Annotated in this window: 102 protein-coding genes, 1 pseudogene and 1 riboswitch (2 of these 104 cut by a window edge); of the genes and pseudogenes, 41 read left to right on the top strand and 62 right to left on the bottom strand. The window is 68.3% G+C overall.

Features of this window, described 5'->3' with window-relative positions:
* The 3 genes in view from pyrF to ASC95_RS15830 are tightly spaced (at most 28 nt apart) and all read left to right on the top strand, a layout consistent with a single transcriptional unit that may run on beyond the window.
* On the top strand, positions 1–135 hold the 3' portion of the coding sequence (pyrF, locus tag ASC95_RS15840) for an orotidine-5'-phosphate decarboxylase (protein WP_057298680.1). The gene continues 669 nt to the left of window position 1, outside the view; 135 of the gene's 804 nt are visible here — the last part of the coding sequence; its start codon lies beyond the left edge, outside the window; the stop codon is at positions 133–135.
* 2 nt (positions 136–137) lie between these two features.
* Positions 138–3,443 carry a PAS domain S-box protein gene (locus ASC95_RS15835; RefSeq protein ID WP_057298679.1) on the top strand — a complete coding sequence of 1,102 codons (3,306 nt, stop codon included), beginning with the start codon at positions 138–140 and terminating at the stop codon, positions 3,441–3,443.
* 28 nt (positions 3,444–3,471) lie between these two features.
* Complete coding sequence (locus tag ASC95_RS15830; protein ID WP_057298678.1) at positions 3,472–4,185, top strand: queuosine precursor transporter; 714 nt, start codon at positions 3,472–3,474, stop codon at positions 4,183–4,185.
* Between the two features lie 21 nt (positions 4,186–4,206).
* Here ASC95_RS15830 and ASC95_RS15825 read toward each other — a convergent pair whose 3' ends face one another.
* Both ASC95_RS15825 and ASC95_RS15820 read right to left on the bottom strand, forming a co-directional pair.
* Positions 4,207–6,534, bottom strand: coding sequence for a xanthine dehydrogenase family protein molybdopterin-binding subunit (locus ASC95_RS15825; protein ID WP_057298677.1), 2,328 nt, complete (start codon positions 6,532–6,534; stop codon positions 4,207–4,209).
* Complete coding sequence (locus ASC95_RS15820) at positions 6,531–6,995, bottom strand: (2Fe-2S)-binding protein (RefSeq protein WP_057298676.1); 465 nt, start codon at positions 6,993–6,995, stop codon at positions 6,531–6,533. Before ASC95_RS15820 ends, ASC95_RS15825 begins: the two co-directional genes overlap by 4 nt.
* Before the next feature lie 71 nt (positions 6,996–7,066).
* Between ASC95_RS15820 and ASC95_RS15815 the strand changes: the two genes are divergently transcribed.
* Entirely contained in the window at positions 7,067–7,735 is a 669-nt protein-coding gene (locus tag ASC95_RS15815) for a hypothetical protein (RefSeq protein ID WP_057298675.1), read from the top strand.
* Here the strand turns inward: ASC95_RS15815 and ASC95_RS15810 are convergent.
* The 4 genes from ASC95_RS15810 to ASC95_RS15795 all read right to left on the bottom strand — a co-directional run bounded on the left by ASC95_RS15810 (position 7,732) and on the right by ASC95_RS15795 (position 11,944).
* Positions 7,732–8,502, bottom strand: a complete 771-nt coding sequence (locus tag ASC95_RS15810; protein ID WP_057298674.1) for a xanthine dehydrogenase family protein subunit M — start codon at positions 8,500–8,502, stop codon at positions 7,732–7,734. The genes ASC95_RS15815 and ASC95_RS15810 overlap by 4 nt on opposite strands.
* Before the next feature lie 10 nt (positions 8,503–8,512).
* Positions 8,513–10,867: a xanthine dehydrogenase family protein molybdopterin-binding subunit gene (locus ASC95_RS15805; RefSeq protein ID WP_057298673.1), complete on the bottom strand. Its 2,355-nt coding sequence runs from the start codon at positions 10,865–10,867 to the stop codon at positions 8,513–8,515.
* Position 10,868: 1 nt separating this feature from the next.
* Positions 10,869–11,345, bottom strand: a complete 477-nt coding sequence (locus tag ASC95_RS15800; protein ID WP_082567836.1) for a (2Fe-2S)-binding protein — start codon at positions 11,343–11,345, stop codon at positions 10,869–10,871.
* A gap of 116 nt (positions 11,346–11,461) precedes the next feature.
* Entirely contained in the window at positions 11,462–11,944 is a 483-nt protein-coding gene (locus ASC95_RS15795) for an ester cyclase (RefSeq protein ID WP_057298672.1), read from the bottom strand.
* A gap of 126 nt (positions 11,945–12,070) precedes the next feature.
* On the opposite strand from ASC95_RS15795, the gene ASC95_RS15790 reads away from it, so the two are divergent.
* Positions 12,071–13,051, top strand: coding sequence for an XdhC family protein (locus ASC95_RS15790; protein WP_082567885.1), 981 nt, complete (start codon positions 12,071–12,073; stop codon positions 13,049–13,051).
* Between the two features lies 1 nt (position 13,052).
* Here ASC95_RS15790 and ASC95_RS15785 read toward each other — a convergent pair whose 3' ends face one another.
* Positions 13,053–13,685 carry a DUF6515 family protein gene (locus tag ASC95_RS15785; protein WP_057298670.1) on the bottom strand — a complete coding sequence of 211 codons (633 nt, stop codon included), beginning with the start codon at positions 13,683–13,685 and terminating at the stop codon, positions 13,053–13,055.
* A gap of 120 nt (positions 13,686–13,805) precedes the next feature.
* Between ASC95_RS15785 and ASC95_RS15780 the strand changes: the two genes are divergently transcribed.
* Entirely contained in the window at positions 13,806–14,432 is a 627-nt protein-coding gene (locus ASC95_RS15780) for a glutathione S-transferase family protein (RefSeq protein ID WP_057298669.1), read from the top strand.
* A gap of 1 nt (position 14,433) precedes the next feature.
* Here ASC95_RS15780 and ASC95_RS15775 read toward each other — a convergent pair whose 3' ends face one another.
* The 4 genes and pseudogenes from ASC95_RS15775 to ASC95_RS15760 form a co-directional block, all read right to left on the bottom strand.
* A complete protein-coding gene (locus ASC95_RS15775) occupies positions 14,434–15,564 on the bottom strand; it encodes an ABC transporter permease (RefSeq protein WP_057298668.1) in 1,131 nt (376 codons plus the stop codon).
* A 226-nt stretch (positions 15,565–15,790) separates the two neighbouring features.
* Positions 15,791–16,534 (bottom strand): annotated as a pseudogene (gene ccmA, locus ASC95_RS15770) (heme ABC exporter ATP-binding protein CcmA); the annotation flags it as partial.
* Positions 16,531–17,472: an HlyD family secretion protein gene (locus ASC95_RS15765; RefSeq protein ID WP_082567834.1), complete on the bottom strand. Its 942-nt coding sequence runs from the start codon at positions 17,470–17,472 to the stop codon at positions 16,531–16,533. The pseudogene ccmA and the gene ASC95_RS15765, both read right to left, overlap by 4 nt.
* Before the next feature lie 9 nt (positions 17,473–17,481).
* Positions 17,482–18,111 carry a TetR/AcrR family transcriptional regulator gene (locus ASC95_RS15760; protein ID WP_057298666.1) on the bottom strand — a complete coding sequence of 210 codons (630 nt, stop codon included), beginning with the start codon at positions 18,109–18,111 and terminating at the stop codon, positions 17,482–17,484.
* A 128-nt stretch (positions 18,112–18,239) separates the two neighbouring features.
* Between ASC95_RS15760 and ASC95_RS15755 the strand changes: the two genes are divergently transcribed.
* The 4 genes from ASC95_RS15755 to ASC95_RS15740 all read left to right on the top strand — a co-directional run bounded on the left by ASC95_RS15755 (position 18,240) and on the right by ASC95_RS15740 (position 22,596).
* Positions 18,240–19,811 (top strand): methyl-accepting chemotaxis protein, encoded by a 1,572-nt coding sequence (locus tag ASC95_RS15755; protein WP_057298665.1) that lies wholly within the window; start codon positions 18,240–18,242, stop codon positions 19,809–19,811.
* Positions 19,812–19,813: 2 nt separating this feature from the next.
* A riboswitch (SAM riboswitch) is annotated at positions 19,814–19,889 on the top strand.
* Between the two features lie 41 nt (positions 19,890–19,930).
* Positions 19,931–21,103 (top strand): homoserine O-acetyltransferase, encoded by a 1,173-nt coding sequence (locus tag ASC95_RS15750; RefSeq protein WP_057298664.1) that lies wholly within the window; start codon positions 19,931–19,933, stop codon positions 21,101–21,103.
* Positions 21,100–21,675, top strand: a complete 576-nt coding sequence (gene metW / locus ASC95_RS15745; RefSeq protein ID WP_057298663.1) for a methionine biosynthesis protein MetW — start codon at positions 21,100–21,102, stop codon at positions 21,673–21,675. The genes ASC95_RS15750 and metW overlap by 4 nt, the downstream gene beginning before the upstream one ends.
* A gap of 69 nt (positions 21,676–21,744) precedes the next feature.
* On the top strand, positions 21,745–22,596 hold the full coding sequence (locus ASC95_RS15740; RefSeq protein ID WP_056200136.1) for a hypothetical protein: 852 nt from the start codon (positions 21,745–21,747) through the stop codon (positions 22,594–22,596).
* Between the two features lie 11 nt (positions 22,597–22,607).
* Here the strand turns inward: ASC95_RS15740 and ASC95_RS15735 are convergent, their stop codons facing one another.
* The 3 genes from ASC95_RS15735 to ASC95_RS15725 form a co-directional block, all read right to left on the bottom strand.
* The gene (locus ASC95_RS15735; RefSeq protein ID WP_057298661.1) at positions 22,608–22,796 is read right to left on the bottom strand and encodes a hypothetical protein; all 189 of its coding nucleotides are present in this window, start codon (positions 22,794–22,796) and stop codon (positions 22,608–22,610) included.
* Positions 22,797–22,862: 66 nt separating this feature from the next.
* Positions 22,863–24,572 carry an MORN repeat-containing protein gene (locus tag ASC95_RS15730; RefSeq protein ID WP_057298660.1) on the bottom strand — a complete coding sequence of 570 codons (1,710 nt, stop codon included), beginning with the start codon at positions 24,570–24,572 and terminating at the stop codon, positions 22,863–22,865.
* Complete coding sequence (locus tag ASC95_RS15725) at positions 24,569–25,891, bottom strand: hypothetical protein (RefSeq protein WP_157256340.1); 1,323 nt, start codon at positions 25,889–25,891, stop codon at positions 24,569–24,571. Before ASC95_RS15725 ends, ASC95_RS15730 begins: the two co-directional genes overlap by 4 nt.
* 128 nt (positions 25,892–26,019) lie before the next feature.
* Here ASC95_RS15725 and ASC95_RS15720 point away from each other — a divergent pair, with 128 nt between their 5' ends.
* Entirely contained in the window at positions 26,020–27,495 is a 1,476-nt protein-coding gene (locus ASC95_RS15720; RefSeq protein ID WP_057298658.1) for a M20 family metallopeptidase, read from the top strand.
* Positions 27,496–27,657: 162 nt separating this feature from the next.
* Complete coding sequence (locus tag ASC95_RS15715) at positions 27,658–28,605, top strand: LysR family transcriptional regulator (RefSeq protein WP_057298657.1); 948 nt, start codon at positions 27,658–27,660, stop codon at positions 28,603–28,605.
* On the opposite strand, the gene ASC95_RS15710 is transcribed toward ASC95_RS15715, so the two are convergent.
* The gene (locus ASC95_RS15710; protein ID WP_057298656.1) at positions 28,606–29,160 is read right to left on the bottom strand and encodes a hypothetical protein; all 555 of its coding nucleotides are present in this window, start codon (positions 29,158–29,160) and stop codon (positions 28,606–28,608) included. It lies immediately after the preceding gene.
* A 14-nt stretch (positions 29,161–29,174) separates the two neighbouring features.
* Here ASC95_RS15710 and ASC95_RS15705 point away from each other — a divergent pair, with 14 nt between their 5' ends.
* The 3 genes from ASC95_RS15705 to rsmA all read left to right on the top strand — a co-directional run bounded on the left by ASC95_RS15705 (position 29,175) and on the right by rsmA (position 33,792).
* Positions 29,175–31,625, top strand: a complete 2,451-nt coding sequence (locus ASC95_RS15705; RefSeq protein WP_235537944.1) for an LPS-assembly protein LptD — start codon at positions 29,175–29,177, stop codon at positions 31,623–31,625.
* Positions 31,622–32,932, top strand: a complete 1,311-nt coding sequence (locus ASC95_RS15700; RefSeq protein ID WP_057298654.1) for a peptidylprolyl isomerase — start codon at positions 31,622–31,624, stop codon at positions 32,930–32,932. Before ASC95_RS15705 ends, ASC95_RS15700 begins: the two co-directional genes overlap by 4 nt.
* An 89-nt stretch (positions 32,933–33,021) precedes the next feature.
* The gene (gene rsmA / locus ASC95_RS15695; RefSeq protein ID WP_057298653.1) at positions 33,022–33,792 is read left to right on the top strand and encodes a 16S rRNA (adenine(1518)-N(6)/adenine(1519)-N(6))-dimethyltransferase RsmA; all 771 of its coding nucleotides are present in this window, start codon (positions 33,022–33,024) and stop codon (positions 33,790–33,792) included.
* 243 nt (positions 33,793–34,035) lie between these two features.
* On the opposite strand, the gene ASC95_RS15690 is transcribed toward rsmA, so the two are convergent.
* The 3 genes from ASC95_RS15690 to ASC95_RS15680 all read right to left on the bottom strand — a co-directional run bounded on the left by ASC95_RS15690 (position 34,036) and on the right by ASC95_RS15680 (position 37,447).
* Positions 34,036–34,431, bottom strand: coding sequence for a barstar family protein (locus ASC95_RS15690; RefSeq protein ID WP_057298652.1), 396 nt, complete (start codon positions 34,429–34,431; stop codon positions 34,036–34,038).
* Positions 34,432–34,477: 46 nt separating this feature from the next.
* Positions 34,478–34,906 carry a ribonuclease gene (locus ASC95_RS15685; RefSeq protein WP_235537943.1) on the bottom strand — a complete coding sequence of 143 codons (429 nt, stop codon included), beginning with the start codon at positions 34,904–34,906 and terminating at the stop codon, positions 34,478–34,480.
* Positions 34,907–35,149: 243 nt separating this feature from the next.
* On the bottom strand, positions 35,150–37,447 hold the full coding sequence (locus tag ASC95_RS15680) for an NADP-dependent malic enzyme (protein WP_057298650.1): 2,298 nt from the start codon (positions 37,445–37,447) through the stop codon (positions 35,150–35,152).
* Positions 37,448–37,537: 90 nt separating this feature from the next.
* On the opposite strand from ASC95_RS15680, the gene thiL reads away from it, so the two are divergent.
* The 3 genes from thiL to ASC95_RS15665 are packed head-to-tail and all read left to right on the top strand — an operon-like array spanning position 37,538 to position 39,500.
* Positions 37,538–38,476 carry a thiamine-phosphate kinase gene (gene thiL, locus ASC95_RS15675; RefSeq protein ID WP_057298649.1) on the top strand — a complete coding sequence of 313 codons (939 nt, stop codon included), beginning with the start codon at positions 37,538–37,540 and terminating at the stop codon, positions 38,474–38,476.
* On the top strand, positions 38,473–39,000 hold the full coding sequence (locus tag ASC95_RS15670; RefSeq protein ID WP_057298648.1) for a phosphatidylglycerophosphatase A: 528 nt from the start codon (positions 38,473–38,475) through the stop codon (positions 38,998–39,000). Before thiL ends, ASC95_RS15670 begins: the two co-directional genes overlap by 4 nt.
* A gap of 2 nt (positions 39,001–39,002) precedes the next feature.
* Positions 39,003–39,500 carry a CinA family protein gene (locus ASC95_RS15665; protein WP_057298647.1) on the top strand — a complete coding sequence of 166 codons (498 nt, stop codon included), beginning with the start codon at positions 39,003–39,005 and terminating at the stop codon, positions 39,498–39,500.
* A 156-nt stretch (positions 39,501–39,656) separates the two neighbouring features.
* Here the strand turns inward: ASC95_RS15665 and ASC95_RS15660 are convergent, their stop codons facing one another.
* Genes ASC95_RS15660 through ASC95_RS15620 form a run of 9 tightly spaced genes read right to left on the bottom strand, consistent with a single transcriptional unit; the run spans position 39,657 to position 49,318 of the window.
* Positions 39,657–42,050, bottom strand: a complete 2,394-nt coding sequence (locus tag ASC95_RS15660) for a bifunctional diguanylate cyclase/phosphodiesterase (protein ID WP_057298646.1) — start codon at positions 42,048–42,050, stop codon at positions 39,657–39,659.
* Between the two features lie 10 nt (positions 42,051–42,060).
* Complete coding sequence (locus ASC95_RS15655) at positions 42,061–42,651, bottom strand: methylamine utilization protein (protein WP_057298645.1); 591 nt, start codon at positions 42,649–42,651, stop codon at positions 42,061–42,063.
* Positions 42,652–42,690: 39 nt separating this feature from the next.
* On the bottom strand, positions 42,691–43,761 hold the full coding sequence (gene holA / locus ASC95_RS15650; protein ID WP_057298644.1) for a DNA polymerase III subunit delta: 1,071 nt from the start codon (positions 43,759–43,761) through the stop codon (positions 42,691–42,693).
* The gene (lptE, locus tag ASC95_RS15645) at positions 43,761–44,249 is read right to left on the bottom strand and encodes an LPS assembly lipoprotein LptE (RefSeq protein WP_056200082.1); all 489 of its coding nucleotides are present in this window, start codon (positions 44,247–44,249) and stop codon (positions 43,761–43,763) included. Before lptE ends, holA begins: the two co-directional genes overlap by 1 nt.
* 5 nt (positions 44,250–44,254) lie before the next feature.
* On the bottom strand, positions 44,255–46,885 hold the full coding sequence (gene leuS / locus ASC95_RS15640) for a leucine--tRNA ligase (protein ID WP_057298643.1): 2,631 nt from the start codon (positions 46,883–46,885) through the stop codon (positions 44,255–44,257).
* 40 nt (positions 46,886–46,925) lie between these two features.
* Positions 46,926–47,351, bottom strand: a complete 426-nt coding sequence (locus tag ASC95_RS15635; protein WP_057298642.1) for a biopolymer transporter ExbD — start codon at positions 47,349–47,351, stop codon at positions 46,926–46,928.
* 2 nt (positions 47,352–47,353) lie between these two features.
* Positions 47,354–47,998, bottom strand: coding sequence for a MotA/TolQ/ExbB proton channel family protein (locus tag ASC95_RS15630; protein ID WP_057298641.1), 645 nt, complete (start codon positions 47,996–47,998; stop codon positions 47,354–47,356).
* A 1-nt stretch (position 47,999) separates the two neighbouring features.
* Positions 48,000–48,740, bottom strand: coding sequence for a 4-hydroxy-tetrahydrodipicolinate reductase (gene dapB / locus ASC95_RS15625; RefSeq protein ID WP_057298640.1), 741 nt, complete (start codon positions 48,738–48,740; stop codon positions 48,000–48,002).
* A complete protein-coding gene (locus tag ASC95_RS15620) occupies positions 48,737–49,318 on the bottom strand; it encodes an outer membrane protein assembly factor BamE (RefSeq protein ID WP_057298639.1) in 582 nt (193 codons plus the stop codon). Before ASC95_RS15620 ends, dapB begins: the two co-directional genes overlap by 4 nt.
* 111 nt (positions 49,319–49,429) lie before the next feature.
* Between ASC95_RS15620 and fur the strand changes: the two genes are divergently transcribed.
* Entirely contained in the window at positions 49,430–49,870 is a 441-nt protein-coding gene (fur, locus tag ASC95_RS15615) for a ferric iron uptake transcriptional regulator (protein WP_056200069.1), read from the top strand.
* Positions 49,871–50,018: 148 nt separating this feature from the next.
* On the opposite strand, the gene hprK is transcribed toward fur, so the two are convergent.
* The 4 genes from hprK to hpf form a co-directional block, all read right to left on the bottom strand.
* A complete protein-coding gene (hprK, locus tag ASC95_RS15610) occupies positions 50,019–50,975 on the bottom strand; it encodes an HPr(Ser) kinase/phosphatase (RefSeq protein WP_057298638.1) in 957 nt (318 codons plus the stop codon).
* 34 nt (positions 50,976–51,009) lie between these two features.
* Entirely contained in the window at positions 51,010–51,480 is a 471-nt protein-coding gene (locus ASC95_RS15605) for a PTS sugar transporter subunit IIA (protein ID WP_057298637.1), read from the bottom strand.
* A gap of 350 nt (positions 51,481–51,830) precedes the next feature.
* Complete coding sequence (locus ASC95_RS15600; protein ID WP_057298636.1) at positions 51,831–52,769, bottom strand: IS1595-like element ISPels1 family transposase; 939 nt, start codon at positions 52,767–52,769, stop codon at positions 51,831–51,833.
* A gap of 144 nt (positions 52,770–52,913) precedes the next feature.
* Positions 52,914–53,255 carry a ribosome hibernation-promoting factor, HPF/YfiA family gene (gene hpf / locus ASC95_RS15595; protein ID WP_057298635.1) on the bottom strand — a complete coding sequence of 114 codons (342 nt, stop codon included), beginning with the start codon at positions 53,253–53,255 and terminating at the stop codon, positions 52,914–52,916.
* 413 nt (positions 53,256–53,668) lie between these two features.
* Between hpf and corA the strand changes: the two genes are divergently transcribed.
* The 3 genes from corA (at position 53,669) to ASC95_RS15580 (ending at position 57,021) form a co-directional block, all read left to right on the top strand.
* Positions 53,669–54,658 carry a magnesium/cobalt transporter CorA gene (gene corA, locus ASC95_RS15590; protein WP_057298634.1) on the top strand — a complete coding sequence of 330 codons (990 nt, stop codon included), beginning with the start codon at positions 53,669–53,671 and terminating at the stop codon, positions 54,656–54,658.
* Between the two features lie 545 nt (positions 54,659–55,203).
* Positions 55,204–56,121 (top strand): MerR family transcriptional regulator, encoded by a 918-nt coding sequence (locus ASC95_RS15585; protein ID WP_057298633.1) that lies wholly within the window; start codon positions 55,204–55,206, stop codon positions 56,119–56,121.
* 27 nt (positions 56,122–56,148) lie between these two features.
* The gene (locus ASC95_RS15580; RefSeq protein ID WP_057298632.1) at positions 56,149–57,021 is read left to right on the top strand and encodes a hypothetical protein; all 873 of its coding nucleotides are present in this window, start codon (positions 56,149–56,151) and stop codon (positions 57,019–57,021) included.
* A 67-nt stretch (positions 57,022–57,088) separates the two neighbouring features.
* On the opposite strand, the gene ASC95_RS15575 is transcribed toward ASC95_RS15580, so the two are convergent.
* From ASC95_RS15575 to ASC95_RS15565, 3 genes are read right to left on the bottom strand one after another with little or no spacing between them, the layout of a single operon-like run.
* A complete protein-coding gene (locus ASC95_RS15575; protein WP_057298631.1) occupies positions 57,089–57,955 on the bottom strand; it encodes a hypothetical protein in 867 nt (288 codons plus the stop codon).
* 15 nt (positions 57,956–57,970) lie between these two features.
* Positions 57,971–58,840, bottom strand: coding sequence for an ABC transporter ATP-binding protein (locus tag ASC95_RS15570; RefSeq protein ID WP_057298630.1), 870 nt, complete (start codon positions 58,838–58,840; stop codon positions 57,971–57,973).
* A complete protein-coding gene (locus tag ASC95_RS15565; protein ID WP_057298629.1) occupies positions 58,837–59,190 on the bottom strand; it encodes a GntR family transcriptional regulator in 354 nt (117 codons plus the stop codon). Before ASC95_RS15565 ends, ASC95_RS15570 begins: the two co-directional genes overlap by 4 nt.
* Before the next feature lie 142 nt (positions 59,191–59,332).
* On the opposite strand from ASC95_RS15565, the gene ASC95_RS15560 reads away from it, so the two are divergent.
* From ASC95_RS15560 to ASC95_RS15550, 3 genes are read left to right on the top strand one after another with little or no spacing between them, the layout of a single operon-like run.
* Positions 59,333–60,268: a chromate resistance protein ChrB domain-containing protein gene (locus ASC95_RS15560; protein ID WP_057298628.1), complete on the top strand. Its 936-nt coding sequence runs from the start codon at positions 59,333–59,335 to the stop codon at positions 60,266–60,268.
* Positions 60,265–61,437: a chromate transporter gene (locus tag ASC95_RS15555; protein WP_057298627.1), complete on the top strand. Its 1,173-nt coding sequence runs from the start codon at positions 60,265–60,267 to the stop codon at positions 61,435–61,437. Before ASC95_RS15560 ends, ASC95_RS15555 begins: the two co-directional genes overlap by 4 nt.
* Before the next feature lie 11 nt (positions 61,438–61,448).
* On the top strand, positions 61,449–62,468 hold the full coding sequence (locus tag ASC95_RS15550; RefSeq protein ID WP_057298626.1) for a Cj0069 family protein: 1,020 nt from the start codon (positions 61,449–61,451) through the stop codon (positions 62,466–62,468).
* Between the two features lie 2 nt (positions 62,469–62,470).
* Here the strand turns inward: ASC95_RS15550 and ASC95_RS15545 are convergent, their stop codons facing one another.
* The 8 genes from ASC95_RS15545 to ASC95_RS15510 form a co-directional block, all read right to left on the bottom strand.
* Positions 62,471–63,523 carry a DMT family transporter gene (locus ASC95_RS15545; protein WP_057298625.1) on the bottom strand — a complete coding sequence of 351 codons (1,053 nt, stop codon included), beginning with the start codon at positions 63,521–63,523 and terminating at the stop codon, positions 62,471–62,473.
* A 14-nt stretch (positions 63,524–63,537) separates the two neighbouring features.
* A complete protein-coding gene (locus tag ASC95_RS15540) occupies positions 63,538–64,038 on the bottom strand; it encodes a hypothetical protein (protein WP_057298624.1) in 501 nt (166 codons plus the stop codon).
* Positions 64,039–64,047: 9 nt separating this feature from the next.
* Positions 64,048–64,428, bottom strand: a complete 381-nt coding sequence (locus tag ASC95_RS15535; RefSeq protein ID WP_057298623.1) for a hypothetical protein — start codon at positions 64,426–64,428, stop codon at positions 64,048–64,050.
* 65 nt (positions 64,429–64,493) lie between these two features.
* Positions 64,494–67,634, bottom strand: a complete 3,141-nt coding sequence (locus tag ASC95_RS15530; protein ID WP_057298622.1) for an efflux RND transporter permease subunit — start codon at positions 67,632–67,634, stop codon at positions 64,494–64,496.
* A gap of 10 nt (positions 67,635–67,644) precedes the next feature.
* Positions 67,645–68,763 carry an efflux RND transporter periplasmic adaptor subunit gene (locus tag ASC95_RS15525; protein WP_057298621.1) on the bottom strand — a complete coding sequence of 373 codons (1,119 nt, stop codon included), beginning with the start codon at positions 68,761–68,763 and terminating at the stop codon, positions 67,645–67,647.
* On the bottom strand, positions 68,760–69,398 hold the full coding sequence (locus tag ASC95_RS15520; protein ID WP_057298620.1) for a hypothetical protein: 639 nt from the start codon (positions 69,396–69,398) through the stop codon (positions 68,760–68,762). The genes ASC95_RS15525 and ASC95_RS15520 overlap by 4 nt, the downstream gene beginning before the upstream one ends.
* A complete protein-coding gene (locus ASC95_RS15515; protein ID WP_057298619.1) occupies positions 69,395–70,627 on the bottom strand; it encodes a TolC family protein in 1,233 nt (410 codons plus the stop codon). Before ASC95_RS15515 ends, ASC95_RS15520 begins: the two co-directional genes overlap by 4 nt.
* 139 nt (positions 70,628–70,766) lie before the next feature.
* Complete coding sequence (locus tag ASC95_RS15510) at positions 70,767–71,129, bottom strand: hypothetical protein (RefSeq protein ID WP_057298618.1); 363 nt, start codon at positions 71,127–71,129, stop codon at positions 70,767–70,769.
* A gap of 205 nt (positions 71,130–71,334) precedes the next feature.
* On the opposite strand from ASC95_RS15510, the gene ASC95_RS15505 reads away from it, so the two are divergent.
* Positions 71,335–72,210, top strand: coding sequence for an alpha/beta fold hydrolase (locus tag ASC95_RS15505; RefSeq protein ID WP_057298617.1), 876 nt, complete (start codon positions 71,335–71,337; stop codon positions 72,208–72,210).
* Positions 72,211–72,240: 30 nt separating this feature from the next.
* On the opposite strand, the gene ASC95_RS15500 is transcribed toward ASC95_RS15505, so the two are convergent.
* The 4 genes from ASC95_RS15500 to ASC95_RS15485 form a co-directional block, all read right to left on the bottom strand.
* Positions 72,241–73,947: a PQQ-dependent sugar dehydrogenase gene (locus ASC95_RS15500; protein WP_235537942.1), complete on the bottom strand. Its 1,707-nt coding sequence runs from the start codon at positions 73,945–73,947 to the stop codon at positions 72,241–72,243.
* 46 nt (positions 73,948–73,993) lie between these two features.
* On the bottom strand, positions 73,994–77,038 hold the full coding sequence (locus ASC95_RS15495) for a glycoside hydrolase family 2 TIM barrel-domain containing protein (RefSeq protein WP_235537941.1): 3,045 nt from the start codon (positions 77,036–77,038) through the stop codon (positions 73,994–73,996).
* A gap of 16 nt (positions 77,039–77,054) precedes the next feature.
* Entirely contained in the window at positions 77,055–78,743 is a 1,689-nt protein-coding gene (locus ASC95_RS15490; protein WP_057298615.1) for a beta-xylosidase, read from the bottom strand.
* Between the two features lie 135 nt (positions 78,744–78,878).
* Positions 78,879–79,289 carry a TfoX/Sxy family protein gene (locus ASC95_RS15485; protein ID WP_200960151.1) on the bottom strand — a complete coding sequence of 137 codons (411 nt, stop codon included), beginning with the start codon at positions 79,287–79,289 and terminating at the stop codon, positions 78,879–78,881.
* Positions 79,290–79,322: 33 nt separating this feature from the next.
* Here ASC95_RS15485 and ASC95_RS15480 point away from each other — a divergent pair, with 33 nt between their 5' ends.
* From ASC95_RS15480 to ASC95_RS15460, 5 genes are all read left to right on the top strand, one after another.
* Positions 79,323–80,369, top strand: a complete 1,047-nt coding sequence (locus ASC95_RS15480) for a diguanylate cyclase (RefSeq protein ID WP_369820622.1) — start codon at positions 79,323–79,325, stop codon at positions 80,367–80,369.
* Positions 80,370–80,436: 67 nt separating this feature from the next.
* Entirely contained in the window at positions 80,437–83,175 is a 2,739-nt protein-coding gene (locus ASC95_RS15475; RefSeq protein WP_057298613.1) for a PAS domain-containing protein, read from the top strand.
* 81 nt (positions 83,176–83,256) lie between these two features.
* The gene (locus ASC95_RS15470) at positions 83,257–83,586 is read left to right on the top strand and encodes a four-helix bundle copper-binding protein (protein ID WP_057298612.1); all 330 of its coding nucleotides are present in this window, start codon (positions 83,257–83,259) and stop codon (positions 83,584–83,586) included.
* Positions 83,587–83,591: 5 nt separating this feature from the next.
* The gene (locus ASC95_RS15465) at positions 83,592–83,891 is read left to right on the top strand and encodes a hypothetical protein (protein ID WP_057298611.1); all 300 of its coding nucleotides are present in this window, start codon (positions 83,592–83,594) and stop codon (positions 83,889–83,891) included.
* Positions 83,888–84,484, top strand: coding sequence for a UdgX family uracil-DNA binding protein (locus ASC95_RS15460; protein ID WP_057298610.1), 597 nt, complete (start codon positions 83,888–83,890; stop codon positions 84,482–84,484). The genes ASC95_RS15465 and ASC95_RS15460 overlap by 4 nt, the downstream gene beginning before the upstream one ends.
* 48 nt (positions 84,485–84,532) lie before the next feature.
* Here the strand turns inward: ASC95_RS15460 and ASC95_RS30740 are convergent, their stop codons facing one another.
* Together ASC95_RS30740 and ASC95_RS15450 are read right to left on the bottom strand one after the other, a co-directional pair.
* On the bottom strand, positions 84,533–84,931 hold the full coding sequence (locus tag ASC95_RS30740) for a response regulator (protein WP_057298609.1): 399 nt from the start codon (positions 84,929–84,931) through the stop codon (positions 84,533–84,535).
* An 8-nt stretch (positions 84,932–84,939) separates the two neighbouring features.
* Positions 84,940–89,100: a PAS domain S-box protein gene (locus ASC95_RS15450; protein ID WP_057298608.1), complete on the bottom strand. Its 4,161-nt coding sequence runs from the start codon at positions 89,098–89,100 to the stop codon at positions 84,940–84,942.
* A 263-nt stretch (positions 89,101–89,363) separates the two neighbouring features.
* Here ASC95_RS15450 and ASC95_RS30735 point away from each other — a divergent pair, with 263 nt between their 5' ends.
* Genes ASC95_RS30735 through ASC95_RS15435 form a run of 3 tightly spaced genes read left to right on the top strand, consistent with a single transcriptional unit; the run spans position 89,364 to position 92,547 of the window.
* Complete coding sequence (locus ASC95_RS30735; RefSeq protein ID WP_057298607.1) at positions 89,364–89,594, top strand: hypothetical protein; 231 nt, start codon at positions 89,364–89,366, stop codon at positions 89,592–89,594.
* Complete coding sequence (locus ASC95_RS15440) at positions 89,564–90,760, top strand: glycosyltransferase (protein WP_082567829.1); 1,197 nt, start codon at positions 89,564–89,566, stop codon at positions 90,758–90,760. Before ASC95_RS30735 ends, ASC95_RS15440 begins: the two co-directional genes overlap by 31 nt.
* The gene (locus ASC95_RS15435) at positions 90,757–92,547 is read left to right on the top strand and encodes a thiamine pyrophosphate-requiring protein (RefSeq protein WP_057298605.1); all 1,791 of its coding nucleotides are present in this window, start codon (positions 90,757–90,759) and stop codon (positions 92,545–92,547) included. The genes ASC95_RS15440 and ASC95_RS15435 overlap by 4 nt, the downstream gene beginning before the upstream one ends.
* A gap of 21 nt (positions 92,548–92,568) precedes the next feature.
* Here the strand turns inward: ASC95_RS15435 and ASC95_RS15430 are convergent, their stop codons facing one another.
* Entirely contained in the window at positions 92,569–93,150 is a 582-nt protein-coding gene (locus ASC95_RS15430) for a hypothetical protein (RefSeq protein ID WP_057298604.1), read from the bottom strand.
* A 176-nt stretch (positions 93,151–93,326) separates the two neighbouring features.
* Between ASC95_RS15430 and ASC95_RS15425 the strand changes: the two genes are divergently transcribed.
* From ASC95_RS15425 to ASC95_RS15410, 4 genes are all read left to right on the top strand, one after another.
* Entirely contained in the window at positions 93,327–93,683 is a 357-nt protein-coding gene (locus ASC95_RS15425; RefSeq protein ID WP_057298603.1) for a PRC-barrel domain-containing protein, read from the top strand.
* 127 nt (positions 93,684–93,810) lie between these two features.
* A complete protein-coding gene (locus tag ASC95_RS15420) occupies positions 93,811–94,359 on the top strand; it encodes a hemerythrin domain-containing protein (protein ID WP_057298602.1) in 549 nt (182 codons plus the stop codon).
* 27 nt (positions 94,360–94,386) lie between these two features.
* Positions 94,387–94,644, top strand: a complete 258-nt coding sequence (locus ASC95_RS15415) for a hypothetical protein (RefSeq protein WP_057298601.1) — start codon at positions 94,387–94,389, stop codon at positions 94,642–94,644.
* Positions 94,645–94,747: 103 nt separating this feature from the next.
* A complete protein-coding gene (locus ASC95_RS15410; RefSeq protein WP_057298600.1) occupies positions 94,748–95,326 on the top strand; it encodes an isochorismatase family cysteine hydrolase in 579 nt (192 codons plus the stop codon).
* A gap of 15 nt (positions 95,327–95,341) precedes the next feature.
* Here the strand turns inward: ASC95_RS15410 and ASC95_RS15405 are convergent, their stop codons facing one another.
* From ASC95_RS15405 to mnmH, 5 genes are all read right to left on the bottom strand, one after another.
* The gene (locus ASC95_RS15405) at positions 95,342–97,219 is read right to left on the bottom strand and encodes a potassium transporter Kup (RefSeq protein WP_057298599.1); all 1,878 of its coding nucleotides are present in this window, start codon (positions 97,217–97,219) and stop codon (positions 95,342–95,344) included.
* 116 nt (positions 97,220–97,335) lie between these two features.
* On the bottom strand, positions 97,336–98,472 hold the full coding sequence (locus ASC95_RS15400) for a sensor histidine kinase (RefSeq protein WP_157256337.1): 1,137 nt from the start codon (positions 98,470–98,472) through the stop codon (positions 97,336–97,338).
* 7 nt (positions 98,473–98,479) lie between these two features.
* Positions 98,480–99,343 carry a transglutaminase family protein gene (locus ASC95_RS15395; RefSeq protein WP_057298597.1) on the bottom strand — a complete coding sequence of 288 codons (864 nt, stop codon included), beginning with the start codon at positions 99,341–99,343 and terminating at the stop codon, positions 98,480–98,482.
* 139 nt (positions 99,344–99,482) lie between these two features.
* Positions 99,483–100,544 carry a selenide, water dikinase SelD gene (gene selD, locus ASC95_RS15390; RefSeq protein WP_057298596.1) on the bottom strand — a complete coding sequence of 354 codons (1,062 nt, stop codon included), beginning with the start codon at positions 100,542–100,544 and terminating at the stop codon, positions 99,483–99,485.
* Between the two features lie 9 nt (positions 100,545–100,553).
* Entirely contained in the window at positions 100,554–101,600 is a 1,047-nt protein-coding gene (mnmH, locus tag ASC95_RS15385; protein WP_057298595.1) for a tRNA 2-selenouridine(34) synthase MnmH, read from the bottom strand.
* Positions 101,601–101,685: 85 nt separating this feature from the next.
* Here mnmH and sugE point away from each other — a divergent pair, with 85 nt between their 5' ends.
* Positions 101,686–102,006, top strand: a complete 321-nt coding sequence (gene sugE / locus ASC95_RS15380) for a quaternary ammonium compound efflux SMR transporter SugE (RefSeq protein ID WP_057298594.1) — start codon at positions 101,686–101,688, stop codon at positions 102,004–102,006.
* Here sugE and ASC95_RS15375 read toward each other — a convergent pair.
* The 5 genes from ASC95_RS15375 to ASC95_RS15360 form a co-directional block, all read right to left on the bottom strand.
* Positions 102,003–102,212, bottom strand: a complete 210-nt coding sequence (locus ASC95_RS15375; protein WP_057298593.1) for a hypothetical protein — start codon at positions 102,210–102,212, stop codon at positions 102,003–102,005. The two genes, sugE and ASC95_RS15375, sit on opposite strands and share 4 nt — an antisense overlap.
* A 15-nt stretch (positions 102,213–102,227) precedes the next feature.
* Positions 102,228–102,377: a hypothetical protein gene (locus ASC95_RS31400; RefSeq protein ID WP_157256336.1), complete on the bottom strand. Its 150-nt coding sequence runs from the start codon at positions 102,375–102,377 to the stop codon at positions 102,228–102,230.
* A 103-nt stretch (positions 102,378–102,480) separates the two neighbouring features.
* Entirely contained in the window at positions 102,481–103,959 is a 1,479-nt protein-coding gene (locus ASC95_RS15370) for a CHAD domain-containing protein (protein WP_057298592.1), read from the bottom strand.
* Positions 103,960–103,972: 13 nt separating this feature from the next.
* Positions 103,973–104,635 (bottom strand): glutathione S-transferase, encoded by a 663-nt coding sequence (locus ASC95_RS15365; protein ID WP_057298591.1) that lies wholly within the window; start codon positions 104,633–104,635, stop codon positions 103,973–103,975.
* Positions 104,636–104,703: 68 nt separating this feature from the next.
* A complete protein-coding gene (locus ASC95_RS15360) occupies positions 104,704–105,597 on the bottom strand; it encodes a DMT family transporter (RefSeq protein ID WP_057298590.1) in 894 nt (297 codons plus the stop codon).
* A gap of 18 nt (positions 105,598–105,615) precedes the next feature.
* Between ASC95_RS15360 and ASC95_RS15355 the strand changes: the two genes are divergently transcribed.
* Positions 105,616–106,773, top strand: a complete 1,158-nt coding sequence (locus ASC95_RS15355) for an FAD-binding oxidoreductase (protein ID WP_057299043.1) — start codon at positions 105,616–105,618, stop codon at positions 106,771–106,773.
* Here the strand turns inward: ASC95_RS15355 and ASC95_RS15350 are convergent.
* Genes ASC95_RS15350 through glnE form a run of 3 tightly spaced genes read right to left on the bottom strand, consistent with a single transcriptional unit; the run spans position 106,770 to position 110,690 of the window.
* Positions 106,770–107,411, bottom strand: coding sequence for a hypothetical protein (locus tag ASC95_RS15350; RefSeq protein ID WP_057298589.1), 642 nt, complete (start codon positions 107,409–107,411; stop codon positions 106,770–106,772). The genes ASC95_RS15355 and ASC95_RS15350 overlap by 4 nt on opposite strands.
* 16 nt (positions 107,412–107,427) lie before the next feature.
* Positions 107,428–107,991 carry a rhombosortase gene (rrtA, locus tag ASC95_RS15345; RefSeq protein WP_057298588.1) on the bottom strand — a complete coding sequence of 188 codons (564 nt, stop codon included), beginning with the start codon at positions 107,989–107,991 and terminating at the stop codon, positions 107,428–107,430.
* The gene (gene glnE, locus ASC95_RS15340) at positions 107,970–110,690 is read right to left on the bottom strand and encodes a bifunctional [glutamate--ammonia ligase]-adenylyl-L-tyrosine phosphorylase/[glutamate--ammonia-ligase] adenylyltransferase (protein ID WP_057298587.1); all 2,721 of its coding nucleotides are present in this window, start codon (positions 110,688–110,690) and stop codon (positions 107,970–107,972) included. Before glnE ends, rrtA begins: the two co-directional genes overlap by 22 nt.
* Before the next feature lie 52 nt (positions 110,691–110,742).
* Between glnE and ASC95_RS15335 the strand changes: the two genes are divergently transcribed.
* Positions 110,743–112,285: the 5' portion of a YhdP family protein gene (locus ASC95_RS15335; protein WP_157256335.1), read on the top strand. Its footprint extends 2,513 nt past the window's final position; only the first 1,543 of its 4,056 coding nucleotides appear in the window; it begins with the start codon at positions 110,743–110,745; its stop codon lies beyond the right edge, outside the window.

Genomic DNA, 112,285 nt, shown 5'->3' with positions numbered 1-112,285 from the left:
GTCGTGCAGGCCGCGGGCCGCAGTGCGCCGCTGGCCGTGAACTCCTCGCGCGCCATCCTCTACGCCAGCAGCGGTGCCGATTTCGCCGAGCGCGCCCGCGCCGTCGCTGAAGCAACCCGCAGAAGCCTCCTCTGAACATGGTGCGGACCGGCGAAGAACTCAGCAGCCTCGTCGGGCACGCCGAACCGCCCGAGCAGCAGCGGGAACGTTTGCAAACCAGCATGCGCTGGCAGGCCTCGCTGGTGTTCTTGATGGCTTGCGGCCCGGTCTTCGTGCCGGTGGCCGCGCTGCTGTGGCTCACGCGCCAGCGCGGTGAATGGCTGGACGGCTGGCCGCCGGTGGCGTTGGCGCTGCTGATTTCGGTGCTGGCCCTGCTGCGCCTGGTCGTGCTCTCGCGCGCGCCGCGCCGCAAGGAACAGCCTCTCATCACGCTGGGCATGATGGCGCTGGTACTGGCCCTGCCGGTGGCCGCGGCCGTGTCGCGCGACCTGGGCCTGTGGTCGCTGTGCCTGCCGCTGATGAGCCTGGTCGTCGCCTTCGCCACGGGATTGCTGGGCCTTTTTGCCGGCGCCGTGCTGACGTTGCTGGGCGCCGTCGCGCTGGCGGGTCTTGGCGCTGGCGAGGCACTGGGCTGGGTCACGCATCCCATGGGAGCGTCCAGCCTCGTGCTGCGTGTCATCGTGCAGTTCGGTCTGCTGGGCTCGGGCCTGGTGGCCGGCCTGGGCCTGCTGAAGATGGTCAAGCGCTCGCTGGCCGAGGCCGACGAGCGCACGGCGCGTTTCCGCGGCCTGCTGGGCATGGCGGTGGACTGGTACTGGGAGATGGACCGCGAGTTCCGCTTCACCCATGTCGCCGAGGAAAGGCCCGGCGCCTCGGGCCTGGACCTGAATAGCCGCTTGGGCAAGACGCCCTGGGAACTCGACGGCATGGGCCTGTCCGACGACGAGCTCGATGCCCACCGCGCCGACCTCGAATCGCACCGGCCCTTCCACGGCATGGTGGCGCGCCGCGTCGGGACCGACGGCAGCGCGCGCTGGGTCTCCATCAGCGGCGAACCGCGCTTTGACGCGCAGGGCAATTTCCGCGGCTATTGGGGCGTCGGCCGTGACGTGACGGGCGAGGTGGCGGCCGAGCAGACCGTGCAGGCGACCGAGACGCGCTACCGCGAGTTATTTCGCCGCTCGCCTTCACCGCTGGTGCTGCACCGCTGGGGCCGCGTTGTCGACGCCAACCCCGCCGCCATGGCCATGTTCGGCTACGCGCAGCGTTCCAGCATGATCGGCCAGGACCTGTTCAGCCACTACGAGCCTGGTGACGATGAGACCGCCCGCCAGCAGGCCACGCGGCTGGAGGGCATGGCTCCCGGTGCGATGCAGCCCATGGCCGAGTACCGGCTGCGCACGCTGTCGCGCCGCCGTCGGCTCGTGCAGGCCACCAGCGTGCGCGTCGAGACCGCTTCGGGCCCGGCCACGCTGACCTTCTTCACCGACCAGACCGAGCAGAGCCGCGCCCAGGATGCGCTGCGCCGCTCGGAAGGCCTGCTGTCGCACCTGGTGGCCACCAGCCCCGATGTCATCACGTTGACCGAGGCCGAGAGCGGCCGCTATGCGATGGTCAACAAGGCTTTTGAGAGCCTGACCGGCTGGAGCAGCTCTGAAGTGCTGGGCCGCACGGCCGAGGACATCGGCATCTGGCACAACGCGGCCGACCGCACCACCATCCGCGAGGCCATCCGCCGCGACGGCCTCGCCAACAACGTGCCCATCAGCTTCCGCCGCAAGGACGGCAGCGCCGTCTCCATGCTGGTGTCGGTCGCGCCTTTCGAGATGGATGGCCAGAACTACCTGGTGCTGTATGCGCGCGATGTGAGTGAGAGCGAGCGCACCCGCCTCGTGCATGGTGCCATCCTGGAGAACGCGTCCATCGGCATCGCGCTGACGCGTGACCAGCAATTCGTGCTGGCCAATCCGCGCGTCGAGGCCATGTTCGGCTGGGAGCGCGGTGCGCTGATCGGCCAGCATGGCAGCGTCGTCTGGCCCAGCGTCGAGGAGTGGCAGGCCGTGGGCCGCGACCTCGGGCCGCAGCTCGCGGGCGGTCAGCAGGTCGAGGCCGAGCGCATCATGCGCCGCCGCGACGGTTCGACCTTCCTGGCCCGCCTGCTCGCCCAGGCCGTCGACCCGGCGCACCCCAGCCGCGGCGGCACGATCTGGATCATCGAGGACGTCACCGAGCGCCGCCGCGTCGAGCAGCAGCTTGCGCACGCCAAGGACGAGGCCCAGGCCGCCAGCCGCGCCAAGAGTGCCTTCCTGGCCAACACCAGCCATGAGATCCGCACACCGCTCAACGGCCTGCTCGGCCTGGGCCGCCTGGCCCAGCAGCCCGACCTTTCCGACCAGCAGCGGCGCGACTACCTCAACCAGATGATGGACAGCGCCGAGAGCCTGTCCGGCCTGATCTCCGACATCCTGGACCTGTCCAAGATCGAGGCCGGGCGGCTGACGCTGGAGAGCCAGCCCTTCTCGCTGCGCGAGCTGCTGGCCTCCATCCGCCTGGCCTACCTCACGCTGGCCCAGGCGCGCGGCCTGACCTTCGCCGTCGAGATCGATCCGGCCCTGCCGAGCTGGGTCTTCGGCGACCCACTGCGCACGCGCCAGATCCTGTCCAACTACCTGACCAATGCGCTGAAGTTCACCGAGACCGGCGGCGTCACGGTCAGCGTCAAGGCCCTGCCTGCCAACGCCCGCGGCAGCGCCGGCGAATGGGTGCACATCGAGGTGCGTGACACCGGCCCCGGCATCGCCAGCGACCAGCAGGGCCGGCTCTTCCAGCCCTTCACCCAGGCCGACGAGTCGACCACGCGGCGCTTCGGTGGCACCGGCCTGGGCCTGTCCATCTGCCGCGAGCTCGCCATGCTGATGGGCGGCGATGTTGGCGTCAACAGTGCGCCGGGTGAAGGCTCGGCCTTCTGGGCGGAGCTGCCCCTGCCCGCCGCGCCCGCGCCCATGGCCCACCAGCCGCGCGAGACGCGTGCCCAGAGCGCGGCCCATGAGGCTCTGCACGGCCGGCGCGTGCTGATCGCCGAGGACCACCCCGTCAACATGCTGATCGCCGTCGCCCAGCTGGAGCAGTGGGGCATGGAGGTCGCGCAGGCCAGCGACGGCCGCCAGGCCATCGAGGCCGTGCTGGCCGCGGCCAGCGTCGGCAAGCCCTTCGACATCGTGCTGATGGACGTGCAGATGCCCGTCATGGGCGGGCATGACGCCACCCGCGAACTGCGCAAGCACTTCTCGGCCGCCGAGCTGCCCATCGTCGCGCTGACGGCGGCGGCCCTGATCTCGGAGCGCGACGATGCCTTCGCCGCCGGCATGAACGACTTCCTGACCAAGCCCATCGACACGCCCAAGCTGCATCAGACCTTGCTGCGTCTCACAGGCAAGCACTGACAATGCCGCCTCCAACAGGAGGAGCCCCATGACCCCATCAGCGCCCCGCAGCTTCAAGTACTACGACTTGATCATGGCGGCCTTCGTCTGCGTGCTGCTGTGCTCCAACCTGATTGGCGCGGCCAAGGCGGCCCAGCTGACCCTGCCGGTCATCGGCACGGTCACTTTCGGCGCCGACCTGTTCTTCTTCCCGATCAGCTACATCTTTGGCGACATCCTGACCGAGGTCTACGGCTATGGCCGCGACCGCCGTGTCGTCTGGGCCGGCTTCGGCGCCCTGGTGTTCTCGGCCTTCATGGCCTTTGTCGTCGTCAACCTGCCGCCGGCGCAGAACGACTTCATGGCTGCTTACCAACCGCACCTGGACGCCGTGTTTGGCAACACCTGGCGGATCGTCGCGGGTTCGATGATCGCCTTTGCCTGCGGCAGCTTTGCCAACAGCTTCGTGCTGGCCAAGATGAAGATCGCCACGCAGGGCCGCTTCCTTTGGGCACGCATCGTCGGCTCCACCGTCGTTGGTCAGCTCGTCGACACCGGCGTCTTCTTCCTGATCGCCTTCTACGGCATCTGGCCCAACGACCAGCTCTTCGCCGTCATCGTCACCCAGTACCTTTTCAAGACCATCTGGGAGGCCGTCATGTACCCGCTGACCGCCAAGGTCGTCGCCTTCTTGAAGCGCGCCGAGGGCGAAGACCACTACGACCGCGACACCAACTTCAACCCGTTCTCCATCAAGGTCTGAGGCACCCCGCTCTGGTGCCGCTCAGCCGCGCAGCGGCAGGCTGCGTCGGCGCTCGCCTGTCAACGCAAACCAGGCGTTGGCGACTGCCGGCGCGACCGGCGGCAAGCCCGGCTCGCCGACGCCGGTCGGTGGGCCCTCACTGGGCATTAGATGGGTTTCGATGACAGGGCATTGGGCCAAGGCCATCAGCGGGTGGTCGGGGAAGCTCTTCTGCCGCACTTCGCCGTTGACGATATCGATGCGGCCCCACAGCGCCGCGGTCAGGCCGAAGATGATGCAGCTCTCCATCTGGCGCACGACGATGCCCGGGTTGACGACCGTGCCGCAATCAATGGCGCAGACCACGCGCTTCGCCCGTGGCCCGTTCTCTTTCGCGACCTCCACCACCTGGGCCACGACGCTGCCAAAGCTCTCGTGCACGGCCACGCCGCGGGCCACGCCGGCGGGCAGGGGCTGCCCCCAGCCTGCCGCCTCGGCCGCCTTCTTCAGCACCGCCTGGTGGCGTGGCAGGCCCTCCAGCAGCGCGAGGCGAAAGGCCACCGGGTCGGCCTTGGCGGCATGGGCCATCTCGTCGATGAAGCTTTCCTTGAAGAAGGCGTGGTGGGAATGGCCCACCGCGCGCCACATGCCGACCGGCACGCCGCTGTGCGTGGCCTGGTGGGCGACGCGCGCATGGGGAATGGCATAGGCCAGGTCGAACAGGCCTTCGGAAGCGGTCTTGTCGGGCGCGTCGCCGCGCTTGAAGAGGGCAGCCGGCGCGCGGCCATCCGGGAAGGCGTTGCGGTTCAGCACGTCCAGCGTGGTCGCAAGGCCGGGCATCACGCGCTCGGCCCAGCGTGACAGCATCGAGTCCGCCGCATTCGTGATGGCCAGCGCCACGGGGCGGCCCGCCGCATCCAGCCCGCCCTGCAGCACGGCCACCTCGGCTGGGCGGTAGAAGTCGTGCGTCATGTCCTCCTCGCGCGACCAGACCAACTGCACCGGCAGGCCGCCCATCTCCAGCGCGATGCGCACGGCCTGACCGATGAAGTCCACCTCCAGCCGCCGGCCGAATCCGCCGCCGAGATAGGTCACGTGCACAGCCACGGCTTCGGGCGCCACGCCGGCGACGCGCGCGGCGACGTCGCGCGCAAAGCCCGGTACCTGGGTCGGCGCCCAGACTGTGACATGGCCGTCCAGCACTTGGGCGGTGCAGTTCATCGGCTCCATGGTGGCGTGAGCCAGATGAGGCGCGCTGTAGACGGCCTCCAGCTTCGTCGCGGCTCCGGCCAGCGCAGTTTTCACGTCGCCCCGCTTCAGGAAGGCGAAGCCATCACCGGCTTCGTGGGCGCGACGCGCCTCACTCTCCAGCGAGGCGAGGATGGCCTTGGAATCCAGCCTGCCGTTCGGCGGCGGCTGCCACTGCACGTCCAGCGCTTTGGCCGCCTCCAGGGCATGCCAGGTCGTGTGGGCGACGACGGCATAGGCCGCCGTTGAGCCGGCGATGGGGCCGAGGGCCACGACCCGCAGCACGCCGGGCCGGGCGCGCACGGCGTCGACATTGGCTGGCCCCAGGCCGCCGCCCAGCATGGGACAGTGGCGAATGGCGGCGAAGACTTGGCCATGCTCGCGCACATCCAGGCCGAAGCGCGCACTGCCGTCCACCTTGGCGGCCAAGTCCAGGCGGGGCAGGGCCTGGCCGATCTGCGTCCACTGGCTGCGCGGCTTCAGCACCACGTCACCCGGCGGCGTCAGCGCGGCCTGGGTCGCGAGTTCGCCATAGTGGCTGAGCGCGCCGCTGGCATGGTGGATGACGCCGGCCTTGACCGACAGTTCGGCCACCGGCAGCTTGTGCTTCAGCGCCGCGGCGCCGAGCAACTGGGCGCGCGCCGTGGCGGCCGCCAGGCGCAGTGCATCCCAGGCGTCGGCGGTGCTCGAGGACCCACCGGTCAGGTTCAGCCCCAGCTCGCGGGCAATCTTGGCCGTCACCCAGGACGAGAACTTGAAGGCGCGGCGCTGCTGGTCGCGCGGGCCGAAAGGCACGCTGCCGAGGAAGGCGGCGATGTTGCCGTAGATGGCCTCGTGCCCGGCCTCGGTCAGGCGCACGCTGGCCAGCGGCACATCCAGCTCCTCGGCGACGAGCTGCGATAGCGCGGTGTGCACGCCCTGGCCCATCTCGCTGCGGTTCATGGCCAGCAGCACCTTGCCGTCGGTCGCGATCTTGATCCAGCCGTTCAGCCCGACCTCGCCATCGACCGGCGGCAGCGTGTGCGCGTGGCCCAGGCGCGAGCGCGGCGGCATGAAGCCCCAGCCGACGATCAGCACTCCCAACGCACCGGCCCCGGTCAAGAGTAGCGTGCGCCGCTTCATTTCTTGATTCCCTTTGCGGCTTGCTTGATCGCGGCCCGCACGCGCGGATAGGTGCCGCAGCGGCAGAGGTTGGTCATCGCCGCATCGATGTCGGCGTCGCTCGGGGCCTTGTTCTTTGCCAGCAGCGCTGCGGCGGCCATCAGCATCCCGCTCTGGCAGTAGCCGCACTGCGGGACTTGCTCGGCCAGCCAGGCGAGTTGTACGGCGTGAGGGTGGTCCTTGCTGCCAAGCCCCTCGATGGTCGTGACGGACTTGCCCGCGACAGCGCCCACTGGCGTCACGCAGGAACGGGTGGCTGCGCCGTCGACATGCACCGTGCAGGCGCCGCAGGCGGCGATGCCGCAGCCGAACTTGGTGCCGGTCAGGTTCAGGCCGTCGCGCAGCGCCCACAGCAGCGGCATCGCCGGGTCGCTGGCGATGTCCGGCAGCGTCATGGCCTGGCCGTTTACTTTCAGTTCCATCAAGGCGGGCCCGGGCGGGTGAAACATCAAAACTGCAGCGCAGGATAGCGGGCAGGATCGAAAATAGCGGCATGAGCCTCCCCCAAGATGCAACAGCACCCGACCTGCTGTTCGCCCTGCTCCCGGACAGCGGCATCGCCCCCGACGGCCCCGACACGCTCGCACCGCTGGCGGCCGCCCTGCACGCCCAATATCCCAACGCGTTGACGCTCAATCTGCACCCGCCCCTGCGTGACGCCGAGGGCCGCTGCCGCTGGTGGCTGGACGCAGCGCCCGGCGCCGAGGGCGTCAGCGCTGCGCTGCCCCATCTGATCGAGCGCCTGCGCCTGGAGGCCCGCAAACTGGATCTTCCCTGGCAGCGCGTTGCGCTGGCCGGTGTTGGCGACGGCGCGTTGCTGGCGCTGGAGGCCGTGCAGGCAGAAGGCGAGCTCGTCGGACGCGTGCTGGCCTTTGCCGGCGGCTATCTGGCACGGCCGGAACATGCGCCGCAGGACGTCTGCGTGCACCTGCTGCATGGCTTGGCGGACCAGCGCTTCCCCTACCGCCACGTGGTCGACGCGGCGCAGTCTCTGGTCGACCTCGGCGCCGATGTGACGGCCGATCTGCTACCCCACCTCGATCACGGCCTGCACCCGGCCCTGATCGACAAGGCCATGGAGCAGCTGCGCACCTTCATCCCGTCGCGACTGTGGCGCGAAGCGGTGGTGGCGGCGCAGGAGAGCGAAAAGACTGCGAGCTAAGCCGCTGCGATGGCCCGCGCGGCCAGCTCCGGGATCAGCGCTGCACGATAGGCCGCCGTGCCGTGCAGATCGCTGTTCAGCCCATCGGCGCTGACCTTGATTGACCGCGCCGCGGCCGCGCTCCAATCGCGGCCGAGCGCCGTCTCCAGCTCGCTGCAGCGGAACACGCCCGGCCCGGCGCCGGTGACCGCCACGCGCACGCCGCTGTCCAGGCGCGCCACGAACACACCCACCAGCGAGAAGCGCGAAGCCGGCTGCTTGAACTTCTGCCAGGCCGCCGCCTTCGGGATAGGGAAACTGACCGCGGTGATCAGCTCGCCGTCCTGCAGCGCCGTCGTGAACAGGCCCAGGAAGAAGTCGTCGGCCGCGATGGTGCGGCTGCTGGTGTGGACGGTCGCACCCAGGCCCAGCACGGCGGCGGGGTAGCAGGCGGCGGGGTCGTTGTTGGCCAGGCTGCCGCCCAGCGTGCCGACATTGCGCACCTGGCGGTCACCGATGCGGCCGGCCAGGTCGGCCAGCGCGGGAAGAGCGCGCCGCACGTCGGCCGACGCAGCGACCGTGGCATGCGTCGTCGCGGCGCCGATGCGTACGGTCTTGGCATCGACCGTGATGCCTTGCAACTCGGGCAGGCGGCGCACGTCAACCAGGCCTGCGGGCGCGGCCAGGCCAAGCTTGATGGCGCCGAGCAGCGACTGGCCGCCGGCCAGGAACTTGTCGTCGGCGCCCAGGCGGGCGGTGGCGACCGAGGATGCGGCTTGGTAGTTCATGGTCGTCTCCTCATGTGGCCGATTGCATGGCTGTCCAGACCGTGCACGGCGTCGCCGGCATGGCCAGGTCCTTGACGCCGATGGCGTCGCAGATCGCGTTCATCACCGCGGCCGGCGAGCCGATGGCGCCGGCCTCGCCGCAGCCCTTCACGCCCAGCGGGTTGTGCGTGCAGGGCGTGCCCTTGGCCGTCTGCACCTGGAAGCTGGGCAGGTCGTCGGCGCGTGGCATGGCGTAGTCCATGTAGCTGCCGGTCAGCAGCTGGCCGCTGTCGGCGTCATACACGCCATGCTCCAGCAGCGCCTGGCCGATGCCCTGCGCCAGGCCGCCATGCACCTGGCCCTCGACGATCATCGGGTTGACGATGTTGCCGAAGTCGTCCACCGCGCTGAAGCGGTCGATGCGCACAACCCCGGTCGTGGGGTCCACCTCGACCTCGCAGACATAGCTGCCGGCCGGGTAGGTGAAGTTGCTCGGGTCGTAGAAGGCGTTCTCGTTGAGGCCGGGCTCCAGCTTGTCCAGCGGGTAGTTGTGCGGCACATAGGCCGTCAGCGATACCTGGGCGAAGGGGATGGCGCGGTCGGTGCCGGCGATGCGGTATTCGCCGTCCTTGAACTCGATGTCGCCCTCGCCGGCCTCCAGCAGATGGGCGGCAATCTTCCGGCCCTTGGCGATGACCTTGTCCACCGCCTTCACGATGGCCGCGCCGCCCACGGCCAGCGAGCGGCTGCCGTAGGTGCCCATGCCGAACAGCACCTTGCCGGTGTCGCCGTGCTGGATGTCGATGTCCTCCAGCGGAATGCCGAGCCGGTCGGCCACCACCTGGGCGAAGGTCGTCTCGTGGCCCTGGCCATGCGAATGGCTGCCGGTGAAGACGGTGACCTTGCCGGTCGGGTGCACGCGCACCTCGCCGGCTTCGAAAAGGCCCGCGCGAGCGCCCAGGGCGCCGGCGACGTTGCTGGGCGCGAGGCCACAGGCCTCGATATAGGTCGAGTAGCCAATGCCGCGCTTCAAGCCCTTCGCCGCGCTGACGGCCTTGCGCGCGGCATAACCTGCCACGTCGGCGAGCTGCTGCACTTGGGTCAGCGTCGCGTCGTAGTCGCCGATGTCATAGGTCAGGCCCACCGGCGTCGCGTACGGGAACTCCTTGATGAAGTTGCGGCGACGCAGCTCGGCGGGATCGATGTCCAGCTCGTGCGCGGCCGTCTCCACCAGGCGTTCGACGACATAGGTCGCCTCGGGCCGGCCAGCGCCGCGGTAGGCGTCCACCGGCGCGGTGTTGGTGAACACGCCCGTGACTTCGGCGTAGATCTTGGGCGTCGTGTACTGGCCGGCCAGCAGGGTCGCGTACAGGATGGTCGGCACGCAGGAGGCGAAGGTGGACAGGTAGGCGCCGAGATTGGCCGTCGTGTGCACGCGCATGGCCAGGAAGCGGCCATTGCTGTCGGTGGCCAGTTCGGCCGTCGTCACATGGTCGCGGCCGTGGGCGTCGCTCAGGAAGCTCTCGCTGCGCTCGGCCGTCCACTTGATCGGCCGGCCCAGCTGCTTGCTGGCCCACACCAGCGCCGTCTCCTCGGCGTACAGGAAGATCTTGGAGCCGAAGCCGCCGCCCACGTCGGGCGCCACGACCCGCAACTTGTGCTCGGGGATGCCGAGCACGAAGGCGCACATCAGCAGGCGCTCGACATGCGGGTTCTGGTTGGCCACGTACAGCGTGTAGTGGTCGCTGCTGGGGTCGTAGCTGGCGTTGGCGGCGCGCGGCTCGATGGCGTTGGGGATGAGGCGGTTGTTGCGGAAGTGGAGCTTGGTGATGTGGGGGGCAGCCGCCATTGCCGCGTCCGTCGCGGTCTTGTCGCCGCAGCCCCAGGTGTAGCAGCGGTTGTCCGCGGCTTCGTCATGCACGGTGCCCGCATGGCCGGCCGCGCTGGCCGTGTCGGCGACGGCTGGCAGCTCGTCGTAGTCCACCTCCACCAGCGCCGCCGCGGCCTTGGCTTCTGCCAACGTTTCGGCAACGACCAGGGCCAGTGCGTCGCCCACGTAGCGCACCTTGCCGTCGGCCAGGATGGGGTGCTTGGGCTCCTTCATCGGCGTGCCGTCGATGTTGTTGATGAGCCAGCCGCAGGGCAGGCCGCCCACGTCGCGGAAATGCTCACCGGTGTAGACGCCCAGCACGCCCTCGGCCGCCTTTGCCGCGGTGGTTTCGACGCGCTTGAGCCGCGCATGCGCATAGCTGCTGCGCACGAAGACGCCAAACGTCTGGCGCGGCAGCACGATGTCGTCGGTGTACTGGCCGCGGCCGGTCAGGAAGCGCGCGTCCTCGCGGCGCTTGATGCTCTGGCCGATGAAACCTTCCTTGGGCGAGTTCATGTCACACCCCCTTCATGGCTTGAGCGCCGACTTGCACGGCACGCACGATGTTCTGGTAGCCGGTGCAGCGGCAGATATTGCCCTCCAGCCCCTCGCGGATGGCTGTCTCGCTGGAGCAATCGTGGTGCTGCACGAGGTCGATGGCGCTCATGACCATGCCGGGCGTACAGAAGCCGCACTGCAAGCCATGGCATTCCTTGAAGGCGGCCTGCATGGGATGCAGCACGCCGTCGGCGCCGGTCAGGCCTTCGATGGTGGTCACCGCCGCGCCGTCCGCCTGCACGGCCAGCATGCTGCAGGCCTTCACGGCGCGGCCGTCGAGATGCACCGTGCAGGCGCCGCACTGGGCGGTGTCGCAGCCGACATGGGTGCCGGTCAGTGCCAGGTCTTCGCGCAGAAATTGCACCAGCAACTGGTCGGGCGCGACCTCGCGGCTCACCGTCCGCCCGTTTATTGCCAGCTTGATAGGAATGCCCATCTCGATGTCTCCTCGGTGCGGCCTGGGTGGCCGTCGCGAGGCTATCGTCGCCTGCCGTCGGGCAGGCAGGGGCTGCGCAAACCCCTATAGATGGGCAGTCAGTTGCCGGGCGGGTGTCAGTGCTTGGTGTCGGGGTCCCAATGCTCGGCGATCTTGCCGTTCTCGATGCGGAACATGTCGAACCAGGTGGTCGTGTAGGTCTTGCTGGCGTCCTTGGGATCCGGCAGCTCGCTGACGAAGCTGAGGATGACCAGATCGCGCTCGGCCACGATGGAGACCAGCGGCGCCCTGACGCGGGCTTCGATGGGCTTGGATGTGGCGACCTTGGAGAACACGTCGACAAAGCCGGCGCGCCCGGTGGGCACCTCCGGGTTGTGCTGCATATAGGACTCGGCCAGGTAGCGGTCCGCCAGCTCCATGTGCCCGCCCTCGAAGACCTCGCGCCAGAAGTTGTAGACCAGGCGCTTGTTGGCCGCGAGCTTGGGGTCGCTGCTGGCCAGCAGCTTGGCGTGGTCGGGCTGGGCCACGACGGGCAGCTGGGCGAGGGCAGGGCCTGCCAGCGTGGCAGCCAGCAGGCTGGCGAGGAGGGCTTTCTTCATGCGCATGCTTTCAACGAGGGGCGGCCAGTTTAGGAGCCGTCAGGGCGCGCAGGTCATGGCCGCTGCAAGGTGAATACCGTTCGCGGTATGGTCGCGGCGGAGTTCGCGCACGCACAAGCACCCCCCATGGACAACCTCGATCTCAACGTTCTGCGCACGGCCGCCGGCTGGCGTGCCGAAGCGCGCGGCGTCGTGCTGGGTACGATCACGCGCACTTGGGGCTCGGCGCCGCGGCCGGTGGGCTCATTGGTTGCAGTGCGGGATGACGGCTTGATTGCAGGCTCGGTGTCGGGCGGCTGCATCGAAGACGACCTGGTCGCCCAGCTGCGCGCCGGCAGCCTGACGCTGACCCAGCCAACGCCGCTGCGCTACGGCGTTGGCGCTGAGGAGGCGCGCCGCTTCGGCCTGCCCTGTGGCGGCACGCTGGAGCTGATGCTGGAGCCGCTGGGGCCGCAGTCGGGCGTGGAGGCATTGCTGGCGCGGCTGGAACGTGGCGAGCGCGTGCGCCGCACGCTGGAACTGGCCACCGGTACGGCCACGCTGGCCGACGCAGAGCCCGGCGCCGACACGCTGACGCTGACGGGCACCCAGCTGGTCAGCCACCACGGCCCGCAATGGCGGTTGCTCGTCATCGGCGCCGGCCAGATGACCGACTACCTCGCGCAAATGGCCCTGGCCCTGGGCTATGGCGTGACCGTGTGCGACCCGCGCGCCGAGTACGCCGACGGTTTCAATCTACCCGGCGTCACGCTGACCCGCGACATGCCCGATGACGTTGTCATCGCCTTCAAGCCCGACGGCGCCACGGCCATCGTCGCGCTGACCCACGACCCCAAGCTCGACGACCTTGCGCTGATGGAGGCGCTCAAGGGCGCGGCCTTCTACGTTGGCGCCATCGGCTCGCGCGTCAACCAGGCCAAGCGTCGCGCGCGGCTGGGCGAGCATTTCGGCTTGACTGATGCCGAGCTGGACCGGCTGCACGGCCCGGTGGGCCTGGACATCGGCGCCCGCACGCCGCCGGAAATCGCGCTGAGCATCCTGGCCGAGATGACCGCGGTGCGCTACCGCGTGGCCGGCAGTCGTCCCGAGGCCGGCTGCGCGGTCTGACTCACTTCATCGTGTAGCCGCGGCCGTCCATGCAGGCGTCAACGGCACGGTTGAACACGCTGGCATCGGCCTGAGCGTTGGGCTGTGTCGTCGCCCAGCGGTTGCAGTCGCGGCGGTCGTTCTCCAACTGCTCGGGCGACTGGCCGTTGCGCGGGTAGATGATGGGTTCGGCCTTGGGCGGGGGCGGTGGCGCGGCCGGCACGACCTGCGCCGTGGCGGCCTCGGGAGGCGGCGTCGCCACGACATAGCCCTCGGGCACCGGCCGGTAGTAGACGCCGTTGGCGTAGTAGTAGGGCAGGCCGCCCAGGGTCAGCGTCACATAGGACGGCGGCAGCAACGGGATGACGACGCCCACCGGCGGCAGCACGACGCGGTAGCTGGAGCCATAGGGCCGGTACCAGACGCCACCGTGGAACCAGTAGCGGCCCGGGCCGGCACCGACGATGACGGCCCCGTGGGGCACGTGCGGCGCCACGTAGCCAGGCGCCGGGTAGTAGTGGTCGTGGTGGTAGCGGTTGTCAAACACCATGCCGACGTTGGCGCGAACGCGCACGTCAGCGTGGGCAACCGGGGCACAGAAGGCGGCGCCCAGCGCGAGGGCGGCCGCAGCGGTGGAGTGGAGCAGGGTCTTCATCGTCTTCAACCAGGAGCCGGGATGCAGGGGCAACGCCGTCAGGTTGGGGCGGGTGCACTGCGGAGGTATTGCGGCCACGTAAAGTTCGCCGCTCCCCTTCCCCAGCCCGTCGCCGCCGCCATGATCGAACTGCTTTATTACCCCAGCAACGCCAGCTTTGCACCCCATCTCCTGCTCGAGGAAATGGGCATTCCCTACACGCTGCGCCAGGTGGACCGGGCCAACAACGAGCACAAGTCGCCGGCCTATCTCAAACTCAACCCGAACGGCGTGATCCCGGTGCTGGTCGACGGCGACCTGGTGCTGTACGAGACGGCCGCCATCCTGATGCATCTGGCCGACTGCCACCCAGGCTTTGCGCCGGCAACCGGCACGGCCGAGCGGGCCCAGTACTACAAGTGGATGGTCTGGCTGACCAACACCCTGCAGGCCATGCTGATCCACTACTTCTACCCCGACCGCATGGCCGCCAACGCCGACGAGGTGAAGGCCCGTGCCGAGGCGCAGATCGCGCCGATGCTGGACCAGATGGACGCCGAACTGGCCCGCCATGGCGGCGACTGGTTTCTGGGTGACCAGTTCACGGCCGTGGACCCGCTGGCCTTCATGCTGTGCCGCTGGACGCGCATGCAGGCCAATCCGGCCAAGACGCGGCCGGCCCTGCGTGCGTACCTGCAACGGGTCTTCGACCGGCCGGCGACGCAGCGTGTGGTGGCCAAGGAAAAGTTGCTCGATCCAGTTTTCTGAGTCAGTCCAGCGTCTGCCGGTAGCGCAGCAAGGCGACGCTGCCGGCCACCGCCAGGAAGCCCAGCATGGGCCACAGCTCGGGCAGCAGCTCGGCCCCTCCCGAGCCCTTGAGCATGACGCCGCGCACGATGCGCAGGAAGTGAGTCAGCGGCAGCACCTCGCCGAGGTATTGCGCCCATTGCGGCATGCCGCGGAAGGGAAACATGAAGCCCGACAGCAGCATGGACGGCAAAAAGAAGAAGAACGTCAGCTGCAGGGCCTGCAGCTGGTTCTGCGCCAGTGTCGAGAAGGTGAAGCCTACGCCCAGGTTGGCCAGCATGAAGACGCCGATCATGGCCAGCAGCAGCGCCACGCTGCCCACCATGGGCACGTTGAACAGCGCAAAGGCCGCGCCGAGGATGACGCCCAGCTGTACGTAGCCCAGCACGATATAGGGCAGGATCTTGCCGGCCATGACTTCGAAGGGTCGCACCGGCGTGGCCAGCAGGTTCTCCATCGTGCCGCGCTCACGCTCGCGCGTCATGGCCAACGCCGTTAGCATGACCATGGTCATCGTCAGGATGGTGCCCACCAGGCCCGGCACGATGTTGTAGCGGGACAGCCCTTCCGGGTTGTAGCGGCGCTGGATGCGCACCTCGAAGGGCAGGGGCTGCGGCGCCCGCGAGGCCAGGGCGGCACCGCGCAGGTCGCGGTTCAGCGCCGTCTGGCCGAGTTGGCTCAGGGCGGCGATGGCGTTGCCGCCGGCCGACGGATCGGTGGCGTCCGCGGCAATCAGCACGGCCGGCTTCTCGCCGCGCACGACGCGGGCGCCGAAGTCGTCCGGCACGACGACCAGGAACTGGATGTCGCCGCGCTGCAGCAGCGCGTCGCCGCGCGACTCCGCGATGCCGCTCTCGACGACGTGGAAGTAGCCGCTCGTCTGCAGCGCCGCGACCAGGCTGTGCGCCATCGGGCTGGTGTCCTGCGAGACGACGGCCGTGGGCAGGCCCTTGGGGTCGGTGTTGATGGCATAGCCGAACAGCACCAGCTGCATGATGGGCACGCCCACCGCCATCGCAAAGGTCAGCTTGTCGCGCAGCATCTGCTGCACTTCCTTCAGCGCGATGGCGAAGATGCGGGCCAGAGACTGCATGTCAGTTCTCCATGCGGGTTGGCCAGCACCCGCGATGGATGAAATGGCGGAAATGCAACCACGGAGGCACAGAGGCACGGAGAACTCCGTTCCTGCAGTCGCTCTGTGTCTCTGTGCCTCTGTGGTCGCCTTTGAATTTCATTCAGTGAGCCTCGGCGAAGTTGTCGGTCGCCTGACCGACGAGCTTGACGAAGGCGTCTTCGAGATCCTTGGCGCCAGCCTCTTGCACGATGGATGCTGCGGTGCCACGCGCAAGCACGCGGCCGTAGGCGATATAGACCAGCTCGTCGCAGCGCTCAGCCTCGTCCATGTAGTGGGTGGAGACAAGCACGGTGATGCCCTCCTGTGCGAGCTGGTGGATCTGGTCCCAGAACTCGCGCCGCGCCTTGGGGTCGACACCGGCCGTGGGTTCATCCAGCAGCAGCAGGCGGGGCTTGTGCAGCAGGCAGGCGGCCAGGGCCAGGCGCTGCTTCCAGCCGCCGGACAGCGCGCCGGCGAGCTGCTTCTCGCGGCTCTTCAGTCCCAGCCGCTCCAGCGCATCGTCGACGGCTTGCCTGCGGTTTCCCATCGAGAACAGCCGCGCAATGAAGTCCAGGTTCTCGCGGATCGACAGGTCTTCGTAGAGGCCGAACTTCTGCGTCATGTAGCCGACCTGGCGCTTGACCTCGGCGGCCTGGTGGCGGAAGTCCAGGCCCAGCACCTTGCCCTCTCCGGCGTCGGGCGTCAACAGGCCGCAGAGCATGCGCAGGGACGTCGTCTTGCCGCTGCCGTTGGGGCCGAGGAAGCCGACGATGCGGCCGGTGGCGACCTGCATGTCGAGGCCGTCGACCACCTTGCGGTTGCCGTAGGACTTGCTCAGCCCCCGCACATCAATGGCCAAATCACTGGCCCCTCGGTCACCGGGTACGGCGTCCGATCCCCCGAGGGGATGCGCGCCGGCTTGGGGCGGCCCTGCGCTCGGCGCCGTCATTGCGTGACGTCCAGTGGCTGTCCTGGATGCAGCCGCTCCGCGTCCTCGGCCTTCACCGGCCGCGCTTCGACAAGGAAAACCAGCTTGTCGCGCTGCTGGTTGGAGTAGATGACCGGCGGCGTGTACTCGGGCCCGGCGGCGATGAAGCTGATGCGCGCGGGAATGGCAGCACCGCAGCCGTCGCAGTGCAGGTTCACGGGTGCGTCCAGCTTCAGTCCGCCGACGACAGATTGCGGCACATAGAAGCGCGCCTTGCGGTTGGCCGGCGGCAGCAGGGCCAGCACAGGCTGGCCCGCGGCCACCCATTCGCCGGGGCGCAGGAAGACGTCCTGCACGCGGGCCGGCATGGGCGCGCTCTGGCGCTTTTGCTCGACGCGCCAGGCCGTCTGCGCGCGGCCGCTCTCTGCGGCCTGCGCGAGGGCGCGGGCGGCATTGCGAGCGTCATCCCGCGCCGGCAACCGGCCCACTTGCAACGCGGCGTCCAGCTCCATCACGCGGGCGCGGGCCTGGGCCAGCACCGTCGCCGCGTCGTCGACGCGGGCCTGGGCGACGAAGCCCCGGCCTAGCAACTCCTGCTGGCGCGTCAGGTCGATGCTGGCCAGGCGTTCGGCGGCGCGGGCCTGGTCGAGTTGAGCCTTCGTGACGGCCAGCTCGGGGCCGCGCCGGCCCTTGTCGGCATCCTGTGCCTGGGCCTGCGCGCTTCGCGCGCGTGCGCTGGCCTCGGCGTCGGCGGCGAGCTCGGGTGTCGCATCCAGCTCGAACAGCGCCTGGCCGGTGGTGACGGCCTCGCCGGAGCGCACGGCCAGCGTTGCCAGCCGACCGGCCACCGGCGGCGCGATGTAGACCAGCTCGGCCTCGGCATAACCCGTCCAGCCCTCGGGCGGCTTGTCGCCGCAGCCGGCCAGCAGCACGGCGAGCAAGGGAAGGATTCGTTTCATGTCGACTCCTCAGACGCCGCTGGCCAGGCCGAGCAGCGCCCATTCGATGCGCCGTTGCAAGGCCGCATCCGACAGCACCTCGTCGTCCACCGCGGCCAGCAGAGCGGGGGGGACGACATCGATGGATTTCATGCCGCCGACCAGGATCAGCGGCGCAACGACTGCGCCCATCAGAAAGGAAAAGCGTGTCAGCAGCGGTTGCCGCGGCAGGCGGTCGCGCGCCTGCGCCTCCTGCAGCAGGGCAAGCAGCACACTCAGGTGGCGTGGCGCATTCGCGCGCAAGAAATCCTGGGCCACGGCCTGGCCGGCCTGCGCATCGGCCCAGACCCGCGCGATCAGCGGCCGGTGTTCGCGCACGAAGCGGGCCACGCCCAGCAGCGCCGCGCTCAGGCGCTCCATGACGTCGCCGTCGCCAGAACTCGTCAGCGACAGGGCGCTGAACATCTCCTCATAGTGCTGCTGCAGCAAGGCGCGCAGGAAGACGTCCTTGCTGCCGAAGTGGTAATGGACCATGGCCGGGTTGACGCCGGCCGCCTCGGCCACGCGGCGTACCGACAGGCCCGCGCAGCCCAGCGCGGGGTAGAGGGTGGCGCCGGCGGCGAGCAGGGCCTGATCCTGATCCTGACTGGGGCGAGACATGTCGGCGATTATTGGTCAAGTGTTCAGTAACCACAAGTTGCGGCAAAAGGTCGCTTGCCATCAGTCGCCGCTTCACTAGCATGCAGGCAACGGGGTCGTGGCTAGCGACCCAACTAGGAGACACGGACATGGACCTCGCCACCTGGATGCGCAGCTTCACCATCCGCACCCGCATGCACGGGGCCATCTTGCTGGTGCTGCTGATGTTTGCCGCTTTGGGAGTGACCGGCTTGCTTGGCGGACGCCAGCTGATGGCGCTCAATGTCGACGTCACCACGCATGCGATGCGCGACCTGCAGCACCTGGCCACCATCCGCCAGGGGCTGGCCGATGTGCGGCTGGAGGAAAAGGAGATGGTCATCGCCTATGAGACGCCCGAGCAGGTCAAGCAGTTCCGCCAGCGCTGGGACGCCGCAGCCCAGCGGCTGGTCGCGGCGCTGCAAGGCCTGCAGGAGGGCACGCGGGAGGAGAACAAGGCCGTGGCGGCCGAGGCGCTGAAGTTCCTGCAGGACTACCGCACAGCGGCCCAGCCGGTGCTCAACCAGATCGAGGCCGGCGGCTTTGACACCGCCAAGGTGGCCGACCGCATGTTGAACCGGCCCAAGGCAGCGATGCGCGAGACCGAGAAGCGCGTTGAGAGCATCGCCGCCCTCATCGATACCCAGGCCAAGGCCACCGAGGCCGCATTCAGCGCCGAGATGGGCCGCATCGCCTGGCGATCGCTGGCCGTGCTCGTGCTCGTCATGGTGCTCGTTGTGCCGCTCACGCTGATCAACTCGTCCACCATCACCAGCCCGATGCGCTATGCCGGCAGCGTCGCCCAGTCCATTGCCAGCGGCGACCTGAACAACGCCATCCGCATCGTCGGCCGTGACGAGGCCTCCGAGCTCCTCCGCGCCCTGGATGCGATGCAGTCGAGCCTGCGCGACCTGGTGCGGCAGGTAAAGACCTCGGCGATGAGCATCGAGACGGCCAGCACCGAGGTCGCCTCGGGCAACCAGGACCTGAGCCAGCGCACCGAGCAGGCGGCGTCCAGCCTGCAGCAGACGACCAGTTCGATGGAAGACCTGACCAGCGGCGTGCGCCATGGCGCCGATGCCGCTGGCAAGGCCCGCCAGCTGGCCGAAGGCGCGGCCGAGGTGGCGCGCCGCGGGGGCAAGGAGGTCGCTGACGTTGTCGCGACGATGGAGCAGATCAACACCAGTTCGCGCCGGATCGGCGACATCCTCGGTCTCATCGACAGCATCGCCTTCCAGACCAACATCCTGGCGCTGAACGCGGCCGTCGAGGCAGCGCGCGCCGGCGAGCAGGGGCGCGGCTTCGCGGTCGTCGCCAGCGAGGTCCGCCTGCTCGCGCAGCGCTCCGCCGATGCGGCGCGCGAGATCAAGTCACTGATTGCGGCCAGCCTCGAGCGCACCGAAACCGGGTCCCGCCTCGTGCAGCATGCCGGCACGACGATGCAGGAGATCGTCGACAACGTGCAGAAGGTCAGCGACATGATCGGCGAGGTCGCCACCGGTGCGGCCGATCAGAGCGCGCGCATCGGCCAGATCAATGGCGCCGTCAGCCAGCTCGACCACATGACGCAGCAGAACGCCGCGCTGGTGGAGGAGTCCGCCGCCGCGGCCGACAGCCTGCGCCAGCAGCTGCAATTGCTGACGGGCGCCGTGGCGCAGTTCAGGCTCGACGGGAACGCCTAGAATCCGCCCATAGCGCCGATTTGTTCCGGATTGCGGGCGCTCAATAAATGCCGCTAAACAGGGCTCCGATCAACCGGCGTCCCGCAACAGTGGCGCCGGTTTTTTATTGGAGTGAGGCCATGACGGGCCGTAGCGTCGGCGACGTGTCGCCGCAGAGTTTTCATTTCGACGAACCGCTGCCGCTGCGCAGTGGCGCCAGCTTCGGCCCCTACGACCTCATGGTCGAGACCTATGGCCAGCTCAATGCCGAGCGCAGCAACGCGGTGCTGGTCTGCCATGCGCTCAACGCCAGCCACCATGTCGCCGGCACCTATGCCGGCCAGGCCAAGAGCGAGGGTTGGTGGGACAACCTGATCGGCCCGGGCAAGGCGCTGGACACCGACAAGTTCTTCGTCATCGGCGTCAACAACCTCGGCTCCTGCTTCGGCTCGACCGGCCCCATGCATGCCAACCCCGCCACGGGCCGGGCCTGGGGCGCGGACTTCCCCGTCGTCACCGTGCAGGATTGGGTGGACGCCCAGGCCCGCCTGGTCGAGCGGTTCGGCATCCTGAAGCTGGCAGCCGTGCTGGGCGGGTCCTTGGGCGGCATGCAGGCGCTGGATTGGGCGCTGCGCTACCCCGAGCGCGTGGGCCACTGCATTGCCGTCGCGACCGCGCCGAATCTGTCCGCGCAGAACATTGCCTTCAACGAGGTCGCTCGCCGCGCCATCGTCACCGACCCCGACTTCCACGGCGGCCACTTCTACGCGCACGGCGTGGTGCCCAAGCGCGGTCTGCGCGTGGCACGCATGATCGGCCACATCACCTATCTGAGCGACGACGTCATGGCCGAGAAATTCGGCCGCGAACTCAAGGGCGGTGCGCTGGGCTATTCGACGCAGGACATCGAGTTCCAGATCGAGAGCTATCTGCGCTACCAAGGCGACAAGTTCAGCGACTACTTCGACGCCAACACCTATCTGCTGATCACGCGAGCGCTGGACTACTTCGACCCGGCTGCCGACCATGGCGGCGACCTGACGCGCGCCTTTGCGACCGCGCGCGCCAAGTTCCTCATCGTCAGCTTCACGACCGACTGGCGCTTCTCGCCGGACCGCTCGCGGGAGATCGTCAAGGCCCTGCTCGACAACCGGCTGGACGTGTCCTATGCGGAGATCGATGCGCCGCATGGCCACGACGCTTTCCTGCTCGACGATCCGCGCTATCACGGCGTGCTGGGTGCCTATTTCGCACGCATCGCCGCGGAGCTGGAGAGACCCGCCCCGCTGAAATTCAAGGGGGTGGCCGTATGAGCTTCGACCCCGCCATCGCGGCTTTGGTGCCGCCCGGCTCGCGCGTGCTCGACCTCGGCTGCGGTACCGGCGAGCTGCTCGAGCACCTCATCAAGCACAAGGGCTGCAGCGGCTACGGTGTGGAACTGGACGACGTCAACCTGCTGGCCTGCGTGAAGCGCGGTGTCAACGTCATCCAGCGCAACCTGGAAGAGGGCCTGGCCATCTTCGAGGACCAGAGCTTCGACGTGGTGCTGCAGCTGGAGACGCTGCAGAACCTGCGCAATGCCGAGGCCATGCTCAAGGAGACGGCGCGTGTGGGCAAGATGGGCATCGTCAGCTTCCCCAACTTCGCCCACTGGCCGAACCGGCTGCAGGTGCTGTTCGGGCGCATGCCGGTGACCAAGACGCTGCCCTACGAGTGGTACGACACGCCCAACATCCGCGTCGGCACCTTTGCCGACTTCGGTGTGCTGGCGCGCAAGAACCGGCTCCAGATCCTGGACAGCTTCGGCCTGCAGGACGGCGGCGTCGTGCGCACGATGCCCAACCTGATGGCCAGCGTGGCGGTGTTCAAGTTCGAACGAGAGTGAGCACCCGGCCGGCGCGCAACGGACTCAAACCCTAGCCCACGGCGCGCCTTGATTCGCTAGGCTCGCTACATGTTGCGCGCTCGTTTCCTCGCCTCCATGCTGGCTGCCGGTGTGGCGCCCTGGGTGCGGGCTGAGGCCGCGCCGCTGCGCTTCGTCTACCCGCGCGTCAACGACCAGGGCGAAGAGGCCTTCGGCTTCCAAGGGCTGCGCCTGGCGCTGCAGAAATGGGGGCGGCCCTTCGAGCTGTTGCTGGCGCCCACGTCCACCAACTACCGGCGCTCGCTGTACCAGCTTGAGACGGGCGAAATAGACGTGATAGACATGGGCACCAGTCGAGCCTTCGAAGCCCGTTTTCAGCCGGTGCACCTGCCTGTCGACCGAGGCCTCAGTGGCTGGCGACTGTTGCTGGTCCGTGCCGGCATGGTGCCCGCGTTCCGCGCGGTGCACGACCTGGCCGGGCTCGCCCGGCTGCGTGCCGGTCAGGGCCAGGACTGGCCCGATACGCAGTTGCTGCTCGCCGCCGGCCTGGGGGTTGTTAGCGGCAGCGACCTGCCGACGTTGTTCCGCCAGTTGCAGGCGGGCCGCTTCGACTACTTGCCCCTGGGTCTGAATGAGATCCACGGCCTGCTGACCCAATGGCAGGCGTTGGCGCCGGATGTTGTCGTGGAGCCCGACCTCGCCCTGGTCTACCCGTTCGCGCGCCTGCTCTTCGTGCGTCGCGGGGACGGCGAGCGCCACGCGGCCATCACCGAGGGGCTGACGCGGGCCTTCGAAGACGGCTCGTTCAACACGCTGTTCGCTGCCCGGCATGCGGGGCTCGCGCAGGCCCGGTTGGCCGAGCGCCGCGTGCTGCAGATCGACAACCCCGGGCTGAGTGAGGCAACGCGCGCTATCCCGGCGCGCTACTTCATCCGGCCCTAGGTTTCAGCAGCTCAGGCCGATTTCTTGTGGCCCTTCCTGGCCGCCTTTTTGTGCTTGGCCTTGGTCGTCTTCTTGGCGGCGGTCTTGGCATGGATGCCGCTGCTGGCCTGGCTGGTCTTGTGGTGCTGGGCCACGCGTGCCTCGGCCGCCGGGGCAGCGATGGCGAGGGCGGTGACGACGGCGGTGAGCAGGGTCTTCATCGTGGATCTCCAAAAGAAAAGCTGATGCGGCGAGCGTAGCGGAGCTGGCCGTCGCGGGCCTGAACGTCAGCTGCCTTTGCGCACGATGAAGCCCTCGTCCGTGCGCTCGTCGTCCTTGAACACACCTTCCCAGCGATCGCCGCTGGGCCAGTGGAAGGTGCCCTGGCCATGCTTGAGGCCGCGCGCCCAGGCGCCTTCGTAGCGCTCGCCGCTGCGCCAGGCGTATTTGCCCTGACCGTGGGCCTTGCCGGCGTCGAACTCGCCCTCGTAGACGTCGCCGCCAGGGAAGATCATGCGGCCGCGCCCCTGGGGCAGGCCGGCGGCCATCTGGCCTTGGTACTGGTTGCCGTTGCTGAAGCGCATCTTGCCCTGGCCCTGTGGCTTGTCGTTGACCCATTCGCCCTCGTAGCGCTGGCCGCTCATCCAGACATAGCTGCCGCGGCCATGCGGCAGCCCCTGGCGGATCTGACCGCTGTAGACGTCGCCCGAGGCATAGGTCAGCTTGCCTTCGCCCTCTGGCTGGCCGTCCACCAGCGTGCCTTCATAGTGGTTGCCGTTGGCAAAGTGCATGGCGCCACGGCCGGTGGCACGGTCGGCCACCCAATCGCCCTTGTAGCGCTGGCCGGCGGCCCAGCGGATCTCGCCGACGCCCTGGCGCTGGCTGCGCAGCAGCGGGCCTTCGTAGACGTCGCCGTTCTTCCACTCGACGCGGCCCGTGCCGGTGACGGTGTCATCGTCGTTGCGTACGAACTGGCCCACGTAGCGCGTGTCACCCGCCATGCGATCGAAGAGCCTGGGTTCGGCCACCGGCACCGGCGCTGCCGCAGCCTGGGCAAGGGGCGAGATCGGTGCGGCGGCTGCCTGGTGCAGCGCAACAGTGGCCGGCGGTGGCGCGCTGGCGCCGGCCTTGTGGGTGACGGGTGTCGCCGTCGCGGCCGCCGGTTTGGGCGCTGCGGCAACCACCGGCGCCGGCGCGCCGGGCAGCGGTGTCGCCACCCAGGGCGTGCCGCGCTCGCGGGCCAGGGCCTGGGCGTTGTTCGTCGCCAGCTCCTGGGCGCTGCCCTTGCAGAGCTTGGCGGTGTCGCGCCACAGCGTCTCGCCGATCTGGCTTTGCGTCTGGCGGTCGGCCAACGGCAGCGCCGCGCCGGTGTTGCGCAGCTTGCTGGAGAACTCGCGGGCGCGCTCAAACGGTGGCGCGCAGAACTCGGCGTTGTGACCGTCGATCTCGCTTTGCTCGCGGCGGCGCTGGGCGGTCTGCTGCTGGCTGCCGTTGCACTGCTCGGCGGCCAGCTCCCACATGCCCTCGGCTTTGCGGTAGAGGCTGGCGGCGTCGCCAAAGCGGCGCTCGCCAAAGGCCGCGCGGGCCAGGTCCTGCAGGGATGTGGCGTCGCGGTGGGCGTTCTCGCACTGGCTGCCGGCCTGCAGCTTCTCGGCCAGGGCTTCGCGGGTCTTCTGGCTGTCGGCCAGGTTGCGCTGGGCGCGCTCGCGAGCACGACCGTCGCAGCTGGCCAGGGCTCCACCCCACTGCGCAACGGCCTCGTCGTAGAGCTTGACGAGGGTTTCCAGCGGTTGGTTCTGCGACTGCGCGGTGGCGGCGCGCAGGTCGGCCGACAGCGCCCGGCTCGACAGCTGGGCGCAACTCGGCGGTGGTGGGGCCGGCGCGGCGACGGGCTCGGAAGCTGCGGGCTCGGGTGCCGACGCTGCGGCCTCGGGGAGCGTCTGCGCCTGGGCCCAGGCGGCGGCTGTGAGCAGCAGCAAGGTGATGGCGAGCTTCATTTCTTGGTGGCCGACTCGGCGGGCAGTTCCAGCATGGCGTCGACCAGGCCGCGGGAGAAACGACTGGCGCCGGGGTCGTCGGGGTTGTCAAAGCTGAAGCTGCCCCGTGCCGAGGCTAGCGGCATGGCGCCGATGTCGGCCCGCAGCGTGTCTGCGCGCAGGCCGCCAAGGATGGCGACCACCTCGGCCTCGAAGCCGCGCGCGGCGGCAACCTTGTTGATGGCGGCCAGGCGGTCGGCGTCGAACAGGAAGGCGTTGGCGGCCAGGCTGCGCTCGATGAGTTTCTGGTGCAGCGTGAAACCCGCCAGCGGCGACGCGCCCAGGGCCGCCATGCGCGTGAAGGCCCAGGCGTCGGCATAGTCGAAGGTGGTGGCAGCGATGCGCGAGATGCCCGACAGCGAGCCGCGGTTGGCGGCCGCGGCCTGCATCACGTTCATGACCTGCTGGCGCGTCAGCTGTTGAGCGGCGTCCACCAGGCCTTCGCGGATCTTCTGCGTCGCCAGCGCCTTGCCCTGCTCGATGAGCTGCTGCTTGAGGAACTCGCTGGCCACGTTGGCCGCGGCGCTCTTGGCCGCGCTCATCGCGGCGTCGGCGGCCAGCGCCGCGGCCTTGACGCCCGAGGCCAGTGTGGCCAGGTTGTAGAGGGTGCCGGCGATCTTGATCGCGTAGTGGTAGGTCTTCATGCGGGCCCCGCCCTCTTCGGACAGGCCCTGCGTCCACAACACCATCCACAGCGCCTCGTCGGGTGTGGGCTCGGCCTGGGTCACCTCCAGCGGGTGCAGGCTGAGCAGCCAGTGGTAGTCCTGCAGCTGCGCCGTGTTGGGCGGCGCAAAGCGCGTGTAGCCGCGACAGACCTCGAAGGGTTTGATGGCGACATTGCGGCCCGAGGCCAGGCCGACGTTGAAGGGCTTGCCGGCATCGCGCGCCTCGGCCAGCGTTTCCAACAGCCGCTCGCCGTCGATGTCCTCGTGGCCGCCGACACGCACGATGCGGTCGCTCGGGGCCAGCGGCGAATCCTGGGTGACGGCGATGACGGTCAGCCTCTCGTCCACCTGCAGGGCGCGCACCCAGGCGACGCGGTCGTCCGCGCTCCAGCCGGCGCTGGTGGCCACGGCGAAGGGCAGCTCCCACTGCTTGTCGCAGTCCTTGTCCTTCAGCGCCGCGCTGCGGGCGATGGCCGGGCGGATCAAGCGTTCGCCAGCGCCATAGGCACGCATGCCGGCCAGCAGCGTCTCGTCGACCTTGCGGCCGTCGTCGACCGTGAATTTGGGGCCGGAGGCGCAGCCGGTCAGCAGTGCAAACAGAACAATCAGTAACAAGCGCATCTTGGCGTCGAGCCTAAGCGGTTGACGCCGTGAATGCCGCCGGTAGTTATCCCAGGCGGCGTGATGCCTGTCGCGGCCAAGCCTAAACTGGTAAGTCGCGCCACAAGCGCCAGGAGTACGCCATGAACGCACGTGATCCCCACCTGCCCCTGCAAGCCGATGAGACCGCCGCGCTGGGTGACTTTGCCGCCCGCGTCTGGGACGAGGAAATCGTCCCCGCGCTGACCGATTACATCGCCATTCCGGCCAAGAGCCCGATGTTCGACGCCGACTGGGCGAAGAACGGCCATATCGAGAAGGTGCTGACCCAGGCCGCCGCCTGGGTCGAGAGCAAGAAGGTTGCCGGCCTGAAGCTCGAAGTGGTGCGCATCCCTGGCCGCACGCCGGTCATCTTCTTCGAGGTGCCGGCCACCAAGGCTGGCTCTGAGGACACCGTCGTCGTCTACGGCCACCTGGACAAGCAGCCCGAATTCAGCGGCTGGCGCAGCGACCTCGGGCCCTGGACGCCCAAGTATGAGAACGGCCTGCTTTATGGCCGGGGCGGCGCCGACGACGGCTACGCGGTCTATGCGTCCCTCACGGCCATCATGGCCCTGGACAAGCAGGGCATCCCGCGCCCGCGCTGCGTCGGCCTGATCGAAACCTGCGAGGAGAGCGGCAGCTTCGACCTGCCGGCCTATCTCGATCTGCTGGGCCCGCGGCTGGGCAATGTGTCCCTGGTGGTCTGCCTGGACTCCGGTGCCGGCAACTACGACCAGCTCTGGCTGACGACCTCGCTGCGCGGCATGGTGTCGGGCGTGCTGAAGGTCGAGGTGCTGGCCGAAGGCATCCACAGCGGCGACGCGTCGGGTGTCGTGCCGTCGTCCTTCCGCATCCTGCGCCAGGTGCTGGACCGGCTGGAGGACAGCAAGACCGGCCGCCTGCTGCCCGACAGCTTCCACTGCGAGATCCCCGGCGCCCGCCTGGACCAGGTCAAGGCGACGGCGGCCATCCTGAAGGAAGAGGTCTACAAGCGCATGCCCTGGGCCTGCGGCGCGGACGGCGGCCCGGTGCTGCCGGTGACGACCGACCCCGTCGAGGTGCTGTTGAACCGCACCTGGCGGCCGACGCTGTCGGTCGTTGGCGCCGACGGCTTTCCCGAGCTGAAGAACGCCGGCAACGTGCTGCGGCCCTACACGGCCTTCAAGCTGTCTTTGCGCCTGCCGCCCCTGGTGGACGGCAATGAGGCCGCGCTGAAGCTCAAGGCGCTGCTGGAGGACAACGCGCCCTACAACGCCAAGGTCACCTTCACTCCCGACGGCCGCGCCGGCGCTTATGGCGCCACCGGCTGGAACACGCCCGAGCTGTCGCCCTGGCTCAGCCAGGCCCTGAACGACGCCAGCCAGGCGCATTTCGGCGCGCCGGTCGGCTATATCGGCCAGGGCGGCACCATCCCGCTGATGAGCATGCTGCAAAAGGGCTTCCCCAAGGCGCAGATGATGGTCTGCGGCGTGCTGGGCCCCAAGAGCAATGCCCACGGGCCCAACGAGTTCCTGCATGTCCCCTACGGCAAGCGGTTGACCGCGGCCGTGGCCCAGGTCATGGCGGCCCATCCCTAGAGAAGCTGTGAACGAACCCCGCACGCCCGCTCATCCCGCCGCAACGCCGCCACTCGGCGTTGCAAATGCTCGCCGTAGCCCCAGCTACGGCTGTGCTTTGCGCCTTGATTGGCGACGCTGCGACGGCCCGCTCGGCCGCGCGGGGTCCATTCGCAGCTTCTGATGGACCAACTCCGCGCCATCAAGGTTTTCGTCCGCGTCATCGACGAGGGCAGTTTCGCCGCCGCCGCACGAGCGCTGGATCTGGCACCGGCCGTCGTCACGCGGCTGGTGGCCGAGCTGGAGGAGCATCTCGGCACGCGACTGCTGAACCGCACGACGCGGCGGCTGTCGCTGACCGAGATCGGTGAGGCCTACCTGGAACGGGCGCGGCGCATCCTGGCTGACGTCGACGAGGCGGCGGCGCTGGCGGCGTCGGCCACGCAAGAGGTGCGCGGCCTGCTGCGCATCCTGTGCCCGCCGGCCATCGCGGTGCATCAGCTCGCCAAGCACCTGCCCAAGTTCCATCGCGAGTACCCGCTGGTGACGCTGGAGATCACGTCGCCCGGCCCCGTCGACACCGTGGACGATGCCTATGACCTGACCATCTTCCTGTCGCGCGAGACGCTGGACGGTGATTTCATCGCGCGTCGCCTGGCACGCAGTGAATTCATCATGTGCGCCTCGCCCGACTACCTGGATCAGCGCGGCCGCCCCCAGCATCCCCACGACCTGAAGCTGCACGACGCGCTGCTGCCGCCCACGCCTTCGCTGATGCGCGGCCTGACGCTGCAGCGCGGCGACGGTACCGAGGAGATCACCTTGCCCATCGTGCCGTCGCGCGCCGCACTGTCGACGACGCACATGGACACCAACTACGCCGCCGCCCTGCACGGCCTTGGCGTGGCGGGGCTGCCGAGCTTCATGGTCGAGGACGCGCTGCTGGAGCAGGCGCTGGAGCGCGTCATGCCGCAGTGGCGCCTGTTCGGCACGACGCTGTGGGCCGGCATGCCGACGCGCAAATACGTGCCGGCGCGCACGCGCGCCTTCCTGGACTTTTTGCTGCAGATCTTCGGCGGCGAGGACAAGGATCCCTGGCTGGTCGCTGCGGGCTGCGCGACCTGCCCGTGATCACCTGAGACTGAAGCCCAGTTCGAAGAATTCCGGGTGCTGCGCTTCCAGTGCGCGCTTTAGCGGCCCGAAGGCGACGTAGCGGCTGGAGGTCTTGGCGACATGGGCCAGCAGCCGGCGTTCTTCAGGATGGCCCTGGCCGAGCAGCACCAGGTGCTGGCGCAGCGCGCTCCATTCCAGGCGCCGCCAATACTCGCCGAAGTCGGCCGCCAGTTCCTCGTCCAGCTGACCTTCGGCGCGGCATTCCTGCCAATGTCGCGCGGCCCAGTCGATCTCCTGGGCTTCGTCCCAGGCCAGTTCGGGCGGGCGCAACAGTGCGGCGAGGCGCTCCGTCACGCAGCCCTGTGGCACATCGGCGACGAGGCGGTGCAGCACGCCGTCCAGACCGGTATCAGCAATGCGGGCCAGGCCGGCGCGCAGGGCGCTGACTTCGGGCGGAACAGGCGCGACGGCGTCGGCGCGCAACTCGGCGCACGCGGCGCGCACCAGGCGGTCGGCGTCGGCAGGGTGGGCAAGAAGATCGGCGATCAGGGCCGAGGTCGGGGCGGAAGTCATGGCGGGAGGCCCTCGTGGATAATCAAATTCTAAGAACCGCCGGCCCCGGCATCCTCACCGACACCGAGCTTTTGCCGCTCTCGCCGCCCGTGCCGCGCTCGACCCGATCCCCCTCCCAAGCTCCGCTGACCCTCCTCATTGCCCTGGCCCTGTGCGCCTGGGGGCAGGTGTCTGCCCAGCAGGCCGACCCCGCAGAGGGCCTGCCGCTGCGCGGCAGCCGCGTGCTCGGGCCGGTGTCCAAGAGCGGTGCCAAGCCGGCCCTGGTCATCAGTGCCAACAAGGTCTCGGCCCAGCTGGACCAGAAGGCCGAGGGCCTGGGCGACGTCGAGCTGCGCTACGGCGAGCTGGTGCTGAACGCCGACAAGCTGGACTACAGCGTCGTGGACGACCTGGCCCGGGCCGAAGGCCAGGTGCGCATCAACCACAACGGCAATGTCTTCTCAGGCCCGCTGCTGCAGCTCTATGTGAGCCGGTTCGAGGGCGAGTTCCTGACGCCCCGCTTCTTCCTCGCGGCCACGGGCGGCGCCGGCAAGGCCAAGGTGCTGAAGTTCCAGGACAGCGAGCACATGAGCGCTACCGAGGGCAGCTACACCAGCTGCCCCGCGGTGGAGAACCAGGAGCCGGCCTGGCAGATCACCGCCAAGCAGCTGCGCATGGACCTGGCCGCCAACGAGGGCCAGGCCGACGGCGCCGTGCTGCGTTTCCTCGGCATGCCGCTGCTGGCGGCGCCCTCCCTGAGCTTCCCGCTCAGCTCGGCGCGCAAGTCCGGCTGGCTGCCGCCCAACCTGTTCCTGGACAACCGCAGCGGCCTTGAGTTCGGCGTGCCCTACTACTGGAACATCGCGCCGCAGCGCGATGCGACCTTCACGCCCTTCATCATGAGCAAGCGCGGCGTGGGCCTGGACAGCGAGTTCCGCTACCTCGAGCCTGGCCATGCCGGCCGCATCAACGTCGACCTGCTGCCCGGTGACCGCGTCTTCGGCCGTTCGCGCTGGAGCCTCAAGCTCAACAACGACGGCCATGTCTTTGGCGACTGGCGCTACCGGCTCAAGAGCGAGCGCGTGTCCGATGACGATTACTGGAAGGACATGTCGCGCCGCGTCGAGAGCCAGACGCCGCGCCTGCTGGCCAATGACTTCACGCTGAACCGCCAGCGCGAGCTGTCCTGGGGCGTCATCGACACCTATGCCCGCGTGCAGCGCTGGCAGGCGCTGCAGGGCACCGACGTTCCCTCGCAGTTCGATTCACCTTTCCAGCGCAGCCCGCAGATCGGTGTGCGCGTGACGACGTCGGCCGACGAGGCGGTGCTGGACAGCTTCCGCCCCTGGGGCCGCAAGGCAAGGCTGGAGGGCGGGCTGGAGCTGGAATACAACCGTTTCGACCTGCCGGGCTCGGCCCTGGCCGGCCAGGCGCGTGGCGGCCAACGCGTGCATGCGCTCGGCCACATCAGCGCGCCGCTGGGTGGCGAGGCCTGGTGGTTCATCCCGCGGGCTTCCTTCAATGCGGCTGCCTACGACCTCGACCGGCCCCAGCCCGACGGCCGTCGGCGCATGGGCCGCATCGTTCCGACGTTGAGCATCGACCACGGCTGGGTCTTCGAGCGCGACACGACGCTGTTCGGCCGCGACTACCGCCAAAGCCTTGAGCCGCGGCTGTTGTACGTCAACACGCCCTTCCGCGACCAGGCCAACCTGCCCAACTTCGACGCTGCGGCCAAGGACTTCAACTTCGACTCCATCTACACCGACAACCCCTTCTCGGGCGTGGACCGGGTGTCGGACCTGCATGCATTGAGCGCGGGCGTGACCAGCCGCTGGATCGGCACCAACACGGGCGAGGAGATCCTGCGTCTGGGCGCGGTGCAGCGCTTTCTGTTCCGCGATCAGAAGATCACGCCCGACGGTCAGCCCGTCACGCAGCGCTTCTCCGATCTGCTGCTGGCCGCCGCCGCCCACCTGGACGAGAAGTGGTGGGCCGACGGCACGCTGGAGTTCAACCCCGAGACCAACCGTTCAGTGCGCTCGGTGCTGCGCGCGCGCTATTCGCCGGGGGCGTACAAGACCGTCAGCGTCGCCTACCGGCTGGCGCGGGGCCAAAGCGAACAGGTTGAACTCGCCTGGCAGTGGCCGATCTACGGCACGCCCGTCACCTCGCGCGGCGCCGACAGCAAGGCCTGCGGCGGCGCCTGGTACAGCGCCGGCCGCGTGCAGTACTCACTGCGCGACCGGCGCCTGACCGATTCGGTCATGGGCTTCGAGTACGACGCCGGTTGCTGGGTGCTGCGCTGGGGCGTCGAGCGGCTGTCCACCGGTCGCGCCGAAACCAACACGCGGCTGATGCTGCAGCTGGAGCTGGTCGGCCTGTCACAGCTCGGTTCGAACGCCCTCAAAGTCTTGAAGGACAATGTGCCCGGTTACCGAAGGCTGAGCTCCGATCGCTCACCGAGTTCAGATTTCCAACCATGATCTATCGCCTAGCTCCCCTCTTTCTTGCCGTGACGCTGGCCTTGGCCGCTTTCCAGGCCCAGGCCCAGACGCCGACGCTGCAGCCGGGGGACTACATCGCCGCCGTCGTCAACCAGGACGTCGTGGCCGCCAGTGAGGTCATCCAGCGCACCGAACGCCTGCGCCAGGAAGCCCGCCAGAAGGGCGAGGTCATGCCGGAGACGGCCGGCCTGCGCAAGCAGGCGCTGGAGGCCCTCATCGAAGACCGCGTCCTCGTCACCTACGCCCGTGAAAACGGCGCGCGCATCGACGAGGCCGAACTGGATCGCGTCGTCGCCAACGTCGCCGCGCAGAACAAGCTGACCATGGCGCAGCTGCGCGACCGCCTCAAGGCCGACGGCACCGACTACAAGAGCTTTCGCGAGAACCTGCGCGACCAGATGATGACGGAGCGCGTGCGCGAGCGCGAAGTGCAGGGGCGCATCAAGGTGACGGACGCCGAGATCGACGCCTACCTCGACAAGAAGCGCAATGAACTCGCCAGCGGCGGCATGGTCAACCTCGCCCAGGTGCTGGTGCCGGTGCCCGATGGCGCGCCGGAAAGCGTCGTCACGGAACGCCGCGCTCGGGCTGAGGCCGCCCTGGCCCGCATCAAGGGCGGCGAGGACTTTGCCCGCGTCGCCCGCGAGGTGTCCGAGGACAGCAACAAGGCGCGCGGCGGCGAGATCGGCCTGCGCCCAGCCGACCGGCTGCCCGATGTCTTCGTCAATGCCGTCAAGGGGCTCAAGAGCGGCGAGGTCGCACCCCAGCTGCTGCGCACCGGCGCGGGGTTTCACGTCCTCAAGGTCGTCGAGCGCCAAGGTGGCGCATCCCTGACCCAGGCCGTGCAGACCCATGCCCGTCACATCCTGCTGCGCCCCTCGGCACAGCTGACGGCCGAAGTCGCGGCCCGCCGCCTGGCCGAATTCAAGCGCCAGATCGAGACCGGTTCGGCCAAGTTCGAGCAACTCGCCCGCGCCAATTCCGAGGACGGCAGCGCCCCCGAGGGTGGTGACCTGGGCTGGATGGCTGCCGGCGGTTTCGTGCCGGAGTTCGAGGAAGCGATGAACGCGCTGCCGCTGAACGGCATCTCGGGACCGGTGGTGTCGCGCTTCGGCGTGCACCTGATCCAGGTGCTGGAGCGCCGCACGGTCGATGTCGAGATGAAGCAGCTGCGCGACCAGGCCCGCGCCGCACTGCGCGAGCAGAAATACGACGAGGCCTACCAGGAGTGGGTCAAGGATCTGCGGGCGAAGGCGTTTGTCGAAGTCCGGGAATGGCTGGATTGACCCACCTCCTACGCGCTTCGCGCGCCCCCTCAAGGGGGCACTGCCAGTGGCCCGGCAAAGCCGGTTCCACGGCAGTCACTCGGTAAGTCATGAAGTCCCATATTCCGAGAAAGCGCTTCGGGCAGCATTTCCTGACCGACAAAGCGCTGATCGAGGCCATCGTCGACCTGATCGATCCGCAGCCGGGCGAGACCCTGGTCGAGATTGGCCCCGGCCTGGGCGCGATGACGCTGCCGCTGCTGGAGCGACACAAGCCGCTGACCGTCATCGAACTGGACCGCGACCTGGCAGCGCGCCTGCGCAAGCGCGACGACGTCGAGGTCGTCGAGTCGGACGTGCTCAAGGTGGACTTCAAGGCGCTGGCCGCCACCAAGGGCGCCAAGCTGCGCGTGGTCGGCAACCTGCCCTACAACATCTCCACGCCCATCCTCTTTCACCTGTTGAGCGCGGTGGACGACGTCGTCGACCAGCACTTCATGCTGCAAAAGGAAGTCGTCGATCGCATGGCCGCCGGGCCGGGCGGCAAGGATTACGGGCGCCTGAGCGTGATGCTGCAGTGGCGCTACGACATCGAGTCGGTGCTGGACGTGCCGCCCGAGGCCTTCGACCCGCCCCCGCGCGTGGACTCGGCCATCGTGCGCATGCAGCCGTTGGCCAAGCCGCCAGCGGTAGACCCGGCCCTGTTGGGGGCCCTGGTCACCAGCGCCTTCTCGCAGCGCCGCAAGCTGCTGCGCCACAGCCTGGGCCACTGGCTGGCCGAGCGCGGCTTTTCAGGCCACTTCGACCTGCAGCGTCGTGCCGAGGAAGTGCCGGTCGACGAATTCGTCGCGCTGGCGCTCGAAGTGCCGCAGCAGAAATGACATTGGGGCCCTTGGGGCCCTAAGTAAAAACGGGACCCGAGGGTCCCGTTTCTTCATCGAAGGGTTCAGCGCATCACGCCGCACTGAGCCACATCGACGTGTCGAAAGCACTGCACATCATCGGCATGTTCATGCCGAAGTTGGGGTTGCCAATCGCCGTCTTCGCGCTTTTCGGCGCGGGCTTCTCAATAACCGGGGCCACCTCAGCAGCCCGCTCCCATGACCCGTTTTCTTGGGAGCGGGCTACTGAAAAGAATAGAAACAGCGGAAGGGGATCTTCCTGTCGGCCCAGTAGTCGGCCGTGTCGCGGAAGACATCGAGCAATTGCTCGCGCGCCTCGCGGTCGAACCGCACGTTGTCGGGCAACTGCTCCAGCACCACGACAAAGCCTGGCTGCGAGCCGGACTTGTGGACGAGGTCGGTCATGCAGTCATGCAGGGCGTCCAGGTTCTTGCCGAAATGCGCTGGAAACAGGAAGGCCTGCGCGATGCCATCGAGCACGTCCTGCTTGGACTGCGCCTCCGACAGGTTGGCGTACAGGAAATGCTGGCCCGCTTCTTGGGCGGCCTGCATCAAGTCCTCGACCCTGTAGGCCCGTATGGCCTGCACGATATTGGGACGGACGGTCTGCAAAAGCATGGTCGCGTTCCTCCTTTCAAGTCACAAAACTGCTGAACCCTCGACTTCACCGGGCCGCTTGGGCGCGGACGCGCTTGAAGCTGGCATAGTGATCGTCGGTGTAGTAACAAATCTCGGGCGCCGTCGGCGGCGTGCCACCGCAGATGAGGCGGCGGGCACCGCGGTTGCGGGCGCCAGGGGTTTTGACCGTGTATTCGCGATAGAAGCCGCGAGCCTTGCGGGGCAGCAGACGCTCGCGATTGCCGAACACCACGCCGTCCTTGGCATAAGGAAACGGGCCACCGGCGAGAACGAGCCGGTGCGTTTCCTGGGCCTGGGCGGGCAGCTCGCTCAGCGAAATTTCGGCCAGAGCGGGCGTTGCGGTGGGGGGCTTATCGCCGACGGCTTCCTTGGCTTGCGCGCCTCCGGCCAAGCCGGAAAGCAGCAGGGCGGTGGTGACCGCCGAGGCGCCGGAGCGCGCCAGCCACGAGAGCAAAAACACGGGTTAACCCTGAACGAGAAACCGTAATGGTACCGAAGCGACCCCAAAAGCTCAAGCGCGGTCCGGGCGCCAGAGTCTGGAATAGGGTCATGTGAGCCAGCACTCACGCGCGCCTAAGTGATTGATTTCACTTGCAGCTTGACAGCTGCATGACGCAGTTTTGGGTCGTGAAAACTTCTGTCAATTGGGGGAGTCCGGGCGCTTTTGCCCTGTTCCCCCTTGGAGCCGGTGCCAGGTTCAGGCGCGTGCCGCGTTCGCGTCGGCGACGGTCAGGGCCGTCATGTTGACGATACGGCGCACGGTTGCCGAAGGCGTCAGGATGTGCACCGGCTTGGCCGCGCCGAGCAGCACCGGCCCGATGGCAATGCCGCCGCCGGCTGCGGTCTTCAGCAGGTTGTAGGAGATGTTGGCGGCATCGATATTGGGCAGCACCAGCAGGTTGGCTTCACCGGTCAGCGGGCTGTTGGGCATGATCTGCTTGCGGTAGGGGGCGTCCAGAGCGGTGTCGCCGTGCATCTCGCCGTCGACCTCCAGCCAGGGTGCCAACTGCTGCAGCAGCGCCAGCGTGTCGCGCATCTTCACGGCCGAGGGTTTGTCGCTGGTGCCGTAGTTGCTGTGCGACAGCAGGGCGGCCTTCGGCGTCAGGCCGAAGCGGCACATCTCCTGGGCGGCCATGACGGTGATCTCGGCAAGCTGCTCGGCGGTCGGGTCGTAGTTGACGTGGGTGTCCACCAGCATGACCTGGCGGCCCGGCAGGATCAGCCCGTTCATGCAGGCATAGGTCTTCACGCCGGCGCGCTTGCCGATGACCTGGTCGATGTACTGCAGGTGCGTGGCGGTCGTGCCCCAGGTGCCGCAGAGCAGGCCGTCGACCTCGCCCTTGTGCAGCAGCATGGAGCTGATCAGCGTGAGCCGGCGGCGCATCTCGATCTTGGCAAGCTGCTGGGTGACGCCCTTGCGCTCGGTCATCTGCAGATAGGTCTGCCAGTAGTCGCGGTAGCGGTCGTCGTGCTCGACGTTGACGACGTCATAGTCGCGGCCTTGCTGCAGGCGCAAGCCGAAGCGCTCGCAACGCTCGGCGATGACCTGCGGGCGGCCCACCAGCGTTGGGCGCGCCAGGCCTTCGTCGACGACGACCTGTGCGGCGCGCAACACGCGTTCCTCCTCGCCCTCAGCGAAGGCGACGCGCTTGTTGGGCGCGCGCTTGGCCGCGGTGAAGATGGGCTTCATCGTGTTGCCCGAGGCGTAGACGAAGCTCTGCAGCTTCTCGCGGTAGGCATCCCAATCCTGGATGGGCCGCGCCGCGACGCCCGAGTCCATCGCCGCCTTGGCGACGGCCGGCGCGATGCGCATCATCAGCCGCGGGTCGAAGGGCTTTGGGATCAGGTACTCGGCGCCAAAGCTCAGCGTCGCGCCGACATAGGCCGCGGCAACCACCTCGCTCTGCTCGGCCTGGGCCAGATCAGCGATCGCGTGAACCGCAGCGATCTCCATCTCGACGTTGATCGTCGTCGCGCCCGAGTCCAGCGCGCCCCGGAAGATGTAGGGGAAGCACAGGACGTTGTTGACCTGGTTGGGGTAGTCCGTGCGGCCCGTGGCCATGATGGCGTCGCCGCGCACAGCCTGGACTTCTTCCGGCAGGATCTCGGGCGTCGGGTTGGCCAGCGCGAAGATCAGCGGCTGCGCGGCCATGGTCGCGACCATGTCGGCCTTCAGCACGCCGCCGGCCGACAGGCCCAGGAAGACGTCGGCGCCGGCAATCGCCTCGCGCAGGCTGCGTTGCGACGTGGGTTGGGCGAAGGCGGCCTTGTCCGGGTCCATCAGCTCGGTGCGGCCTTCGTAGACGACGCCCGCCAGGTCGGTCACCCAGATGTTCTCGCGCGGCAGACCGAGCTTGACGAGCAGGCCCAGGCAGGCGAGTGCCGCAGCGCCGGCGCCCGAGGTGACCAGCTTGACTTTCTTGATGTCCTTGCCGACGACCTTCAGGCCGTTCAGGAAGGCCGCGCCGACGACGATGGCCGTGCCATGCTGGTCGTCGTGGAAGACGGGAATCTTCATGCGCTCGCGCAGCTTGCGCTCGACGTAGAAGCAGTCCGGTGCCTTGATGTCCTCCAGGTTGATGCCGCCGAAGGTGGGCTCAAGTGCGGCGATGCAGTCGACCAGCTTGTCGAGATCGTTCTCGGCCACTTCCAGGTCAAAGACGTCGATGCCGGCGAATTTCTTGAACAGGACGCCCTTGCCCTCCATGACCGGCTTGGACGCCAGCGGCCCGATATTGCCCAGGCCCAGCACGGCCGTGCCGTTGGAGACGACGGCGACCAGGTTGCCGCGCGAGGTGTAGCGGAAGGCGTTGGCTGGGTCCGCGACGATCTCCTCGCAAGCCGCCGCCACGCCAGGCGAGTAGGCCAGCGCCAGGTCGTGCTGGTTGACGAGCTGCTTGGTCGCCGCGATGGCAATCTTTCCGGGGGTCGGGAACTCGTGGTACTCGAGAGCGGCCTGGCGGAGTTGGGCGCGTTTTTCTTCGGAGCTGAGCATGGCGGGATCACAAGGTGCCGACGGGGCTGGAATCATGCCACCCAAGGGCCCGCCGGGCGCTGTGGATGTCCACAAGGTCTAATCGCGGCCATGGGCGAATTCGATCTGATCCGGCGCTACTTCCAGCGCCCCGCGGTGGCTGGCGTCGAGGTGAGCGTGGGCGACGACTGCGCCGTGCTCGTGCCCACGCCCGGTGCGCGCTGGCTGGTTTCCAGTGACATGCTGGTCGAGGGCCGGCACTTCCTGTCGACGATCGATCCGGTGCGCCTCGGCCACAAGGCGCTGGCTGTCAACCTGAGCGACCTGGCCGCCTGCGGTGCGACGCCGCGAGGCTTCACTTTGGCCCTGGCCCTGCCGCGCGTTGACGAAGCCTGGCTGGCCGGTTTATCGCGCGGCCTGTTGGCCCTGGCCGACGCCCACGCCTGCCCGCTGATCGGCGGCGACACGACACAGGGGCCGTTGAATCTCTGCATCACCGTCTTCGGCGAGGCGCCGCCGGGGCTGGCCCTGCTGCGCGGCGGCGCGCGCGTGGGTGACGAGATCTGGGTGTCGGGGCGCCTTGGCGACGCGCGCCTTGCGCTGGAAGTGTTTCGCGGCACGGTCGCGCTGGACGGCGCCGGCTTCGACTGCGTGCGCACAGCCATGGAGCTGCCAACGCCGCGAGTCGAACTGGGCCAGGCGCTGCGTTGCATCGCGACGGCGGCCATCGATGTGTCGGACGGCTTGCTCGGCGATCTTGGTCACATCCTCGCCGCCTCGCGTGTCGGCGCGCGGCTGGACTTGGATGCGTTGCCACGCAGCGAGGTGCTGGCCACGCAGCTGGCTGTCGTGCAGCGCGAATGCCTGCTGGCAGGCGGCGATGACTACGAACTCGTCTTCACGGCGCCGGCCGGTGTGCGGCTGCCCGATGTGGGCGTGGCATTGACGCGCATCGGCGTCATTGAAGCCGAGCCCGGCCTGCGTGTCGTCGATGCTCGCGGCGCCGCCGTAGAGCACGGCCTGCGCTCCTTCGACCACTTCAAGTCATGAGCGGCGCACCTATCCGTCCGACGCCGGCCTTCATGCTGCGTCACCCGGCGCGCTGGATTGCGCTGGGCTTCGGCAGTGGCCTGAGCCCCAAAGCGCCCGGTACCGTCGGCACCCTGTGGGCTTGGGCTGTGTTCTGGGTCATCTCGCCGTGGATGAGCGAGCTGGCCTGGGGCCTGCTGATCGGCATCGGCACGCTGGTGGGCTGGTGGGCCTGCACGCGCACGGCGCGCGACATGAACACGCCCGACCCGGCCTCCATCGTCTGGGACGAGGTGCTGGCCTTCTGGCTCATCCTGTGGCTGATCGCGCCGGTGGGCTGGCTGGGCCAGCTCATTGCTTTCGGCCTGTTCCGCTTCTTCGATGCGGCCAAGCCCGGGCCGGTGGGCTGGGCGGACCGGCTTTTCAAGGGCGAGCGCGGGGCCACGGTCACCTGGGCGCAGGGCTTCGGCATCCTGTTCGACGATTTCGTCGCCGCCGGCTGTACGCTCGCTGTCATCGCGCTCTACCGCTTTGTGATGGGGTAAGCATGTTTGCCGAAGACCTTGAACTGATCGACCGCATTGCCGTGGCGCTGATCCAGCGGCGCGAGCGCATCGGCACGGCGGAGAGCTGCACCGGCGGCCTCATCGCCGCCGCCTGCACCAGCCTGAGCGGCTCCAGCGCCTGGTTCGAGCGCGGCGTCGTCAGCTACAGCAACGAGGCCAAGGCTGAACTGCTCGGCGTTCCCAAGGGCCTGATCGCGCTGCACGGCGCCGTCAGCGCCGAGGTGGCCGAACACATGGCACGTGGCCTGCTGGCGCATGCACCCATCGATTGGGCACTGGCCGTCACCGGCGTGGCCGGGCCGACGGGCGGCAGCGAAGCCAAGCCGGTCGGTACCGTCTGGCTGGCCTTGGTGCATGCAGGGCGGCCGGCCCAGGTCTGGCGCGAGAACTTCTCAGGCGACCGCCATGCGGTGCGCTTGCAGACGGTGACTGCAGGCCTCACCGCGCTGTGCGAAGCCCTTGAAGACCGCGATAACTAGCCGAGCGCCGGGCCGCCCCAAGCGAGGCTGCGTCCCCGCGGGGGCTGAGGCCGGACACATGGCGCCCAGTGGGCGCCATGTGCCTGCCGAAGGGCTGCGGCACTGTCGCAGCGCGGTCTGCAAGACCGTTCGAGTACTCTCGGGCGAGGGGCCAGTTCAGCCGAGTTTGGCCATCAGGCTCTCGGCCGTGACGCCCGAGATGTCCGGCGGCTGCCAGCTCTTGGCCCAGGCAATGAACTGCTCCTGCGGCATGGGCTTGCAGATGTAGTAGCCCTGGCCTTCGTCGCAGCCCAGGCGGGCCAGCATGGCCCAGGCCTTGATGGTCTCCAGCCCTTCGGCGACGACGGTGAGGCCGAGGTTGTGCGCCAGCTCGATGGTGGAGCGCACGATGCGGGCGTCGTCGAGGTCGCGCTCCATCGCCATGACGAAGCTCTTGTCGATCTTCAGCTCATCCACCGGTAGGCGCTTCAGATAGGCCAGCGACGAGTAGCCGGTGCCGAAGTCGTCGATGGACAGCTTGAAGCCCATCGCATGCAGATGCTCCAGCGTGGACAGGGCCCGCTCGGGGTCGTCCATGATGGTGCTCTCGGTGATCTCCAGGCACAGCGATTCGGCCGACACCTGCAGCGGCGCCAGCATGGCTTCGATCTTGGCGGGCAGGTCCTGGTCCATCAGGTCGCGCGTGGACAGGTTGACCGACAGCCGCAGCGTGAGGCCCGCGTCCGCGGCCTGGCGCGCGAACCTGGCCGCGTTGGACAGCACCCAGGCGCTGAGCAGGCGGATGAAGCCGGTCTGCTCGGCAAAAGGGATGAACTGCATCGGCGGCACCAGGCCGCGCGTCGGGTGCTGCCAGCGCACCAGGGCCTCGGCGCCGAGGATCCTGCCCTGCTGCAGGTCGATCTTGGGCTGCAGGTACAGGCGCAGTTCATCCTTCTCGACCGCGTGGCGCAGCTCGGTCAGCAGGGACAGCGACTCCTGGCTGCCGGCGTCCAGCTGGGCGTGGTAGATCAGGCTGCCGCACTGGCGGGCCTTGGCCGCATACATGGCCAGCTCGGCGCGGCCCAGCAGCAGGTTGACCTCACGGCCATGCTCGGGGAAGAGGGCAATGCCGATGCCGGCGCCGAGGTCGATGGTCTCGTTGTCGATCTGCAGCGGACGCTCGAAGTCCTTCAGGATGGCCAGCGCCGCCTCGCTGGCGGCGTGGGCGTCGGTATGGGCCAGCAGCACGGCGAACTCGTCGCCCGAGAAGCGTGCGAGTACCGAATGCGCCGGCGCGCACAGCGCCTGCAGGCGCTCGGCGACCGACTGCAGCAGGCGGTCGCCGACCTCATGACCGAGCACGTCATTGACGTGCTTGAAGCGGTCCAGGTCCAGCATCAGCACGGCACCCGGCGTGTTGCTGTGGGTCAGGTGGTGCTGCAGGAATTCGGCGAAACGCGCGCGGTTGGGCAGCAGCGTCAGCGGGTCGACATAGGCCAGGTTGTTGACGAGAGCATCGCGGCGGCGGATGCCCTCACGCATGCTCTCCAGCGCCAGGGCCAGCTTGTGCACCTCCTCCAGCCGCGAAGTCGACGGCACGGGCGTGTCGTAGTCGCCGCGCTCGAGCCGGCGCGCCGAGGCCGACAGCGCCGTGATGGGGTTGCTGATGCCGCGTGCCAGCAGCACGCTGACGAGGGCGAAGACGACGACGCCCAGCACGGTCAGGCCGAGCAGGACGAGCTGCAACTGCTGGTAGGGCGCCAGGGCCGCGTCCAGCGACCGCAACAGCAGCACGCCAAGGGCTTGATCGCCGCCAATCAGGGGCACGAAGAGGGCGCGCATGCGTTCGCCGGCCAGCTCGACGATGCCGTCGGCTGGAGCCGCCTGACCCAGAGCAGCACGCAAGGCATTGACTGCGCTGCCATCGAGGTTGTCGACGGTGGTCTGCCACTGCCTGGTCGGACCTTGCAGCAGCACAACGCCTTGCAGCTCCGACAGCGCCTTGAGATCGTCCAGCACCTCGCGGTCCAGCGCAAAGGCCATCAACACCCAGCCCACCGGTGCCGGCGTGCGCACCTGCACGGCGACCACCTGGTAGACATGGCTGCCCTGCACGGCCAGCGCCGCGCCGTCCTTGCTCTGGGTGAGCTGGCGCAGCGCCGCCCCGAAGGAAGCCGAGCCGTCTCGCGTGGCGGCGACCAGGTGCTGCTGGTCGTCGAAATAGGCGACGACCGAGGCGCCGACGCGCTCACCTTGATTGACGAGGGCGTCCTTGATGGTCTCGACGGTGCCGGCCTCGGCCAGCGACAGGCCGACCGTGCTGCGAAAGCCGTAGTCCTTGGCCAGCAGTTCGGCCGCGTCCCGCAGCTTGCCGGCGCGTTGGTCGAGCAGGCGGCGCAGCACGCGCTCGCCGGTCTGCAGCTCGCTGGCCAGCGAGTCCTCGGCGTTGTGGGTGATGCTGGCGTGGATGGCGCCGAAGCTGACCAGTTGCACGACCAGCAGCAGCGCCAGGAAGAGAGCGACGATGCGCCCCTCGAGGCGGCGCAGGTTCAGCCAGTCTGGCCAGCGCATTGCGGCGGTGCTACTCGGCGAGCGTGAGGGCTACCGGCCCCCCGCCCGCTGGCACGTCGAGCTTGACGGTCTGCAGGTTGGGCGACTTCTGGCCGCCGTGCCAGGACCTGACGACATGCTCGCCCGCCGGCAGGTCGAACGCCACTTGGCCCTTGTCATCCGTGCGCCCGAAGGTCGGCGTGTCGACGACGACGATGTGGGCGCTCATGCGGTCGTGGATGTTGCAGCCCAGCGTGGCCACGCCCGGCTTGTCGAAGACGATGAGCTCGGCTGGCGTGCCGGAATAGAGCTTGATGTCGATGACCTTGATGGGCGAAAACGAGTAGACGTGATGCCGCACGGTGTCGAAGTTCGGGAAGTTGACGGCCGTGCCGGTCTGCACGACGAGGAGCTGCGGCGTGAACTGGCGGTCGCGCTGGCCCATCTCAGCCTTGGCGGAGCTGGTCTTGCCGGTGCGGCCCTTGACCTCGATGGCCACCGCAGCGTCGGCCAACGGCTGGCCGCCTGGCCCGCGCAACTGCACGGTGACAGGCACGGCCTGGGCGGAGAGCGAACTCAGCGCAAGGGCAGCAGCGACGATTTGGTGAAGAGACGGTGGCATGGCGGCAGGTTTACCGCCCCGACGATAGCCCAATCGGGCTCAACGGGCAGCCAGGGCTGCCCCAGTTTTACCGCTTGCGGCCTCGGCGAGCAGCAGCGCGAGGCGGCGCAGGCCGGCCCACGGGTCGCTGGGCCAGTCGGGGTGGCGCAACCCTTTGACGAGGCCGTCGCAGATCTGCGCGGCCTGCACGAGGGCGCCGGCCTGGGTGGCGTCCAGCCGCGGCGCGATGCGTTCAATGAGGCGCTCCTTGGCGCCCCAGACGCGCGCCTCGCGCAGCGCCAGCGGCAGCGGTTTGCCGGCGTCCAGCGCGGCGCGCACGCGCGCCAAAGCCCGCGCGTCCTCGGCCAGCGTCCAGTGCACCAGCACGGCGGCCTCGCCCTCGGCCTCCAGGCCGTCCAACATGCGCAGCATGCGCGGCACGCCGCCCGACAGCACGGCCTCGCTGAGCTTGAAGACGTCAAAGCGCGCCACGTCCAGCACGGCCGCCTCGATCTGCTCCAGCGTCAGCTCGCCCTTGGGGTGAAGCAGGGCGAGCTTCTGCAACTCCTGGTGGGCTGCGAGCAGATTGCCCTCGACGCGGTCGGCGAAGAAGGCCAGGGCTTTCTGGCCGTCCTCGCCCTCTGGCACCGACTGCCCCTGCGCGCGCAGGCGTTGCGCCAGCCAGGCGGGCAGCAGGCGTCGCTCCACGGGCTCGACGCGGATGGACGCGCCGTTGCCGTCCAGCGCCATGAACCAGGCGCTGGAGAGCTGAGTCTTGTCCAGCCGCGGCAGCGTGACCAGGGTCAGCACGTCGTCGGGCGCGGCCTGGGCATAGCGCTGCAGGGCCTCGGAGCCTTCCTTGCCGGGCTTGCCACTGGGAATGCGGATCTCGATGAACTGGCGTTCGGAGAACAGGCTCATGGCCTGCGCGGCAGCCAGCACCGGTGCCCAGTCGAAATAGGCACCGCTGACGATGAAGATCTGCCGCTCGCCAAAGCCATTGGCGCGGGCGGCGGCGCGGATCTGGTCCGCCGCCTCCTGCGCGAGCAGCGGCTCGTCGCCGTGCACGGTGTAGATGCGGGCCAGGCCCTTGGCGAGATGGGCGCTGAGGCCCTCGGCGCGCAGCTGCATCAGCCTTGGAGCTTCACGGCGGCGAGGCGGCGCATGACTTGGGCGATTGCGTCGGAGTGCATCGCGCCGTACAGATTGGCAGCCTCCTGCTCCTTGGCCAGCGCCCAGGTCTCGGTGTAGGTCATGTCGCGGGCCAGGCGCAGTTCCACCTTGGGCACCAGCAGCTCGCCCGCTGCCGTGCGGATCAGGTAGTCGAACTGCAGGCGCAACTGGAACTCACGCACCTGGCCGACGCTGGTGGACGCGACGACGGTGCGGTCGCGGAACTCGCGGGTGGCCTCCAGCACGACCTGGGCGCGGGCCGGGTCGTCCAGCAACTGCACCGGTGTGCGCTTGATCTGGCGCTTGAGGCCGGCGGCCAGCGGCGATTCCGGCGGGAAGCCGGTCAGCGCCAAGGTCTGGAAGGAGAGCACGGGCTCGTGGCGCAGCTCGAAGCCGCAGCCCGCGAGGGCTGCGCTGCCCAGCAGCAGGAGGTGGCGACGCTGCATTGCGATCAAACGACGATGTTGACGAGGCGGCCAGGCACGATGACGACCTTCTTGGGCGCCTTGCCTTCGCTGAACTTGGCGAACTCCTCGGTTGCCAGCGCCGCGGCTTCGATGGCAGCCTTGCCGGCCGAGGCCGGCACCTTCACTGCGCCGCGCAGCTTGCCGTTGACCTGCAACATCAGCTCGATCTCGTCCTGCACCAGGGCCGCCTCATCGACCGTCGGCCAGGGCGCGTCGAGCAGATCGCCGAGTTCGGCGGCAAAGCCCAGGTCCTGCCAGAGCTGATGGGCAATGTGGGGCGTGGCCGGGTAGAGCACGCGCAGCAGCACCGAGAAGCCGTCGCGGATGGCGGCCGACTGGCCCTCAGCCTTGAAACCTTCGAGTGCATTGAGGAGCTTCATCGCGCCGGAGACGACGGTGTTGTACTGCATGCGCTCGTAGTCGTAGCTGACCTGCTTGAGCACGTTGTGCACCTCGCGGCGCAGCGCCTTGCCGTCGCCGTTCAGCGCGGCGAAGTCCTGGCCGCCGGACTTGATCGCGTCGGCATTGCGCGCGCCGAAGTTCCACACGCGCTTCAGGAAGCGGTGGGCGCCTTCGACGGCCGCGTCGTTCCACTCCAGCGTCTGCTCGGGCGGGCTGGCGAACATGACGAACAGGCGGGCCGTGTCGGCGCCGTACTGGTCGATCAGCGCCTGCGGGTCCACGCCGTTGTTCTTGGACTTGGACATGGTCGTCATCTCGTACTCGAGCGGCGTGCCGTCCTTCTTCAGCTTGGCGCCGGCGATGCCGCCCTTGTCGTCGTGGATGACGTCGATCTCGTGGTCCCAGTAGTAGTCCTTGCCGCCACCCTCGGGCTTGTGGAAGAACGCGCCCTTCAAGACCATGCCCTGGGTCAGCAGCTTCTCGAACGGCTCGCTGATCGTCACCAGGCCGAGGTCGCGCATCGCCTTGGTCCAGAAGCGCGCGTACAGCAGGTGCAGGATGGCGTGCTCGATGCCGCCGATGTACTGGTTCATCGGCATCCAGTACTTGGTGCCGTCCGCGACCATGGCCTGGTCGTTGGTCGGGTCGCAATAGCGCATGAAGTACCAGGACGAATCGACGAAGGTGTCCATCGTGTCCGTCTCGCGCTGGGCCGGCTTGCCGCAGCTCGGGCAGGCGACGTTCAGGAAGGCCGCGTGCTTGTTCAGTGGATTGCCGCTGCCGTCGGGGATCAGGTCGTCGGGCAGCACGACGGGCAGGTCCTTCTCCGGCACCGGCACGACGCCACAGCCATCGCAATGGATGATGGGGATGGGCGTGCCCCAGTAGCGCTGGCGGCTGACGCCCCAGTCACGCAGGCGCCAGGTGGTCTTCTTCTCGCCCAGGCCCTTGTCGGCGAGCAGTTCGGCGACCTTGTTGACGGCGTCCACGTGGCCCAGGCCATCCAGCACGCCGGAGTTGATGCAGCGCGCCTTGGACTTGTCGCCATACCACTCGGCCCACTTCTTGTCGTCGTAGGCCTGGCCGTCAACGTCGATGACCTGCTTGATCGGCAGCTGGTACTTCAGCGCGAACGCGAAGTCGCGCTCGTCATGCGCCGGCACACCCATGACGGCGCCGTCGCCATAGCTCATCAGCACGTAGTTGCCGACCCAGACCTCGACCTGGGCGCCGGTGATCGGGTGGGTGACGAACAGGCCCGTGGGCACGCCCTTCTTGTCCTGCGTGGCCAGCTCGGCCTCGGTCGTGCCACCGGCCTTGCATTCCTCGATGAAGCGGGCGACCTCGGGCTTGTCCTTGGCTGCGACGGTGGCGAGCGGATGCTCCGGCGCCACGGCGCAGAAGGTCACGCCCATGATGGTGTCAGCACGGGTCGTGAACACCCACAGGCGCCCACCGCCGCCTTCGATGGAATGCGGGAACGCGAAGCGCACGCCCTGGCTCTTGCCGATCCAGTTTTCCTGCATCAGCCGTACGCGTTCGGGCCAGCCGCTGAGGTAGTTCGGGTCTTCAGGATTGGCGACGGCCGACAGCAGCTCCTCGGCGTATTGCGTGATCTTCAGGTAGTAGCCCGGGATCTCGCGCTTCTCCACCAGCGCGCCCGAGCGCCAGCCGCGGCCATCGATGACCTGCTCGTTGGCCAGCACGGTCTGGTCCACCGGGTCCCAGTTGACGACCTGGGTGCGGCGCTCGGCGATGCCCTTCTCCAGCATCTTCAGGAACAGCCACTGGTTCCACTTGTAGTAGCTGGGCTGGCAGGTCGCGACCTCGCGGCTCCAGTCGATGGCCAGGCCCATGGCCTGCATCTGGGCCTTCATGTGGGCGATGTTGGAGTAGGTCCACTGCGCCGGCGGCACCTTGCCCTTCATCGCGGCGTTCTCGGCCGGCAGGCCGAAGGCATCCCAGCCCATGGGCATCAGGACATTGAAGCCCTTCATGCGCAGCTGGCGGGCCAGCATGTCGTTGATCGTGTAGTTGCGCACATGGCCCATGTGCAGCTTGCCCGAGGGGTAGGGCAGCATGGAGCAGGCGTAGAAGTGCGGCTTGCTAGCGTCTTCGGTGACGCGGTAGGCATCGCGCTCCGTCCAGTAGGCACGGGCGGTGGCTTCGATCTCGTTCGGGTTGTAGCTGGGCGCTTCGGTCTTGGCGTTCATGGGCCAAATTGTAGGTGGGGCCTCCCGCCCGACCTTTCGCTCAGGGGGCCGAGGCGGCGGCCTGCGCGACGAAGGCGATGCGGTTCAGTCCGGCGGCCTGCACCCAGCCGATCAGCTCGGCCACCTGGCCGTAAGGCACGCTGCGGTCCGCGCGCAGTTGCACTTCCAACTGCGCATTGGCACGGCCGAGTTCGCCGATGCGCTTTTGAAAAGCCATGGCGTCGAGCTCGTCGTCGCCCAGATGCAGCTTGCCGTCCGGCGTGATGGCCACGGCGACGAAGCTCGGCGCGTCGCTGGGCGTGGCGGCTTCGCTCTTGGGCAGGTCCAGGCGCAGCGATGCCGTCATCAGCGGCGCCGTGATCATGAAGATGACCAGCAGCACCAGCATGACGTCGATCAGTGGCGTCATGTTGATGTCGCTCATCGGTCGCGACGCGTCGGGTCTTTCAAGTCGCCCGAAGCTCATGATCAGTCGTGGTCGAGAAGCTCGCGCAAGTCGTGCGCAAAGCCTTCCAGATCGGCCTCGCAGGCCGCGACCAACTTGCCGAAGACGTTGTAGGCCAACACGGCGGGAATGGCCACGGCCAGACCGGCGGCCGTCATGATCAGCGCCTCGCCAACCGGGCCGGAGATCTTGTCGATGGTGATGTTGCCGGCCGCGGAGATGCTGGCCAGCGCGTGATAGATGCCCCAGACGGTGCCGAACAGGCCGACGAAGGGCGCTGTCGCGCCGACCGAGGCCAGCAGCACCTGGCCGAACTGCAGCTTGCCCAGCACCGCATGCAGCGCATCGCGCAAGCGGCGGGTCAGGCGGGATTCACGCTTGCCTGCCGCGTCCAGCGTGGCGCTGCGGGTCTCGGCCGTGGCGGCGTCAAGCAGCGGCAGCAGCAGGCCTTCGGTGTCGAAGCTCTGCAGCGCGCTGCGGCCTTCTGCCACGCCAGCTGCGCCCCAGAAGGCCGGCACGGCGCGTACGAGGCCGCGGCGGGCGCGGCGCAGCAGCCAGGCCTTCCACAGGATCAAAGCCCAGGCGCTGACGGACATGGCCAGCAGCAGCAGCGCCACCGCGCGGCCGACCAGGTCGCTTTGGGCCCAGAAGTCCGCAAAGCCGCCCATATCAGCCGTTGAAGCCCAGGACGTCGTTCATGCCGAACAGGCCGGCCTTCTTGCCGCCGGCCAGAAAGCGCGCGCACCGCAGGCTGCCCTGGGCATAGATGGTGCGGTTGGTGGCCTTGTGGCTGACTTCAATGCGCTCGCCGATGCCGGCGAACAGCACGGTGTGGTCGCCGATGATGTCGCCGCCACGCACGGTGGCGAAGCCGATGGTGGACGGGTCGCGCGCGCCCGTGACGCCTTCGCGGCCGTACACGGCGCTGGTCTTCAAGTCGCGGCCCAGGGCGCCGGCAACGACCTGGCCCATCTGCAACGCGGTGCCGCTGGGGGCGTCCACTTTCATGCGGTGGTGGGCCTCGACGATCTCGATGTCGTAGCCCTCGTTCAGCGCGCGGGCGGCCATGTCCAGCAGCTTGAGCACGACGTTGACGCCGACACTCATATTGGGCGCGAAGACGATGGCCGTGCGCTCGGCGAACCTGGCGATCTCGGCCTTCTGGGCTTCGTCGAAGCCGGTCGTGCCGACGACGGCCTTGATGCCCAGTTCGGCGCAGACGGCCAGATGGACCAGCGTCGCCTCGGGGCGCGTGAAGTCGATCATCACGTCGGCGCCGGCAAGGCCCGCCCGCACGTCGTCGCCTTTGTCCAGCGTGACGTGCAGAGCGCAGTCGCCGGCGGCTTCGACGGCCTCGACGAGCATCTTGCCCATGCGCCCGGAGGCGCCCATGACAGCGACCTTGATCACGAACCTGCCTTGGCCGGAGCAGCGTCCAGCGGCGGATAGGTGCGGCCCGGCGCAGGGCCCTCGGCGGCGGCCGTCGGCGCAGCGTCGGCGCTCTTCTTGGGCAGGGGCAGGGCGTCGCGCTCAGTCTCGCTCAACTCCAGCTTCGGGACCTTGCTGCTGGGCTTGAAGGTGTTGATGGCGGCCACGAAGTCATTCTCGGCCGGCAGGTCGTCAGGCACCGTCAGCTCTTTCAGCTTGTCGCCATCGAAGGTCGCGACGACCAGGCGCTGCTGGTAGGCAGTGCCCTGGCGGCGGATCGTGAAGACATAGTCCCAGCGCGATTCGTGGAAGACGTCGGTCAGCAGCGGCGAGCCGAGCAGGTCGCGCACCTGCGCCTTGGGCATGCCGGGCTTGACGCGGGCGACCATCTCCTTGGTCAGCACATTGCCCTGCACCACCTCGACGCGATAGGGCGTCAGCAGCCCCAGCACCTTTTCGCCGGTGACGGACGGCAGGGTTGGCAGGGAATCCCAGGTGGGCAGGTAGGAACAGCCGCCGAGCAGCGCAAGCAGCGGGAGAGAGGCAAGCAGGGGACGCATCGGGCGGCTGGCTGAAGGGGCAGGGAGGGGACGGGAAGCGCCGGCCGGCAGGCCGGCTGGCTATGATCGGCGGATTCTAGCGGGGGCCTCCCGGCCTCCTTTGCGCCCGCCATGCCCTCTTCCGCCAAGAACCAGACCAGCGACATCAAGAACAGCGGCCTCAAGGCGACGCTGCCGCGCATCAAGATCCTGGAGATCTTCCAGCGCGCGGCGCAGCGACACATGACCGCTGAAGATGTTTACAAGGCTTTGCTTGGCGAGGGCGCCGACATTGGCTTGGCGACGGTCTACCGCGTGCTGCAGCAGTTCGAGCAGGCGGGCCTGTTGAGCCGCAACCATTTTGAGACCGGCAAGGCCGTCTACGAGCTCAACGAGGGTCACCACCACGACCACCTGGTCTGCCTGAACTGCGGCAAGGTCGAGGAGTTCTTCGACCCCGGCATCGAGGAGCGCCAGCACGCCATCGCGGGCGAACGTGGCTTCCAGCTGCAGGAGCATTCGCTGGCGCTGTACGCGACCTGCCTGAAGACGGACTGCCCGAACCGCAGCTGAGCGCTCGCCGCGGGCCGAGCGCAGGGCCGTTCCCTAGCCGGCCCGCTCTGGCGATGTGCTTGCGGCTTGATGCCGCAAGCATCGCCGTCCCCTTGGGGGACCGACCAGACGCGCTCGCGTGTAGCGACGCGAGGCTGGGCGAGGGGTTTCAATCCATCGAGCCGTTGTCGATGGCGCGCTGGTGGCGCTCGACGAATTCCTTGTAGGTGTCGATACCGCGCAGCTGCAGGATGGTGTTGCGCACGGCGGCCTCGACCAGCACGGCCAGGTTGCGGCCCGCGTCCACGGCGATGACGACCTTGCGCACCGGCATGCCGAGCACATCCTCGTACAGCGGCTCGTAGGGCAGGCGCTCGAAGTCGCGCTCCATCGTTTCCTTGCGCACCAGGTGCACGATGAGCTTGAGGCGCATCTTGCGGCGCACGGCCGTCTCGCCAAAGATGGACTTGATGTCGAGCAGGCCGATGCCGCGCACTTCCAGCAGGTTCAGCAGCAGCTCGGGGCAGCGGCCCTCGATGGCGGTCTGGGCAATGCGGAAGAAGTCGACCGCGTCGTCGGCGACCAGGCCATGGCCGCGCGAGATCAGCTCCAGGCCGAGTTCGCTCTTGCCCAGGCCTGATTCGCCGGTCAGCAGCACGCCCAGGCCGAGGATGTCCATGAAGACGCCGTGGCGGGTGGTGCGGTTGGCGAACAGCTGGGACAGGTAGCCGCGCACCAGATCGATGACATGGCCGGCAGACTCATTGGTGCGGAACAGCGGGATCTCGGCGCGGTCGCACATGGCAACCAGGCGCGGCGGCGGCAGGGTGTCGTCGGCGACGATGATGACCGGCGGCTCCAGCGTGACGATGCGGGAGATGCGCCGGTCCTGAACGTCGGTGCCTTCCTGGTTCAGATAGGCCACCTCCCGACGGCCGACGATCTGGACGCGGTAGGGGTGGATGTAGTTCAGGTAGCCGACCAGGTCAGCCGCACTCTGCGCATCGCGCACGGCGGCTTCGTCGAAGCGGCGCTCCGGGTGGGCGTGGCCGGCGATCCACTCCCAGCGCAAGGCCTCGCGGTGCTCTTCGAAAAGCCTTTCCGCGCTGATCGATGTGGGTTTCAAGCTAAGGGTTTACGCGAAGCGTCGAAAAGCGGCATCAAGCGACCGATTTCAGCGGCTCCCAGGCCGCGATCAGCTTGTGCAGGGTGGCGGCGTCCGGTTCGGCCTTGAGCTGCTCGCGCAGTTCGCGGTCGGACAGCATCTCGGCGATCTCGGACAGGATCTCCAGATGACGCTGCGTGGCCGCTTCGGGCACGAGCAGAAAGATCAGCAGGCCGACGGGCTCGTCGTCCGGCGCGTCGAAGCCGATGGGTTGGCCCAGCCGCAGCACCGCAGCCAGCGGGTTTTTCAGGCCCTTGACGCGGCCATGCGGGATGGCGACGCCGTGTCCCAGGCCAGTCGAGCCCAGACGCTCGCGGGCGAAGAGGTTGTCGGTGACCAGCGCCCGGCCCATCTGGTGGTGGTTTTCGAACAGCAAGCCAGCGTGTTCAAAGGCGCGTTTCTTGCTGGACGCATCCACGTTCACCAACACGTTGTCGGCAGGCAGGATGGCGGCGAGACGGTTCATGGGTTGAGGCCAAGCATCGGGGGCGCCGGGTAGGCGCGGCCGTGCCGGGCAGGTGGGTCAATCAGAGCGACAGATTATGGAACCCTGCGTCGTTTTGGGGTGGGCGGTAGCCCCTAGAGACGTGGAAAACGCCTCTGAGCACCCATGAATGCGGGTTTTTGCGGCACTGCAGCAACAACCGATTGCCGCGAGCAACCGTGGATTGTGCATCGCAAAAACAAAGGCTCTTTGCGCATTGCTTGATGACGCATCAGGCACCGACAGCCAGAGCCAGGAACGGCGCGGGCTGTCGGTGAGTTTGGGCTGACCGGTCCAAGGNAAAGGCTCTTTGCGCATTGCTTGATGACGCATCAGGCACCGACAGCCAGAGCCAGGAACGGCGCGGGCTGTCGGTGAGTTTGGGCTGACCGGTCCAAGGCGCGGAACCAGCCCAGGTAGCTGGCCAGGTACGAACTGGCCACCCCATTGAAGCGGCGTATCCAGTTCTTGAGCCTGGCGTGATACGCGTTGGCGTTCTGGATGTGCCAAGCGCCCTGCACCCGCTCACCTCGGGAGAGATTCAGCGCATGGTGCTCAACGCCCAAATGCTTGGCTGCTGCTCCTAACGAGCCACTGCAGTCCGTGCACAGCACAGCGTCCGGGGCCAGTACCGGCGCCAACGCCGCGATGGTCTGAGCCTTGCCGGCGCGTTGCAGGATGAAATCGGCCGTTGCGCCGGAGCGGTCTCGCGCCACCAACACCGGCTCTTGTTCGTCGGACAGCCTGCGCTTGGCTCCGCTGCCGCCTCGGCGTCGAGCCTTGCGGGCCTGCACGTGTTGGCCCTTGCTGGAGCGCAGGAAGTAGGTCTCGTCGGCCTCCACCACGCCTTGCAGCACTCGGGCCTTCACGCCCTGGGCCAGTTGCAGGAAGCGGTGACGCCAGCGGAAGGCCGTGCTGGGAGCCACCGACAGGRTGTCCGCGGCCTGATGCACGCTCAAGCCCTGGCGCAGCACTTGGGCTTGGCGCTCCCATTTCCCCTTTTGCCGCAGCCGAGCCAGCGGCGTYTCGGTCAGCGAGTTRAAGGTCCTGGTGCARCTGCGGCATTTGTAGCGTTGCAACCCGCTGGCGTGTCCATTGCGAACCACGCGCTCACCTTGGCAGTGCGGACAGGCCAGCGGTCGCGATTGCACCGTCTGTACGACCTGCACGACCTCGTCGGCGCCGCTCAARGCCTGCATCAACTCCTGCCGCTGCCCCGGCGTCAGCTTCGATACCTCGGCCAGCATCCTCTTGAGTTCTCGGCTGCGCATCTGTGACTCCCGTCGCCCCAGACTCCGGGGCCGTGCGAGCCAATATCCCTYCCCACAGGCTCAACACGTGAGCCATCACGAATCAATGCGCAAAGAGCCAAAACAAAAGCGGCCCAAAGGCCGCCGTGAGATGAGCCAGGGGCTTCAGCGTGCAGGTACCTCGAGGCGCTTGGCCGAGGCGTGGTGGTGATCCTGCACCTTGTCCTTGTGGCGGCAGACCTGGCGATCCAGCTTGTCCATCAGCTGATCAATGGCGGCGTACAGATCCTCGTGGGATTGCTCGACAAAGATGTCGCGGCCCTTCACATGCAGGGTCACTTCCGCGCGCTGGCGGCGTTCCTTCTCCTTTTGCTTCTCCACGGTCAGCAGGACGTTGATGTCAACGACCTGGTCGAAGTGGCGGGTCACACGGTCCAGCTTGGTGAGCACGTACTCGCGCAGAGCGGGCGTGACGTCGAGATGATGGCCACTGATCGTCAGATTCATAAAGCCTCCTTTCAGAGGAATGGGTCGGAAAACAAACCAGAAAACTAAAGACGAAGGGGAGGGAGGAGGAGGGGTCTTTCGGGTAGCGGAGGTGGGTGGGAGTGGGGAAATCGACGAGTCCAGTTTGCTCGCGAAGCTGCGGCATGACAAGGGGATGACGGTGACCGTTTGTCGGCTGGAGGGCCTCGTTTTCGCGGCTTCTTTCACGTCTTGAGCGGGTGCAATAATCCGCGGCTATTCCCCCTACGGAGCCCTTCTTGGACAGCGATCACCCTCGGTGACCGTCCACTCCCGCTGCCGGCCTTCCTGAGGCCCCGCCCGGAGTGAGACGGTTGACCTGAATCCCGCCACCCCGGACGGCGCTGCGTCGTCGTCCTTTCGCCAGTCTGGCCAGCGCTGCCAGGAGACGATGCATGCTGAATGTGTTCACGCTGGACAACGGGCGCCTGAAGGGTGGCCTGTTCCAGGAAGAAATCGAAACCGCCGAGGACCTGGCCCAGTCGCGCCCGGTCTGGGTCGATCTTGAAAGCCCGAGCGCCGAGGAGAAAGGCTGGATCCGCGACCGCTTCGGCCTGACCATCCCCGAGGACATCGTCGACGAGGACCTGGAGGAATCGGCGCGCTTCTACGAGGAAGACAACGGCGAGCTGCACATCCGCTCCGACTTCCTCATCGAGGGCGACGAGGGCCCCGACGGCAAGTCGGCGCGCAATGTGCGCGTGGCCTTCATCCTCTTCAACAACATCCTGTTCTCCGTCCACAACGAGGACCTGCCGGTGTTTCGCCTGCTGCGGCTGCGTGCGCGGCGCATCCCGGCCCTGATCGAGGATGCCAAGGACGTGCTGCTCAAGCTCTACGACGCCGACGCCGAGTACTCGGCGGACGTGCTCGAGGGCATCTACGACAAGCTCGAGGCCGTCAGCGTACGCGTACTGAAGAGCGACGTGACCGACGCCGCCGCCGGCGAGGTGCTGTCGGCCATCGCGCGCGAGGAAGACCTGAACGGCCGCATCCGCCGCAATGTGATGGACACGCGCCGTGCCGTCAGTTTCATGATGCGCAGCCGCATGCTCAACGCCGAGCAGTTCGAGGAATCACGCCAGATCCTGCGTGACATCGATTCACTCGACTCACACACGGCTTTCCTCTTCGACAAGATCAACTTCCTGATGGATGCCACGGTCGGTTTCATCAACATCAACCAGAACAAGATCATCAAGATATTCTCCGTGGCCAGCGTCGCCCTGCTGCCGCCGACGCTGATCGCATCGATCTACGGCATGAACTTCAAGAACATGCCGGAACTGGAGTCGAGCTGGGGCTACCCATTCGCCCTCGTGCTGATGCTGCTGTCTGTCGCCGCGCCCTTCATCTATTTCCGCCGCAAGGGCTGGTTGAAATAGACCACCCCGTACCGGCTTCGCCGGCCCCCTCAAGGGGGCACTGCCAGTGGCCCAGCAAAGCTGGATCCACGGCAGTCGCGCGGTAATTCGACAAGAAAAAGGGCCCGCATCGTGGTGGATGCGGGCCTTGGTCATAAAAGCGGTCGCAGAACGCCTCGAAGCCAACGAGGGAGGGAGGGAGGAGGAGGAGAACGGCTTCGAGATTGCTACTCTGAGATCAGAGAGGTTGCGCGACCTAAATTCGTGGTTGAGCGGAGAGTGCGAGTCGAGTCAGGGCTCGGGTTTTTACCGGTGTGTAGCCCGAGAGTGGGCACCGATCGCGAAATTCCAAGGCCCTGTACCGAGTTCCCGTGACGATTGTTGTCTTCGTCGCGGGTGGTTTTGCTCTATCCCGTGTGCCTGCAGCAGGATTACAAACAGTAGGATGTGTAAGTCGCTTTGTCGAATATTTCTGTTCGTGTGCGACCCGCCTCTCCCGCGCGGCCGGAATCGACTGCTGTCCCCGCTTTGTGCAGCGCGAACCAAGCGCGACCAGGGAGCCGGCGATGAATGATTCGGTCGATGGCATCGGCATCACCGCCGTCGAGCGAGATACCGGCATTCACAAGGAAACGCTGCGCGTCTGGGAGCGCCGCTATGGTTTCCCGTCGCCCTGGCGCGATGGCACCGGCGAGCGCCTGTACCCGGCGGAACAGGTGCAGCGGCTGCGGCTCGTGAAGCGGTTGTTGGACGCAGGCCACCGTCCGGGCCGTGTAGTCGCTGCGTCGGTACAGGAGTTGTCGTTGCTGCTGCAGCTGCCTGCCGCGGTGCCCGTGGCGGGCACGGCTTTAGAGCCTTTTGAGATCGCTGCCTGCACCGCCCTGCTGCAAAGCCATGACGTCGAGGGGCTGAGGCGTGCGCTGTCCGAGGTCATACTGCGCCGCGGCCTGGGGCGAGGCGTCATCGAGGTCTTCGCGCCCTTGACGACGCGCATTGACGAGCTGTGGATGAGCGGGGCGCTGCAGCTCTTCCAGGAGCACCTCTATGGCGAATCCCTGCAGGGGGTGCTGCGCCAGGCCATGCATGCGCTGCCGCCCCCCACCGGTCGCCAGCCGCGGGTGCTGTTGACAACCCTGCCCGGTGAAAGCCACGCGCAGGGCCTGCTGATGGTCGAAGCCCTGCTGGGCCTGGAGGGCGCCGTCTGCCTGTCGCTGGGCGTGGAGACACCGTTGGCACAGTTGCCCGCCGCTGCGGTGGCCTGCCGGGTCGATGTAGTCGCGCTGAGCTTCAGCGGCCAGCTGGCCCCCCGCGCCATGCTGGACGGACTGGCCAGCTTGCGCACGCAGCTGCCGGTCGCGGTCGAAATCTGGGCGGGCAGCAGCGGCGGCCGGGCACTCCGTTTGCCAAGCTACCCGGAAGGCGTACGCTGCCTCGACGGACTGGCCGCAATCGCGCCGGAGATAGCGCGCTGGCGCGAACTTTAGAATCCCGCCTCTAGACGAGGATTTCTCATGCTTTACCCTGAACTGTTCAAACAACTCGAAGCCGTGCGCTGGAACATGGACCGCGATATCCCGTGGGACAAGTTTGACGCCAGCCTGTTGAGCGACGAACAGGCCCAGACCATCAAGATGAACGCCATCACCGAGTGGTCGGCTCTCCCCGCCACCGAGATGTTCCTGCGCGACAACCGCGAAGACAGTGACTTCTCGGCCTTCATGTCGGTGTGGTTCTTCGAGGAGCAAAAGCACAGCCTGGTGCTGATCGAGTACCTCAAGCGCTTCCGCCCCGACCTCGTGCCCACGGAGGCCGAGCTGCACGAGGTACGTTTCGACTTCGACCCCGCGCCGGCGCTTGAGACGCTGATGATGCATTTCTGTGGCGAGATTCGCCTGAACCACTGGTACCGCCGCGCGTCGGAGTGGCACAACGAGCCCGTCATCAAGGCCATCTACGAAACCCTGTCGCGCGACGAGGCCCGCCATGGCGGCGCCTACCTGCGCTACATGAAGCGCGCCATGGCCAAGTTCGGCGACGAGGCCCGCGCCGCCTTCGCCAAGGTGGGTGTGCTGATGGCCAGCGCCCGCCGCACGGCGCAGGCCCTGCACCCGACCAACCTGCATGTCAACGCCAAGCTTTTCCCGCGCGACACCATCCAGAGCCGCCTACCCGATCCCGAGTGGCTGGAGCGCTGGCTGGACAAGCAGATCCAGTTCGACTCGGTCTGGGAGAACAAGGTCGTCGAGCGCATCCTGCACAACATGAGCCTGCTGATGGACCGCAGCTTCGCCACCGTGCAGGAGCTCAACCGCTTCCGCAAGGAAGTGGCGGCGCGCATCACGCCGCCGGCGGCACCCGACGCTCTGGCCAGTTCACCGACCTGAGGCGTTCAGAAATAAAAACCGGGGCCAGTTGAACTGGCCCCGGTTTGCTTTTGGGCAGGCCGGCCGCTCAGGCGCCGCGTGCCCGCTTCATCACCACCAGCGCGAAGCCGGCGGCGGCCACGGCGACCCAGCCCAGGAACTGCAGCGAGGCGAGATCGGCCAGCGTGTGGCTCAGGTCCTGCAGCGACCAGGTCCACAGGTTGACGTCCGACATCAGGGCCGACTTCAGGCCTTCCGCGTCATTGATCATCGAGTGGCCGAGGCGCTCGTTCCAATCGCTCAGCGCCTGCAGCGGCCAGTCGATGCTGTAGACCTTGTGCAGCACCAGGGTGACAACGAAGCCGCCAACGAAGACCAGCGGCACGCCCAGGCGCTTGAGCCAGGCCGAAGCGGCCATCAGCACGAAGATCATCGGCGCCAGCCACAGCATCAGCGGCACGGTGCCTACCAGGCCACGCAGCAGCAGGGGTAGCGCCGCCGAGACGACCTCGCCCCAGTTCACCGACATTGCCGCGCCCAAGCCCGCCTTGCTGCCCAGCACCGACATCGCGATGGGCAGGCCGAAAAGGGCCCCCACGACGGCGCCGCCCAGGGGCGCCAGCCAGGCATGGGCCAGCACCGTCGACGCGACGCTCTCGCTCGGGCGCCCAGGCAGGGAGAGCCAGAACTCGATCGAGCGGTCCTGAGCATCGCGGCGCGCCAGGCCGGGCAGCTGGAACAGCGCCACCAGCAGGCAGATGGCATACACCGCGCAGGTGCTCAGCAGCAGGATGGCCAGGCCGATCAGCTCTGGGTGTTCCACCGGCAGGCCCTGCACATGGCCGAAGGGCAGCATGGCCAGGAAGAGGATCGGCGGAGCGAAGGCGGCGATCAGCCAGCCGCGCTTGTGCTGCATCCATTCGCGCAGCAGCAGGGTGGGGATGTGGTTGTTCATGGCATTTGCTCCAGTTCAGGCTTGCTTGCCGTTCAGCGCCGGGTTGCGGGTCAGCGCCATGAAGAGGTCGACGAGGCTGGGGCGCACGCGCTGGCCCAGGCTCGTGATGTGCTCGGGCGGGGGGCCATCGAACAGCGACGTCGTGCGGCCCTGCTCGCGGTAGCGCAGCAGCGGGTGGGCGGCGGCCATCGCGTCGGCGGCCGCGGGGTCGTGGTTCAGCGCGACGAAGCGGCGGTCGATGTCCTCCAGGCTGATCGACAGCGCCACGCGACCTTCGTCCAGCATGATCACGTCGGACAGCAGCGCCTCCACCTCCTCGACCTGGTGCGTTGAGATCAGCACGCTGCGCTCGCCGTCGCACCACTCGTCGATGAGCATCTCGTAGAAGCTCTTGCGCGACACCACGTCCAGGCCCAGCGTCGGCTCGTCCAGGATCATCAGCTTGGCGTCGATGGCGGCGATGAGCGCCAGGTGGGTCTGGGCCACCATGCCCTTGGACAGGCTCTTGATCTTGTCGCCCTCGCTGACGCTGGTGCGCTTGAGCAGCGTGCGGGCGCGCTCGGCGGAGAACTTGGGTTGCAGCCGGCCCATCAGCGTGATCAGCTCGTGCACCCGGGCCCAGCGCGGCAACACGGCCACGTCCGGGATGTAGCTGAGCTCGGTCAGCAGCTGCTGGCGGTTGCTGGTCGGCTCCAGCCCCAGCACGCTCAGCTCGCCCTGCACCGGCAGCAGGCCGACCATCGCCTTCATGAGGGACGTCTTGCCGGCGCCGTTGTGGCCCAGCAGGCCGACGACGCGGCCCTTGGGTACCGCGACGGACACGTCGTTCAGCGCTGTCTTCTTGCCGTAGCGCAGCGTGATGTTCTTGGCTTCGATGAGGTTCATGTCGACTCCCAGTTCAGATCCTTGGCGGTCAAGCCCAGCCGCTTGAGCTTGGCGCGCAGGGCGGGCCAGTCCTTCTGCAGGAACTGCTCGCGCTCCTGGCGCAGCAGCCGCTCGCGGGCGCCGGCCCTCACATACATGCCCAGGCCGCGGCGCGACTCGATCAGGCCATGGTCGCTGAGCGCCTGCAGCGCTCGTGTGACCGTCAGCGGATTGATGACGTACTGGCTGGCGAGTACGCGCACCGAAGGCAGGGCCTCGCCTTCCGGGGGGCTGCCGTCCAGCAGTTGCACGGCCAGTCGGTCGGCGAGCTGCTGGTAGATCGGTGCCTGGTCTGTCCAGGTGGGAGTCATGGGAGCTCCGGGGTGTGTTGCTGATGTAGCACACCATATCTCCTGGCCCAGGAAGCGGCCTAGCGGAGGGCGACAGGCTGCAGATTTGGGGGGATGGACTGCGTGCGTTGCGATTAAGACATGTTGTTATATATTCAACCAAATGAAGTGGCTGCTCCTCATCCTCTCGCTGCCGACCGAGAACACGGCCGCCCGCATGCGTGTCTGGCGGGCGCTCAAGGGTTGCGGTGCGGCGGTGCTGCGCGACGGCGTCTATCTCCTGCCGCACTCCGAGGCGCATGAGGCGGCGCTGGGTGGCATTGCCGACGACCTGCGCCAGAACGACGGCACGGCTCATCTGCTGGGCACGGAGTCGGACGATGCAAATTTCCCTGCACTGTTCAACCGCGGCGCCGAGTTTGCGGTCCTGCTGGGCGATATCGCCGACGGCCGCAAGCGGCTCAGCGCCGGGCAGGCGACGGAGTCGGTCAAGCTGGCTCGCAAACTGCGCAAGGCCTTCGACCAGCTCCTCGCCATCGACTTCTTCCCCGGTGAGGCCCAACGCCAGGCTCGCGAAGCACTGGAGGAATTCGAGGAGCAGGCCAGCCGGCTGCTGTCGCCGGACGAACCTCAACCCGCCGTGCGAACCATCACGCCGCTGGATCGGGCCGACTATCAGGGGCGGACCTGGGCCACGCGCGCCCGGCCGTGGGTGGACCGGATGGCCAGCGCATGGCTGATCCGCCGCTTCATCGATCCCGAGGCCCGCATCCTGTGGCTCCAGTCACCGGCTGACTGCCCGAAGAAGGCGCTCGGCTTTGACTTCGACGGCGCGACCTTCACCCACGTCGGCGCGCGCGTGACCTTCGAAACACTGCTCGCCAGCTTCGGCCTGGAGACGCCCGCGTTGCTGCGCCTGGGCCTGCTGGTGCACAGCCTGGACATCGGCGGCGTGCAGCTGCCGGAGGCCGCGGGCGTCGAGCGCGTGCTGGCCGGCATGCGCGAGGCCATCACCGATGACGACCAGCTGATGCAGGTCAGCGCCGGGGTCTTCGAGGGACTGCTCACCGCTTTTCAGAACGCTGAAGACAACCCATGAGCCACAACTCAACCGCGCCTCGCTACACACTGTGGCAGCTCGTTCGCTACATGCTGGGCCTGGGCACCTGGGGTTTTGGCGGCCCGGTGGCGCTCGTCGGCTTCATGTACCGCGACCTCGTGGAGCAGCGCGGGTGGATGTCCGAGGCCGAATACAAGGAGGGCATGGCCCTGGCGCAGCTGATGCCGGGGCCGCTCGCTGCCCAGCTCGCCATCTACCTGGGCTATGTGCACCATCGCGTGCTCGGGGCCACGCTGGTGGGCGCGGCCTTCGTGCTGCCGTCCTTCTTGATGGTGGTTGCCATCGGCGCGGCCTACCGGGCCTTTGGCGGCATCTCCTGGATGCAGGCGGTGTTTTACGGCGTGGGTGCGGCGGTGATCGGCATCATCGCGATGAGCGCCTGGAAGCTGACGACCAAGAACATCGGCAAGGACAAGCTGCTGTGGGCCATCTTCGCGGCCAGCGCGGCGGTGACCGTCATCACCAAGTCCGAGGTCGTCTGGCTCTTCCTCGGCGCGGGCGTGCTGGTGTGGCTGGTTCGCGCGCCGCCCAAGTGGTTCTCCAGCGGCGGTCAGCTCAACGGCATCGCCGCGCCGTTCATCGGCTTCTTTGCCATCGACACGCTGGACTGGCACAAGCTCGGCCAGATCGGCGCCTACTTCGCCTATGCGGGCAGCTTCGTCTTCGGCAGCGGCCTGGCCATCGTGCCTTTCCTTTACAGCGGCGTTGTGCAGGAATACGGCTGGCTGACGGACCGGCAGTTCGTTGACGCCGTGGCCGTCGCAATGATCACGCCCGGCCCGGTCGTCATCACGACGGGCTTCATCGGCTACCTGGTCTCGGGCTTCTGGGGCGCCGTCGTCGCGGCGGCGGCCACCTTCGTGCCCTGCTATCTCTTCACCATCCTGCCGGCGCCGTATTTCAAGAAATACGGCAAGCGCCCAGGCATCGTTGCCTTTGTCGATGGTGTGACGGCAGCGGCCATCGGCGCGATCACCGGCGCGGTGATCGTCATTGGCCAGCGCTCGATCACCGATGTCGCGACGGCCGTGCTGGCGCTGGTCACCGTCGCCTTGCTGTGGCGTTTCAAGAAGTTGCCCGAGCCTGTGGTCGTGGCCGCTGCCGCGTTCGCAGGGCTGCTGCTCCATCCCTTGGCCCAACACGCCTGAGGAGGCTCGTCATGGCTGCCGACCGATCACTGTCCCTGGCACTGCTGTACCCGGGTGACCGCGCGGCTCGCGACCGCAGCGATCCAGCGCAGAGCCGGTTTGCTGTGCTGTTCGAGGCCTTTGCCGCCGCCGGCATTGCGGTTGAACCGGCCGTCTATCACGACGACTTCGCCGATGAGGTTGCCGCCCAGCTGCAGCGCGTCGATGGCGTGCTGGTCTGGTGCAACCCCATCGAGGCGGGCCGCCGCCGTGACCGGCTCGATGCGATGCTGCGCGAGCTGGCCGCGGGGGGCGTCTTCGTCAGCACGCATCCCGACACCCTGCTCAAGCTCGGCACCAAGGACGTGCTTGTCGCCGTCCGCGACCTGCCCTTCGGCAGCGATGCGGTGCGCGTCGACAACCTCGCGCAACTGGCCGACGAGTTGCCGCAGCGGTTGACCAGCGGGGCGCGCGTGCTCAAGCAGTACCGCGGGCAAAGTGGCAACGGCGTCTGGCGTGTCGAGGCCAGCGGCTCCGCGCTTTTGAAGGTGCGCCATGCGCAGCGGGGCAGCGAGGAGGAATTGCTCAGCCTGCACGAACTGCAGCAGCGGCTGGCGCCCTATTTCGAGCCGGAAAACGGCGGCCACATGATCGACCAGGCCTGGCAGCCGCGTCTTGTCGACGGCATGGTGAGGGCCTACCTCGTCGAGGACCGCGTTGCGGGCTTTGGTCACCAGGCCGTCAATGCGCTCCACCCCGCGAAGGGCGGTGAGCCGCCGCCTGCCACCAGCCCGCGGCTTTATCACCCGGCGGACCTGCCGCAGTTCCAGGCGCTGCGGCAGCACCTGGAGTCCGGATGGATAGACCTGTTGCGCGAGCGCGTCGGCCTGAGCCGAGACCAGTTGCCCATGCTGTGGGATTGCGATTTCCTGTTCGGCGAGCAGCCGGGCAGCTATGTGCTCTGCGAGATCAACGTCAGCAGCGTGTCGCCGTTCCCACCGTCGGCCGTCGCGCCGCTCGTGGCGGCAGTCAAGGCGCGCCTGGGCCGTTGACCTCAGTGGTCATGCACGTGATGGGCGTCCGGCACATGCGCGTGGCTGTGGCGCTCGGGCCGGTGTCGGTGCCGATGGCTGTGCGCGCCTTCGGGCATCGGGTCGTGGGCATGGGCGTGATGCCCATCGTCGTGCCGGTGCGCGTGCTCGTGTTCCAGCGACTCGTGCTCATGCTCATGGTCGTGCGACTCGGCCAGGTGCAGCGTGACACCCAGCAGCATCAGCAGGCCCCCCGCGGCCATGCCCCAGCCGGCTGAGCGGTCCCCCAGGGCGAAGGCCAGTGCCGCGCCGATGAAGGGCGCGAAAGCGAACACCGAGCCCGTGCGCGCCGCACCGAACTCGCGTTGGGCCAGCAGGTAAAAGCGCAGGCTCAGGCCGTAGCCGGTCGCGCCAATGCCCATCAACCCTGCTGCTGTGCCAAGGCTGGGCATCGCCTCGCCCGCAATGAGGGCCAGCACCGTCGTTGCCGCCGCACCGAGCGCCGCCTTGGCGAGCACGACCTGGCCGGGATCACGTTCAGCCAGCGCTCGTGACAAGGTGTTGTCCGTGCCCCAGGCGGCCGTCGCCGCCAGCACGGCAAGCAGCCCGATCCATTGGCCACTTGACGCCAGGCCCTGGTCAAGAATGAGCAGCACGCCGCCCGCGAGCAGCAGCAGCATCGCCGCCCAGACGCGTCGGTCCATCGACTCGCCATAGAGGCGCCAGGCCAGCACGGCCGTGAAGAGAGCCTCCAACGTCAGCATCAGCGACGCGCCGGTACCGCTGGTACGTTGCAATCCCCAGGCCAGCGCCACCGGGCCGATTACCGCGCCGAAGAGGGCGACGGCCAGCAGACGTGGCATGTCCGAGCGGAGCACGCGTGCCTCCTTCTCGGCCTTCTGGCGCAGCAGTGCGCCCACGAGACCGGCGCCGGCATACAGCAGCGCCGCCGTCGTGAACGGCCCCAGTCCTTGGCCGAGCTTCTGCACCAGAGGCGTGCTGACGCCGAACAGCGCGGCCGCCAGCAAGGCCAGCAGGCCGCCACGCAGCGCAGGGAGGTTCAGGTGAAGGGGCACGCTCGGCTTCGCTCTCAGGGCTGCCCACCGTGCCGAACCAGCCGCTTGTGAAAGCCCGTGATCGTGAGGGTCACCGTGACCGGCTGCTGGCTGCGGTTTTTCCAGAACCAGCCATGCGTGCCAGCGAACGGCGCCACGAAGGTGCCGGCACCCTGGCGCTGGCCGGCTTCGATGTCGTAGCTGGTGTACTCGTCCTTCGAGCCGGTCCGCTCGCCATGCAGGTCCACGGCCACGTCGCCACTGGCGGACCAGTGAAAGACCATGCCCTGGCCGGCGTCGAGTTCCGCCTGGACCTCGGCGCCCTTGCCCGGGGCCAGCGTCACCGTCACGGTCTCTGTGCGCGGCGCCAAGGCGCTCGGCTTAACCGCGGGCGCATCGAAGCTCTGGCCCGCCTGCTTGCCGAACACGGCCTCGGCCCTGGCTGCGAGCGTCGCGTTGTCGCGGGGCGCATCGGCCGCCCAGAGTGGCGTGCCAGCGGCGAGCAGAACACCCAGCGCAATCAGTCGTTTCGTCATGACGGCACCTTACTTGATGGTGAAGCGCACCGTCGCGGTCTTGCCCTCGACGTTGTTCAGCACGGCCACGATCTTGGCACCTGGGGCGATCTTCACGCCGGTGGCGCGCAGCTTGTTGCCTTCGGTGGCCTTGACGTCGACTTCGGACTTCTGCGCGCCGTTCAGCACGGTCAGCTTGCCGGAGATGCCCTTGGAAGGCATGTCGTCATCATGGTCGACAAGGTAGATGGTCGCGCCGTCGGCGTCGACCACCAGCTCGAAGTTCACGTCGTTGGCGACCTGGACGATGCCGCCGTGGCGCGCTGCGGCCGAGCCGTGGGCCATCGCAGGGGGCATCGCCAGAGTGCTCGCGGCCAGCACGGCGGCGATCAGCAGTTGCTGGGTCTTCATGGGGTTCATCTCCAATCGGGGTGCGGCGCTCTTGTGCAGGCGGCGCCGCGTGGCCTGGTTGATTCCTAGAACGCTTCCTGGGCTTGCGCCGGGGTATCGGTCTCGCTGGGTTCCAGCAGCCGTTGCAGCGGCTTGCGTCCCACCAGCCAGAAGATGACCGGCGTCAGCACCGTGTCCAGCAGCGTCGAGCTGACCAGGCCGCCGAAGATGACGACCGCGACCGGGTGCAGGATCTCCTTGCCCGGCTCGTCGCCGGCCAGCAGCAGTGGTGTCAGCGCGAAGGCAGCGACGAGGGCCGTCATCAGCACCGGCGTCAGCCGCTCCAGCGAACCGCGCACGATCATGGGCTGGCCGAAGCGCTCGCCCTCGAAGCGGCACAGGTTGATGTAGTGGCTGACCTTCAGGATGCCGTTGCGCGTGGCGATGCCGGCCAGCGTGATGAAGCCCACCATCGTCGCGACCGACAGCGTCACGCCGGCCAGCCACATGGCGATGACGGCGCCGACCAGCGCCAGCGGGATGTTGGCCATGATGACGCCGGCCAGCACGGCCGAGCGGTAGCGCGTGTAGAGCACGAGGAACATCATCGCCAGCGAGATCAGCGACAGGCCCACGATGAGCTGCGTCGCCTGCTCCTGCGCCTGGAACTGGCCCTCCAGGCTGACGAAGGCGCCGGTGGGCAAGGCGGTCTTGGCAATGACCTGGCGGATCTCGCCGATGACGCGGCCCATGTCGCGCCCGTCCGTGTTGGCGTAGACGACGATGCGCCGCCGGCCGTTCTCGCGGCCGATCTGATTCGGTCCGTCAGACTCTTCCACGGTGGCGATGCTGGACAGGGGCAGCCGCCCGGCCGGCGTGTCGATCAGCGTGCGCGCCAGGTCCTGTGGGCTGCGCTGGTCGTCGGGCAGGCGCAGCACCAGGTCGTAGCGGCGTTGGCCGTCGACGATTTGCGCTCCCTGATTCGGATGCGCTCCATCGGTCAGCGCCTGCAGCACGCGCACCGCCTCGCCCGGCGACAGGCCGGCCTGCGCGACCTTGCGCTGGTCCAGCCGTACGGCGATCTGCGGGATCAGCACCTGCTTTTCGACGGTGAGGTCCACCAGGCCGGGCACGCCGCTCAGGCGGGCGCGCATCTGCTCGGCCAGGCCGCGCAGCGTGTCGGTGTCGTCGCCATAGATCTTCACGGCGATCTGTGCGCGCACACCGGACAGCAGGTGGTCCAGCCGGTGCGAGATCGGCTGGCCGATAGCCACCTGGGCGGGCAGCGAGGCGAGCTGGGCCCGGATGCTGGCCATCACCGCCTCGCGGTCAATGGGTTTGCCGCCGCGCCGCAGGTCCACGTCGATCTCCGACGAGTGCACGCCCTCGGCGTGCTCGTCGAGTTCGGCGCGGCCGGTGCGGCGGCCCACCTGGGTCACCTCGGGCACCTGGCCGATCAGCGTCTCGGCCAGCGAACCCATGCGGTTGGCCTCGGCCAGCGAGGTGCCGGGGTTGAACATCAGCGACAGCACCAGCGAGCCCTCGTTGAAGGCCGGCAGGAAGGCGCGCGGGAAGAACGGCACGCTGGCTGCAGCCGCAGCGACGGCGATGGCGGCTGCAGCGATCAGCAGCCTGGCGCGCGGGAAGGACCAGGCCAGCAGCCGCGCGTCCCAGCCCTTGAGCCGTGCCACCAACGGGCTGTCGCCATGGTCCAGCCGCTTCATGCGCGGCAGCAGGAAGGCGCTCAGCACCGGCGTGACCGTCATCGACACCAGCATCGACGCCAGGATGGACACGATGTAGGCAATGCCCAGCGGCGTGAACAGCCGGCCCTCGATGCCCGGCAGCGCGAACAGTGGCACGAACACGAGCACGACGATCAACGTCGCGTAGACGATGCCGGTGCGTACTTCGACGCTCGCGGCCCGCACGACCTCCAGCACTGGCCGCGGGTGGGCCAGCGCCCGGTTCTCGCGCAGCCGGCGCTGGATGTTCTCGACATCGACCACCGCGTCGTCCACCAGCTCGCCGATGGCGATCGCCAGGCCGCCCAGCGTCATCACGTTGATGGACTGGTCGAGCAGGCGGAACACCAGTGCGGTGACAGCCAGCGACAGCGGGATGGCGATCAGCGAGATCAGCGTCGTGCGCACCGACAGCAGGAAGGCGAACAGCACGATGGCCACCATGACGGCGCCGTCGCGCAATGCGCCGGTGACGTTGCTGATCGAGGCCTCGATGAAGTCGGCCTGGCGGAACAGCACTTGAGGCGCGCTCAGGCCCTGGGGCAGGCCGGGCTTGAGCTCGCCCAGGGCCGTTTCGATCTGCTTGGTCAGCCGCACCGTGTCGGCGTCCGGCTGCTTTTGCACGCTGACGATGACGGCTGGCGCGCCCTTGTAGCCGGCGTCGCCGCGCTTGAGGCCGGCAGCGAAGCGCGCGCTGGCCACCTGCTCCAGCAGGATGGCGCGGCCGTCCTTCCAGGCCACGGCAATGCCCTGCAGGTCCTCGATGCGGTGAGTGCGGCCGAGATGGCGAATCAGGTATTCGCGGCTGTTCAGATCGATGAAGCCGCCGCCCGCGTTGCTCGCAAAGCCGCGCAGCGCCTGCTCCACCTGCGTCAGCGACACGCCGAGCTGGGCCATGCGCACCGTGTCGGGCTCCACGCGCAGCGTGCGCACCTCGCCGCCGATGGGAATGACCTGAGCGACCCCGTGGATGGCGAGCAGCCGGGGCCGCAGAACGAAGTCCGCGTACTCGCGCGCCTGCATCGGCGTCGCCTGTCCGGCGCCCAGCGGCAACGCGATCAGCATGACCTCGCCCATGATGGACGAGACGGGGCCCATGACCGGCGCGATGTCGCCCGGCAGCTGGCCGCGCATTTGCGCCAGCCGCTCCGCCACCTGCTGGCGGTTGCGGTAGACGTCGGTGCCCCAGTCGAACTCGGCGTAGACGAGGGACAGGCCGACGCCCGACGTCGAGCGCACCCGCGTGATGCCGGGCATGCCGTTCAGCGCCGTCTCGATGGGAAAGCTGACGAGCTGCTCCACCTCCTCGGGCGCCATGCCACCCGCCTCGGTCAACACGGTGACCTGTGGCTTGTTCAGGTCGGGGAAGACATCGACCGGCGTGCGCCAGGCGGTGAGGCCGCCATAGGCCATCAGCAAAGCGGCGATGGCCAGCACAAAGAGGCGGTTGCGCAGGCTGGTGTGGACGATCCAGTTGAACATGGCCGTCCCTTCAGCGGATCTGCGCGATGAGCGCCGCGCCAACGACGACGACGCGGTTGTCCGCCGCGAGGCCGCGCGTGACGAGCACGGTCTTCGCGTCCAGCGGCCTCACCTGCACCGGTTGCGGCGTGTAGCGCTCCGCGCCCGTCTTGATCCAGACGACGGTCTCGTTGACGGGGCTGCGCACGACGGCCTCGGCCGGCACCACAACGCCCTTGGCCTTGTCCTTCATCAAGACGATGACCCCGACCGTCTGGCCGACGGCGAGCGATGTCGCTTGCCCGGCCTTGTCCGCCTGGGCGCGGAAGCTCAGCGGCAAGGTGCCGTCCCGCAGTGCGCGTGGCACGCCGGCCAGTTGCAGCTTCACGCCGCCGATGCCCGCCAGCTCGGCGCCGGCGATGCGCGGGCCCAGCGTGACGTCAGCCGTCTGCGCTTCGACCATCAGCCGAGCCGGGTCGACGATGTCGACGAGCACGTCGCGCGCGTCGATGACCTGGCCGGCCATCAGCTCGGAGCGGGCGATGACGCCCGACACCGGCGCGCGCAGCGGCTCGCGCTGGTCCAGGCTCGCGGCGATGCTGCGCTCGCGGGCGGCCAGGGACTCGGCCTCCAGCCGCGCCGCCTCGATCTCCTTGCGCGGCACCGTGCCCTCCAGCCCTTCGAGGCGCTTCAGGCGCTGCTCGGCGAGCTGGCGGCCGGCGCGCAGCTCCGCGCGCTGGGCTTCCTGGTTGGCCTGCGCGAAAGGCTCGGCATGATGGTGCAGCCAGGCGAGGACTTCGCCCTTCTGCACGGTCTGGCCTGGCACAGGAAGTCCCTTGGGGCCGGGCTCGATGCGGCCACCATGGCTGGCCTGCACACGGCCGCTGGCATTCGGGTCCTGCACCACACGGCCGGGCAACTCCAGCGTCGCGGCGGCCTCGGTCTCGGGGGCGATCAGCGTGCGGATGCCCATTCGGCGCTGGGCCAGCTTGGGCACGTTGACACTGCCGTCGGGCAGACGCACGAGGCCCGAGGCGTTGGTCGGGCCGGCCTGGTCGAGGTGTTCGCCATTGGGGCCATGGGCGCCGGGACCGGCGAGCCCGGCCGTGGCGGCCAGCAGCAGTCCAAGGGTCAGCAGCGGGCGCTTCATGCCTGACCTCCGTTCCAAGTCTTGTTGCCGGGGCGGCGCCGCCAAGCGGCGACGGCGATCAACACGACGGCAATCAAGCCCATGCCGATCCAGAGCTTTTGCGAGCCACTGGTGTGTTCGTGGCCATGGTCGTCCGCGCCAGCGTGGTCATGCGCGTGCGGCGCCTCGGCGGCGGCCTGGGCCTGCTCGGCCGTGACCTTCAGCGTCGCGTCCAGCAGGTCGGACTCGTTGCCATGGATGACTGTGATGACGATGGCGTGTTCGCCGGGCTTGCTCAGCAACTTCAGCATCGCCTCGTCGGCCACGGCGTAGTCGCCAATGTCGTCGTGGAAAGGGGCCTTGGCCTTGAGCCCGCCGGACTCGACTTCGACCTGGGCGTTGAGCACCGGCTCATTCGTCGCGAAGCGGTCGATCAGCATCGAGAACTCGCCGCCGGCGAGCGTGGCGACCAACTCGAACTGCTCGCTCTTGGCCTCGATGCGCGGGCGGCTGCCGCCGGGCGCCGCGGTTGCCGTCGGGGCGTCGAGGTGTTCGCCGTTCGGGCCATGGGCGCCCGGGCCGGCGAGGGCACCGAGACTGACGGTGGCCGCGAGTGTGGCTGAGGCCAGCGCGCGCAGCAGGGAGATGCGGGTCATGGGAGGAGTCCTTGGGCTTGTTGGAGCCGCGCCTGGGCGAGGCGCAGATGGGCTTGCTGGCGTTCGCTGGCGGCCTCGGCCTGCGCGGCGGCGCTCAGCGCCCGCAGCAGTTCGGGCAGCGGCGCTTCGCCCGCCTTGAAGGCCTTGTCGATGTGGTCCGCCCGCTCGCGCAGCAGCGTGGTGCGCTGCGTTTCGAGGTCGGCTTGCACTTCAGCACCTTGCAGCTGGCTGCGCGCCAGCTCCAGCTCGACCGCGAGGCGGTCACGGGTGCGTTGCTGCTGGGTCAGGGCCAGGTCGACCTCGGACAGCGCGGTGGCGACGCGCGGCTGGGCGTACGTCGCGCTACCAAAGGGCAAGCGCAGCGCGACGCCAATGCTGTTCAGCGCCGGATTGCCCTGGCCGGGGCGCTCCTGGCGCAGGTTGATACCCAGCTCGGGGGCGTCGCCCCGCTGGGCCTGTGCCAGGGCGAGCTGCCGCTGGGCACGCTCGACGGCGCGTGCGGCGAGCTGCAGTTCGGGGTGGGCCTCATCGAGGTCGACGGTCGCCCCTGCAAGCGGGGGCTCGAACCGCGCGGCAACGGCAAGGCCCGTCAGCAGTTGCCATTGCGCCTGCTGGGCGCGCAGCTTCTGCGCAACCTCGGCTTGCAGGGCCTGGCTGGACAGCCATTCGGCCCGAGCGGCCATCGCGTCGGCCGGCGCCAGGTCGCCGGCCTTGACGCGGCGGTCGACGTCTTCGGCGAGGCGGCCAAGCAATTGGCTTTGCAGCGCGGCCTGGCGCTGCTCCGCCTCCAGGCCGCTCAGCTGGCCGAGGGCTTCGCGCACCTGGCCGGCCACGTGCAGGCGGGCGACCCGCTCGGCGGCGGCGCTCCAGTCGAGGCCGGCCTGGGCGGCCTGGCCGGCGGTTGCGCGGGCGCCGATGCGCCACAGCGGCAGGGCGACGCCGACCTCGGTTTCGCGCTGGCCGCTGGCGCCACTGCCGCGGCCTTCACGCTGGGACAGCTGCAGCGCTGGCGGCGCGGCGAGCCAGCTGGCGGCGACGGCCTGGTCGGCGCGAGCCTGGCGTTGCTGGCCCTGCGACTGCGTCGCCTCGGCGGAGCGCTGCCAGGCGGCGTCAATCGCCTGGGCCAGGCTGGGGCGGCTGGCCGCAAGCGCTGCGGTATTCGAAGGGGGCTGTGCGGCGCAGGCGAGCGCGCTGGCAGCAAGGGCGCTGCCGGCGAGCCATGGCGCCAACCATGGAGAGATTTTCACGAGAGTCCTGATGCGAAAACGGCGGCGACCCGCATGGGGCCAGCCCAGGGCTGGTCATGCGCAAGAGGTCACCGCCAGAGCGACAGAGGGCCGCGCGTCAGCGCGCGCGGGTCGCGGCGGATCAGGACTGGGCTTTGGGTGGCCGCTCGGGGCCGGCAAGGCAGGGCGGTCGGAGCGGTGTCGCCGCGGTCTGCACCGGCATCGCCGGCGGCAGTTGCGGCAAGTGCAGGTCAACACGGGTCATCAGGACCGGTGAATGCAAGCCGCAATCGCTGGCCAGATGGTGGGCCGAGGCGAGCGACTGATCCTCGTGGACGCCGCTGGCGTCGCCGTGATCGTCGTGATGATGAGCCTGGCCCTCGAAGTGCATCAACGCATGCTGCTGCTCTTCCTGGCCCGCCATCCCCACGGCAATGCCTGCATGGGCCAGCGCTTGCCAGCACATGCACAGCATCAGCAGGATGGTCGTCAGGCCGCGGCGCATGGTCGTCAGTTTAGCGGGGCGACTATTTGAGGCGCATGGGCGTGTCCAAAACGGCCCTGCTCCTTGGCCTGAAAAGCGACTCGATCTCCCGGGGCTTGTGCGGCCGGTAGCAGCCAAATCCCACATCGCTGTCGGGCCTTCTGAAGCGCCTGCTTGGTTCAGAGGTTAGGGTTTGGCCTTCAGGAAGTGAAGCAGGAGATGGCTCATGGATACGCGCGTGCGACATCGTCGAGTCAGGGTCGGCAACGTCGATGCGTTCTATCGCGAAGCAGGACCGGCAGGTGCACCTGTCGTGCTGCTTCCGCACGGCTATCCGTGTTCGTCTTATGAATTCCGCAACCTGATGCCCAGGCTGGCTGACCGCTGGCGGTTGATTGCGCCGGACTACCCGGGCTTCGGATACAGCGCAACGCCGGACGATTTCGACTACAGCTTCGACGGCTACGCCGAATTCCTGGACGACTTCGTGCGCGAACTTGGCCTGCTTCGATTCGCCCTTTACCTGCACGATTTCGGCTCTCCCATCGGTGCCCGGCTGGCCATCCGGGCGCCCGAGCGCATCGTGGCGCAGATCATCCAGAACGGCGACATTCCCTACGAGGATGCGCTCGGGGCGAAGTACGCGGACATCGAGAAGACCTGGACCCTGCCGGCCGCCGAGATGCGTTCCAAGCTGGCTGAAGCGATCAATGAAGAGACATTCAAGGAAGAGTTCCTGAATGCCGTCGGGCCAGCGCTCGCGGATTGCATGCCGCCGGACCTGTCGAAACTGCACTGGTCGCTGATGACGCCTGAACGGCGGGAGGTTGCGATCGACCTGATCGCAGGCCTGAAGGAAAACCGCGCCTGGTTCCCGAAACATCGTCAGTACCTTCGTGAGCACCGTCCGCCCTCGCTGATCGTCTGGGGACCGCATGACGACTACATGCCGGAAAAATCGGCCCGCGCCTACCTGCGCGACCTGCCCGACGCCGAGCTGCACCTGCTCGATGGCGGCCATTGGCTGCTGGAGACGCATCTCGAGGAGGTCACGGCGCTCGTGCGCGACTTCCTGGCGCGAGTTCACCCTGGCGCTGCATAGCAGGCGATGCGTCGACGCCGCGCTTGCACCTCACTTCGGAGCGACGCGCCAGATCTCGCCGGTCACATCGTCATCCACGAGCAGTGAGCCGTCCTTCAGCACGGCGACCGAGCTGGGCCGGCCCCAGACTTCGCTGTCGCTGGCGACGAAACCGGTCACGAAGTCCTGGTAGCGGCCCGTCGGCACGCCCTCCTTCATGAACACCCGGACCACTTTCGAACCCGTGCGCGTCTGCCGGTTCCAGGAGCCGTGAAAGGCGACGAACAGGTCGCCGTCGTAGGCCTTCGCGAACGCTGCAGGAGCGGCCGGCGGCGCCTCGTACATGACCATGCCCAGTGGCGCTGCGTGTGCCGTCAGCAGCAGATCGGGCGCCGTCACCTTGTCGCGAAGGTCAGGTCGATGGCCGGCGAGACGAGGGTCTTCATGGGCGCCGATGTAGAACCAGGGCCAGCCATAGAAGGCGCCTTCCTTCACCCGGGTCAGGTAGTCCGGCGGCAGGTTGTCGCCCAGCAGATCGCGTTCGTTGACGCTGCACAGCAGGCTCCCCGTGCGCGGGTAGAGGTACATGCCGACGCAGTTGCGCAGCCCTGCGGCGTAGGTGCGCCGGTTCTTGCCGTCGGCGTCGAATGCCAGCACCACGGCGCGGCCTTCCTCCTCACCCCAGGCCGCACCCAGGCCGTGCCTGGCTTCCCAGCCGGCAAGCGGCTCGGGAGGCGCCTTGCCGATGCCCTCGGCGACGTTCGTCGCCGAGCCGATGGACAGGAACATCGTGCGTCCGTCGGCAGAGAACACCAGCGTCCGTGACGAGTGCGCGCCGACGGCCTGGGACAGCTTGGGAACGACCACTTCGGGCTCACCGCCGGCCACAAGGTCGCCGTTGCGGTACGGATATCGAACGATGGAATTGACGAAGGCCACGTAGAGGTACTGCGGGTCGGGGCCTGCCGGCCAGAAGGCCAGGCCGAAGGGGCGGTCCATGCCCGAGGCAAAGGTGCTCACCACATCGGCGGTCCCGCCCGTGGACGACCGGAACACCTTGACCAGTCGTTTCGTCGTGGACGAGATGAAGATGTCCCCGTTGGGTGCCTTGACCATGACACGGCCGCGATCGGGGTCTTTGGCCCACAAGCTGACCTTGAAGCCCTCGGGCACCAACGGCAGCGTGCCCTCGGGGCGTGGCACCGTGCGGGGGCCGTTGCTCGCGCTTTCGGTGGCAAATGGCGTGGGCAGGTCGGCCACCTTCCACTCGTGGATCCGCCCCGGTCGATCAGCACTCCAGCTGCCCACGTCTGCACCAGGGACCGCCGGCTTGCTGGCCGCAGTGCTCACCGCCACCGTGGTCGCCGGGCCTGAAAGCTTTTCGAGATAGGCCAGCAGTGCCTGGCGTTGTGCCTCGTCTGCCATGCTGATCGGCATGGTGGTGCCCGGCGCATAGGCCGAGGGATCTGCGACGAAGCTGTCCAGTTCCGCCTTCGTCCAGACCTTGCCCTTCGCACCCAGCGCGGACAGTGCCGCCGAGTAGCCGAAGCCCGGCGCTTCACCCACCCCGCGCCCGACGATGCCATGCAGGCCGGGGCCCATCAGCGCGCGCCTGTCCGGTGTCACGGTGTGACACATGGCGCAGTTGCTGTCGAACAGCCGTTTGCCCAGGGCGATGTCTTGCGCCTGAGCGGGTGCCATGGCCGCCAGGGCGAGCAGGCCGTAAGCCGCGGCCCGCATGATGTGAAGGGGGTTCAATGGGTCTCCTGTGATCGTTGTGCAGCCGGGCAGCGTCATGCGGCCGTCAGAACCGCAGCAGCAACCGGCCGCCGTAAGGGCCCGTCGCCATAGCCGGCTCACCCGCCGGCCCGGTCAGGTCTGCGGCCTGGCCCTTGGCGCCCATGGCGGGGATGGCGTGCAGGAAGCCGATGTCGCTGGCGGGGAAGTCCACGCTGGTGGTCGGGAAGTCCGCCAGCCTGGCGCCCAACTGCAAATAGCCTGCGCCTTCGTTGACGATGGTGAGGTCTCCGGCCGGCGAGGGCAGGCGCAGCCAGCGCGGGTCCGCGAAATAGCCGGCAGGCGATGCGATGTCGTACACACCCAGCACGGGCCCGCGCAGGCGGTTCTGCCAGACGGGACTCGGCCCGCGCACGAGCGCGCGGGGATGGCTGGTCTCCACGAGCGGCCGATCAAAGCCGACACCGTGGTACAGCGTCGGGCCTTGGAGCTGGTAGCCGTAGTCCAGCGCAAGCACGCCGTCTTTGCTGAGCGTCCAGCGCACGCGGTCCAGCCCGCCGGCGCCCGGCGCTTCCAGCCAGGCGCCTTGCGGCCCGGTGCCTGCGGCCACGACGACCTGAGCCGTCGGCACGGCGAAGCGGTCGGCTTCAAAGGCCAGCCGCAGTGACACGACCGAGGGCGTGCGCCGCACGCCCGCCAGGCGGGTCACGCGCAGCGCCTTCACGGCCTGCGGCGGGAAGATGTAGGTCTGCCCGTCGCGCGCCACCCGCGCGCCATCAAAGACGGTCTTCCAATGCTGCCCATCGGCAGACAGATCCAGCTTGAAGCTCGCCCAGCCGTCGGTCTCGGTGATGCCGAGGTCGATGGTGGCGACGTTGGCCATCGTCGCGGTGGGGAACTCGTAGACACCGTCGGCCGTGGCGGCCGGTTCCAGCCATGTCGGCTCGGCAGCCTGCCTCGGCCGGGCGACGACCATGCGCGGCCCGGTGGACAACGGTTGCACCTTGCCACCTCTGGCCAGTCCGAGCAGCAGCCCGGTGCGGGCATCAAAGCGCGCGGACACGGCACCGGCCTGCAGCCGGATGCTGTCGCCGTCTCTCACCACCGCGGGCGTGCCGGCATGCTGGCGTGCGAGGCGGGAGGGCCGGTCCGGCGCTGCCCAGACCCAGGTCCACAGATGCTGGTCGCCTTGCATTGCCGTCAGGCGCAGCGCATCCGCCTCGCGCCAGACCGCGGGCAGCGGCAGCTTCAGTTCACCCGCGCCATGCGGGGCCACGGCAGGCCCGGTGAGGTCGCCCTGGGCCAGCACTCGGGCGTTCGGGCTGCGGCCCTGCGGTTGGGCGAACCGAATCCATTCCCACTGGAAGCGAACCGCCGCCAGCGTCGTGAAATCGAACGCGTTGCGCAGTTTCAGCACGCCGTTGAATTGGCCGTCCAGCAGCGGCGGCGCGATCTGCACCGGCGACCAGATCTCCTTGACCGTGTAATAGCTGGGCTCCTTCTCGTGCCGGGGGCCGACGATGCCGTCCGGCGCGTAGGTACCGAACACGTCGATGCGCCCGCCCTGGTCGGTGCGCATGAGGCCTTCATCCGCCAGGTTCCACAGGAAGCCGCCCGCGCCGCGCGGCGACGCGCTCATGGCCTGCCAGTAGTCGTCCAGGCCGGCGCCCAGGCCGCCATCGAACAGGCCGTGCAGAAACTCGGTGGGCATCACCAGCAGCGGGCCCGCCAGGCGGCGCTGCAGGTCCGGGTAGCGCGGGTAGTGCTTGGTGTCGATGCCGCCAAAAGCCTCCCAGGGGTGGAGCAACGGCCGCGCCTGCGGGTCGTACAAGGCGAAGTCGCCGTCCAGCTCGCGGTTCCAGCCGCCTTCGTTGCCGTTGGACCAGAACAGGATGCTCGGGTGGTTGACGTCGCGCTCCACCAGCTCGCGCACGAGCTTGCGGCCCACCTCGGTGTCATGGGCCTTCTGCCAGCCGCTCAGCTCGTTGATGACGTAAAGCCCCAGCTCGTCGGCCGCCTCAAGGAAGGCTTTCTCGGGCGCGTAGTGGGCCACGCGCATGGCGTTCATGTTCATGGACCGGATGAGCCGCGCGTCCTCATAGGCCTGGGCGCGCGACACGGCGCGGCCCGTCTCCGGGCGGAAGCTGTGGCGGTTCACGCCCTTGAGCATGATGCGCTGGCCGTTGAGGTACAGGCCCTGGCCCTCGCGCACCTCGAAGGTCCGAAAGCCGAAGCGCTCCCTGACCTGGTGGACGGCCTTGTCGCCTTCGAACAGCGTGAGCTGCAGGAAGTACAGGTGCGGCGTTTCGGCGGACCAGAGCAGCGGCTGGTCGATCCGCCCCTGGACGCGCACGCGCCCGGCGCCGCCGGTGGGAATCGCGGCGGAGAAGGGTTGGCCCACGGCCGTGCCGTCGCGGGTGGTGATCTGGGCCACCAGCCGGGTCACCGTGCGCGGCGCCCGCAGCGTCACGTCGGCCGTGAGCTCGCCGCTGGCCTGGGCATTGATGGCCACGTGCGCGATGGACTGCGGCGGCGACGCCTCCAGCCACACCGGCCGGTAGATGCCACCGAACACCCAGTAGTCGCCATGGCGTTCGGCGATGTCGGTGGCCGTGGCGGCCGAGGCCTCGCTGACTTGCACCTCGATCTCGTTGTCCTCGCCCGGCTTGAGCCAGCGGGTGATGTCGTGGCTGAAGCGGTTGAACCCGCCCTGGTGGATGGACCCCGTGACGTTGCCGTTGACCTTCACGAGGGTGTCGGTCATCACCGCATCGAAGACCACCCGCACCGTGCGGCCCTGCCACTCGGCCGGCACGCTGAAGCGGCGTCGGTAGGTCGCCTTGTCCGCCGCCCGCGGACCTTTGTCGTAGCCGTACTGGTAGTGGCCGAAGCCCTGCTGCTGCCAGTTCGACGGCACCTTGATGCGCGCCTGCTCGCCCGCGCGCTGCCCGCCGTCGATGACGAAGTCCCAGTCCACCGCGTCGTCCGGGCCGGTGCCCGACAGCATCAGCGTCTCGGTGCGCGGCGCGTCAGCGGCCAATGCATGCGGCGCCAGCAGGCCCCAGATGAGCAGGCTCGCCAGCCACTTCAGCACGTCAAGCTTGATGTTCACGGGGCGTGCTTGGCGCCTAGTCGATGATCAGCAGCGTCACGCCCTGCCGCGGCAGCGTGAAGCTCAGCGTTGCGCCGCCATTGGCCACCGCCAGCGCCGGCAGCGGGGCCGGCGCCATCACCGAGGCCGCTTCCAGCTGGGCGTATTGCTTCGCGTCCGGCGCCTGGGGCGAACCCATCGCCTGCCAGGCCGTGAACGCGTTTGCGTGGGCCTTGTCGACGCGCCACTGCGTCACCGTCCGTGTCGCTTGCCCGCCCAGGCCCGTCAGTTGCAGGCTGACCGCCGCATCCGGGCCGCTGGCATCGTCGTCGTGATAGTGCCAGGTCATCACCGCAATCTTGCCGTCGGGCGCCCGCGTGGCCAGCACGCCCACGTCCGGGCGGCCACGCACTCCGTTCGCCAAGATGTCCTCCAGCGCCACCTCGGCGTCGCTGGCGGCGCGCAGCTGCGTCGGCCCCAGCTTGGCGAACATGCGAAAGACGTTGAGCACCGGCAGGTCGACACCGTTCGTCGCCAATTGGCGGTAGCCCGCGAACCAGGGCTGGTCTTCGAACGTGAAGGCCCAGGTCAGAGCGCCTTCCAGGTTCACCTGGTGGCGGTCGGCGAGCTGCCAGATCCGCTTGTAGCTGGCCGCCGTGTAGCTGGAGTACATGGTGCCGTTGCGGTAGGCGTTCTGCGGGCCGGGGCAGGCGGCGCAGCCTTCGGGGTCGTTCTCGCCGATGACGATGGGCTTGGTCCTAAGCTCCGGCACCGCGGCGATCTTCTGGAAGCCGTTGGCGATGCCGCTCAGCTGGGGCGCCATGCCCATGCGCACATGCCCGTCGACGAACCGCGGGTTGCCCTTGGCGTGGAAGGCGAGGAAATCGGTCGGCGTGCCGGTCTGCCCTGTCGCATGGTTGCGGCCGCTGACGACATGCTTGAGGAAGGCGTCCATGAACGCGCCCCCGGCGCCCGCAACGTCCGGCCCACCCACGCGGGCTTCAGGCAATGCGCGGCGCACGGCGTCGATGGCGTAGTCATGCAACTTGTTGAATTCTTCCTGCGTGCCGGTCCAGTAGGCCGGCCCGTTGGGCTCGTTCCAGACTTCAAAATACCAGCGCAGCACTTCCTCGCGGCCGTAACGCTCCACGCAGTGCCGGGTCCACTGGAAGACCAGCTCGCCCCACTTGGCATAGTCTTTCGGCGGCGCGTTCCATGCGCCGGCGATCAGGTCGTAGGCGAAGCCCGGGCGCCAGCTGTGCTGGTAGGGCGTGCCCGGCTTGGCACTGGACAGCGCCTGCGGCATGAAGCCGATCTGCAGATAGGGCCGCACGCCGCGCTCGAGATAGCTGTCGATGATGCGGTCGGCGACCGCCCAGTCGTAGACGGGCTTGCCGTCACGGTCCTCGGTGTAGGCATTGGTGCTGCCCCACTTGAACGCCGGCGTGCCGTCACCCGTGTTGAGCAGGTTGTGCGCGCGGAAGTAGACGCTTCCCGGGCGCAGGTCGCCCAGCCGCTTCATCAGCTTGCGGCCATCCTTCATGGTCGCGTAGTTGGGCTCGTCGGCGCCGAAGAAGCGCCAGATGGGCTTGAGCTCGCCCGCTGTGCGGCCGGCGTCCACCTCGATGTGCACCGGGAAGGATTCGGCCGGTTGTGCCTGCGTGGCAGCGGCAATCAAGCCGGCCATGACGATGGCGACGGTCCGGGGCAGTGGCTGGAGCTTCATGGCATGGACGGCGTGAAACGAGAGGTCGAAGGGCTCGGACCGCGACCACGACGACATCCACTGCCTGTGCCGCGCGCGATACCTGGCGGAGTGTAGGAACGGCCTTCGCTGCGCTGCCTGCTCACGGCCATTCACTCAAGAACGTGAGTGCGAGCCGTCGGTGGCGCCAGCCCCCTTGGCCCTGGCCCGCGATGGGCTCTTCTTTGCCCTGGCCGCAGGCAGCGTCGCGTTGAACTTCAGGGACAGCTCGATCCAATAGTCCAGCGCCGCCTTCGTCCGTACCGCCGTCGCGGCAACGAACACATAGCCTGGGTAGGGGCGGCCTTTCATGACCACCGTCTCGACTCCGTCTCGCTGGAGCGCCATCTCGTGCAGCGCCGGGTCGATGCGGCACATCAGCCGCTCGGGCCGTGCCGTCACGCACAGGTGGTCGCGCACCATGAAGCCCACGCTGCCGAACATGCGCTTCTCACGCACGTCGGCAACATCGGCCAGCGCGTGGCGGACACGGTCAACCAGGTCGTCGCTGATCGAGGAAGTGTTCACGGAGATTCCTGAGGTCGGCTTGACCGCGGGAGTATCTGCCAGGCGTGGCAGCGTTCCAGGCGCGCCAATTGCCGCTCACGCCCAACGTCCTTCCGGGAGCTTCAGCTGTCTGCGCGCGAGACCGCCTACATCCTCCACGTCGATGACAACCCGGACAACCTGCTTTCGACGAAGCTGCTCCTGGATCGTCCCGGCGTCGAGGTGGTATCCGCCGAGTCCGCTGCGGTGGCGCTGGAGCAGCTCGCGCAGCATGACTTTGCGCTGGCGCTGGTCGACGTCAACATGCCCGACGTCAATGGCTTCCAGCTGGCCGAATCCATGCGCGAAACGGCGATTTCCCGCGAAGTTCCCATCATCTTTCTGACGGGCGCCAGCGGCGATGCGGCGCGGACCTTCCGTGGCTACGAGGCCGGCGCCGTCGACTTCCTGGTCAAGCCGGTGCACCCTCAGGTGCTGGAAAGCAAGGTCGGTGCGTTCGTCGCGCTCTACCTGCAGCGCAAGTCGCTGCGCGATCAGAAAGACGACTGCGAGCGCCTGCTGAGAGCCAACCAGCGCATGGCTTCGGAGCTGGAGCGTGCTCACGAGCTGGCGGTCCAGGCAGCTTTTACCGACGAATTGACCGGCATTCCCAATCGCCGTCACATCCTGAAACTCGCTCAGAGCGCCCTGAACGATCCACGCCGGCATTCCCAACCGGTGAGCCTTGCGCTGCTGGACCTGGACCACTTCAAGCGGGTCAACGACACGCATGGCCACGCCGTCGGCGACGCCGTACTGCGCCATTTCTGCGATCACACACAGGCCCATCTGCGCACGGGCCAGGCCATGGGCCGCATGGGCGGCGAGGAATTCCTCTTGCTGCTCCCGGGCACGGAGCTGGCGGAAGCCTGCACCGCGCTCGAGCGGGTGCGCCACACGCTGGAGCCGCACGCGAGCATTGCCTACACCTTCTCGGCCGGCGTTGCACAGGCTCGCCCGGACGAGACGCTGGACGCCGTGCTGGAGCGGGCCGACCGGGCGCTCTACGTTTCCAAGGAGCGCGGCCGGGACTGCACGTCCAGCGAATTGATGGGTCTCTAGCGACGAGGTATGGGCCTTGCCATGCGCCTGCTGCGCCGAGCGGGCTGTTGTTGCGCGGTGCCGGACCATGCGACCTGAACTCGAGTCGATCTACCAAACCGCGCCGATCGGCCTGGCCGTGCTTGACACCGAGCTCCGCTTCCTGCGGGTCAACGAGCGGCTCGCCGAAATGAACGGCTTGCCCGTCGAGGCGCACCTCGGGCGGACCGTGCGGGAGCTGCTGCCCGATCTGGCGGGCCAGGCGGAGGGGCTCCTCAATCGGGTGCTGGCATCGGGCCGGGCGATCCGCGACCTCGAGATCCATGGTGAAACGCCCGCCCGGCCTGGCGTCAGGCGCATCTGGCGCGAACAGATCACGCCCTTGCGCGACGAGACCGGTGCGATCGACCGGCTGAGCATCGTGGCCGAGGAAATCACCGATCAGCGGCGGGCCGACGATTCATTGCGCCGCAGCCGCCAGAACCTGGAGCTGGCCATGGACGCCGCGGGGCAGGCGATGTGGGAATGGAATATTCCCAACGACCACATGAAATTCACCGGCAACTGGGAGCAGGTGCTCGGCTATTCGCCCGACGATGTGGCGAACACGCGGGACGGCTGGCTTTCGCTGGTGATGGCGCCGGACCGCGACCGCGCGGACGCCTGCCTGGACGCCTATCTGCATGGCCGGGCCCCGGGCTTCGATTGCGAATACCGCATGCGGCACGCCGATGGCAGCTGGGTATGGATTGCCGTCCAGGGCAAGGTCGTTGACCGCGACGAGCACGGCCAGCCGCTGCGGATGATCGGTGTGGCGCGAGACGTCACCACGGCGCACAGTGACCGCGAAGAGCTGCAGCATCTCGCGCAGCTTCTGCAGCTGGCGTTCGATGGCATCTTTGTCTGGACGGCGGAAGGCGGCATCGAGTTCTGGAACCACGGCGCTGAACTGCAGTACGGCTACACCGCCGCCGAGGCCCTGGGCCAGCACCCCAACGCACTGCTGCGGACCGAGTCCACCGGCGCCGAGGCCTTGAAGGACCAGGCGCTGCAGAAGGACGGGCTGTGGCGGGGCGAGCTTTCGCACACCACCAAGGACGGCCGGCGGATCGCCGTCAACGCGGTGATGCAGCGTGTGCGCGACGGACAGGACCGGATTCTGGAAATCACGCGCGATGTTTCCGAGGCCAAAGCCTACGAGGCACGCCTGCTGGAGCGAGAGCGGGAATTGCAGCACTCGCAACAGCGCCTGCAGGTGGCGCTCGATGCGGGCCGCATGGGCGTCTGGGACTGGGGGCCGGCACAGCAGCAATGCTTCTGGAGCCCCGAGATCTACAGCCTTCTGGGCATTCCGGGTGATGAGGCCCCCGACACGTCCCGGCTCATGGACATGGTCCACCCTGAAGACCGGCCGGGCCTGGACGCCAAGATCGCCCGGGTGTTGGCCAGCGGCGGCGACTACGAGGCCGAGTTCCGTGTGCGGCGCCCAGACGGAGACGTGCGCTGGCTCCTCAGCCGCGGCCGGGTGCTGCATGGCGCGCAAGGCGATCGATCGCGCATGGTGGGCGTCAACTTCGACATCACCGAGCGCAAGCACATCGAGCATGCGTTGCAGGAGGCCGACGCGCGCCGCACCGAGTTCCTGGCGATGCTGGCGCACGAACTGCGCAACCCGCTGGCACCCATCACCAACGCGGTGCGCATCCTGGAGCGGATGGGTGACACCCCCGAGAAGCGCGACGCGGCCCTGCAGATCCTGCAACGCCAGGTCGCCCACATGACGCGCCTGGTGGACGACCTGCTGGAGGGCAGTCGCATCGTCCAGGGCCGCATCGAGCTTCGCATGGAGAACGTTCTCGTCGCCACCTCGGTCTTCCAGGCGGTCGAGGCGGCCTGGCCGATGGCGCTTGAGCGCCATCAGTCGATCACCGTGAAAGTGCCCCATGAGCTCGATCTCGTGGCCGACCCCGCACGGCTCACGCAGATCGTCTCGAACCTGGTCACCAACGCCGTCAAGTACGGCCAGCAAGGAGGGCGGGTGGTCGTGATGGTGAAGCTGGAGCAGGACGACAACGTGACCATCGCCGTCCAGGACGACGGCCCGGGGATATCGCCGGGGCTGGCACCCCACCTGTTCGACCTGTTCACGCAGGACCGCCGCACCCTGGATCGCTCCCAGGGCGGCCTGGGCATCGGCCTGGCCCTGGTCAAGCGGCTGACGGAGCTGCATGGCGGGCGCGTCCACCACGAGGCACCGAAGTCAGGCATCGGCTCGCGCTTCGTCGTGTGCCTGCCCCGCCATCGGCGCCCCGATGAACGGGGCGACTCTGCCGAAGCGACCGGTATGCCGGGACTTCCGGCGCTGACGGTGCTGGTGGTCGACGACAACATCGACGCGGCGGTGACCCTGGCATCGCTGCTGCGGCTGGATGGACACCAGGTGGAACTGGCGCACGATGGCGAGCAGGCCTTGGCCGCTGCCGCGCGCATGCGGCCCGACGTGGTGTTGCTCGACCTGGGGCTGCCCAAGATCGATGGTCTGGAAGTCGCGCGCCGGTTGCGCGCCGACGTCGTAAACCAGGAGACGGTCCTGATTGCCACGAGCGGCTATGCCCAGGCCGCCGACAGGGAAGCGACGGCGCAGGCAGGTTTCGATGGGCACCTGGCCAAACCCGTGGACCTGCAGGAAGTCTATCGCGCCATCCAGGCGCACCTGGCAGTTCGCGCGTCGCGCGCGGCAGGGCCTGACCGACGAGGCCATGTCCAAGCGCCGCCGGCGGCGGCGTGCAGACCCCCTTCGACGGCTCATCAGGGAGGTCGACGCTGAGCCCTGCCGATGCGTGAACTGACTCGCGACTGGGAATGCCGTATGCCGTCGGTGAGGCCTGCCAACTGACCGGAGAGCGCCATGCCTTCGACCGTGGATGACTGCCTGCAGGCCTGCGAAACCTGCGCGGATGCCTGTGATCGCTGCGCCGCCGCCTGCTTGAAGGAAGCGGACGTGAAGATGATGGCGCGGTGCATCGCGCTGGACATGGACTGCGCCGCGATGTGCCGGGCCGCCGCGGGCTTCATGGCACGCGGTAGCGAGTTTGCGGCGCGCGTCTGCCAGCTTTGCGCGGCGCTGTGCGAGAGCTGCGCCGAGGAATGCGGCAAGCATGCGCATGCGCATTGCCAGGACTGCGCTGCCGCCTGCCGGGCCTGCGCCAGCGCCTGCCGAGAGATGGCGGCGGCCTGAACGCCATGAAGGCGGATTACGCCGAGCGGCGCGAGCACATGGTGGCCACCCAGCTGGCCGCCCGCGGCATCCACGCCGAGGCGGTGTTGCAGGCGATGCGCACCGTGCCGCGCGAGGCTTTCGTCGAGGCGGGCTTCGAGGACTTCGCCTATCAAGACGCAGCCATGCCCATCGCGCCAGGCCAGATCCTCGTCAAGGTGAGGCGCCTGGCGAACGGCGGCTTCGACCAGCAAGCGCTCGCCGACGTCGCGTTCGTGCCGTTGGTTGGCGCGCAGGGCTGGGCCGATGAGGACGCCAGGGCATGACCGCCGCGCCGGGCCGGCCCAAGCTTCAACAGCTGCGCCTGGATGCTGCCGATTGCCGCAAATGCCCGCTCGGCGAGCGGGCCACGCAGACCGTCTGGGGCGAAGGGCCGCCCAAAGCGCCGCTGATGCTGGTGGGCGAGCAGCCCGGTGACAAGGAAGACCTGTCCGGCCACCCCTTCGTCGGCCCCGCCGGCCGGCTGCTGGATACCGCGTTGCAGGAGCTGGGCCTGGACCGCCAGGCGATCTACGTCACCAACGCGGTCAAGCATTTCAAGTACGAGCAGCGCGGCAAGCGGCGCATGCACAAGACGCCGGCCCAGCAGGAGATCGAAGCCTGCAGCCACTGGCTGGAAAGCGAGATCGAGGCCGTTCGGCCGCGCGCCGTTGCCGCCCTGGGCGCCACGGCGGCCCGGGCGCTGCTCGGCCGGCCGGTGGCCGTCACCCGCGAGCGGGGTGGCTGGGTGACGCGCGAGGATGGCATTCCCGTGCTGATCACGCTGCACCCTTCGGCCCTGCTGCGCCTGCACGACGAGGACCGCACCGAGGCCTGGGCCGCCTGGCTGGACGATCTGCGGCGGCTCTTGCCGCGCTGACCGCGCTGACCGCGCTGATCGCGCTGATCGCGCTGTTCGCGCCGGGCGTCAGTGCGCCGAGCGCTCCCGCGCCGCCTCGGCGAGCAGCGCCTCGAGCTTCTCGATGTCCATGGGCTTGACCAGGTGGTAGCGAAAGCCGGCGGCGAGGCTGCGCTCGCGGTCTTCGGCCATGCCGTAGCCGCTCATGGCGATGGCATAGAGCGGGTGCTCCAGGCGCAGGCGCTGCATCAGCTCCCAGCCGTCGCCGTCGGGCAGGCCGATGTCAGACACCAGCACGTCGGCATCAGCCGCCGGCAACTGGTCCAGCGCCTCCCGCATGCAGCTGACGCTGCGGACCTCGTGCCCCATGGCGACCATCAACATGCTCAACGTGTTGCGGGTGTCGTCGTGGTTCTCGACGATGAACACACGCAGGCGGCTCGGATGCGAAGGGGCGTTCGTGACCATGGCGGGGCTCATTGTTCTGCCAGCGGCAGTTCAAGCGTGAAGGTGGCGCCCTGGCCCCGCCCCGGGCTGGCTACCCGCAGGCGGCCGCCATGGGCCTCGACAGTGGCCTTGGAGATCGACAGCCCCAGCCCCAGGCCGCCAAACTCCTTCGCCACCCAGGAGCCACCCTGCACGAAGGCATCGAAGATGCTCGGCAACATCTCCGCGTCGATGCCCACGCCGTTATCGGTGACCGACATGACGAAGCGCCCATCTTCGGTGCGCGTCTCGATGCGGATGCGGCCGCGCGCCTGCGTGAACTTCGAGGCGTTCTTCAACAGGTTCCAGACAACCTGCTGGAGGCGGGGGCCGTCACCCACGAGCCGGTGCCGGCTGGCCTGCAACTCGACCGTCAGCTGCTGCGCCTTGGCGCTCACGTCAGCCTCGCAGATCTCGCAGGCGCTGCGGATGGTCTCGTGCAGGTCGACCGGCGCCTTGGCCAGGGCCAGCGTGCCGCGCGAGATGCGCGTCAGGTCGAGCAGGTCATCGATCAGGTGCGACTCGACGCGGATGTTGCGCTGGATCAGCTGCAGCGCCTCATGGGCTTCTTCCGGCATGTCATTGCGCCGCGACAGCAGCTGCAGCGCGATCACCGCCGGCGTCAACGGCGTGCGCAGTTCATGCGACAGCACGGCAAGGAACTGGTCCTTGGCCGCGTTGGCCGCTTCCAGTGCCGCTCGCGCGGCTTCCATGTCGCGCAAGGCCTGTTCCAGCGCCTGCTGCGAGCGCCGGGCGTCGCTTTGGTCACGCAGGATCTTCACGAAGCCCACGTTGCGGCCATCGGAGTCCTGCATGGTCATCAACGCGCCGCTGGCCCAGAACAGGCTGCCGTCCTTGCGCTGGTGGAAGCGGTCATCGCCGGCGCGGCCCTCGCTGAGGGCCTGGGCCGCTTCGAGCTGCGGCACGCCGGCCGCCCGGTCTTCCTCCGTGAAGATCATGTCGGCCGAGCGGCCCAGCGCATCCCGTTCGCCAAAGCCCAGCGTGCGCTCGGCACCGGGGTTCCAGGTGGTGATGCGGCGCTCGGTGTCGGTGGTGAAGATGGCGTACTCCCGCGCGTTCTCCAGCACCATGCGCAGGTGTTCCTCGCTGTTGCGCAGCGCCGCTTCGGCGGCCTTGCGCTCGGTGATGTCCACGCACACGGCGATGACGCCGCCTTCGATGCCGTTTTCAGCCGGCAGAGACGTCACGCTGTTGTGCACCCACACCGTGCTGCCGTCGCGGCGCAGCAGGCGCTTTTCGATGTCATAGGACTCGTTGCGTTCCAGCAGCCCTTGCAGGCGCTGCCGATGGGTGCCCAGGTCGTCCGGTTGCACCAGCTGTTCCAGGTCCATGCCAAGGAGCTCGGGCTCGGCATAGTCCAGCAGCCGGCACATGCGGCCGTTGACCAGCTGGATGCGGCCCTCCAGGTCCATCTGCAGCACGCCGACGGTGGCCTGGTCGACGATGGCACGGAAGCGCGCGTCGGCGTTGCGCAGCGCTTCCTGGGCGCTCTTGCGTTCGGTGATGTCGATGAAGGTCAGCACCACGCCGGCGATGCGGTCCTCGATGGTGCGGTAGGGCCGCAGCCGGGCCAGATACCAGTGCCCGTCCGCCTCGCCGACCTCGCGCTCGATCGGCACCAGCGTCTCCAGTACCTTCTGTGCGTCCTGCGTCAATGCCGGATAGCGCAGCTGGCTCTTCAGGTCTGTCAGCGGGCGGCCGACATCGCTGGCGATGAGGTTGAACAGGCCCACTGCCGACGGTGTGAAGCGGGTGATACGCAGCTGCCGGTCCAGGAAGACGGTGGCGATGGCGGTCGCGTCCATCAGGTTGTGCATGTCGCTGTTGGCCTGGCCCAGCGCATCGACCTTGCTCTTGAGCTCGTGGTTGACGGTCGTCAGCTCCTCGTTGATGGACTGCAGCTCCTCGCGGCTGGTCTCCAGCTCCTCGGTGGCCGAGCGCAGCTCCTCGTTCATCGCCTGCAGCTCTTCGTTGCTGGCCTTGAGCTCCTCGGTGGAGGCCTCGTACTGCTCGACCGTGTCGCGCAGGTGCGACTTCAGCCGCTCGATCTCGCCTTCGAGCTGGCGGGCCAGCGGCTCGGGCGGGCGCGGCTCAGAGGCGACGTCGGCACTCGACGGCTCGTTGGTGCCGATCTCGAAGGTGACCAGCGTCAAGTCCGGCGAGACCTCGCGCGCCGGGTAGGCGTGCACCGTCACGGTCACGTTGTCGTCATGCAGCGGCACCAGGATGCCCGGCATCGCCGCGGCCTCGCCCGACTGCCGGACCTGGTAGAGCACCGCGCGCAATTCGATGCGCAGCGCCGGATGGACCGCGCGCAGCAAGTTGTTGCTCGGCTCCCCACCGCTGAACTGCATGAAGCGCCCGGCGCCGGGCGACAGATGCAGCATGTCGTATTCCGCGTCCACCAGCACCGAGGGCGGCGCGAGCCGGTCCAGCAGGCGCAGGTGCACCTCGCCCCAGGGCACGGTGCGCGTGCCGGAGGCTCGGTCGACGATGCGCGGGCCCGACGGAGCCTGCTCGAAGCCTCGCCCAGCCACATGGGACCCGTCCGGCTGCGACTGCTGCGTTTCCAGCGCCAGGGCGAGGGTGCCTGGCCCGGACGGCACCGGCAGCCCGTTGCGCGGCGTGGGGCGCTGGCGGAACACGCGGTTCTTCTTGTCCAGCACGCTGAACAGCGTGCTGAAGTCATCCACCGATTCAGATGAGCCGAGGAACAGCGTGCCGCCCGGGCGCAGCGCGAAATGGAAGATGTCCAGCGCGCGGCTCTGGGCCTCGCGGTTCAGGTAGATCAGCAGGTTGCGGCAGGTGACCAGGTCCAGCCGGGAAAACGGCGAATCCTTGAGCACGTCGTGCAACGCGAACAGCACCATCTCGCGCACTTCGCGGCGCACGCGGTAGCCGCGGTGCTCCTTGACGAAATAGCGGCGCAGGCGGTCTTCCGACACGTCGGCCTCGATGGCCAGCGGGTAGATGCCCTCCCGGGCGGCCTTGATGGCGTCCTCGTCCAGGTCGGTGGCGAACACCTGCACGACGGGTGGCGACTCCAGGGAGCGCGCATGCTCGTTGAGCAGCATCGCCACCGTGTAGGCCTCCTCGCCGGTTGCGCAGGCCACCACCCAGACCCGCACGACGTCGCTCGGCCCCTTGCCGTGGAACAGCTCCGGAATGCGCGCCTCCAGCGCGGCGAAGCAGTCGCCGTCGCGGAAGAAGTTGGTGACGCTGATGAGCAAGTCCTGCAGCAGTGCGCCGGCCTCGCCCGGGCGGGTGCGCAGGCAGGTCAGGTAGGCGGCCAGGTCGTCGATGCCGTTGACCTGCATGCGCCGGCCGATGCGGCGCAGGATGGTGGCGCGCTTGTAGTAGCCAAAGTCGCGGCCGGTGCGGGTGCGCAGGAAGTTGAGCACATCGCGCAGCAGGCTCTCGTCGCTGGCGTTTTGCGCCGGGTGCACCTTCGGCCCTTCCTCGGGCGGCAGCCGCAAGCGGCGCTCCAGGCGGTGGTACTCGATCAGCCGCTCGGGCAGCTGGTCGACGGGCAGCACCCAGTCGACCATGCCGGTGGCGATCGCCGTGCGCGGCATGCCGTCGAACTCGGCCTCGTCGGGGGCCTGCGCGATGGTCAGGCCGCCGCGCTCCTTGATGCGCTTGATGCCGATGGCACCGTCGCCATCGTTGCCCGACAGCACCACCGCCGATGCGTGCGGGCCGTGCGTATCGGCCAGCGTGCGAAAGAAAAGGTCCACCGCGACGTGGCGGGTGCGGTCGCTCGGTAGCTCGAACAGCCGCAGGTGTCCATCCATCGTCTTGAGCCCCTTGCGCGGCGGGATCACATAGACGTGGTTGGCCTCCAGCGTCGCCGGCTCGTTCACCTGGATCACCGGCATGGCGGTATCGCGCTGCAGCAGCGCCGCCAACGTGCTGTCGTGGTCGGGTGACAGGTGCAGCACGACGACGAAGGCCATGCCGGAGTCGGGCGGCATGAGGCGGAAGAACTCGCTCAGCGCACCGATACCGCCGGCCGACCCGCCCAAGCCCACCACCGGCAGCATCTGGTAGCCCCGCGTCGGGACCACGTTGTCGATGTCATCGGCGAGGTCCTCTTCGGCATGGTCGGGCTGGGTGGGATCGTGCTCCATGCCGAGGGGTGGCTTTCTGCGCCGGGGCATGGCGCGGCAGGACGGGTGGGAGCCCGACATTATCGTGCCCGCCACCGCCTTCCTAGTGCGGTGTCTGGGGGGCGGAAAACCCGGCGCTGATCGTGGGACGGCACACCGATTGCTCGCTGGCCCGGCGCCGGTAGAAGTTGCCGCAATGGCACCGGCCGCAACACCGCCTCCGGTCAGGTGCGCCGTTTGCTGCGGCGTGGCCTCCATGACACGCCACCCATGAGGCAGCCCCGATGAAACACGACGATCCAAGGCATCGCTCGCCACCCCGTACCGAGCCGCTTCAACCGGACCGCCCCGGCCGGGGCTCTGACAAGCAGGCCGAACGCAGCGGTACTGCGCCGGCCAAGGGCCAGCAGGGCAACATCGCCGACAGCGCCAGGAAACTGAAACAGCAAACCGATGACGCGGTGGAGAACGCCCGCGAGGGGCTATGGCAAAGGCTGATCACGGCCCCGGCCTGATGGGTGAGGTTTCCAGCGACCCGGCCGGCGCGGCGCCGCTGCACGTGCTTGAGGTGATCGGCAATGCAATCGTTGGCGGCATGGAAACCTGGGTGGAGCGCTTCATCGAGCGCATGCCGCGGGCACAGTTCAGGTTCACGGCGCTGTGCCCCGCCGAGGGGCCGTTTGCCGAGCAGCTGCGGGCGCGGGGCGTCGCGGTCTTCATCGTGCCCATGGCCGACGATCCGTCCTGGACCAGCATCCAGACGACCGTCGCGCTGGTCAATGCCCATGGCATCGACCTGCTGCACGCCCACCTGCCGCGCGCCCATGTGCTGGCCGGCATCGCCGGGCGCCTGACCGGCCGGCCGGTGCTGGCCACCGTACACGGCCGGCAGCTGCAGATGCTGGACCTGGAGGTCTATCGCACGCTGGGCAGCCACCTCAGCGTGGTCTGCCAGCCGAGCTACTTCAGTGCGCTCGGTCTGGGCGTCAGTCCCGAGCGGCTGAGCTGCGACACCAATGGCGTGGACACGGCGCTGTTCCGCCCGCAGCGGCCGGCGTCCAGCGCGCTGCGTGCGGCGCTGGGCCTGGCGCCGCAGACGCCGCTGATCGGCTTCGTCGGTCGCTTGTCGCCGGAGAAGGGGCCGGAGGTGTTCGTGCGCGCCTGCCTGCTACTGCAGCAGCGCCACGCGCAGGCGCACGCCGTCGTGGCCGGCGACGGGCCGATGCGGGCCGAGATGCAGCGCCTGAGCGAGCAGCTCGGCTTGGCGCAGCGGCTGCATTTCCTCGGTCTGCGCGAAGACATGGCGGCGCTCTACAACGAGCTGGACGTCGTCGTCTCCAGCTCCCATTCCGAAGCCATGCCGCTGGCCTTGATGGAAGCGATGGCCAGCGGGCTGCCCATCGTCGCCACGCGGGTCGGCGGCGTGCCGGAGCTGGTCGAGCACGGCGAAACCGGCTGGCTGGTGGCGCCGGGCGACTTCAACGACATCGCCGGCCGCTGCGCCGTGCTGGCGGCGGACCCGGCACTGCGTCAGCGCATGGGCAGCAACGGCCGGCGGCGGGCGATCGAACGTTTCGACCTCGGCGACGGCGTGTCGCGCGTGGGCCGGCTCATGCAGCGGCTGGCCGGGGCATACGCCTTGCCCACCGATCGGGCCGAACAGCGCAAGGAGCGGGCATGAGCAAGACGGTGAGCGACCAGTTGCTGGAGCGGCTGCACGAGTGGGGCGTGCGCCGGGTCTACGGCTATCCGGGCGACGGCATCAACGGCCTGATGGGCGCCTTCAACCGCATCGGCGAGCGGATGCGCTTCGTGCAGGCGCGCCATGAGGAGCTGGCGGCCTTCATGGCCACGGCGCATGCCAAATTCAGCGGCGAGGTCGGCGTGTGCATGGCCACCTCCGGCCCCGGCGCCATCCATCTGCTCAACGGCCTGTACGACGCCAAGGCCGACCATCAGCCGGTGCTGGCCATCGTCGGCCAGCAGGCGCGCGCGGCGCTGGGCGGTGACTACCAGCAGGAGGTCGACCTCCTGAGCCTGTTCAAGGACGTGGCCCACGAGTATGTGCACATGGCGACGGTGCCGGCACAGCTGCGCCACCTGGTGGACCGCGCCATGCGCATCGCGCGCGACCAGCGCTGCGTCACCTGCCTCATCCTCCCCAACGATCTGCAGCAGATGGACGCCGTGGAGCAGCCGCCGCGGGAGCACGGCACAGTGCATTCCGGCATCGGCATGACGTGGCAGCCGCTGCTGCCCGATGCGCAAAGCCTGCAGGCTGCGGCGGATGTGCTCAATGCCGGCGAGAAGGTCGCCATCCTGGCCGGCGCCGGTGCGCTGCACGCCACCGACGAGCTGATCGCCACGGCCGACGTGCTCGGTGCCGGCGTCGCCAAGGCGCTGCTGGGCAAGTTCGCGGTGCCCGACGACCTGCCCTTCGTGACCGGCGCCATCGGTCTGCTCGGCACGGTGCCGAGCTGGGAGTTGATGAACGGCTGCGACACGCTGCTGATGGTGGGCTCCAGCTTCCCCTACTCGGAGTTCCTGCCCAAGGAGGGCCAGGCGCGCGGCGTGCAGATCGACCTGGACGGCCGAAAGCTGTCCATCCGCTATCCGATGGAGCTCAACCTGGTGGGCGACAGCCGGCGCACGCTGCAGGCCCTGCTGCCTCTGCTCAAGCGCAAGGACGACCGCCGCTGGCGCGACAAGATCGAGGCCGACGTGCGGCGCTGGTGGCAGGTGCTGGAAAAGCGCGCGATGAACGAGGCCACGCCGATCAACCCGCAGCGGGTGTTCTGGGAGCTGTCGCCAAAGCTGCTGGACAACGCCATCCTGACCGTCGACTCGGGCACCAGCGCGGCCTGGTATGCGCGAGACATCAAGGCCAGGCGCGGCATGGCGGGGTCGCTGTCGGGCGGTCTCGCCACCATGGGCAATGCCGTGCCCTATGCGCTGGCGGCCAAGATGTGCCACCCGGACCGGCCGGTCGTCGCACTGGTGGGCGACGGCGCGATGCAGATGCTGGGCATCAACGGCCTGGTCACCATCGCCCACCACTGGCAGGAGTGGCGCGATCCGCGGCTGGTGGTGATGGTGCTTCACAACGGCGACCTGAACATGGTCAGCTGGGAACAGCGGGTCTCCGAGGGCGACCCCAAGTTCAGCGCCTCGCAGGACCTACCGGCCTTCCCCTTCGCCGATTTCGCGCGCCTGCTCGGCCTGCAGGGCCTGCGCGTGGACCGGCCCGAGGACATCGCCGGCGCCTGGGCGCAGGCGCTCACCGCCGACCGGCCGGTGCTGCTGGAGTTCATGACCGACCCCAATGTGCCGCCCTTGCCGCCTCACTTGAGCCTGAAGCAGGCAAGCCACTACGCCAAGGCACTGCTGCTGGGCGACCCTGATGCAAGGCAGGTCGTCATGGCGACCATGCGGGAAGCCTGGGACGGCCTTGTCGCTCGCGACGGCTAGGCGTCATACGGCCAAGGCTGCTCAAGCCGTTTGCCGTGCTCTCGTTTTGTTGCGCGGGCCGTCGATGGGGGTGAGCCGATCGCCCGCCAGCAGCAGCTGTGGCACTTGCTGGAACAGCCAACGATCCGCCTGGCAGCGGAACGACCACGTCAGGTCGAATCGCTCGGGCGGCCAGTGCTGCGGCACCTCATCGACTGCGGCGATCGCCTTGGCTAGGCTCGGCAGGTCGTCATGCCGCCAGCAAACCAGCACCGGTGCGTCCAGCGATCGCAGGTGCCACGCGAGCTTGTCCAGCGGATCTTGATCCGACCAGCGTTCGTCGACGGCGATCCCGAGGCGGTCGGCCAGGCCTTCCACGGTGTCATACGGGCGGGTCGACGGATGCCTCGCGGTTGGCCGCGCGGCGATGACATGCTGCGGGCGCTCCAGCGCCTGCGGATGCAGGCGCTCGGCCAGTGCCGAGAAGTAGGGAACCAGCGCACCAGCGCGGCGCCAACCTTGAACGCTGAGCGAGTCGGGATCGTCGCGACCGGATTCATCCACGCCGCCGTCCTCGCCTTGTGGCTTCTCGGCGTGGCGAATCAGCATGATGCATTTCGACATGGCTGAACTTCGGCTGCTGCATTGCAGCATGCGCCAGGCCAGAGACCGCATGTGTAGGACGGAATGCCGCATGGCGAGCCAACTGCAAGGTCTTCGCAGGTAGGCATCCGCGCGGGTACGCGGCTTGCCGTCGAATCAGGGCGGTCCCATCGACCGCTACACCTTCGGAGACCACCATGGACACTGACAACACCACCGGCCCCACCATCGCTGCCTCGAAGGTTGAAGGCACCGAGGTCTACAACCTGCAGGGCGACAAGCTCGGCTCCATCGACGACCTGGTCATCGACAAGGTCTCCGGGCAGGTGCGCTACGCCGCCCTGGAGTTCGGCGGCTTCCTGGGCATGGGCACCGATCTCTACCCCATGCCCTGGTCCAAGCTGAAGTACGACACCGCCAAGGACGGCTATGTCGTGAACCTGGACAAGTCGCAACTGGAAGACGCGCCGCGCTATGCCCGCGACAGTGAGCCGGCGTACACCCGCGACTACGGTCGCAAGGTCTACGACTACTACGGCGAAACCTGGGTTTGATCGCGGCCGGGTGGTTCGTACCGCCCTTGCCGAAGACAAGCTCTGAATCCACCGGCTCCGGTGCCCGCCGGAGCCTTTCCCAACCCTTTCCCAACCCTTTCCAAACCCATAGCCAGCAGGAACTCCCATGCCCACCAGCGCAACGAAGACCTCAGCCAAATCCACCAAGAGCACGGCCAGGAAATCCGCCAGCTCGGCCAGACGCGATTCGACGCCCGATGCGATCGATCTGCTCACGACCGATCACCGGGAAGTGAAATCCCTCTTCCGGGCCTATGACAAGCTCGTCAAGGCCGACGGCGATGCCGGCGAAAAACAAGCCATTGCGCTGCAGATCTGCGTCATGCTGACCGCGCACGCCACCGCCGAGGAAGAGCTCTTCTATCCGGCCGCGCGGGATGTGCTGGGTGACGACGCCGACCTCGTCGATGAGGCCGACATCGAGCACGCCAGCGCCAAGGAACTCATCGCGCAGATTGAAGCCGGCTCGCCCGACGACGACCACTACGACGCCAAGGTGAAGGTGCTTGGCGAATACATCGACCATCACGTCAAGGAAGAGGAAGGCGAGATGTTCCCCAAGATCCGCAAGTCCGACCTCGACCTGGATACCTTGGGCGAAGCCATCGCCGAGCGCAAGGCAGAGTTGATGGGGCAGGACGCTGAGCCACATTGACGGCCTCGTTCAATCCAAGGAGAAGCCATGAGTGAGGCCATCGCCGATGTCCACCTGGGTGTGCGGTTCACGGTGGAGGCGGTGCCTCGCAGCGGCGGCTTCGAAGGGCGTTTCGCGATCCTTGACGCCGCCGTCGCTGACCGGGTTGGCAGGGACGACAGCTACCGCCCGACAACCGACAACCTGTGGGCGACGGCGCAGGAAGCGCTGACGTACGCCACCGAGGCTGCCCACCACGCCATCGAGGGTATACCGGCGTTCGACAAGGGAGCGCCGGGGTCCTAGCGCGAGCGTGTCGGACGTGCTGTCGTTGGCATGTCGGACCTGCTGAAAATCCTGCAGCAGGAACGGGTGCCTCAGGCACCCGACCTGCTCTGAATGAAGCGCCATGAGCAAGATCAGAACGGAAGCGCTGGAGCCGAGCAGGACGGTCCTGCTGCTCGTTGATTTCATCAACCCGATGAAGTTCGATGGCGCTGCGGAGCTTGCACCCTCCGCCATGGACGCTGCCAGGCAGACGGCCAAGCTGCGACGCGCACTGGCCAAGGAGGGCATCCGCGCCGTCTACGCCAACGACAACTACGGCAACTGGACGTCGGACTTCAAGGCACTCTGGAAGAGCTGCGTGGCGCTGTCCGGCGTGGCTGGCAAGGTGGCCAAGGCGGTGGCACCGACGGCCCGAGACTTCACGCTGTTGAAGCCGCGGCATTCCGCCTTCTATGCGACGCCGCTGGACATCCTGCTGGAGCAGCTGCGCTGCAAGCGGCTGATCGTGACCGGCATCGCGGCCGACAGCTGTGTGCTTTTCAGCGCGATGGACGCCTACCTGCGCGGCTACTCGCTGTGGGTGCCCGCCGACTGCGTTGCTGCCGAATCAGTCGACGCACGAGACAAGGCGCTGGAGCAGATGGCGCGCGTCCTCAAGGCCGACGTGCGCCCGTCGGGTGCGGTGGGTTCGAGAAGATGACCACAGGATCGTTGGCTATATCTGCACGCGTGTGCCCAGTTCGACGACCGCGTTGTCGGGCAACCGGAAGAACCGTGCGACCCCGCTGGAGTTGCGGCTCAATGCTGCAAACAGGCGCTCACGCCAGTTCGCCATGCCGCCACCGGGAGTCGGCACCACCGTTTCGCGGCTGAGGAAGTAGCTGGTCTCGAAGGGCTCGATGCGCAGCCCCTTGGCCTCGCACAGCGCCAGTGCCAGGGGAACGTCGGGCTCCTCCATGAACCCGTAGTGGACAAGCACGCGCCAGAAGCCGGGCGCCAGCGACGTCAATTCGAGGCGGTTGGCGGCATCGACCATCGGACGGTCGTGGAACATGACGTTCAGGATGACGTTCGTCTCGTGCAGGACCTGGTTGTGCTTGAGGTTGTGCAACAGGGCCTGCGGCACGAGGGTCGGGTCGGCGACGGCATAGACCGCCGTGCGCTGTGCACGATGGGCCTCGCCCAGTGCCAGGCTCTCGATGAAGGGCTGGAGTTCGATGCCATCGCTGCGCAGGCCCTCCATCAGCAGCTTGCGCCCGCGCGCCCAGGTGCTCATCAACACGAACAACATCAGGCCCAGCGCCAGCGGAAACCACCCGCCGTCGAAGAACTTGATGGCGCAACCGGTCACCAGCAGCATGTCCACGGCCAGGAAGAACACCGTGGCGCCGATCGCCAGCGGCGCGGGGAGCTTCCAGCCGTCGCGAATGACGAAGAAGGTCAGTACGGTCGTGATCAGCATCGTCAGCGTCACCGCGATGCCGTAGGCCCCCGCCAGCGCCGATGAGCTGCCGAACATCAGCACCGCACCGATGACGCCGGCCAGCAGTGCCCAGTTGACGGCCGGCACGTAGATCTGGCCCGACTCGCTGGCGGATGTGTGGCGCAGCGTGAGGCGCGGCAGGAAGCCGAGCAGGATGGCTTGCTTGGTCATGGAGTAGGCCCCGGAAATCACGGCCTGCGAGGCGATCACGGCGGCCAGCGCAGCGAGGCCGACCATGGGCAACACCAAGGCGCTGGGAAAAAGGCGGAAGAACGGGTTCTCGATGGCGGTGGCGTCTCCGATCAGTAGCGCGCCCTGGCCCAGGTAGTTGAGCGCCAGCGCGGGAAACACCAGCCCCGTCCAGGCAAGGCGGATCGGCTTCACGCCGAAATGGCCCATGTCGGCATAGAGCGCCTCGGCGCCGGTCAGTGCCAGCACGATGGCGCCGACGGCAGCGAACAGATGCCATCCCCGCTCGCTGAGGAAGGCCCAGGCTTGCAGCGGATTGAGTGCCGCCAGGATCTGGGGATGCTGGGCGATGTGCACGACACCGATGGCGCCGAGCACGGCGAACCACAGCACGATCACCGGCCCGAACACCTTGCCCACCGCTGCGGTGCCATGGCGTTGCACCAGAAACAGCCCCACCAGGATGGCCACCGAGATCGGCAGCACATAGGGCTTCAAGGTCGGCGTCACCACCTCCAGGCCTTCGATGGCGCCCATCACCGAGATCGCGGGCGTGATGACGCTGTCGCCATAGAACAGGGTCGCCCCGAACAAGCCCAGCAACAGCAGTGCGCCGCGCAGCCTGGGCCGCTGCTGCACGGCATGGGCGGCCAGGGCCGTCAGCGCGAGTGCGCCGCCTTCACCGCGGTTGTCGGCGCGCAGGATCAGGATCACGTACTTGAGCGTGACGACGAACATCAGCGCCCAGACGATCACCGAGACCGCGCCCACCAGGTTGTGGGTGTCCAGCGTGACGCCGGTAGCCGGAAGGAAGATTTCCTTGAGCGTGTAAAGGGGGCTGGTGCCGATGTCGCCATAGACGACGCCGATCGCACCGAGCGTCAGTGCGGCCAGGCCGCTGCGTTGGGTCTGAAGGCTCATGAACGGGAAACTGGATGGGATGGAGCCAGTTTCCCGTAGGCGGTGTAAAGAACGTATAAAGATCGTGGCGGTCCGCCATCAGCGTCTGAATCGGGCCCGACCCGGCGGACGGGATTTCAACCTTGGCGTGACACCGGAAAGTCGTGGTCTGCACCGTTCGCCTGGCTTCGAGGATGACCCGGCGCAGACGCGGCGGCGGCAATGACGTATTCGGCGGGAATGGGGGCCTCGGTTGATGCCGGCAGCCTGACCCGGATCAGCGTGCCCTGGTTCGGCGCCGAGGTCACCGACAAGCTGCCGTGCTCGGCTTCGACCCTGAATCGCATGCCCAGCAGGCCGTAGCTTGAGTTCGTCGCTGCGTTGGTATCGAAGCCGATGCCGTCGTCCCGCACCGTCAGTTCGGCCTGGCCCTGAATGATGCCCAGGTTCAGCCACAGCTGGCGAGCGCGCGCGTATTTGCTGACGTTGGTGATGGCTTCCTGGACTACGCGGTAGACGACGAGTTCGGCGGCCTCGGCGAGCCGCACGGGTGCCAGTGCGCACTGAACCTGGACGCCGGAGCGCTTCGCGAAATCGCCGGCCAGGATGTCCAGCGTGACGGCCAGGCCCAGCGTGTCGAGGGTGGAAGGGCGCAGGTTCTCGATGATGTCCTGCTTCAGCGCGATGCCGCTGTTGAGCTTCGCGATCAGCTGCGTCAGCGGCTCCAGGGCCTCCGGCGCGAGGGTCGCGACGCGGGTCCTGATGCGCGCGGCATCGAGCTTGGCGGACGTGAGCAGCGAGCCCATCTCGTCGTGCAGGTCGCGTGCCAGCCGGGCCCGCTCCTGCTCGCGCGCCGTTTCGATGTGATGCGCCAGCTTGACGAGCTGCTCGGTGCGGCGCGCCACCTCGACCTCCAGCCGCTCGCGCTCGATCTGCACCAGGCGCTGGCGCTCCTGCTTCTCGCGTTCGCGCTGCTCCTCCAGCGCGAGCCCCCGGCGCAGATACAGGTACAGCGCCGTCAGGCTGGCCACGCTCAGCAGCGCCACGCCCAGGCGGTTGAGCAGCAGCGTGCGGTGGATGTCGGCCTGCTGTTCAGTGGGCGCGGCGCGCAGTTCCTCCAGCCTGGCGGTCCCGGCGCGCAGGGCGCTGAGTTCGGCCAGAACGCCTTCGGACTGCCAGTAGGAACTCTCGCCCACCAGCACCACGGTCAACGCCGCGGCGCAGGCCAAGGGAACCAGGATGGGATGCCGGGCGAGAACCGAGCGAATCGTCACGGCCGCGCTACCCGTCCGTCGAGATGGCCTCGGTGCAGTGGTAAGGCACCTGCAGGTGGCCGTCGGCACCGGCCACGGCCTGGATGGCGATGACCGGGGCGCTGGAGTTGACCGTGCCGAAGATGGTGGCGAAGGCGACGTCGGCGGCGTCGCGCCCGGTGCCAAAGCGCACGAAGCCCATCGGGATCGCGGTGCCCGAAGGGTCGAAGATGTACCAGCGGTCGCCGACATAGGCCTCCACATAGGCGTGGAAGTCGGTCGGCCCGAGCGCGGGGTCGGCGCCATAGTCGATGCCGGTGGCGAAGCGCGCCGGGATGTTGATGGCGCGGCAAAGCGCGATCATCAGGTGCGCGAAGTCGCGGCACACGCCCACCTGATCGAGCAGCGTGTCGATGGCGGAGGTGTTGGAGTCCGAGGTGTTGGACGTGAAGGTCGTGCGCTCCAGCACCCAGTCGCGGATGGCCTGCACCCGGCCGTAGCCCTGCCAGCGCTGGCCGAACTCGCGCATGGCCATGCGGTGCAGACGGTCGGACTGGCAGTAGCGGCTCGGGTAGATATAGCCCAGCACCTCGGCGGGCAGCCGGGCGACGGGCACCTCGCCCACTTCGCCCGGCGGGGCGAAGTGATGCATCAGGTCGACGGTGGCACGGTAGGCCACCTTCAGCGGCCCGGCCTGGGCCTGCAGGCGCAGGTAGCGGTTGCGGGTGACCGGCTCCGTCTCGACGCGGGCCAGCAAGGGCTGGCTCAGCGTCAGCGATTCCGCCACCACCAACTGGCGGGGCGTGCTGGCCGCGTGGATGTTGAAGATGAAATCACAGCCCGGGTCGGCAATGACGTAGTCCAGCTCAAGTGCGATCTCGAGGCGGATCATGTTTGGCACGCAGGAGTGCGACCTGCTGCCGGCAACGCGGATCCAGAACGGGACGTCATGAGGGGCTCCAAAGTACCCCGACCTTACACCTCCCGGGCTTCACATACCTCTGTTGGCAGGAGGGGATAGGCAGGGGCGCTCAGTTCAAGCGCAGGCGACTGCCTTCCGGCCCGTTGGCCACGACCCTGCCGATCTCCGCGGCTGCACCGAACCCATGGCGGCGAAACACGTCCAGCACGGCGTCAACGGTGCTGGCGTCGCAGGACACCAGCAGGCCGCCGCTGGTCTGGGGGTCGCTCAACAGCGCCTGATCAATGGCCTGGAAGCCCTGGGGCAACTGCACGTCCGACCCATAGCCGGCCCAGTTGCGCCCCGAGGCGCCGGTGACCATGCCGCGCTCGGCGAGTTCGCGCACCTGCGCCAGCAAGGGCACCCGCGCCCAGTCGAGCTCGACGCTGGCCTGGGCGCCGCGCGCCAGTTCCAGCGCATGGCCGGCCAGGCCAAACCCCGTCACGTCGGTCATCGCGTGGACGCCCTCCAGCGCCGCCAGGTCCGGTCCCGGCGTGTTGAGCTGCGTCGTGGTGGCGATCATCTGCGCATAGCCCTCGGGCGAGAGCGACTCCTTCTTGAGTGCCGCCGACAGGATGCCCACACCCAAGGGCTTGCCCAGCACGAGCCGGTCACCGGGCCGTGCGTCCGCATTGCGCTTGACGCGCTTCGGGTGCACCACGCCCAGCGCGACCAGCCCGTAGATCGGCTCGACCGAATCGATGGTGTGGCCGCCGGCGATCGGGATGCCGGCGGCCGCGCAGACGGATTCCCCGCCTGCGAGGATCCTGCCGATCACGTCGACCGGCAGCACGTTGATGGGCATGCCCACCAAAGCCAGCGCCATGATGGGCTTGCCGCCCATGGCGTAGACGTCGCTGATCGCGTTCGTCGCCGCAATCCGGCCGAAGTCGAAGGGGTCGTCGACGATGGGCATGAAGAAGTCGGTCGTGGCGATCAGCGCGATCTCGTCGGTCAGCTGGTAGACCGCCGCGTCGTCGGCGGTCTCGATGCCGACCAGCAGCTGCGGCGGCGCCGGAAAGTGGCGGGTGCTCTTCAGGATCTCGCTCAGCACGCCGGGAGCGATCTTGCAGCCGCAGCCGCCGCCGTGGGACAGGGACGTCAAGCGGGGCGCGGGAGAGGAGGGGGTCATGGTTCCAACCTAGGGCAAAGAGGCGATGCGACGGGCCAGGGCGAGGATGCCGGCGTCCGACAGATCGTCGCATTGCAGGCGCTGGGCGTCGGGCAGGCCTGCCAGATGACGGCCTTGCGAACGGGCATACAGAGGGTCGTAGTGCCTGGCCATCAGTGCCTCGAAGAGCGGCGGCAGCGCGCCTGCCAGCGCCCAGGCCTGCCACTCAGCCAGCACTTCCTTGGGCAGCAGTTCCCGCAGCGTGCCGAGCTTGTCGGCCAGGCCCTGCGGGTCGTCGCCCAGCCAGGCGTAGTCGCGCAGCAGATAGTCGAGCCGCGCCTGGGCAGAGGCGTCGATCTCGACGACCGAGCTCTCGCGCAGGCGCTGCAGCAGCGGCTCCGGCACGGTGATGCGGCCGATGCGCCGGCTTTCCGCCTCGACCCAGACGCGGCGGGTCAGGTCCAGGCCGGCCAGGCCCTGCATCAGCTGCGTCTCGAAGCCCTTCTGCGACGGCTGCGGCCGGCCGGGCATGGCGCCCAGCACCGAACCGCGATGGGCCGCCAGGTCTTCGAGGTCGAGGACCTGCTCGCCCTGGGCCGCCAGTGCCTGCAGCACCCGCGTCTTGGCGCTGCCGGTGGGGCCGCACAGCACGCGCAGGTCGAGCTGCGGCGCCAGCAGCGCAATCTGCTCGATGACATGGGTGCGCCAGGCCTTGTAGCCGCCCTTGAGCTGCTGCGCATCCCAGCCCACCAGCCTCAGCCAGTTGACGAAGCTGCCGCTGCGCATGCCGCCGCGCCAGCAATAAACGAGGGGCCGCCATTCCCTGGGCTTGTCCCGGAACAACTGGTCCAGGTGGCTGGCGATGTTTCGCGCCACCATGGCGCCGCCGATCTTGCGCGCCTCGAAGGCCGAGACCTGCACATAGGTGGTGCCGACGATGCGACGCTCCTCGTCGTCCAGCACGGGGCAGTTGATGGCGCCGGGAATGTGGTCGAGGGCGTATTCGGCCGGCGAGCGCACGTCGATGAGGACGGTGAACTCGCCCAGGTCGTTGACGGTGGTGGGCTTGTGACTCATTGCCGCTAGGTTAAGGCAACCCCACGCGGCCCCGGGGATTCAAGCGCGGCCAGAATCCCGCCGCGCATCGCCACAAGGAAAACGGATGGCCTGGATCATTCTTGTCATCGCCGGCCTGTTCGAGGTCGGCTGGGCCATCGGCCTGAAATACACCGAGGGCTTCACCAAGCCCTGGCCCAGCGTGGCGACGGCGGCCTGCATGGTGGCCAGCCTCTGGCTGCTGGGCATCGCGATGAAGTCGCTGCCGGTGGGTACGGCCTATGGCGTGTGGGTCGGCGTCGGTGCGGTCGGCACCGTGATTCTGGGCATCTTCCTGCTCGGCGAGCCGGCCAACCCGGCCAGGCTGTTCAGCATCGCACTGATCGTGGCCGGCATCGTCGGGCTCAAGCTGTCGTCGCCGGGCTAGTCAACGAAGAACTCGCCGCCCGCCGCGTGATACCTGCCGTGAAAGACCTGGTGGCCGGGGCCGCGCTGCTGAGCCTCGGCTTGCGCCTCGGCCGCATGCTCATGGATGCTGACGAAGTCGCCGGGAAGGTCCTGCTTCACCCGCAACACCATCCAGCCTGTGACCCAGCCGGTTTTCACGGCGTCCTCAGTTTGCAAGGGTTCCATGGTTTCTCCTGACAGTCAGTGCCGCTTGAAGTACTGCACTTCGCGTTCGTGTTTTTCGGCCTGTTCGCGCGTGTCAAACGTGCCCAGGTTCCTGCGCTTGCCGGTCTGGGGATCGGGCTTTCGGGAGTAGAGGCGGTACTGGCCGCTGCCGAGCTTGCGAATCATGGTCGGCTCCTTGGTGGCGAAGGCACAGTTTTCGCCGCGTCGCGGCTCTTGTGTGTAGGACGGCGCGAGAGCGTGCTGACCGAGCGCGCCCGCGGCTGCGGCATCAGCGCGGCAGCGGCTCTACGGCGGCCAGATGGCCCAGCTCGTCGCGCGCCCGCTCGCGGGCCTCAGCCAGGCGGGCGGTCAGCCAGCCAACGGCGAACCAGGCGGCGGGGTCGGCGGCCACCAGGCGCTGGTAGTGGTCGCGAGCGACGACGAGGTCATTGATCTCGCCCAGCACCTGCTGGACCGCGGCCAGCGCCTGCAAATGACAGGCGGCGCGTCTGTGCGGCAGCAGCGGGGCGAAGAACTCGAGTGCATAGCGCTGGCGCTTGGCGTGCTTGCGCAGCGCATGCAGGGCCGTGGGCTCAAGGTCGTCGAAGCGGCGGCGGCCGTCCACCAGGCGCTTGTGCCAGCGGCGCAGCCGCTTGCGCGCCAGGCGCTTCAGTGAATGCTGCGGCTCGGCGAGGGGCTGAAGGCCGGCGCGCCACGAGATCCAGGCCAGCAGCTGGTGCTGCGTCTCGTCGCTGCGGATCAGCGCGGCGAGGTCGGGCGGGGCGCTGTCGGCGGGAAGGGACAGCGGCGGCGCGCCGGCCTGCTTGAGTTCGGCGACGACGCCGCTGCCCAGCACATCGCTGTCGCGCGCCTTGCCGAGTTCCGCGAACAGCCGGCGCAGGCCATCCACCAACTCGGCCGGTGGCTCGGCCACCCAGCCACGGAAGGCCCGCAGCGCGCTACGCAGGCGGCGGATGCCGACGCGGGCCTGGTGCACATGCTCGGCGCGCAGCTCGGGGGCGCCGTCGGTCAGGCCGATGAGATTGCGGCTGATGTGGGCCAGGCATTCATCGAACACCGCACCGAATGCGTCCAGTGCGCCCGCGTCCTGGTCGTAGCGCGGCGACTTGGCCTTGCGCAGCGGTGGATGGAGCGAACCGGCCACGAGGTGATGGCCTCGCTCGGCCTTGTTGCGCGGGTCGTGGACGAGGCCGAAGCGCCGCCGCCAACGCTCGACCAGCCCCAGCATTGCCACCGGCGAGCCCGACACCAGTTCGAACTCGATCTCGCGGAACTTCTGCACTGCGGCGCCGGCCGTCAGCCGGCCCTCGTCCAGCGCGATGTCGACGACAGCGCCGCGTGTGCGCACGCGGCGCATCAGGCGGCGCTGCTGGATCTGGAAGCGTTCCAGGGCATCCTGGCCCTCGGCCTTGGCCTGTGCCAGCAACTCGATCAATTGCTGGCCAGGCGCCGTCGCGGCATGGGCTTGCGGGTCGGGGCTGGCGTCGGGGCTAGTGACCTCGTGCTCGAAGCGCTCCAGCGCACCACCGCGCGCGGCCTTCAGCCCTTGCACCCAGCGCCGGCCTTCACGGCGCATGCGCCAAGCCAGCCCGGCGCGAGCGAGGCGCCGGTCGGGCGTGTCGAAATAGGCGTCGATCAGCGAGACGCGCCGCGCCGCGCCGCGTGCGCCAAGCTCGGCCGCCAGCGCCGCGCGGGACGACGCCGGCACGAGGAACTTCAGTTCGATCTCGATGTGCGCGGCGGTCAAGGCAGGGGCGTGTTCAGGCTCGATTGGCCGCCAGTGAGCGGTCCTGGTCGGCCTTGCGGTCGGCCGCGACCTTGATGGCATGCGGTCGCTCGCCGATCAGCTTGGCATAGGGCTTCCAGTCCACACCGCCGGCCTGCAGCAGGTCTTCGCCGTAGATGATCTTGGTGGCCATGCCCACCAGTGGCAGGCTGACCCAGCCGGCGCAGTCGGCCAGCGTGAAGCTGTCGCCGGCCACATAGGGGTCGAACTTGGCCAGGCGCTTGAAGGCGGCGATGTTCTCGGGCAGCACGCGGGCCACGCGCTTCTTGGTGCCGTCGCTGACCTGGCCGCCGAAGAAGGCCTCGGCATAGAGCTCGCGCGCGACCAGCTCCAGGTGCAGCTCGACATAGGTAATCAGCTCGCGCACCTTGGCCGCCTCGTAGGGATGGGCGGGGATCAGCCGGGGCGTCTCGGGGTAGGCAGCCTCCAGGTATTCCACGATGGCCTGACTCTCGCACAGCGGGCCATGCGGCGTCTTGATGAAGGGCACCTTGCCCAGCGGCGAGCAGCTCAGCACGTCCTCGGTATGGGAATGCGTCTTGATGTATTCCTCGCTGAAGGGAATGCCCTTTTCCAGCAGGGCCAGCTTGACCTTGTTGTAGTAGTTCGACAGCGGGATGCCGCAGAGGGTGATCATGGGTGTCTCCTGGTTGGAAGGGCGCAGTCTATGCAGGCTGGCTCGCGGCCTCTAGCGCGGTGGCGACATCAGCGGTTCACGAGCACGATGCCCGCCGCCAGCGCAGCCAGCGCTGCCACGAGGCGGGGGCTGATGCCCTCGCCCAGAAGCAAGGCGCCCGCCAGCAGGCCGAACAGCGGCGTGCTCAGTGTGAAGACGGCCAGCCTGGTGGCCGCGTAATGGCGGATCAGCCAGAACCAGACCAGATAGCTGGCGAAGGTGACGATGACGGCCTGGAAGCCGAACAGGCCGAGCAGCCGTGGCGACCAGTGCAGGGGCAGGGCCTCGCCCGCGAAGATGGCCGCCGCACACAGCGCCAGCGCCGACACGAGCAGCTGGTAGAGCAGCGTCTTCTCCGCCGGTGCGGAGCTCAGCCGTGTGGCCCGAATGGCCAGCGTCGTGCCGCCCCAGAGCACGGCCGCGGCCACGCCCAGCGCATCGCCCCACCATTGCCGCGGGCTGTGCGGCGCCGAGAAGCCTTCGGCAAAGGCAAATGCCACCGCGCCAAAGGCCAGCACGAGGCCGACCCACTGCTTGCCCGACAGCTTCTCGCCATGCGCGATCCACGGCATGCCCAGCGCGACGACAAAGGGCGACAGATAGATGAAGACGACCATGCGCGAGGCGCTGGTGTACTGCAGGCCGACAAAGATGCAGGCGAACTCGGCCGCAAACAGCGCGCCAGCCAGCAGGCCGCCGCCCAGGCTGCCGTCGCGCTCGAACAGGCGGATGCCGCGCGACATCGACCACAGCCAGACGAGCAGACCCGCCACGGCCGAACGCAGCCCCGCCTGCCACAGCGGGCCGATCTCGGTCAGCGCCGCCTTGGCGGCCACCTGGTTGATGCCCCACAGCAGGCAGCACAGCAGCAGCAGGGTGACGGCGCGGGCATCGAGATGGGTCTGGCGGGTCTGCAGGTTCATGACCCGTATGCTGCCAGCATGTTTGAAGTGACTGTGATCGGTGGCGGCGTGATGGGCGCGGCCACGGCCTGCTTCCTCGCCCGCGACCATGGTGCGGCGGTGACCGTCCTTGAGCGCGATCCGTCGTACGCGCGGGCATCGAGTTCGTTGTCGCTGAGCTCCATCCGCCAGCAGTTCTCGCAGCCGGTCAATATGGCGCTGTCGCGATGGAGCATCGAGTTTCTGCGCCGCGCGGCGGACGAGTTGGCAACAGCGGATGACCGACCCGCCATCGGCCTGGTCGAGCCGGGCTATCTCTACCTCGCGACGGCGGCGGGTGCCACGGCGCTGCGCGAGGGCCATGCGTTGCAGCGCGCCCAGGACGTGGATGTTGCGCTGCTGAGCCCGGACGAGCTGGCGGTGCGCTTCCCTTGGCTGGCTGTCGATGATCTCGCGCTGGGTTCGCTCGGGTTGAGCGGCGAAGGCTGGTTTGACGGGCCGGCCCTGCACCGTGCCTTCCGGCGCAAGGCCAAGGCCTGCGGTGTACGCTTTGTTGAAGCGGAGGCGGCGAACTTTGAAACGCAGGGAGACCGCGTGACCGGCGTGAGCTGCAGGGACGGCTCGCGCATCGGCGGCGACGCTTTCGTCATCACGGCCGGCGCCTGGAGCGCGCCGCTTGGTGCGGCGTTGGGCTTCACGCTGCCCGTCAGTGCGAAGAAGCGCGATGTCTTCGTGCTGGAGACACCAGCCGCGCTGCCGGGCTGCCCGCTGGTCATCGACCCGAGCGGATTCTGGTTTCGCACCGAGGGTTCATTGATCCTCGCCGGGGGGCCGCCGCGCGGTGATGACGTGGACGATGCGCCGCTGGACGGCATTGACCACGGCCTCTTCGACGAACAGCTCTGGCCGACGTTGGCCGCCCGCGTGCCGGCTCTGGAAGCCTTGCGCGTGCGCTCAGCCTGGGCCGGTTATTACGAGATGAATGCCTTCGACCACAACGGCCTGGCCGGCCGATTGCCTGGTTATGCGAATGCCTTCACGGCCTGCGGCTTCTCGGGCCACGGCATGCAGCAGTCGCCGGCAGTGGGGCATTCGATGGCGCGGTTGATCGCTGGCCTGGAGGCGCCGCTGATCGAAGCGCTGACGCCGCAGCGGCTTCTCGATGGTCAGCGCCTCATCGAGGCCAACGTCATTTAGCGATTGCGCACCCGCTTCTTGGCCGGTGGCTGGGTCAGCACCCAGCGCGTCGCCGTCAGCGCGTCCGACACGGCGCTGGTCTTGTTGTCCACATAGCCCCAGCCGCGCATGGCGATGCGGACCACGGCATCCGACGGGTCGGCGTTCGGGCCCTTGGGATGCACGACCCAGACCGTCTTGCAGATCATGTCGGCATGGAACTCGGCCATGCGCGGCAGCTCCGATGCCTGGCTCAGCACCGCCACCAGCATGCGGGCTTCGCGCATATTGGTGGTGATGCCGCCGGCCAGGGCCTCGGCCAGGGCGGGGTCCAGCGAACCCACGGTGGGCCCGATCAGCAGGGCGGGGTTGTCAGCGCTGACGCCGAGCTTGGCGGCCAGCGTGGGCGGCGGCGTCTGCAGCTTCTTCAGCCACTTGCCGGCCTCCTTCTCGCCCAGCGCCAGGGCGACGGCCTCTTCCCCGTTCTCGCCGGCTTCGAAGCGCAGCTCCTCGCCTTCGACGCGCAGGTTCTGCAGCGCGGCGATGTTCCATTTGCGCTTGATGTCGCCGCGCAGCACGACGGTGGTCGATTCGAGCAGGGCGGTGACCTCTTCGGTCTCCGCGCCGACGCGGGCGGTACAGCTGGCTTCACGTCCCATGGGGCGTCCTCAGGTTCTATTTGTCAGATGGGCGCATTGTCAGCCGCCAGGCCAGCGCGCCGGCGACAGCGCCCGTCAGGTGAGCAAACGGCGCCACGGGAAAGTCGAATCCCGGCGTGTCGCGCAGCACGGGGCCGAGCGGATGTTCAAGGAAGACCTTGAGGACAAGCCCGAGTGCGATGCCGCCGCCAACCCAGCGTTCGCGACCCCCGCGCGTGAGCAAAGCCATCGCCGCGATGGCTGCCAGTGCATGCAGCACGCCGGACAGGCCGGCGTAGTGCCGCAGCTCGGGGCGCAACAGCAGGCCGAGCTGGGTCAACGGCAGCGCGATCAGGCCAGCGAGGGCTTCACGCCGGCCGAGCGAGGCGCGCCAGCCCAGCAGAGCGAGCACGACGCAGCCGACGAGGTTGGCGGCCAGGTGGATGGGCGTCCAGTGAGCAAAGGCGGCCGTGACGGTGCGCCAAGGTTGTGCGGCGGCCAGGGTTGGCTGCCAGTCCAGCGCCTCGCGCGGCAGCGGCCAGGCCAGCAGGGACAGCGCGGCCAGCGCCGTGCACAGGCTCAGCCAAACACGGCTTGCCATAGCGCGCGCACGGCGTCCCGATGCACGGCCAGCGCGGCGGTGGCTTCGGCGTCCAACGCCGTGGACTGCTCGTCCAGCCGGGCCTTGTGCTGCACGCGCCGCAGCTCGCGGTAGGCGTTGGCCGCACCGACGCCCACGCCGGCCGGCAGCAGACCGGCGGACTCCGCCATGCGCAGCAGCGCGATGTTGCCGAGGTCGTCCTGCAGCTGAGGGTGCGTCGCCGAATGCGCCAGCACCAGGAACTGCACGGCGAACTCGGCGTCCATCATGCCGCCCTCGCTGTGCTTGACGTCGAAGAGCCCGTCTTTCACGGGCCGCGCCGCACGCACCTTGTCGCGCATGGCCTGCACCTCGGTCTTCAGCGCCCGGGCGTCGCGTGGCGCCGTCAGCACCTGGCGGCGCACGCTCTCGCAGCGCTCGGCCAGCTCGGCATTGCCGGCACAAAAGCGTGCTCGCGTGATGGCCTGGTGTTCCCAGGTCCAGGCGGTGTTGCTGCCGCGGCCGGTCTGGTAGGCCTCGAAATGGGCCAGCGACGTGACCAGCAGGCCCGAGTTGCCATTCGGCCGCAGCGCGGTGTCGATGTCGAACAGCTCGCCGGCGGCGGTGCGCAGCGTCAGCCAGGTGATGAGGCGGCGCACAAAGGCGCCATAGATCTCGCTCGCGTTCTCGTCGTCGTCGTCGAAGACGAACACGACGTCCAGGTCGCCGCCATAGCCCAGCTCCTTGCCACCGAGCTTGCCGTAGGCGATGACGGCCAGGCGGGGCTGCGGGCGATGCGCTTTGCCGAAGCGGTCCCAGGCCCAGGTGATGGCGATCTGCAGCACGGCGTCGGCCAGCAGCGACAGGTCGTCGGCCACCTGCTCGACGGTGATGCGGCCCTCGACGTCGCGCACCAGCGTGCGGAAGACTTCGGCATGGTGGGCGCGGCGCAGCGTGTCCAGCAGTGCCTCTTCGTCGGCCTCGCCACTGCGCTCCCAGCCCTGCTCGCGCTCCAGCAGGTCGGTGATGAAGGCCTCGCGGTCGAAGCGGGCGGTCAGCAGCAGCGGGTCGGCGAGTTCGTCGATGACGCCGGGGTGCTGCATCAGATAGCGCATCGGCCAGCGCGCCAGGCCCAGCAGGCGCAGCAGGCGCTGCTGCACGGCGGGGCGCTCGACGAGCAGGGCCAGATAACTCTCGCGGCGCAGCAGCGGGCCGACCCAGTCGACGAAGCGCAGCGCCGCATCCAGCGAGCATTCGTCGGCCGCCACGGCTTGCGCCGCGCGGTGGAAGAGCTTGGCCAGGCGCTGGCGCGATTCCTCGCGCAGGCCCTGCACGCGCGGCGTGTCGGCCAGGGCTCGCACGGCCATCGCCAGCGGTGCCGGCAGGCCGGCCAGGAAGTCCTCGCCATCGACGGCCGGCTTCGGCCCGCCGCACTGGCCGCCCTTGCAAGCACCCTTGGGCTTGCCGCCCTCGTGCAGCAGCGCGTCGAACTCGGTCGCCACCAGCTCGCGCACTTCGCCGAGCATTTCAAACAATTCGCAAGCCTCGCGCGAGCATTTCAGACCGAGCGACGCGGCAATCCACGCCAGGTCGGCGTCGCCCTGGGGCAGGCAGTGGGTCTGCTGGTCGTCCAGGAACTGGATGCGGTGCTCGACGCGGCGCAGGAAAACGTAAGCAGCGGTCAGCTTTTCTGCGGTCTCGGCCTTCATCAGCCCACCGGCCGCCAGCTGCGCCAGCGCCTTGACGGTGGAGCGCGTGCGGATCTCGGGGAACTGGCCGCCGCGCACCACCTGCAACAGCTGCACGATGAACTCGATCTCGCGGATGCCGCCGCGCGACAGCTTGACGTCGTTGGCGCGCTCCGGCCGCCCGGCCGCGCGCGCCTTGGCTTCGCTGCGGATCTTGCCGTGCAGCTGGCGCAGGCCTTCGAAGACGCCGTAATCCAGGTAGCGGCGGTAGACAAAGGGCGTGACGAGGTTGCGCAGCTGCAGCGTGCGCGCATCGCCCGGCGCGCCCATGCCCGACAGCGGCGCGACGACGCGGCTCTTCAGCCAGGCAAAGCGCTCCCACTCGCGGCCCTGCACGAGGAAGTACTCCTCCAGCATGCCCAGGCTGACGACCGGCGGGCCGCTCTTGCCATTGGGCCGCAGCGCCAGGTCGACGCGGAAGACCTGGCCGTCGTCGGTGACGTCGCCGATCAGCGCGTAGAGCTTCTTGGCCACGCTGGAGAAGTATTCGTGGGCACTGACCGGCCTTGAACCTTGCGTCTGGCCGTCGTCTTCGTAAACGTAGATGAGGTCGATGTCCGAGGAGACATTCAACTCGCGGGCGCCGAGCTTGCCCATGCCCAGCACCCAGAAGGCGATGTCGCCGCCCTCGGCGGTGCGCGGTTCGCCGTGGAGGGCGTCCAGTTCGGCCCGCGCGTCGGCCAGGGCCTTGTCCAGTGTCACTTCGGCCAGGTGGGTCATGGCCAGCGTGACATCTTCCACAGTGGCGCCCTGTTCGATGTCCAGCACCGCCAGGCGTTCCAGCACAAGGTGGCGAGCGACGCGCAAGGCGCTTCCCAACGGCCGATCCGTGGCCAATGTCTCGATCAGTGCGGCAATGACGGCCCGGTCCGGCAGCCCCGGTTGCAACAGCGGCAGTTCGCCCGCATAGCGACGGCGAACCCGCTGCACATAGCGGCTGTGCTCAGCAAGAACGGGAAACAGTGCGCTCATGACCCTGTGCTAGATTGACCGCCGGCCGACATTTCACGTGCCCCAAGACAACGTGTCTGACATTTTCTCGGCCGCCCTCCACCGCTGTACACGCGCCTCGCGCTGGCCTTTGCGCCTGTGCTGGCACAGCCTGCGCTGGGCAGTGCTGGTGCTGGCCCTGTTGTGGGCGTTGGGGGTGATGGCCTGGGCTGTATTGCACTGGGCCATTCTCCCGCACGCCAATGACTGGCGCCCCTGGCTGGAAAAGGAAGCCTCAAAGGCTTTGGGGGTAGAGCTGCGCATCGGCCGCATCACGGTCGAATCCAGTGGCTGGTTGCCGCGCATGGAATTGGGCGATGTGCAGGTGCTCGACGCCGCCGGCCGCCCGGCCCTGCGCCTGCCCCGCGTTGCGGCCGTGTTGTCGGCCCAGTCCCTGCTCGCGCTGGAGCCGCGCTTCTCGCAGCTGCTGGTCGACGCGCCCGAACTGATCATCCGCCGCGATGCCCAGGGCCGCATCTTCATCGCCGGGCTGGGCCTGGACGAGGCCGAGAAGACCGACGCCGGCACCACCGAGGCCGGCATGGACTGGCTGTTCAGCCAGCCCGAGCTGGCCATCGTCAATGGCCGGGTGCGCTGGGTGGACGAGAAGCGCGCCGACAGCCGGCCGCTGGAGCTGTCGGCGCTGAACTTCATCATGCGCAACGGCCTGCGCCGCCATGACCTGCGCCTGGACGCCACGCCGCCCGCCGACTGGGGCCGGCGCTTCACGCTGCGGGGCCAGTTCACGCAGAGTCTGCTCAAGCGCCCCGGCGAGTTCCAGCATTGGAGCGGCCAGCTCTATGCCGAGCTGCCGCGCGCCGACCTGAGCCAGCTCAAGCGCCATGTCGACCTGCCCTTCCAGCTCAGCGAGGGCGACGGTGCCGTGCGCGCCTGGGGCCAGATCAAGGACGGCCAACCGGTGGCAGCGACGCTGGACCTGGCGCTGCGCTCGGTTCGCCTGAGGTTGCTCGAATCAGCCCCCGAGCTGGACCTGGACCACATCCAGGGGCGGCTGGACCTGGCCCGCGCCAAAGGCGCCTTGAGCGTGCAGGCCCGGCAGCTTGGCTTTGTCAGCGGTGATGGCGTGGTCTGGCCGCGTTCGGACTGGGGTGTCACCCTGCAGCTCGGCAAGGCCGACGAGGTGCTGGGTGGCGAAGTCAACGCCCAGCGCCTGGATTTCGCGCTGATGGCCCAGATCGCCCAACGCCTGCCACTGGGCGAGCGCGCGCACCAGTTGCTCGAGGAGCTGGAGCCGCGCGGCGTGTTGACGGCCCTCAGCGGCCAATGGCAGGGCGCCCTGGACGCGCCGCGCAGCTACCGCGTCAAGGCCCAGATCGACGGCCTGGCCGTGGCCGCCAAGGCCGGTGCGCAGGAGGACCACCTCGGCCGCCCCGGCCTGCACGGCGCCAGCCTGGAACTCGACGCCAACGAGCGTGGCGGCACCGCCAAGCTGGCCGTGCACCAGGGCGAGGTCGAGCTGCCGGGCCTGTTCGAGGACCCGCACCTGCCGATCACGCGGCTGTCCACACAGCTGAGCTGGAAGCTGCCCCAGCCGGACAGCCAGGCCAAGGGCAAGA

Origin of the sequence: Pelomonas sp. Root1217 (assembly GCF_001425705.1) — a bacterium.
Lineage (GTDB): Bacteria > Pseudomonadota > Gammaproteobacteria > Burkholderiales > Burkholderiaceae_C > Pelomonas.
The sequence above is the reverse complement of the archived record's forward strand: the minus strand, read 5'-3'. Positions and strand labels throughout refer to the sequence as shown.

Excerpts from the sequence above, each read along its gene's own strand:
- ASC95_RS15835 (WP_057298679.1), top strand. The coding sequence starts at position 138 with ATGGTGCGGACCGGCGAAGAACTCAGCAGCCTCGTCGGGCACGCCGAA.
- ASC95_RS15830 (WP_057298678.1), top strand. The coding sequence starts at position 3,472 with ATGACCCCATCAGCGCCCCGCAGCTTCAAGTACTACGACTTGATCATG.
- ASC95_RS15825 (WP_057298677.1), bottom strand. The coding sequence starts at position 6,534 with ATGAAGCGGCGCACGCTACTCTTGACCGGGGCCGGTGCGTTGGGAGTG.
- ASC95_RS15820 (WP_057298676.1), bottom strand. The coding sequence starts at position 6,995 with ATGGAACTGAAAGTAAACGGCCAGGCCATGACGCTGCCGGACATCGCC.
- ASC95_RS15815 (WP_057298675.1), top strand. The coding sequence starts at position 7,067 with ATGAGCCTCCCCCAAGATGCAACAGCACCCGACCTGCTGTTCGCCCTG.
- ASC95_RS15810 (WP_057298674.1), bottom strand. The coding sequence starts at position 8,502 with ATGAACTACCAAGCCGCATCCTCGGTCGCCACCGCCCGCCTGGGCGCC.
- ASC95_RS15805 (WP_057298673.1), bottom strand. The coding sequence starts at position 10,867 with ATGAACTCGCCCAAGGAAGGTTTCATCGGCCAGAGCATCAAGCGCCGC.
- ASC95_RS15800 (WP_082567836.1), bottom strand. The coding sequence starts at position 11,345 with ATGGGCATTCCTATCAAGCTGGCAATAAACGGGCGGACGGTGAGCCGC.
- ASC95_RS15795 (WP_057298672.1), bottom strand. The coding sequence starts at position 11,944 with ATGAAGAAAGCCCTCCTCGCCAGCCTGCTGGCTGCCACGCTGGCAGGC.
- ASC95_RS15790 (WP_082567885.1), top strand. The coding sequence starts at position 12,071 with ATGGACAACCTCGATCTCAACGTTCTGCGCACGGCCGCCGGCTGGCGT.
- ASC95_RS15785 (WP_057298670.1), bottom strand. The coding sequence starts at position 13,685 with ATGAAGACCCTGCTCCACTCCACCGCTGCGGCCGCCCTCGCGCTGGGC.
- ASC95_RS15780 (WP_057298669.1), top strand. The coding sequence starts at position 13,806 with ATGATCGAACTGCTTTATTACCCCAGCAACGCCAGCTTTGCACCCCAT.
- ASC95_RS15775 (WP_057298668.1), bottom strand. The coding sequence starts at position 15,564 with ATGCAGTCTCTGGCCCGCATCTTCGCCATCGCGCTGAAGGAAGTGCAG.
- ASC95_RS15765 (WP_082567834.1), bottom strand. The coding sequence starts at position 17,472 with ATGAAACGAATCCTTCCCTTGCTCGCCGTGCTGCTGGCCGGCTGCGGC.
- ASC95_RS15760 (WP_057298666.1), bottom strand. The coding sequence starts at position 18,111 with ATGTCTCGCCCCAGTCAGGATCAGGATCAGGCCCTGCTCGCCGCCGGC.
- ASC95_RS15755 (WP_057298665.1), top strand. The coding sequence starts at position 18,240 with ATGGACCTCGCCACCTGGATGCGCAGCTTCACCATCCGCACCCGCATG.
- ASC95_RS15750 (WP_057298664.1), top strand. The coding sequence starts at position 19,931 with ATGACGGGCCGTAGCGTCGGCGACGTGTCGCCGCAGAGTTTTCATTTC.
- metW (WP_057298663.1), top strand. The coding sequence starts at position 21,100 with ATGAGCTTCGACCCCGCCATCGCGGCTTTGGTGCCGCCCGGCTCGCGC.
- ASC95_RS15740 (WP_056200136.1), top strand. The coding sequence starts at position 21,745 with ATGTTGCGCGCTCGTTTCCTCGCCTCCATGCTGGCTGCCGGTGTGGCG.
- ASC95_RS15735 (WP_057298661.1), bottom strand. The coding sequence starts at position 22,796 with ATGAAGACCCTGCTCACCGCCGTCGTCACCGCCCTCGCCATCGCTGCC.
- ASC95_RS15730 (WP_057298660.1), bottom strand. The coding sequence starts at position 24,572 with ATGAAGCTCGCCATCACCTTGCTGCTGCTCACAGCCGCCGCCTGGGCC.
- ASC95_RS15720 (WP_057298658.1), top strand. The coding sequence starts at position 26,020 with ATGAACGCACGTGATCCCCACCTGCCCCTGCAAGCCGATGAGACCGCC.
- ASC95_RS15715 (WP_057298657.1), top strand. The coding sequence starts at position 27,658 with ATGGACCAACTCCGCGCCATCAAGGTTTTCGTCCGCGTCATCGACGAG.
- ASC95_RS15710 (WP_057298656.1), bottom strand. The coding sequence starts at position 29,160 with ATGACTTCCGCCCCGACCTCGGCCCTGATCGCCGATCTTCTTGCCCAC.
- ASC95_RS15700 (WP_057298654.1), top strand. The coding sequence starts at position 31,622 with ATGATCTATCGCCTAGCTCCCCTCTTTCTTGCCGTGACGCTGGCCTTG.
- rsmA (WP_057298653.1), top strand. The coding sequence starts at position 33,022 with ATGAAGTCCCATATTCCGAGAAAGCGCTTCGGGCAGCATTTCCTGACC.
- ASC95_RS15690 (WP_057298652.1), bottom strand. The coding sequence starts at position 34,431 with ATGCTTTTGCAGACCGTCCGTCCCAATATCGTGCAGGCCATACGGGCC.
- ASC95_RS15680 (WP_057298650.1), bottom strand. The coding sequence starts at position 37,447 with ATGCTCAGCTCCGAAGAAAAACGCGCCCAACTCCGCCAGGCCGCTCTC.
- thiL (WP_057298649.1), top strand. The coding sequence starts at position 37,538 with ATGGGCGAATTCGATCTGATCCGGCGCTACTTCCAGCGCCCCGCGGTG.
- ASC95_RS15670 (WP_057298648.1), top strand. The coding sequence starts at position 38,473 with ATGAGCGGCGCACCTATCCGTCCGACGCCGGCCTTCATGCTGCGTCAC.
- ASC95_RS15665 (WP_057298647.1), top strand. The coding sequence starts at position 39,003 with ATGTTTGCCGAAGACCTTGAACTGATCGACCGCATTGCCGTGGCGCTG.
- ASC95_RS15660 (WP_057298646.1), bottom strand. The coding sequence starts at position 42,050 with ATGCGCTGGCCAGACTGGCTGAACCTGCGCCGCCTCGAGGGGCGCATC.
- ASC95_RS15655 (WP_057298645.1), bottom strand. The coding sequence starts at position 42,651 with ATGCCACCGTCTCTTCACCAAATCGTCGCTGCTGCCCTTGCGCTGAGT.
- holA (WP_057298644.1), bottom strand. The coding sequence starts at position 43,761 with ATGCAGCTGCGCGCCGAGGGCCTCAGCGCCCATCTCGCCAAGGGCCTG.
- lptE (WP_056200082.1), bottom strand. The coding sequence starts at position 44,249 with ATGCAGCGTCGCCACCTCCTGCTGCTGGGCAGCGCAGCCCTCGCGGGC.
- leuS (WP_057298643.1), bottom strand. The coding sequence starts at position 46,885 with ATGAACGCCAAGACCGAAGCGCCCAGCTACAACCCGAACGAGATCGAA.
- ASC95_RS15635 (WP_057298642.1), bottom strand. The coding sequence starts at position 47,351 with ATGAGCTTCGGGCGACTTGAAAGACCCGACGCGTCGCGACCGATGAGC.
- ASC95_RS15630 (WP_057298641.1), bottom strand. The coding sequence starts at position 47,998 with ATGGGCGGCTTTGCGGACTTCTGGGCCCAAAGCGACCTGGTCGGCCGC.
- ASC95_RS15620 (WP_057298639.1), bottom strand. The coding sequence starts at position 49,318 with ATGCGTCCCCTGCTTGCCTCTCTCCCGCTGCTTGCGCTGCTCGGCGGC.
- fur (WP_056200069.1), top strand. The coding sequence starts at position 49,430 with ATGCCCTCTTCCGCCAAGAACCAGACCAGCGACATCAAGAACAGCGGC.
- ASC95_RS15605 (WP_057298637.1), bottom strand. The coding sequence starts at position 51,480 with ATGAACCGTCTCGCCGCCATCCTGCCTGCCGACAACGTGTTGGTGAAC.
- hpf (WP_057298635.1), bottom strand. The coding sequence starts at position 53,255 with ATGAATCTGACGATCAGTGGCCATCATCTCGACGTCACGCCCGCTCTG.
- corA (WP_057298634.1), top strand. The coding sequence starts at position 53,669 with ATGCTGAATGTGTTCACGCTGGACAACGGGCGCCTGAAGGGTGGCCTG.
- ASC95_RS15585 (WP_057298633.1), top strand. The coding sequence starts at position 55,204 with ATGAATGATTCGGTCGATGGCATCGGCATCACCGCCGTCGAGCGAGAT.
- ASC95_RS15580 (WP_057298632.1), top strand. The coding sequence starts at position 56,149 with ATGCTTTACCCTGAACTGTTCAAACAACTCGAAGCCGTGCGCTGGAAC.
- ASC95_RS15575 (WP_057298631.1), bottom strand. The coding sequence starts at position 57,955 with ATGAACAACCACATCCCCACCCTGCTGCTGCGCGAATGGATGCAGCAC.
- ASC95_RS15570 (WP_057298630.1), bottom strand. The coding sequence starts at position 58,840 with ATGAACCTCATCGAAGCCAAGAACATCACGCTGCGCTACGGCAAGAAG.
- ASC95_RS15565 (WP_057298629.1), bottom strand. The coding sequence starts at position 59,190 with ATGACTCCCACCTGGACAGACCAGGCACCGATCTACCAGCAGCTCGCC.
- ASC95_RS15560 (WP_057298628.1), top strand. The coding sequence starts at position 59,333 with ATGAAGTGGCTGCTCCTCATCCTCTCGCTGCCGACCGAGAACACGGCC.
- ASC95_RS15555 (WP_057298627.1), top strand. The coding sequence starts at position 60,265 with ATGAGCCACAACTCAACCGCGCCTCGCTACACACTGTGGCAGCTCGTT.
- ASC95_RS15550 (WP_057298626.1), top strand. The coding sequence starts at position 61,449 with ATGGCTGCCGACCGATCACTGTCCCTGGCACTGCTGTACCCGGGTGAC.
- ASC95_RS15540 (WP_057298624.1), bottom strand. The coding sequence starts at position 64,038 with ATGACGAAACGACTGATTGCGCTGGGTGTTCTGCTCGCCGCTGGCACG.
- ASC95_RS15535 (WP_057298623.1), bottom strand. The coding sequence starts at position 64,428 with ATGAAGACCCAGCAACTGCTGATCGCCGCCGTGCTGGCCGCGAGCACT.
- ASC95_RS15530 (WP_057298622.1), bottom strand. The coding sequence starts at position 67,634 with ATGTTCAACTGGATCGTCCACACCAGCCTGCGCAACCGCCTCTTTGTG.
- ASC95_RS15525 (WP_057298621.1), bottom strand. The coding sequence starts at position 68,763 with ATGAAGCGCCCGCTGCTGACCCTTGGACTGCTGCTGGCCGCCACGGCC.
- ASC95_RS15520 (WP_057298620.1), bottom strand. The coding sequence starts at position 69,398 with ATGACCCGCATCTCCCTGCTGCGCGCGCTGGCCTCAGCCACACTCGCG.
- ASC95_RS15510 (WP_057298618.1), bottom strand. The coding sequence starts at position 71,129 with ATGCGCCGCGGCCTGACGACCATCCTGCTGATGCTGTGCATGTGCTGG.
- ASC95_RS15505 (WP_057298617.1), top strand. The coding sequence starts at position 71,335 with ATGGATACGCGCGTGCGACATCGTCGAGTCAGGGTCGGCAACGTCGAT.
- ASC95_RS15490 (WP_057298615.1), bottom strand. The coding sequence starts at position 78,743 with ATGAAGCTCCAGCCACTGCCCCGGACCGTCGCCATCGTCATGGCCGGC.
- ASC95_RS15475 (WP_057298613.1), top strand. The coding sequence starts at position 80,437 with ATGCGACCTGAACTCGAGTCGATCTACCAAACCGCGCCGATCGGCCTG.
- ASC95_RS15470 (WP_057298612.1), top strand. The coding sequence starts at position 83,257 with ATGCCTTCGACCGTGGATGACTGCCTGCAGGCCTGCGAAACCTGCGCG.
- ASC95_RS15465 (WP_057298611.1), top strand. The coding sequence starts at position 83,592 with ATGAAGGCGGATTACGCCGAGCGGCGCGAGCACATGGTGGCCACCCAG.
- ASC95_RS15460 (WP_057298610.1), top strand. The coding sequence starts at position 83,888 with ATGACCGCCGCGCCGGGCCGGCCCAAGCTTCAACAGCTGCGCCTGGAT.
- ASC95_RS30740 (WP_057298609.1), bottom strand. The coding sequence starts at position 84,931 with ATGGTCACGAACGCCCCTTCGCATCCGAGCCGCCTGCGTGTGTTCATC.
- ASC95_RS15450 (WP_057298608.1), bottom strand. The coding sequence starts at position 89,100 with ATGGAGCACGATCCCACCCAGCCCGACCATGCCGAAGAGGACCTCGCC.
- ASC95_RS30735 (WP_057298607.1), top strand. The coding sequence starts at position 89,364 with ATGAAACACGACGATCCAAGGCATCGCTCGCCACCCCGTACCGAGCCG.
- ASC95_RS15440 (WP_082567829.1), top strand. The coding sequence starts at position 89,564 with ATGGCAAAGGCTGATCACGGCCCCGGCCTGATGGGTGAGGTTTCCAGC.
- ASC95_RS15435 (WP_057298605.1), top strand. The coding sequence starts at position 90,757 with ATGAGCAAGACGGTGAGCGACCAGTTGCTGGAGCGGCTGCACGAGTGG.
- ASC95_RS15430 (WP_057298604.1), bottom strand. The coding sequence starts at position 93,150 with ATGTCGAAATGCATCATGCTGATTCGCCACGCCGAGAAGCCACAAGGC.
- ASC95_RS15425 (WP_057298603.1), top strand. The coding sequence starts at position 93,327 with ATGGACACTGACAACACCACCGGCCCCACCATCGCTGCCTCGAAGGTT.
- ASC95_RS15420 (WP_057298602.1), top strand. The coding sequence starts at position 93,811 with ATGCCCACCAGCGCAACGAAGACCTCAGCCAAATCCACCAAGAGCACG.
- ASC95_RS15415 (WP_057298601.1), top strand. The coding sequence starts at position 94,387 with ATGAGTGAGGCCATCGCCGATGTCCACCTGGGTGTGCGGTTCACGGTG.
- ASC95_RS15410 (WP_057298600.1), top strand. The coding sequence starts at position 94,748 with ATGAGCAAGATCAGAACGGAAGCGCTGGAGCCGAGCAGGACGGTCCTG.
- ASC95_RS15405 (WP_057298599.1), bottom strand. The coding sequence starts at position 97,219 with ATGAGCCTTCAGACCCAACGCAGCGGCCTGGCCGCACTGACGCTCGGT.
- ASC95_RS15395 (WP_057298597.1), bottom strand. The coding sequence starts at position 99,343 with ATGATCCGCCTCGAGATCGCACTTGAGCTGGACTACGTCATTGCCGAC.
- selD (WP_057298596.1), bottom strand. The coding sequence starts at position 100,544 with ATGACCCCCTCCTCTCCCGCGCCCCGCTTGACGTCCCTGTCCCACGGC.
- mnmH (WP_057298595.1), bottom strand. The coding sequence starts at position 101,600 with ATGAGTCACAAGCCCACCACCGTCAACGACCTGGGCGAGTTCACCGTC.
- sugE (WP_057298594.1), top strand. The coding sequence starts at position 101,686 with ATGGCCTGGATCATTCTTGTCATCGCCGGCCTGTTCGAGGTCGGCTGG.
- ASC95_RS15375 (WP_057298593.1), bottom strand. The coding sequence starts at position 102,212 with ATGGAACCCTTGCAAACTGAGGACGCCGTGAAAACCGGCTGGGTCACA.
- ASC95_RS31400 (WP_157256336.1), bottom strand. The coding sequence starts at position 102,377 with ATGATTCGCAAGCTCGGCAGCGGCCAGTACCGCCTCTACTCCCGAAAG.
- ASC95_RS15365 (WP_057298591.1), bottom strand. The coding sequence starts at position 104,635 with ATGATCACCCTCTGCGGCATCCCGCTGTCGAACTACTACAACAAGGTC.
- ASC95_RS15360 (WP_057298590.1), bottom strand. The coding sequence starts at position 105,597 with ATGAACCTGCAGACCCGCCAGACCCATCTCGATGCCCGCGCCGTCACC.
- ASC95_RS15355 (WP_057299043.1), top strand. The coding sequence starts at position 105,616 with ATGTTTGAAGTGACTGTGATCGGTGGCGGCGTGATGGGCGCGGCCACG.
- ASC95_RS15350 (WP_057298589.1), bottom strand. The coding sequence starts at position 107,411 with ATGGGACGTGAAGCCAGCTGTACCGCCCGCGTCGGCGCGGAGACCGAA.
- rrtA (WP_057298588.1), bottom strand. The coding sequence starts at position 107,991 with ATGGCAAGCCGTGTTTGGCTGAGCCTGTGCACGGCGCTGGCCGCGCTG.
- glnE (WP_057298587.1), bottom strand. The coding sequence starts at position 110,690 with ATGAGCGCACTGTTTCCCGTTCTTGCTGAGCACAGCCGCTATGTGCAG.